The sequence below is a fragment of the Methylobacterium sp. 275MFSha3.1 genome, assembly GCF_900108435.1.
Classification (GTDB): Bacteria; Pseudomonadota; Alphaproteobacteria; order Rhizobiales; family Beijerinckiaceae; genus Methylobacterium.
Genome location: NZ_FNWP01000003.1, coordinates 1 through 111,861, shown reverse-complemented (window position 1 = coordinate 111,861; position 111,861 = coordinate 1). Strand labels below are relative to the sequence as shown.

General features: G+C 71.4%; 98 protein-coding genes, 3 tRNA genes and 6 pseudogenes. 53 read left to right on the top strand and 54 right to left on the bottom strand.

Translation table 11 applies throughout. The annotated features are described in order from the left end of the window. Positions 1–582: 582 nt before the first annotated feature. The 3 genes and pseudogenes from BLW78_RS03445 to BLW78_RS03435 all read left to right on the top strand — a co-directional run. A pseudogene (locus BLW78_RS03445) lies at positions 583–1,043 on the top strand (glycine cleavage T C-terminal barrel domain-containing protein); the annotation flags it as partial. After that, on the top strand, positions 1,036–1,629 hold the full coding sequence (locus BLW78_RS03440) for a sarcosine oxidase subunit gamma (protein WP_091676690.1): 594 nt from the start codon (positions 1,036–1,038) through the stop codon (positions 1,627–1,629). The pseudogene BLW78_RS03445 and the gene BLW78_RS03440, both read left to right, overlap by 8 nt. Further along, complete coding sequence (locus BLW78_RS03435) at positions 1,626–2,978, top strand: L-serine ammonia-lyase (RefSeq protein WP_091676688.1); 1,353 nt, start codon at positions 1,626–1,628, stop codon at positions 2,976–2,978. The genes BLW78_RS03440 and BLW78_RS03435 overlap by 4 nt, the downstream gene beginning before the upstream one ends. A 35-nt stretch (positions 2,979–3,013) precedes the next feature. On the opposite strand, the gene BLW78_RS03430 is transcribed toward BLW78_RS03435, so the two are convergent. The 6 genes and pseudogenes from BLW78_RS03430 to BLW78_RS03405 all read right to left on the bottom strand — a co-directional run bounded on the left by BLW78_RS03430 (position 3,014) and on the right by BLW78_RS03405 (position 8,696). Then, complete coding sequence (locus BLW78_RS03430; protein ID WP_091676685.1) at positions 3,014–3,526, bottom strand: prolyl-tRNA synthetase associated domain-containing protein; 513 nt, start codon at positions 3,524–3,526, stop codon at positions 3,014–3,016. A gap of 8 nt (positions 3,527–3,534) precedes the next feature. After that, positions 3,535–4,317 (bottom strand): adenine nucleotide alpha hydrolase family protein, encoded by a 783-nt coding sequence (locus tag BLW78_RS03425; protein WP_091677192.1) that lies wholly within the window; start codon positions 4,315–4,317, stop codon positions 3,535–3,537. Further along, positions 4,314–5,068, bottom strand: a pseudogene (locus BLW78_RS03420) (electron transfer flavoprotein subunit alpha/FixB family protein); the annotation flags it as partial. The gene BLW78_RS03425 and the pseudogene BLW78_RS03420, both read right to left, overlap by 4 nt. Before the next feature lie 6 nt (positions 5,069–5,074). Next, a pseudogene (locus BLW78_RS03415) lies at positions 5,075–5,329 on the bottom strand (aromatic ring-hydroxylating dioxygenase subunit alpha); the annotation flags it as partial. Positions 5,330–5,459: 130 nt separating this feature from the next. Beyond that, positions 5,460–7,325, bottom strand: coding sequence for a glycoside hydrolase family 15 protein (locus BLW78_RS03410; protein WP_091676684.1), 1,866 nt, complete (start codon positions 7,323–7,325; stop codon positions 5,460–5,462). A gap of 126 nt (positions 7,326–7,451) precedes the next feature. Further along, entirely contained in the window at positions 7,452–8,696 is a 1,245-nt protein-coding gene (locus BLW78_RS03405; protein ID WP_091676681.1) for an acyl-CoA dehydrogenase family protein, read from the bottom strand. 124 nt (positions 8,697–8,820) lie between these two features. Here BLW78_RS03405 and BLW78_RS03400 point away from each other — a divergent pair, with 124 nt between their 5' ends. Both BLW78_RS03400 and BLW78_RS03395 read left to right on the top strand, forming a co-directional pair. Next, positions 8,821–9,576: a response regulator gene (locus BLW78_RS03400; protein WP_020092151.1), complete on the top strand. Its 756-nt coding sequence runs from the start codon at positions 8,821–8,823 to the stop codon at positions 9,574–9,576. Continuing rightward, the gene (locus BLW78_RS03395; protein ID WP_091676679.1) at positions 9,573–10,982 is read left to right on the top strand and encodes an ATP-binding protein; all 1,410 of its coding nucleotides are present in this window, start codon (positions 9,573–9,575) and stop codon (positions 10,980–10,982) included. The genes BLW78_RS03400 and BLW78_RS03395 overlap by 4 nt, the downstream gene beginning before the upstream one ends. Positions 10,983–11,006: 24 nt before the next feature. Here BLW78_RS03395 and BLW78_RS03390 read toward each other — a convergent pair whose 3' ends face one another. Continuing rightward, a complete protein-coding gene (locus tag BLW78_RS03390) occupies positions 11,007–13,163 on the bottom strand; it encodes a methyl-accepting chemotaxis protein (RefSeq protein WP_091676677.1) in 2,157 nt (718 codons plus the stop codon). A 429-nt stretch (positions 13,164–13,592) separates the two neighbouring features. Here BLW78_RS03390 and rocF point away from each other — a divergent pair, with 429 nt between their 5' ends. From rocF to BLW78_RS03375, 3 genes are all read left to right on the top strand, one after another. Further along, the gene (gene rocF / locus BLW78_RS03385; protein WP_091676674.1) at positions 13,593–14,561 is read left to right on the top strand and encodes an arginase; all 969 of its coding nucleotides are present in this window, start codon (positions 13,593–13,595) and stop codon (positions 14,559–14,561) included. Beyond that, a complete protein-coding gene (locus BLW78_RS03380) occupies positions 14,561–15,421 on the top strand; it encodes an urease accessory protein UreD (RefSeq protein ID WP_091676672.1) in 861 nt (286 codons plus the stop codon). The genes rocF and BLW78_RS03380 overlap by 1 nt, the downstream gene beginning before the upstream one ends. A gap of 117 nt (positions 15,422–15,538) precedes the next feature. Further along, positions 15,539–15,612: transfer RNA gene (locus BLW78_RS03375), tRNA-Cys, on the top strand. A gap of 48 nt (positions 15,613–15,660) precedes the next feature. Here BLW78_RS03375 and BLW78_RS03370 read toward each other — a convergent pair. Together BLW78_RS03370 and BLW78_RS03365 are read right to left on the bottom strand one after the other, a co-directional pair. Then, positions 15,661–17,340, bottom strand: a complete 1,680-nt coding sequence (locus tag BLW78_RS03370) for a methyl-accepting chemotaxis protein (protein ID WP_091676669.1) — start codon at positions 17,338–17,340, stop codon at positions 15,661–15,663. 318 nt (positions 17,341–17,658) lie between these two features. After that, positions 17,659–17,895, bottom strand: a complete 237-nt coding sequence (locus BLW78_RS03365) for a hypothetical protein (protein WP_056527886.1) — start codon at positions 17,893–17,895, stop codon at positions 17,659–17,661. 268 nt (positions 17,896–18,163) lie between these two features. On the opposite strand from BLW78_RS03365, the gene BLW78_RS03360 reads away from it, so the two are divergent. The 3 genes from BLW78_RS03360 to BLW78_RS03350 all read left to right on the top strand — a co-directional run bounded on the left by BLW78_RS03360 (position 18,164) and on the right by BLW78_RS03350 (position 19,177). Beyond that, positions 18,164–18,239, top strand: a tRNA-Asn gene (locus BLW78_RS03360). A 344-nt stretch (positions 18,240–18,583) separates the two neighbouring features. Further along, positions 18,584–18,808: a hypothetical protein gene (locus tag BLW78_RS03355; protein WP_244526756.1), complete on the top strand. Its 225-nt coding sequence runs from the start codon at positions 18,584–18,586 to the stop codon at positions 18,806–18,808. Between the two features lie 126 nt (positions 18,809–18,934). Next, positions 18,935–19,177, top strand: coding sequence for a hypothetical protein (locus BLW78_RS03350; protein ID WP_056530108.1), 243 nt, complete (start codon positions 18,935–18,937; stop codon positions 19,175–19,177). Between the two features lie 122 nt (positions 19,178–19,299). On the opposite strand, the gene BLW78_RS03345 is transcribed toward BLW78_RS03350, so the two are convergent. The 3 genes from BLW78_RS03345 to BLW78_RS03335 form a co-directional block, all read right to left on the bottom strand. Next, positions 19,300–19,986, bottom strand: a complete 687-nt coding sequence (locus tag BLW78_RS03345) for a BA14K family protein (RefSeq protein ID WP_091676666.1) — start codon at positions 19,984–19,986, stop codon at positions 19,300–19,302. 125 nt (positions 19,987–20,111) lie between these two features. Further along, on the bottom strand, positions 20,112–20,429 hold the full coding sequence (locus tag BLW78_RS03340; protein WP_026604776.1) for a hypothetical protein: 318 nt from the start codon (positions 20,427–20,429) through the stop codon (positions 20,112–20,114). Positions 20,430–20,498: 69 nt separating this feature from the next. Then, positions 20,499–20,681 (bottom strand): hypothetical protein, encoded by a 183-nt coding sequence (locus BLW78_RS03335; RefSeq protein ID WP_091676663.1) that lies wholly within the window; start codon positions 20,679–20,681, stop codon positions 20,499–20,501. Between the two features lie 475 nt (positions 20,682–21,156). On the opposite strand from BLW78_RS03335, the gene BLW78_RS03330 reads away from it, so the two are divergent. The 3 genes from BLW78_RS03330 (at position 21,157) to BLW78_RS03320 (ending at position 23,138) form a co-directional block, all read left to right on the top strand. Beyond that, positions 21,157–21,810, top strand: coding sequence for a cell wall anchor protein (locus BLW78_RS03330; RefSeq protein ID WP_091676661.1), 654 nt, complete (start codon positions 21,157–21,159; stop codon positions 21,808–21,810). 72 nt (positions 21,811–21,882) lie between these two features. Next, positions 21,883–22,461, top strand: coding sequence for an NADPH-dependent FMN reductase (locus BLW78_RS03325; RefSeq protein ID WP_091676658.1), 579 nt, complete (start codon positions 21,883–21,885; stop codon positions 22,459–22,461). A 344-nt stretch (positions 22,462–22,805) separates the two neighbouring features. Next, positions 22,806–23,138: a hypothetical protein gene (locus BLW78_RS03320; protein ID WP_091676657.1), complete on the top strand. Its 333-nt coding sequence runs from the start codon at positions 22,806–22,808 to the stop codon at positions 23,136–23,138. 322 nt (positions 23,139–23,460) lie between these two features. Here the strand turns inward: BLW78_RS03320 and BLW78_RS03315 are convergent, their stop codons facing one another. Further along, entirely contained in the window at positions 23,461–23,676 is a 216-nt protein-coding gene (locus BLW78_RS03315) for a hypothetical protein (RefSeq protein WP_020092165.1), read from the bottom strand. A 305-nt stretch (positions 23,677–23,981) separates the two neighbouring features. Here BLW78_RS03315 and BLW78_RS31275 point away from each other — a divergent pair, with 305 nt between their 5' ends. Beyond that, positions 23,982–24,134: a hypothetical protein gene (locus tag BLW78_RS31275; protein ID WP_165923077.1), complete on the top strand. Its 153-nt coding sequence runs from the start codon at positions 23,982–23,984 to the stop codon at positions 24,132–24,134. A gap of 3 nt (positions 24,135–24,137) precedes the next feature. On the opposite strand, the gene BLW78_RS03310 is transcribed toward BLW78_RS31275, so the two are convergent. Beyond that, the gene (locus tag BLW78_RS03310; RefSeq protein WP_056530092.1) at positions 24,138–24,617 is read right to left on the bottom strand and encodes a hypothetical protein; all 480 of its coding nucleotides are present in this window, start codon (positions 24,615–24,617) and stop codon (positions 24,138–24,140) included. A gap of 154 nt (positions 24,618–24,771) precedes the next feature. After that, the gene (gene serA, locus BLW78_RS03305; RefSeq protein WP_091676655.1) at positions 24,772–26,022 is read right to left on the bottom strand and encodes a phosphoglycerate dehydrogenase; all 1,251 of its coding nucleotides are present in this window, start codon (positions 26,020–26,022) and stop codon (positions 24,772–24,774) included. Between the two features lie 373 nt (positions 26,023–26,395). On the opposite strand from serA, the gene BLW78_RS03300 reads away from it, so the two are divergent. Continuing rightward, positions 26,396–27,244, top strand: coding sequence for a transglutaminase-like domain-containing protein (locus BLW78_RS03300; RefSeq protein ID WP_091676652.1), 849 nt, complete (start codon positions 26,396–26,398; stop codon positions 27,242–27,244). Between the two features lie 48 nt (positions 27,245–27,292). Here BLW78_RS03300 and BLW78_RS03295 read toward each other — a convergent pair whose 3' ends face one another. After that, entirely contained in the window at positions 27,293–28,060 is a 768-nt protein-coding gene (locus tag BLW78_RS03295) for a Crp/Fnr family transcriptional regulator (protein WP_091676650.1), read from the bottom strand. 541 nt (positions 28,061–28,601) lie between these two features. Between BLW78_RS03295 and rpsA the strand changes: the two genes are divergently transcribed. The 4 genes from rpsA to BLW78_RS03275 all read left to right on the top strand — a co-directional run bounded on the left by rpsA (position 28,602) and on the right by BLW78_RS03275 (position 32,369). Next, the gene (gene rpsA / locus BLW78_RS03290) at positions 28,602–30,314 is read left to right on the top strand and encodes a 30S ribosomal protein S1 (RefSeq protein WP_010683172.1); all 1,713 of its coding nucleotides are present in this window, start codon (positions 28,602–28,604) and stop codon (positions 30,312–30,314) included. 343 nt (positions 30,315–30,657) lie between these two features. Continuing rightward, positions 30,658–31,620: a signal peptide peptidase SppA gene (gene sppA / locus BLW78_RS03285; protein ID WP_020092171.1), complete on the top strand. Its 963-nt coding sequence runs from the start codon at positions 30,658–30,660 to the stop codon at positions 31,618–31,620. A gap of 50 nt (positions 31,621–31,670) precedes the next feature. Continuing rightward, on the top strand, positions 31,671–31,982 hold the full coding sequence (locus BLW78_RS03280; RefSeq protein WP_012319412.1) for an integration host factor subunit beta: 312 nt from the start codon (positions 31,671–31,673) through the stop codon (positions 31,980–31,982). An 18-nt stretch (positions 31,983–32,000) separates the two neighbouring features. Continuing rightward, a complete protein-coding gene (locus BLW78_RS03275; RefSeq protein WP_026604778.1) occupies positions 32,001–32,369 on the top strand; it encodes a LapA family protein in 369 nt (122 codons plus the stop codon). 10 nt (positions 32,370–32,379) lie between these two features. On the opposite strand, the gene BLW78_RS03270 is transcribed toward BLW78_RS03275, so the two are convergent. The 9 genes from BLW78_RS03270 to BLW78_RS03230 all read right to left on the bottom strand — a co-directional run bounded on the left by BLW78_RS03270 (position 32,380) and on the right by BLW78_RS03230 (position 42,835). After that, the gene (locus BLW78_RS03270) at positions 32,380–33,039 is read right to left on the bottom strand and encodes a phosphoribosylanthranilate isomerase (RefSeq protein ID WP_091676647.1); all 660 of its coding nucleotides are present in this window, start codon (positions 33,037–33,039) and stop codon (positions 32,380–32,382) included. Positions 33,040–33,152: 113 nt separating this feature from the next. Beyond that, on the bottom strand, positions 33,153–34,259 hold the full coding sequence (locus tag BLW78_RS03265) for a DUF2125 domain-containing protein (RefSeq protein WP_091676644.1): 1,107 nt from the start codon (positions 34,257–34,259) through the stop codon (positions 33,153–33,155). A 136-nt stretch (positions 34,260–34,395) separates the two neighbouring features. Beyond that, positions 34,396–34,842 (bottom strand): hypothetical protein, encoded by a 447-nt coding sequence (locus tag BLW78_RS03260; RefSeq protein ID WP_012319408.1) that lies wholly within the window; start codon positions 34,840–34,842, stop codon positions 34,396–34,398. A 132-nt stretch (positions 34,843–34,974) separates the two neighbouring features. Continuing rightward, complete coding sequence (locus BLW78_RS03255; protein WP_091676642.1) at positions 34,975–35,754, bottom strand: lysophospholipid acyltransferase family protein; 780 nt, start codon at positions 35,752–35,754, stop codon at positions 34,975–34,977. 74 nt (positions 35,755–35,828) lie between these two features. Then, the gene (locus BLW78_RS03250) at positions 35,829–36,344 is read right to left on the bottom strand and encodes a hypothetical protein (protein WP_091676639.1); all 516 of its coding nucleotides are present in this window, start codon (positions 36,342–36,344) and stop codon (positions 35,829–35,831) included. 109 nt (positions 36,345–36,453) lie between these two features. Then, entirely contained in the window at positions 36,454–39,651 is a 3,198-nt protein-coding gene (locus BLW78_RS03245; RefSeq protein ID WP_056530065.1) for an efflux RND transporter permease subunit, read from the bottom strand. Between the two features lie 107 nt (positions 39,652–39,758). After that, positions 39,759–40,913, bottom strand: coding sequence for an efflux RND transporter periplasmic adaptor subunit (locus tag BLW78_RS03240; protein ID WP_091676637.1), 1,155 nt, complete (start codon positions 40,911–40,913; stop codon positions 39,759–39,761). A 145-nt stretch (positions 40,914–41,058) separates the two neighbouring features. Further along, positions 41,059–41,379 carry a rhodanese-like domain-containing protein gene (locus tag BLW78_RS03235; RefSeq protein WP_091676630.1) on the bottom strand — a complete coding sequence of 107 codons (321 nt, stop codon included), beginning with the start codon at positions 41,377–41,379 and terminating at the stop codon, positions 41,059–41,061. Between the two features lie 175 nt (positions 41,380–41,554). After that, the gene (locus BLW78_RS03230) at positions 41,555–42,835 is read right to left on the bottom strand and encodes a glycosyltransferase family 4 protein (RefSeq protein ID WP_091676627.1); all 1,281 of its coding nucleotides are present in this window, start codon (positions 42,833–42,835) and stop codon (positions 41,555–41,557) included. A gap of 141 nt (positions 42,836–42,976) precedes the next feature. On the opposite strand from BLW78_RS03230, the gene BLW78_RS03225 reads away from it, so the two are divergent. Continuing rightward, positions 42,977–43,054, top strand: a tRNA-Pro gene (locus BLW78_RS03225). 499 nt (positions 43,055–43,553) lie between these two features. Here BLW78_RS03225 and BLW78_RS03220 read toward each other — a convergent pair. The 8 genes and pseudogenes from BLW78_RS03220 to BLW78_RS31675 all read right to left on the bottom strand — a co-directional run. Next, on the bottom strand, positions 43,554–44,375 hold the full coding sequence (locus tag BLW78_RS03220) for an oxidoreductase (protein WP_091676624.1): 822 nt from the start codon (positions 44,373–44,375) through the stop codon (positions 43,554–43,556). Positions 44,376–44,703: 328 nt separating this feature from the next. Beyond that, the gene (locus BLW78_RS03210; RefSeq protein ID WP_091676618.1) at positions 44,704–46,110 is read right to left on the bottom strand and encodes an MATE family efflux transporter; all 1,407 of its coding nucleotides are present in this window, start codon (positions 46,108–46,110) and stop codon (positions 44,704–44,706) included. Between the two features lie 36 nt (positions 46,111–46,146). Further along, positions 46,147–46,380 (bottom strand): hypothetical protein, encoded by a 234-nt coding sequence (locus BLW78_RS03205; RefSeq protein WP_139307669.1) that lies wholly within the window; start codon positions 46,378–46,380, stop codon positions 46,147–46,149. A 309-nt stretch (positions 46,381–46,689) separates the two neighbouring features. Continuing rightward, positions 46,690–47,276: pseudogene (locus BLW78_RS31680) on the bottom strand (transposase); the annotation flags it as partial. Between the two features lie 254 nt (positions 47,277–47,530). Continuing rightward, positions 47,531–47,722: a hypothetical protein gene (locus BLW78_RS03195; RefSeq protein ID WP_020095026.1), complete on the bottom strand. Its 192-nt coding sequence runs from the start codon at positions 47,720–47,722 to the stop codon at positions 47,531–47,533. Between the two features lie 92 nt (positions 47,723–47,814). Then, positions 47,815–47,985, bottom strand: a complete 171-nt coding sequence (locus tag BLW78_RS31270; RefSeq protein ID WP_170855082.1) for a hypothetical protein — start codon at positions 47,983–47,985, stop codon at positions 47,815–47,817. A gap of 572 nt (positions 47,986–48,557) precedes the next feature. Then, complete coding sequence (locus BLW78_RS03180) at positions 48,558–48,758, bottom strand: nuclease (RefSeq protein WP_091676611.1); 201 nt, start codon at positions 48,756–48,758, stop codon at positions 48,558–48,560. 922 nt (positions 48,759–49,680) lie between these two features. Beyond that, positions 49,681–49,884: pseudogene (locus BLW78_RS31675) on the bottom strand (hypothetical protein); the annotation flags it as partial. On the opposite strand from BLW78_RS31675, the pseudogene BLW78_RS32150 reads away from it, so the two are divergent. The 4 genes and pseudogenes from BLW78_RS32150 to BLW78_RS03155 form a co-directional block, all read left to right on the top strand. Next, a pseudogene (locus BLW78_RS32150) lies at positions 49,877–49,977 on the top strand (peptidase S24); the annotation flags it as partial. The pseudogenes BLW78_RS31675 and BLW78_RS32150 overlap by 8 nt on opposite strands. A 296-nt stretch (positions 49,978–50,273) precedes the next feature. Continuing rightward, the gene (locus tag BLW78_RS03165; RefSeq protein ID WP_091676608.1) at positions 50,274–51,260 is read left to right on the top strand and encodes an NAD(P)H-binding protein; all 987 of its coding nucleotides are present in this window, start codon (positions 50,274–50,276) and stop codon (positions 51,258–51,260) included. Between the two features lie 314 nt (positions 51,261–51,574). Then, a complete protein-coding gene (locus tag BLW78_RS03160) occupies positions 51,575–52,198 on the top strand; it encodes a glutathione S-transferase family protein (protein ID WP_091676605.1) in 624 nt (207 codons plus the stop codon). Between the two features lie 588 nt (positions 52,199–52,786). After that, on the top strand, positions 52,787–53,797 hold the full coding sequence (locus BLW78_RS03155; RefSeq protein ID WP_091676604.1) for a glycosyltransferase: 1,011 nt from the start codon (positions 52,787–52,789) through the stop codon (positions 53,795–53,797). Between the two features lie 323 nt (positions 53,798–54,120). On the opposite strand, the gene gcvA is transcribed toward BLW78_RS03155, so the two are convergent. After that, positions 54,121–55,011, bottom strand: coding sequence for a transcriptional regulator GcvA (gene gcvA, locus BLW78_RS03150; protein ID WP_020095032.1), 891 nt, complete (start codon positions 55,009–55,011; stop codon positions 54,121–54,123). 95 nt (positions 55,012–55,106) lie between these two features. Between gcvA and BLW78_RS03145 the strand changes: the two genes are divergently transcribed. Further along, the gene (locus BLW78_RS03145) at positions 55,107–56,063 is read left to right on the top strand and encodes a zinc-dependent alcohol dehydrogenase family protein (RefSeq protein ID WP_091676601.1); all 957 of its coding nucleotides are present in this window, start codon (positions 55,107–55,109) and stop codon (positions 56,061–56,063) included. A 403-nt stretch (positions 56,064–56,466) separates the two neighbouring features. Here BLW78_RS03145 and BLW78_RS31265 read toward each other — a convergent pair whose 3' ends face one another. Continuing rightward, on the bottom strand, positions 56,467–56,631 hold the full coding sequence (locus tag BLW78_RS31265; protein WP_165923078.1) for a hypothetical protein: 165 nt from the start codon (positions 56,629–56,631) through the stop codon (positions 56,467–56,469). Between the two features lie 258 nt (positions 56,632–56,889). On the opposite strand from BLW78_RS31265, the gene BLW78_RS03140 reads away from it, so the two are divergent. Together BLW78_RS03140 and BLW78_RS03135 are read left to right on the top strand one after the other, a co-directional pair. After that, the gene (locus BLW78_RS03140; protein WP_091676599.1) at positions 56,890–58,017 is read left to right on the top strand and encodes a Gfo/Idh/MocA family protein; all 1,128 of its coding nucleotides are present in this window, start codon (positions 56,890–56,892) and stop codon (positions 58,015–58,017) included. Between the two features lie 2 nt (positions 58,018–58,019). Next, positions 58,020–59,102: a Gfo/Idh/MocA family protein gene (locus BLW78_RS03135; RefSeq protein WP_091676596.1), complete on the top strand. Its 1,083-nt coding sequence runs from the start codon at positions 58,020–58,022 to the stop codon at positions 59,100–59,102. 80 nt (positions 59,103–59,182) lie between these two features. On the opposite strand, the gene BLW78_RS31260 is transcribed toward BLW78_RS03135, so the two are convergent. Further along, entirely contained in the window at positions 59,183–59,326 is a 144-nt protein-coding gene (locus BLW78_RS31260) for a hypothetical protein (RefSeq protein WP_020095037.1), read from the bottom strand. Between the two features lie 570 nt (positions 59,327–59,896). On the opposite strand from BLW78_RS31260, the gene BLW78_RS03130 reads away from it, so the two are divergent. After that, on the top strand, positions 59,897–60,328 hold the full coding sequence (locus tag BLW78_RS03130) for a helix-turn-helix domain-containing protein (protein WP_056527784.1): 432 nt from the start codon (positions 59,897–59,899) through the stop codon (positions 60,326–60,328). 166 nt (positions 60,329–60,494) lie between these two features. Further along, a complete protein-coding gene (locus BLW78_RS03125; RefSeq protein ID WP_244526754.1) occupies positions 60,495–62,102 on the top strand; it encodes a putative bifunctional diguanylate cyclase/phosphodiesterase in 1,608 nt (535 codons plus the stop codon). A gap of 37 nt (positions 62,103–62,139) precedes the next feature. Here BLW78_RS03125 and BLW78_RS03120 read toward each other — a convergent pair whose 3' ends face one another. Beyond that, on the bottom strand, positions 62,140–63,042 hold the full coding sequence (locus BLW78_RS03120) for an MBL fold metallo-hydrolase (RefSeq protein ID WP_091676591.1): 903 nt from the start codon (positions 63,040–63,042) through the stop codon (positions 62,140–62,142). 243 nt (positions 63,043–63,285) lie between these two features. Here BLW78_RS03120 and BLW78_RS03115 point away from each other — a divergent pair, with 243 nt between their 5' ends. From BLW78_RS03115 to BLW78_RS03100, 4 genes are all read left to right on the top strand, one after another. After that, positions 63,286–63,951: an SCO family protein gene (locus BLW78_RS03115; RefSeq protein ID WP_020095041.1), complete on the top strand. Its 666-nt coding sequence runs from the start codon at positions 63,286–63,288 to the stop codon at positions 63,949–63,951. 87 nt (positions 63,952–64,038) lie between these two features. Beyond that, positions 64,039–65,628, top strand: coding sequence for an OpgD/OpgG family glucan biosynthesis protein (locus BLW78_RS03110; protein ID WP_091676588.1), 1,590 nt, complete (start codon positions 64,039–64,041; stop codon positions 65,626–65,628). A 92-nt stretch (positions 65,629–65,720) separates the two neighbouring features. Next, positions 65,721–65,951 (top strand): hypothetical protein, encoded by a 231-nt coding sequence (locus BLW78_RS03105; protein ID WP_056527769.1) that lies wholly within the window; start codon positions 65,721–65,723, stop codon positions 65,949–65,951. Between the two features lie 4 nt (positions 65,952–65,955). Then, positions 65,956–66,321 carry a hypothetical protein gene (locus BLW78_RS03100; protein ID WP_056527765.1) on the top strand — a complete coding sequence of 122 codons (366 nt, stop codon included), beginning with the start codon at positions 65,956–65,958 and terminating at the stop codon, positions 66,319–66,321. Positions 66,322–66,330: 9 nt separating this feature from the next. Here BLW78_RS03100 and BLW78_RS03095 read toward each other — a convergent pair whose 3' ends face one another. Beyond that, positions 66,331–66,597 (bottom strand): DUF6894 family protein, encoded by a 267-nt coding sequence (locus tag BLW78_RS03095; protein ID WP_091676586.1) that lies wholly within the window; start codon positions 66,595–66,597, stop codon positions 66,331–66,333. Between the two features lie 246 nt (positions 66,598–66,843). On the opposite strand from BLW78_RS03095, the gene BLW78_RS30885 reads away from it, so the two are divergent. Beyond that, positions 66,844–67,335 (top strand): DUF6894 family protein, encoded by a 492-nt coding sequence (locus tag BLW78_RS30885; protein WP_139307668.1) that lies wholly within the window; start codon positions 66,844–66,846, stop codon positions 67,333–67,335. Here BLW78_RS30885 and BLW78_RS03090 read toward each other — a convergent pair. Next, positions 67,317–68,036, bottom strand: coding sequence for a Crp/Fnr family transcriptional regulator (locus BLW78_RS03090; RefSeq protein ID WP_056527756.1), 720 nt, complete (start codon positions 68,034–68,036; stop codon positions 67,317–67,319). The genes BLW78_RS30885 and BLW78_RS03090 overlap by 19 nt on opposite strands. Positions 68,037–68,461: 425 nt before the next feature. Between BLW78_RS03090 and rpoN the strand changes: the two genes are divergently transcribed. The 4 genes from rpoN (at position 68,462) to BLW78_RS03070 (ending at position 74,781) form a co-directional block, all read left to right on the top strand. After that, positions 68,462–70,036 (top strand): RNA polymerase factor sigma-54, encoded by a 1,575-nt coding sequence (gene rpoN, locus BLW78_RS03085; protein ID WP_091676585.1) that lies wholly within the window; start codon positions 68,462–68,464, stop codon positions 70,034–70,036. A 75-nt stretch (positions 70,037–70,111) separates the two neighbouring features. Further along, complete coding sequence (gene glmU / locus BLW78_RS03080; protein WP_091676582.1) at positions 70,112–71,488, top strand: bifunctional UDP-N-acetylglucosamine diphosphorylase/glucosamine-1-phosphate N-acetyltransferase GlmU; 1,377 nt, start codon at positions 70,112–70,114, stop codon at positions 71,486–71,488. Between the two features lie 146 nt (positions 71,489–71,634). Continuing rightward, complete coding sequence (gene glmS / locus BLW78_RS03075) at positions 71,635–73,461, top strand: glutamine--fructose-6-phosphate transaminase (isomerizing) (RefSeq protein ID WP_020095050.1); 1,827 nt, start codon at positions 71,635–71,637, stop codon at positions 73,459–73,461. A 168-nt stretch (positions 73,462–73,629) separates the two neighbouring features. Further along, complete coding sequence (locus BLW78_RS03070) at positions 73,630–74,781, top strand: M20 family metallopeptidase (protein WP_091676579.1); 1,152 nt, start codon at positions 73,630–73,632, stop codon at positions 74,779–74,781. Positions 74,782–74,785: 4 nt separating this feature from the next. On the opposite strand, the gene BLW78_RS03065 is transcribed toward BLW78_RS03070, so the two are convergent. Next, on the bottom strand, positions 74,786–75,781 hold the full coding sequence (locus BLW78_RS03065) for an aldo/keto reductase (RefSeq protein WP_091676576.1): 996 nt from the start codon (positions 75,779–75,781) through the stop codon (positions 74,786–74,788). Positions 75,782–75,874: 93 nt separating this feature from the next. Between BLW78_RS03065 and BLW78_RS03060 the strand changes: the two genes are divergently transcribed. Further along, positions 75,875–76,762 (top strand): LysR family transcriptional regulator, encoded by an 888-nt coding sequence (locus tag BLW78_RS03060; RefSeq protein WP_091676574.1) that lies wholly within the window; start codon positions 75,875–75,877, stop codon positions 76,760–76,762. A 14-nt stretch (positions 76,763–76,776) separates the two neighbouring features. Here BLW78_RS03060 and BLW78_RS03055 read toward each other — a convergent pair whose 3' ends face one another. The 5 genes from BLW78_RS03055 to BLW78_RS03035 form a co-directional block, all read right to left on the bottom strand. Beyond that, entirely contained in the window at positions 76,777–77,907 is a 1,131-nt protein-coding gene (locus BLW78_RS03055; protein WP_091676572.1) for a serine hydrolase domain-containing protein, read from the bottom strand. A 143-nt stretch (positions 77,908–78,050) separates the two neighbouring features. Then, positions 78,051–79,028: an FAD:protein FMN transferase gene (locus BLW78_RS03050; RefSeq protein ID WP_091676569.1), complete on the bottom strand. Its 978-nt coding sequence runs from the start codon at positions 79,026–79,028 to the stop codon at positions 78,051–78,053. Next, positions 79,025–81,124, bottom strand: a complete 2,100-nt coding sequence (locus BLW78_RS03045) for a 4Fe-4S binding protein (RefSeq protein WP_170855087.1) — start codon at positions 81,122–81,124, stop codon at positions 79,025–79,027. The genes BLW78_RS03050 and BLW78_RS03045 overlap by 4 nt, the downstream gene beginning before the upstream one ends. A gap of 317 nt (positions 81,125–81,441) precedes the next feature. Further along, on the bottom strand, positions 81,442–82,449 hold the full coding sequence (locus BLW78_RS03040; protein ID WP_091676566.1) for a YVTN family beta-propeller repeat protein: 1,008 nt from the start codon (positions 82,447–82,449) through the stop codon (positions 81,442–81,444). After that, a complete protein-coding gene (locus BLW78_RS03035; RefSeq protein ID WP_091676562.1) occupies positions 82,446–83,699 on the bottom strand; it encodes an ABC transporter substrate-binding protein in 1,254 nt (417 codons plus the stop codon). Before BLW78_RS03035 ends, BLW78_RS03040 begins: the two co-directional genes overlap by 4 nt. 217 nt (positions 83,700–83,916) lie before the next feature. Between BLW78_RS03035 and pedF the strand changes: the two genes are divergently transcribed. The 9 genes from pedF (at position 83,917) to BLW78_RS02990 (ending at position 92,069) form a co-directional block, all read left to right on the top strand. Beyond that, positions 83,917–84,345: a cytochrome c-550 PedF gene (gene pedF / locus BLW78_RS03030; RefSeq protein WP_244526752.1), complete on the top strand. Its 429-nt coding sequence runs from the start codon at positions 83,917–83,919 to the stop codon at positions 84,343–84,345. Continuing rightward, positions 84,335–85,195, top strand: coding sequence for a substrate-binding periplasmic protein (locus BLW78_RS03025; protein ID WP_091676556.1), 861 nt, complete (start codon positions 84,335–84,337; stop codon positions 85,193–85,195). Before pedF ends, BLW78_RS03025 begins: the two co-directional genes overlap by 11 nt. A 342-nt stretch (positions 85,196–85,537) precedes the next feature. Next, the gene (locus BLW78_RS03020) at positions 85,538–87,307 is read left to right on the top strand and encodes a PQQ-dependent methanol/ethanol family dehydrogenase (protein WP_056527719.1); all 1,770 of its coding nucleotides are present in this window, start codon (positions 85,538–85,540) and stop codon (positions 87,305–87,307) included. A 174-nt stretch (positions 87,308–87,481) separates the two neighbouring features. After that, positions 87,482–88,141: a response regulator gene (locus tag BLW78_RS03015; RefSeq protein ID WP_091676553.1), complete on the top strand. Its 660-nt coding sequence runs from the start codon at positions 87,482–87,484 to the stop codon at positions 88,139–88,141. A 258-nt stretch (positions 88,142–88,399) separates the two neighbouring features. Continuing rightward, entirely contained in the window at positions 88,400–88,531 is a 132-nt protein-coding gene (locus tag BLW78_RS31970) for a hypothetical protein (RefSeq protein WP_280142447.1), read from the top strand. Then, entirely contained in the window at positions 88,528–90,576 is a 2,049-nt protein-coding gene (locus tag BLW78_RS03005; RefSeq protein ID WP_091676550.1) for an FUSC family protein, read from the top strand. Before BLW78_RS31970 ends, BLW78_RS03005 begins: the two co-directional genes overlap by 4 nt. Then, positions 90,573–90,782 carry a DUF1656 domain-containing protein gene (locus BLW78_RS03000; protein WP_091676547.1) on the top strand — a complete coding sequence of 70 codons (210 nt, stop codon included), beginning with the start codon at positions 90,573–90,575 and terminating at the stop codon, positions 90,780–90,782. The genes BLW78_RS03005 and BLW78_RS03000 overlap by 4 nt, the downstream gene beginning before the upstream one ends. After that, positions 90,779–91,705: an efflux RND transporter periplasmic adaptor subunit gene (locus tag BLW78_RS02995; RefSeq protein ID WP_091676544.1), complete on the top strand. Its 927-nt coding sequence runs from the start codon at positions 90,779–90,781 to the stop codon at positions 91,703–91,705. Before BLW78_RS03000 ends, BLW78_RS02995 begins: the two co-directional genes overlap by 4 nt. A gap of 73 nt (positions 91,706–91,778) precedes the next feature. Next, positions 91,779–92,069, top strand: coding sequence for a hypothetical protein (locus BLW78_RS02990; protein WP_091676543.1), 291 nt, complete (start codon positions 91,779–91,781; stop codon positions 92,067–92,069). Between the two features lie 82 nt (positions 92,070–92,151). Here the strand turns inward: BLW78_RS02990 and BLW78_RS02985 are convergent, their stop codons facing one another. The 6 genes from BLW78_RS02985 to BLW78_RS02960 form a co-directional block, all read right to left on the bottom strand. After that, complete coding sequence (locus BLW78_RS02985; protein WP_020095068.1) at positions 92,152–93,624, bottom strand: NAD-dependent succinate-semialdehyde dehydrogenase; 1,473 nt, start codon at positions 93,622–93,624, stop codon at positions 92,152–92,154. Beyond that, the gene (locus BLW78_RS02980) at positions 93,617–95,629 is read right to left on the bottom strand and encodes an acyl CoA:acetate/3-ketoacid CoA transferase (protein WP_091676540.1); all 2,013 of its coding nucleotides are present in this window, start codon (positions 95,627–95,629) and stop codon (positions 93,617–93,619) included. Before BLW78_RS02980 ends, BLW78_RS02985 begins: the two co-directional genes overlap by 8 nt. Before the next feature lie 24 nt (positions 95,630–95,653). Further along, complete coding sequence (gene phaC, locus BLW78_RS02975) at positions 95,654–96,784, bottom strand: class III poly(R)-hydroxyalkanoic acid synthase subunit PhaC (protein ID WP_091676539.1); 1,131 nt, start codon at positions 96,782–96,784, stop codon at positions 95,654–95,656. After that, positions 96,777–97,607, bottom strand: a complete 831-nt coding sequence (locus BLW78_RS02970; protein ID WP_091676536.1) for a poly(R)-hydroxyalkanoic acid synthase subunit PhaE — start codon at positions 97,605–97,607, stop codon at positions 96,777–96,779. Before BLW78_RS02970 ends, phaC begins: the two co-directional genes overlap by 8 nt. Before the next feature lie 151 nt (positions 97,608–97,758). After that, complete coding sequence (locus tag BLW78_RS02965; protein ID WP_091676533.1) at positions 97,759–98,934, bottom strand: iron-containing alcohol dehydrogenase; 1,176 nt, start codon at positions 98,932–98,934, stop codon at positions 97,759–97,761. Between the two features lie 43 nt (positions 98,935–98,977). Then, entirely contained in the window at positions 98,978–100,630 is a 1,653-nt protein-coding gene (locus BLW78_RS02960; protein ID WP_020095074.1) for an acetolactate synthase large subunit, read from the bottom strand. A gap of 264 nt (positions 100,631–100,894) precedes the next feature. On the opposite strand from BLW78_RS02960, the gene BLW78_RS02955 reads away from it, so the two are divergent. After that, positions 100,895–102,382 (top strand): DUF2252 domain-containing protein, encoded by a 1,488-nt coding sequence (locus tag BLW78_RS02955; RefSeq protein ID WP_091676531.1) that lies wholly within the window; start codon positions 100,895–100,897, stop codon positions 102,380–102,382. A 113-nt stretch (positions 102,383–102,495) separates the two neighbouring features. Here BLW78_RS02955 and BLW78_RS02950 read toward each other — a convergent pair whose 3' ends face one another. Together BLW78_RS02950 and BLW78_RS02945 are read right to left on the bottom strand one after the other, a co-directional pair. Beyond that, complete coding sequence (locus tag BLW78_RS02950; protein WP_091676528.1) at positions 102,496–103,434, bottom strand: LysR family transcriptional regulator; 939 nt, start codon at positions 103,432–103,434, stop codon at positions 102,496–102,498. Between the two features lie 937 nt (positions 103,435–104,371). Then, positions 104,372–106,015: an FAD-dependent oxidoreductase gene (locus BLW78_RS02945; protein ID WP_091676526.1), complete on the bottom strand. Its 1,644-nt coding sequence runs from the start codon at positions 106,013–106,015 to the stop codon at positions 104,372–104,374. A gap of 222 nt (positions 106,016–106,237) precedes the next feature. On the opposite strand from BLW78_RS02945, the gene BLW78_RS02940 reads away from it, so the two are divergent. The 3 genes from BLW78_RS02940 to gluQRS are packed head-to-tail and all read left to right on the top strand — an operon-like array spanning position 106,238 to position 109,474. Continuing rightward, a complete protein-coding gene (locus BLW78_RS02940) occupies positions 106,238–108,268 on the top strand; it encodes an ATP-binding protein (RefSeq protein ID WP_091676523.1) in 2,031 nt (676 codons plus the stop codon). A 44-nt stretch (positions 108,269–108,312) separates the two neighbouring features. Then, positions 108,313–108,594 carry a hypothetical protein gene (locus BLW78_RS02935; RefSeq protein ID WP_091676521.1) on the top strand — a complete coding sequence of 94 codons (282 nt, stop codon included), beginning with the start codon at positions 108,313–108,315 and terminating at the stop codon, positions 108,592–108,594. Between the two features lie 16 nt (positions 108,595–108,610). Beyond that, on the top strand, positions 108,611–109,474 hold the full coding sequence (gluQRS, locus tag BLW78_RS02930) for a tRNA glutamyl-Q(34) synthetase GluQRS (RefSeq protein WP_091676518.1): 864 nt from the start codon (positions 108,611–108,613) through the stop codon (positions 109,472–109,474). 16 nt (positions 109,475–109,490) lie between these two features. Here gluQRS and BLW78_RS02925 read toward each other — a convergent pair whose 3' ends face one another. After that, complete coding sequence (locus BLW78_RS02925; RefSeq protein ID WP_091676515.1) at positions 109,491–111,515, bottom strand: M23 family metallopeptidase; 2,025 nt, start codon at positions 111,513–111,515, stop codon at positions 109,491–109,493. Positions 111,516–111,861 lie beyond the last annotated feature (346 nt).

The window sequence follows — 111,861 nt, the reverse complement described above, 5'->3', positions numbered from 1 at the left end:
CATTGCTTCGGCCGGACGCCTCGTAGCCCATCGGGGCCGCCGAGTCAGGCGGACTGGGTCATCCGGTGCGGACGCACGGGAACGGGACTCGGCCTCGACGCAGATGTGCCGCTCACCGTTGCGGCAGAACGATCGTCAGCCTCTCGGATCGCCGTCGATCTAGCGACGTCGTGCCCGGGCGCGAACCGTGCAGTCCGCGTGACCGAGTCGATGATCGCGGGAGCGTGAAGAACAAGCGGCAGCGCCGCGAACGATGCGCCTGCAAAGGAACGCGGCCGTTCCTGCACAATATTTTCTCATCGCTGTCTAAATCGGTACCAATGCTGCAGTGCATTGTGAGTTCATGACGGTAAAACTCCGGAGGTGTCGTCTTCCCGCCAGAAATCGTCGCAGAAAGGTAAGCCCGTGAGCGGGCCGCCGGTAACTTTTCATTGTCATTGATAAAAAGCTCGCTCAGCTCAGGGTAATAATCGACGACTGTAAAATGCAATAGATCGCAGAGATCGTAACCAAATGGGCCGTATTACCTTAGCGGGCGCGAGCAAGATCTTCGGCTGGAGCTGCGCGAGGGCCTCGCGACCCGGGACCGAGACGATGCACGTGCTCCGGGCCGAGAAGGGCTACATCATCGTCGGTCAGGAGACGGACGGGACCGTCACCCCGGACGATGTCGGGATGGCCGGCATGATCGCCAAGGCGAAGACGGACTTCGTCGGCAAGCGCTCACTCGCCCGGCCCGACGTGGTCGCCTCCGGCCGCAAGCAGCTGATCGGGCTCGTCACCGACGACCCGAGATGCGTCCTCGACGAGGGCGCGCAGGTCGTCGCCGACCCGAACCAACCGATCCCGATGCGGATGCTCGGCCACGTGACGTCGAGCTACTGGAGCGCGAATTGCGAGCGCTCCATCGCGCTGGCCCTCGTGGCGGGCGGGCGCGACCGGCTCGGCCGGACCCTCCACGTCACGACCCCGGACGGCTTCACCACCGCCACCGTGGCCGAGCCGGTGTCCTTCGATCCCAAGGGGAGCGCATCCATGCTTGAGGCCCGCTACCGCACCGCCCGGGCGCTCCCGCTCGGCCGCACCGAAGCGCCCGCGCCGGTCGGCGCCGGCCTCCTGATCCGGCCGGCCGCGGCCGAGGCGCGCTTCTCCCTGCGCCTGCGCGGTCCCCGCACGTCGGCGGCCGGTTTCCCCCTCGACCGCCCGATCAACACCCTGTCGGGCGACGAGACCCGGTGGATCGCCCGCCTCGGCCCCGACGAGTGGCTGATCGGCGCGCCCGAGACCGATGCCGACATCCTTGCCGCCGCCGTGAGCACCGACCTCGCCGGCCGGACGCACGCCCTCGTGGACGTGTCGCACCGCAATGTCGGGATCGACGTCCGCGGGGACGCGGCCGCGATCGCCCTCAACGCCGGCTGCCCCCTCGACCTCGGCGACGCCGCCTTCCCGGCGGGCAGCGCCACCCGCACGCTCCTCGGCAAGGCCGAGATCGTGCTGATCCGTCGCCCCGGCCCGGTCCCGACATACCGGGTTGAGTGCTGGCGGTCCTTCGCGACCTACGTGTATGGCTTGCTGCAGGAAGCCGCCTTCGGGGCCGGCCCGCTGGAGAGAGCCGCCGCGCGATGATCAGCGCCTTCGATCTGTTCAAGATCGGGATCGGCCCGTCGAGTTCCCACACGATCGGGCCCATGGTGGCCGCGCGCCGCTTCCGCGACCGCGTCGCCGGCCGGGCCGGCGTCGCGCGGGTGTCCGCGGAGATCTTCGGCTCCCTCGCCTGGACCGGGCGCGGCCACGGCACCGACGTGGCGATCTTCCTCGGCCTGCTCGGCCACGAGCCCGCGACCGTCGATCCGGACGCCGTGACGGGCTACACGCGAACCCTGGCCGAGACCGGCGCCATCGGCCTGCCGGGCGTCGCCTTCGACACGACGAAGGACCTTGTCTTCAACTTCGCCGAGGTCCTGCCCCGCCACACCAACGGCATGCGCTTCCACGCCCTGGACGCCGACGGCGCCGTGCTGGACGAGGTGGTCTGCTACTCGGTCGGCGGCGGCTTCGTCGAGGAGGAGGGGGCGGGGGAGACCGGCGGCCTCGGCGCCGTCGCGGTGCCCCACCCGTTCGAGAGCGGTGCCGACCTGCTGCGGGTCTGCGCCGAGACCGGCCTCACCATCCCGCAGGTCCAGATGGCCAACGAGCGCGCTCTGCGCACCGAGGCGGAGATCGAGGCCGGGCTCGACGCCGTCCGCGACGCCATGCTGGCCTGCATCAGTCGCGGCCTGCGCATGGACGGCGAGCTGCCCGGCGGCCTCAGGGTCCGGCGGCGCGCGAAGCGCCTGCACGAGACCCTCGAGGCGAACCGCCTCACGAACAGCCGGCCGGCCCACGAGATCATGGACTGGATCAGCCTGTTCGCCCTGGCGGTGAACGAGGAGAACGCGTCCGGCGGCCGGATCGTCACGGCGCCGACCAACGGTGCGGCCGGGATCGTGCCGGCGGTGCTGCGCTACATCGTCGACTTCTATCCCGGCTGGAGCGAGGCGCGCGGCCGCGACTACCTCCTCGCCGCCGCGGCGATCGGCGGTCTGATCAAGCGCCGGGCCTCGATCTCGGGCGCCGAGGTCGGCTGCCAGGGCGAGGTCGGCTCCGCGGCCGCCATGGCGGCGGCCGGGCTCGCGTCCGTCCTCGGGGGCGACGCGCGGCAGGTCGCCAACGCCGCCGAGATCGCCATGGAGCACCATCTGGGCATGACCTGCGACCCGATCGGGGGGCTCGTCCAGATCCCCTGCATCGAGCGCAACGCCTTCGGTGCCAACAAGGCGGTGGCGGCCGCATCCCTCGCCCTCCACGGCGACGGGGTGCATTTCGTCAGCCTCGATCAGGTCATCGAGACGATGCGCCAGACCGGCCACGACATGCAGGCCAAGTACAAGGAAACCTCCCTCGGCGGCCTCGCGGTCAACGTCGCCGCCTGCTGAGCGCGACGTCCCGCGCGGCCTCGCAGGGGACCGTGTCAGGCCGCCTGCGACGCCTCCGGCAGCGCGAACGGCTCCGGCGCGTGACCCTCCGCGCGGAGCGCGGCCAGCAGGTCGTCGGGCGCGAGGTTGAGGGTGCGCGTGCTCACCAGGGGATGGACGTTGATCCGCGCCTCCGCGAGCAGGCTGTCCTGGACGACGATCCGCACGCTGCCCGGCGCGGCGTTGAGGGCGGCGAGCGGCGACACCGCGCCGCTCGCGACGCCGAGCTGCGCGCCGAGCGCCTCGGCACTGGCGAAGGACAGGCCGCCCCGCGCGCCGAGGACGGCCCGGAACGCCTTCAGGTCCACCTGGGCGTCGTGACGGAGGGTGACGAGGAAGTACGTCTTCTTGCCGTCGCGAAGGAACAGGTTCTTGGTGTGCGCGCCGACGATGTCGCCGCAGGCCGCCATCATCGCCTCGACGGTCAGGACCGGCGCGTGCTCGTAGAGCTTGTAGGCGACCCCGAGCGCGCGCAGCCGGGCCAGGAGATCGTCGGAGGTCATAGCCATCGGGTTCCTCATCGAGATTCGCGGGCCGGCGGACCGAGGACGCCGATCCGGCGCAAGTGAGTCAGAATCTCCCGGGCGGCCTCGTCGGGCTCGGGCCGCACGAGCAGGCGCCCGCCGACGGACGCCGCCTCGCCGGTCGCCGCCTTCAGCCGCTCCGCCGCCGAGCCGCCGGACGGCGCACCTTTCACGAGTTTCGGCCGGCGGCGATAGGGGCGTTCCTCGAAGACCGGGACGGGGGCGGCGGCCGCGGCCGGGTCGTCCGCGACGGTCTCGATCACGCCGCGCCGCGCCTGCCCGTAGGCGAAGGGGAGCGGCGCGGGCGCGTCGGCATGGATCGTGGCCAGGACCGGCCCGCGCAGGCTTACGCGGCGGCGGGCACCGCGGCCGAGGGTCTGGTCGAGGGACAGGGCGCCCGCATCGCCGGCCGCGAGGGCGACGATGTCGGGGATCAGGAGGCAGCCGAGGGCCTGCGCGACCGCGTAGGGAACCATCCCGGTCTCGTCGCCCCCCTGGCCGCGCCGGCCCGCGAGGATCAGGCCGGGCGCCATCGTCGCGAGGCGCGCGACGAGAGCCGGCACCGGATCGACGCCCGCCGGCACGGGGACGTGCACGATCCGGGACAGGCCGTGGCCCAGCGCGTCCGCGACGGCGGCGGCGTCCGGCCCGGCGTGGAGGCCCACGGCCTCGCCGAGGCCCGTCGCGAGGCGAATCGCCTGGGCCTCCAGCCGCGGCAGGGCCGTCGCGCCCGAGACCGGATGCCGTCCCGCGGAGAGGAGCACGACGCTGGTCACGCGCTGCCCACCGGGCACGCGGCTTCCTCGGCCAGCAGCTGCAGCAGGGCGGGCATGACCGCCTGCGCGTCCTGCACGATGGCGAGGCCCGCCCGCTCGATCATCGCCGCGTGCAGGTCGGTGTTGACCGCCACGACGTGCTCGCAGCCCGCGATACCCTGCAGGTGCTGCGGCGCCCCCGAGATGCCGAGGGCGAGGTAGCAGGTCGCCGCCAGGACGGTGCCGGAGGCGCCGACCTGGGTCCGACGCGGCATCAGCCCGGAGTCGCACAGGACCCGGCTCGCGCCCGGGGTCGCGCGGAGCGCCGCGACCAGCTGCCGGAACGCGTCGAGGTCGGTGACGCCGTTGCCCGCGGCGGTGACGAACTCGGCGAGCGCGAGCGGCACCGTGGCCGGGTCGGCCGGGACGCGCTGCGCCGAGAGGATCGCCGTCCGGGCGGGCGCGGGCTCCGCCGTCGCGACCGCCAGCGGCCGCGCCTCCCGGGGCGGGCCGGCATACTCGGCCACCGCGTCGGGGGCGACGGTGGCGAGCAGCCCGGGCGCGGCCCGCTGCTCGACGCTGCGGCCGCGCGCCGGGCGGATCAGCCCGGAGGCGGAGACGCCCTCGGCCTGGTGAACAGCGGCGCGCCAAGCCGGACCGCGACCCGGCGGGCGACGTCGCCGCCGTCGAGGGATTCGGGGAACAGGACGTGGCGCGGATCGAGCGCTGTCAGGGCCGCGGCGATCCCGGCGGCGCGGCCGGCGGGATCGTAGGCGCTATCGTGGAAGGCCCGCACGGCGCCGTCGTCGTCCCGGACGATCGCCACCGAGGTCTTGCCGATGTCGACGACCATGACGTCGCCGGCCTCCGGCACGTCGGGCTCGACGCCGACGTAGATCCAGTAGCGGCCGAAGATGACCGCCATGTCGGCCTTGAAGACTTCGGGGCTCAGGTAGAACTTGGCCGGCAGGCTGTAGCCGCGACGGCGCTCGCGCCAGAGACGCTGCAGAGGGGTCGGCGTCACGTCGAGCATGGGACCTCCGGAGCCATTCAGGCCCCGAAACTACCATCGCCGGACCGGCCGCCCGCTGCCACGCCAGCGACACTCGCTTTGTCAACGGCGACGTGGCGTGGACCGGCCCGTGCCGGGGGCCGGGGCGCCGCTACTCGGCGGCCGACCGCGTGACGGTCTCCGCCCCGTCGTCCACGCCGAAGCGCGCGATGCTGTCCTCCAGCCGCAGCGCGGCGTTGATCAGGGCCATGTGGGAGAAGCCCTGCGGCGTGTTCCCGCGCTGCGCCCCGGTGGCCGGGTCGATCTCCTCGGCGAGCAGCCCGACATCGTTGCACCGGGCGATCAGCCGCTCGAAGGCGGCCCTGGCCTCTCCGGTCCGCCCATCGAGGGCGAGGCAGCCGACCCGCCAGAACGCGCAGGCCGTGAACGTGCCCTCGTCGCCCTCCAGCCCGTCCTCCATGCGGTAGCGGTAGATCAGGTCGCCGACGCCCAGTTCGCGCTCGACCGCCGTCAGGGTCTCGCGCATGCGCGGCTCCCGCGGGTCGAGGGCCCCGAACAGGGCGACGCGCAGGACCGCGGCGTCGAGGTGGTGCGAATCGTAGGCGCCGACATAGGCCCGCTTCTCGGCGTTCCAGCCCTTCTCCAGGTATTCCGACCGGATCTCGGCGGCGATCCGCTCCCACTCGGCGATCTTCGCCTCCGGCACGCCCGCGATGTTGCGGGCGATCCGGGCCGCGTCCCGCAGCGCGACCCAGAGCATCGCCTTGGTGTGGACCTGCTGGCGCGGCCCGGTGCGCAGCTCCCAGATGCCGTTATCCGCGTCGTGGCGGTGGCGGATGGCCCGAGCGGTGAGGTTGTCCAGCACCTCCGGCAGCCGGTCGTTGACCTTCTCGGGCGGGTCGTAATCGACCGCCTCGAGGAAGACGCACAGCGCCCGGATCAGCTCGCCGTAGATGTCGTGCTGGTCCTGGCACTCGGCGATGTTGCCGATCACCACCGGCCCCACGCCGTTCCAGCCGGCGAGGTGGCTCAATTCCTCCTCCGGCTGCATGTCGCCGGCGATGCCGTACATGAGCCGCGTCTCCCGCCCGAAGGTGCCGTCGCGCTCGCGCAGGAAGCGCAGGAACTCGGACGCCTCGCGGACGTAGCCCAGCATCACGAAGGCGGTGACCGTGAAGGCGGCGTCCCGCATCCAGGTGAAGCGGTAATCGTAGTTGCGGTTGCCCGGAACCGCCTCGGGCAGGCCGGCCGTGGCCGCCGCGACGATCCCGCCCGAGGGCGAGTAGGTCAGCAGCTTCAGGCACAGGGCGGACCGCATCACCGCGTCCCGGTAGGCGCCGCGATAGGTGCTCCGGGCGCACCAGCGGCGCCAGTAATCGGCGGTCGACTCCAGCCGCCTTTGAGCGCCGGAGAAATCTTCGATGCAGGCCTCGTCCTGATCCTCGCCGTGGGTCAGGACCAGGTAGGCGGTCTCGCCCTCCGCGAGGTCGAAGCGGACCTCGGCCGCGTCGCCCGCGAGGGTCGGGCGCGCGTGCGCGTTGACCCGCACGCGCCAGTCCCCGGCCTCGAACAGGACCGACCCGCCCTCGACCAGCGGGGTGCACGGGCGGCGGGCGTAGTCGAAGGTCGGACGGATCCGGAACACGCCCGAGACCCGGCCCTGCTCGCAGGTCAGCAGCCGGATCAGGCGGCTCTCGCTCTCGCCGTCCGGCCCCTCGTCGGGCTCCGGGCTCGGCGGGTTGACGGGCATCAAGTCGACGAGGCGCGCCCGGCCGGTCTCCGTGGTGAAGGTCGTATCCAGGATGTTGGTGTCCGGCAGGTAGCGGCGCGCGCTCCCGGTCGGGCCGTCGAGGGCGAGGCTGCACGATCCGCCCTGCTCGTCGTCGAGGAGCTTCACGAACAGCGCCGGCGAATCGTGACGCGGCCAGCACAGCCAGTCGATCGAGCCGTCGCGGGCGATCAGCGCGCAGGAATGGGTGTCACCGATGAGGGCGTAATCGCTGATGGGCTTCGACACGGGGCTTCCGGATGGCGGCACCCGGTCCGCCGGGCAGGACAGAGTCCTGAGGTAGCCGGGCGGCGCCGGGCGGGGAGTCCCGATCGACGATTCGCCGCACGGCCGCGCGCGATCGCTCCCGGTCGGTCAGGCCCCGGGCCGCGGCAGCATACGGTCACTGATGATCCGGCGCTGGATCTCGCTCGTGCCCTCGAAGATCGTCGTCAGCCGCGCGTCGCGCCAGTAGCGCTCGACCCGGCGCTCGGTGGTGTAGCCGTTGCCGCCGTGGAGCTGCATCGCTTGGTTGGTGACCCGAACCGCCATCTCGGTGGCCAAGAGCTTCACCATCGCCGACTCGATCTCGGCGGCCTCGCCCTGGTCGAGGAGGTGGGCGGCCTGATGCCAGAAGGCCCGCGCCTGCGCGACCTCGGCGGCCATGTCGGCCAGCGCGAAGCGCAGCGCCTGGAAGTCACCGATCGGGTGTCCGAACTGGACGCGCTCCTGCAGGTAGCTCTGGCAATCCTCGACCGCCGCGCGGGCGACGCCGACGGCCCGGGCCGCCGTGTGCACCCGGGCGATGTTGAGGCCGCGCTGGACGGCGGCGAACCCGCCGGAATCGGCGTCCGCCCCCTGGTCGCCGTAGAGCCCGGTGAGCCGGTCGCTTTCGGGCACGCACACGTCCTCCAGGCTCAGCTCGAAGGTCTGGAAGCCGTGATAGCCGATCTTGTCGATCACCCGGCCGGTCACGCCGGGCGGGAAGCTATCGCGCTCCTTGAGCACGAGGAACGGCTCGAGGCCGGCGGAGCGCGACTCGCCCGGCTCCGGGTCGCGGGTCCGGGCCAGGACCTCGATGAAGTCGGCGCCCTTGGCGAAGCCGGCCCAGCGCTTGGTCCCGGTGAGCCGCCACCGGTCGCCGTCGCGCACCGCGCGGGTCTGCACGCCGGCGAGGTCGGACCCGGCATCGGGCTCCGACAGGGAGATCGAGCCGATCCACTGCCCCCGGGCCGAGCGCCGGAGCAGCTCCGCCCGGCGCTCCGGGTCGAGGGTCTGGGTGCCGAGGCCCTGGCCGCGGGCCAGGATGCTGCCCACGGACAGCCAGGCCCGGGCCAGCTCCTCCGAAACGAGGCAGTACTCGAACACGCCGAGCCCCAGCCCGCCGTGCTCCGCCGGGATCGTGATCCCGAACCAGCCCTTCTCGGCCATGGCGTCGATGAGCGTCCGCGGCATCTCGGCCTTGTGACGGTCGAGTTCGTCGGCCAGCGGCAGGACGGTGTCGCGGGCGAAGGCGCGGGCCTCTTCCTGCAGCGCCGCCCGCGCCTCGGTGTGCCAGGGCGAGGCGAGTTCCGGCGGCCGCGGCGCGATCAGGTCCTTCCGATCCTCGGTTCCGGTCATCGTTCTCCCCTGTGATGTGACGCCGTGCGGCAACTCAGTTCAGGTCCGTGCGGGAAACACGCGCTTACAAAATGGTTCCGTGCCCCATCTTCGAATAATCGGCGGACGGGGTCATAATAGCTTGATGATGCAGGCCGAACCGCAGACCGACTCCTTCGCGATGAGCGCACCCGCAACACCCCACATCCTCGTCGTCGAGGACGATCGGGAGATCTCGGCGCTGATCGCGCGCTACCTGCGCGGCAACGATTGCCGCGTCACGCTGGCCGGCGACGGCGCCGACATGGACCGGGTCCTGGCGGAAGCGCGGATCGACCTCATCGTGCTCGACCTGATGCTTCCCGGCGAGGACGGGTTGAGCCTGTGCAGGCGCCTGCGCGGCACCTCGCAGATCCCGATCCTGATCCTGACCGCGAAATCCGAGGACGTGGACCGGATCCTCGGCCTCGAACTCGGCGCCGACGACTACCTCGCCAAGCCGTTCAACCCGCGGGAGCTGCTCGCCCGCATCCGCGCCATCCTGCGCCGGGTCGCCGCCGAGGCGCCGGACGCCGACGAGCGGCGGCGCCTGCACTTCTCGGGCTGGACGCTGGACGTCTCCCTGCGTCAGGTCCTCTCGCCCGAGGGTGCGCGGATCTCGATCACCGGTGCGGAGTTCGACCTCCTCCACGCCCTGTGCCTCCGGCCGGGGCGGGTGCTGTCCCGGGACCAGCTCCTCGACCTCACCCAGGGCCGCGCCGCGGGCCCGTTCGAGCGGAGCATCGACGTGCTGATCTCCCGGATCCGCCAGAAGATCGAGCGCGACACCCGCAACCCCGAATTCATCCGCACGATCCGCTCCGGAGGCTACCTGTTCACGCCCGAGGTCACGCGGTCATGAGCGGGCTGGAGCGGCTCCGCGCGCGGCTGCGTCCGAAGACCATCGCGGGCCAGATCGCGCTGCTCGTGGTCGCCGGTATCGCGGTGGCGCACGTGGTCGCCACCGCGGCGTTCCTGATGCTGCACGAGTCGCAGAATCCCGACACGCTGCCGGGCGTGGCCGCGAGCCGCCTCGGCGTTCTGGTGAGACTCATGGACGCCGCCGACCCGGCGGCGCGACCGGCGCTGCTGGCGAGCGGCCGCAGCCTGCCGCTGATCCAAGTCGAGCCCTGGGACGGGACGGTGCCGCCGGGTGCGAAGCCGGCCCCCGACCTGCCGGTGATCCGCAAGCTGCGCTACGGCGCCGGCCGGCCGGTCACGATCACCGACCTCGCCGCGGCTGACCCGGCGCGCGACAAGTCGGACGGCCGCCTCCATATCGGCATCGTCACGCCGGCGGGTGTGCGGGTCCAGGCGACGCTGCCGAACGATCCTCTGAGGGGGCCCCGCCAGGGGGCGCTGATCTTCACCGTGGTGTTCCTGGCGCTGACGCTGGCGCTGCTCTGCGTCTGGGCCACGCGCGCCCTCACGGCGCCGCTGAAGCGGCTCGCGGGCGCGGCGGAAGCCTTCGGCGCCCGCGACGACCACGTGGCGCTGCCGGAGGCGGGGCCGCGCGAGGTGCTCGCCGTGTCCCGGGCGCTGGACCGGATGCGGTCGCGCGTCCGCCGCCTGATCGACGACCGGACGCAGATGCTGGCGGCGATCAGCCACGACCTGCGCACGCCGATCACCCGGCTGCGCCTGCGCGCCGAGTTCATCGAGGACGAGAACGCCCGGGCCTCGACCCTGCGCGACCTCGACCAGATGAACGGCCTCGTCGAGGCGGCGCTCTCCTTCGTGCGCGACGGCCAGATCCGCGACGCGAACAGCCACAGCCTCGTGGATCTCGCCTCGGTGGTGCAGACGGTCTGCGACGACTTCTCGGATTTCGGCGCCCCGGTCAGCGTCAGCCGCAGCCGGCACGTCCTGGTCCAGGGGCGGCCCGAGGAACTCCAGCGGGCGGTGACCAACCTCGTGGACAACGCCGTGAAGTACGGCGGCCGAGCCGACGTGCAGATGGAGGCCTCCGAGCGCGGCGTCCGGGTCTGCATCCTGGACAACGGCCCGGGGATCCCAGAGGCGGAGCGTGAGGCGATGCTCCAGCCCTTCGTGCGCGGCGACCGGGCGCGCAATCTCAACGAGGCCAGCGGCTTCGGACTCGGCCTCTCGATCGTGCAGGCCGTCGTCGAGGCCCATAACGGGCGCCTGCGGCTGGAGAACCGCCCCGAGGGCGGGCTCTGCGTGGCGATCGAGCTGCCCCTGGCCGCCCAGGCCTTCGCGGCGCGCGCGGCGCAGAAGCCCGCGCCGCTCCCGGCCGAGGCGGCCTGAGGCCGCCTCGGGTCCCGTCCGCTTCTACGCCGCCCGCACGTTGCGGAGGAACTGCGCCACCTCGGCGCGGAGCTGCTCCGAGCGCGTCGCCAGCGAGTCGGACGCCTGCGCGACCGAGTCCGCGGCCTCGCCGGCATCGCCAGCGACCCGCGCGACCTCGGCGATCTCCAGGGTCATCGTGCCGGTGCCGGCCGACGCCTGCCCCATGCTGCGCACGATGTCCTGCGTGGTGACGCCCTGCTGGTCCACCGCGGCGGCGATGCTGGTCGACACTTGGTTCATCGCCTCGATCTGGGCGGTGATGCCCTGGATCGCCCCGGCCGCGTCGCCCGTGACCGTCTGGATCGAGGCGACCTGACGGCTGATCTCCTCGGTGGCGCGGGTGGTCTGCGCGGCGAGTTCCTTGACCTCGGCGGCGACCACCGCGAAGCCGCGGCCCGCCTCGCCGGCGCGGGCGGCCTCGATCGTGGCGTTGAGCGCCAGCAGGTTCGTCTGCCCGGCGATGGTCGAGACCATGCCGACCACGTCGCCGATGCGCGTCGCGGCGGCGGCGAGGTCGGTCATGGTCTGCTCGGCCCGGCGGGCCTCGCCGACGGCGGTGGCGGACATGCCGGCGGCTTGCTCGACCTGCCGGCCGATCTCCTGGACGGTCGCGCCGAGTTCCTCGGCCGCGGCCGCCACGGTGTTGACGTTGTCGGAGGTCTGCTGCGCGGCCCCGGCGACGCTGGTCGAGCGCTCGGAGGTGCTGGAGACCGCGGCGCGCATCGTGTCCGAGGCGCCCTGAAGCTCCGTGACGGCGCCGGTCAGGCCCTCGACGATGCCGCCGACCGAGTGCTCGAAGCCGTCGGCCAGCTGCTTGAGCATGGCGCGCCGGCTCTGCTCCTCGCGCAGGCGCGCGGCCTCGGTGGTCTGGAGCTGCTGGGCGGCCTCCTCCAGCGACATGTCGCGGATCGTGACCACGGCGCGGGCGATGTCGCCGATCTCGTCCCGCCGCTTGCTGCCCGGCACGTCGGTCAGCGCCTGGCGATCGGCGAGGGCCTTGAGGGCGCGGGTGAGGGCACCGAGCGGCGCCACGATCGAGCGGGCGAGCAGCAGGCCGAGCAGGGCCGTTCCGGCGAGCACGAACAGGCCGGTCAGGATCAGCGTGCGCGACAGGGCCTGGACCGCGTCGATCGCCTCGGCCTGGGTCTGCTCCGCCACCACCGTCCAGGGCGCGCCCAGGACGGTCACCGGCGAGGCGGCCGCCATGTGGGTGCCGTTCTCCGCCGCGAAGTCGACGGGACCGCCGGCCTTGACCCGGTCGGCGGCGAGGCCGATCCCGGCGAGGCCCGCGCCGGCACGCACGCCGGGGTTCAGCGGCGGGTTGCTGCGCAGGAGGCCGTCCGCGCCGACCGCCAGGATCTGGCCCGTGTCGCCGAGACCGGTCCGCTTCGACAGCGTCTGGTCGAACAGGGCGGGCGTGACCCGCATGACGATGAAGCCGATCCGCTCGGCCGCCTGCGCGGTGCCCATGGCGACGTTGGCCCGCTTGGTCATGGCGCGGCCGAGGAAGGCGGCCGGGACCCCGTCCACCGGGTAGGCGGCGAAATCCTCGTACAGGACCGCGCCCGGGTCGGCGGATTTCAGGCGCTCGACGAGGCGTGCGAGCGCCGTCCCCGCCAAGCCGTCCTCCGTGACCGCTTTGCCGAAATCGGCGCCCTTCGTCGTGGTGTAGTCGATCCGGCCGTTGTCATCGATGAACATCAGGTCGGCGTAGCCCGGCTGGGCGACGAGCTTGCGCGCCACCTCCTGAACCTTGACGTGCCGGCGGGCATACATCGACGACATGCCGCTGCCGTCGAGGGCGACCCGCGCCTCGGCGGTCTGCGGCGCGCGGAACGCCGCGATGACGCTCTCGGTGTCGGGCTTCGCCGGGTCGAGGTTCTCGAGCAGGTCGGGGAAGTTCGAGACGATCTGCGGGTGGGCCGCCACCGCCAGGAAGTCGGCCTGCGCCCGATCCGCCACCAGCTCGATCGCGTCCCGGCGCGCCGCCGCGGCGAGTTCGAGGCGCTCGTGGGCCGCGGTCATCAGACCCGCCCGCGCCGAGTACCAGCTGAATCCGCCCATGGCGGTGGCGCTCAGGAGCGCCAGGCCGACGGTCGTCGCGGGAAGGCGCGTGCTCAGCCGCGATAGCGAGATCATGATGCCCCTGTATTCTTTGGAAGATTGGTTTGACGTGAACCAATCGCCCAATCCTTATAAAAATCTCGTAAACACCGATACACCGCTCAAAACTTGATCACACGCGGAACATACAACTTAAAGAACAGTCTGGGCACCATGATTCCAAGTTGTGAATGGTCGAGCGCCCGTTTCGGCAAGATTTCGCCGCGCGGGTCGTCACGGACGCCCGCGCGGCGTTGAGGGATGCGCGGCATCCGGCCAAGTTTCGGCCAGCCCGTTTCGGCCAGCCCGTTTCGGCCAGCCCGTCGTCCCGCGGCCGCCCCGGACACACCGTCACGGATCTTGCTGGCCGATCCCGTCTCGCGGTCGGCATCATCGGCCGGTTATGAGTCCGGGTGGTAGAGCGACCGCGGAGCACGGGCGCTTCGCGACGGCGATGGAGGTGGGATGAGCGGCGAAGACCAGCCGGACCGGGCGCGCAGCATCGCGCTGATCGGGGCCCCGATCGAGGTCGGGACCAGCGAGGCCGGCGCCCTCATGGGCCCGGCGGCCCTGCGCACGGCCGGGCTGGTGCGGGCGCTCGCCGAACTCGGCCACGCGATCACGGATCGCGGCGACGTCGCCCCGGACGGGCCCGCCGGAACGCGCGGGCTGGACGGTGTCGCCGCCTGGACGCGGGCGCTGTCCCGCGCCGTGGAGGACGCCCTCGACGCGGGGGCGCTGCCGCTGACCGCCGGCGGCGACCACAGCCTGTCCCTGGGCTCCGTCGACGGGGTGATGCGGCACTGCGCGCGGCGCGGCCAGCCCGTCTTCGTCCTCTGGCTCGACGCCCACGCCGACTTCAACACGCCGGCGACCTCGCCCTCCGGCAACGTCCACGGCATGCCGCTCGCCGCCCTGTGCGGCGAGCCGGGCTTCCCGCCGCTCTTCGCCGAGCCGGCGCCGGCGCCCCTGCCGCCCGCCGACGTCCACCTGTTCGGCCTCCGGTCGATCGATGCCGGCGAGCGCGCCCTCGTGACGGCGCGCCGGGTCGGCGTCACCGACATGCGCACGATCGACGAGTTCGGCGTCGTGGCGCCCCTGCGGCGGGTGCTCGACCGCGTCGCCGCGCGGGGCGCGCACCTCCATGTCAGCCTCGACATCGACTTCCTCGATCCGTCGATCGCCCCGGCCGTGGGCACCACCGTTCCGGGCGGCGCCACCTTCCGGGAGGCCCATCTGATCATGGAGATGCTCCACGATTCCGGTCTGGTCCGCTCCCTCGACGTGGTGGAGCTCAACCCCTTCCTCGACGAGCGCGGCCGCAGCGCCCGGGTGCTGGTCGAGCTGGTGGCCAGCCTGTTCGGCCGGCGCATCCTCGACCGGCCGACCCTGCCGATCGAGGCCGTGCCGGCAGAGCCGGCCGGGCGCGCCTGATGCACGGCCCTCTCGCGCCCTCATCCGCGCCCGAGATGACCGCGCCCGCGCGCCAGCGCTCGGACGGGCGCGTCCAGCTGCGTGTCGGACTGGCCCGTCCGGGCGGCGCGACGCGCATCCTGGATCTGGCAGAAGCCGGGCCGTCGCGGCTGCGCTTCCCCCGGGGCACCGGCGCGCCGGAGGCGGTTCTCGTCAACACGGCGGGCGGCGTCGCCTGCGGCGACACCTTCGCCATCGACCTCACGCTCGAACCGGGGGCCGAGCTGGTTCTGACCACGACGGCGGCCGAGAAGATCTATCGCTCTGACGGCCCCGTGAGCCGCATCGTCAACACGCTGAATCTGGGGGAGGGGGCCGGCCTCGCCTGGTTGCCGCAGGAGACGATCCTGTTCGATCGGGCCCGGGTGCGGCGGCGCTTCGTGGCCGATCTCGCCGAGGGGGCCGCGCTGCTCGCCGTGGAGGTCGTGGCGTTCGGCCGCGCCGCCCGGGGCGAGCGGATCGGCGACGGGCTGTTCGCGGATTCCTGGCGGATCCGCCGGGGCGGGCGCCTCGCCTACGCCGACGACCTCCTGCTGGAGGGGCCGATCAGCGACCACCTCGCTCGCCCGGCCATCGGCGGCGGCGCCCGCGCCTGCGCGACGATCCTCGACCTCTCCGCCGGGGCGGAGGCGCGCCTCGAGGAGGCGCGGACCCGGCTGGCCGAGGCCGCGTCGCACGGGACGACGGCGGCGGCGAGCGCCTGGAACGGCCATCTGGCGGTCCGCGCGCTGGGCGACGCGGTCGGGCCCCTGCGCGGGCTCGTCGCCCGCTTCCTCGCGGGCTACCGCGGCCTGCCGATGCCGCGGGTCTGGCAGAGCTGACGCGGTCCGCGCGATCCGGGCCTCGGGGCCGTTGCCTGCGACCGCCGACCTCTGCTAGAGACGCGCACCCGGAGCTGTCCGCCAAGCTCCGGACGGGACGGCAGCGCCGTTCGGGAAGGCCTCGTGGCGGAGTGGTTACGCAGAGGACTGCAAATCCTTGCACCCCGGTTCGATTCCGGGCGAGGCCTCCATCCTTCCCAGACAAATTGTGCCGGCCGTGACGGGCCGGTGCGCGCCCGTCAGGCGCCGTGGACCTGCACCATGAAGGTCTCGATCGCCCGCTGCAGGCTGTGGGTCCCGGCATTGACCCGGGCGGCGCTGCCGCGCACCTGCCCGGCCTGCGCCTCGTTGGACGCGGCCGCGGCCTGAACGCCCGCCACGCTCTCGGAGACCTGCCGGGCCTCCGCGGCCGCGCCGAAGATCGCCCGCGCGATCTCCTGGCTGGCCTGCCCCTGCTGGTCGGTGGCGTCCGCGACCTCGGAGGCGATCAGGCTCATCCGGGCGATGGTCTCGCCGATCGTGCCGATGGCGCCGACCGTGCGCCCGGCGGCCCCCTGGATCGCCCCGACCTGCCCGGTGATGCGGTCGGTGGCGAGCGCCGTCTGGCCGGCCAGCGCCTTCACCTCCGCGGCGACCACCGCGAAGCCCCGCCCCGCGGCGCCCGCGCGGGCCGCCTCGATCGTGGCGTTGAGCGCGAGGAGGTTCGTCTGCTCGGCCACCTCGCGGATCAGCGTGACCACGGCGCCGATCTCCTCGGCCGCCTGCGAGAGGCTCATCACCGTCTCCTTGAGCCCTTGCGTGTCGGAGAGGGCCGAGGTGGCGATCGCGCTGGTGTGACGGACCCGCGCCTCGATCTCCCGCGCCGAGGCCGAGAGTTCCTCGGCCGCGCTGGCGATGCTGTCGACGAGGCCCGCGCTCTGCTGCGACGCTCCGGCGACGACGGCCGACTCGGCCGCCATCGCGCCCGCGTTGCCCGAGAGCGTGTCGGCCGCCGCCTGCATCGCCTCGGCCGAGTCGGCGAGATCGGTGACGGCGCGGTGCGTCTCGGCCTCGAAGGTGCGCGTGGCCGCGGCCAGGGCCTCCGCCCGGCTGCGGTCGCGGTCGCGCCGCGCCTGCGCCTCGGCGTCGAGGTCGCGCTTCTCGATCAGCGCCGTCTGGAACGCCGCGATGGCGGCGGCCATCTCGCCGATCTCGTCGCGGCGGTGCGTGAACGGGATCGCGCGGCCGAGATCGTTGGCGGCGAGCGCCGTCATCCCCTCCTTGAGCCGATGCAGCGGCCGCCGCACCTGGCTCACGATGATCCAGATCGCCGCGAGGAGGCCGAACGCCAGCCCCGCGGCCGGCACGGCCACCAGGGTGATCCGCGCCCGACGGCGGTCGGCCGCGTCCGCGGCGCGACGGGCGTTCAGGCGGTTCAGCACCTCCCGTCCGAGAATGCCGATCTCGGCGACCATGCGCTCGCGGTTCTTCACGGTTGCCTCGTCGGTCGCCTGGATCAGCGCGGCCTTGGGCGAGACCGTGAGACCGAGTTCGGCCGTATCGGTCTGGTAGGCGACGAATTCCTTGACGAAGAGGTCGAACCGCCGCCGACGGTCGGCGGGGAGCTGATCCTCCATGGCCTCGAGGAAGGGCACCCGCACCTGCTCCACGGTGGCGAGGGCGTCGTGGAGCGCCGACAACCGTGTGCGCGCCTCGGTCGTGTCTTCCGCGGTGTAGAGGGCCGTAGCCTGCACCACCGCGTGCTCGATCGCCTGCCCCAGGGCGCCCGCCTGAAGGCCGGCGTTCCAGATCCGGTCGGTGGCGGCCGCCCGCTCCTGCTCCCAGTTCGATTGTCGAACCGCGAAGGCAGCGATGCCGATCGCCACCAGGGCCAGCAGCCCGATCACCGCGGAGAGCTTCAGGCCGAGTGAGATGCGCATGGCGACGAGCCGCTTCTGGCCAGAGATTCGTGTGACCGCAGCTATATCGAAGCAAATCTTTTTGAACAGGTAAATATAGCCGGCAAAAACATTTATCTTATACTCCGAAGATCCGAGATCTTTGCCATCGCGCAGCCCGGCTCAACCTCAGCATCCAGAGGCTCATCGGAGGAAGAATTCGCGGATCTCGGCCGGTGCCGGATTGTCAGTTCAGTCTCGCGAGCGCTGTCGGCAGATGCGCCGGCAGGCAGGAGGACTGTTTCGCCCGGACGAAGCTGGATCGCCGCGCGCCCGACCGCGCGGGACACGGGTCGGCGATCACGGCAGGCGGATCTCGGTCCGACCTGGGATGCACGGCTCCGGAAGCGGTAGGGCGGCCACGATCTCGCGACGGAGATCGTCGCGCTGGGCCTCCACGAGGTCGGGGAGGATATCGGCCTCGTGCTCGTCCAGGGCCGCGATCAGGCGGGGATGGTCGGCGCTCCACTCGAAGGCGACGCGCACCTCGCGTTCGGCGTAGGGGTCCTGTGGGTCGAGGCAGCGATGGGTTGGCATAGCAGCAGGGTCGTCACACCGGCGCGCCGGCAGGCGGTCCCCGTAGGAGCGGGAGACGACAGACGGATGACTTCCACCGGCCGCGGACCGGCAGAGCCGGCGACGGGCCTCGGCGACGATGTTGCCGATCAGTCACATTCCGGGCCTCCCGACCTCCGCGGGAGGCGCCACGCGCTGTGTCGGGGGGCGCAGCGCGTCGGTTTGGACGCGGATCGTGCATCGAGGCCCTTGCGTCCCGCCATCCCGGTGTGTAGAGACCCCCTCGTGATCCCCGATAGCTCAGTTGGTAGAGCAGGCGACTGTTAATCGCCTTGTCGCAGGTTCGAGTCCTGCTCGGGGAGCCATTCACTTACCAACATCTTGATCGAACTGAGTTTTCGGCTCTCTCACCCGTCCCGGGTTCTGAGGTTCGGGAACAGCGTTGCCGTTCCGGCATCCGTCAATACGTGCGACGTGCCGTGTTCGACTGGCGCGATGCGGGCGTGCCGGCGCCTCTGCCGACCGGTGCCGTCGCAGATCGATCCTCCACACTCTCCGCGGGATCCGGCGCGCGGTGGCGCCGACGGATGGCGGGATGTTTCGCGCGCCCTCGAACGTCTACGTCGTGCGCCCGTGCCGCCCGCCCCGATGTGGCGCGGCGCGCTGAGCCACGACGACAGGCACGGCGGTGATCCCGATGTCGGGCGGCATGCTCGGTTCCCTGGCCCTGGCGGCCGTCTTCACGCTGGGGTGCTTCGGCATCCACAGCGCGCGCCGGCATCCGGACGCGGTGACCATCGGTCTGTTCCTCCTGCTCGGCCTGCTCGCGTCCCTGTATGTCGGCCGGCACGTCGGACCGGACGCCCACCATCCCACGTGGCAGCACGAGGCCCTGTACCGCGAGAGCGCGCCGACGTCGCATCCGACGATGTGACGGATGCAGCATGGCGCTGTCGGAGCGCGCGGCGACATCGACTGTGGTCGATCGCGACGACCGTCGCGTGTGGCCGATGGCCTCGCGGTGACCTAGTTCCCGGAGCCCTCCTGCGAGAGACCGGCCATGGCTTTCCCCGATGCGAACGAACCCAGCGCCACGTCGATCAGCGCCCTCGAGCTGGTCAATACCCTGATCGAGCGCAAGGAGAGCGGCGAGCCGGTCGACGCCGACATCCTGTCTTTCCTGACCGACATGGAACGGCTCGGGCTCACCGACACCGATGCCTACGCGACGCTCGACGCGTATCGGCCTGGGCCCGCACTGGGTGCGACCGGCGGGGATGACGCGAGCGAGGCGGACGCCTAGCGCCGGCGATCCGCCGCGCCGTCCCGGCCGGTCGTGACGATGGCACCTTCATCCCCGCCGACGCCGCGGCGTCTGCGGGGATGGTCCGAGCCGGATGCGGCCGTCGTCAGGACGGTCGCGGCTCACCGGCAGCGGTGGCGACGTCCATCCCGGCCGAGATAGGTTCCGCTCTGCGGATCGTAGGATCGGAACCGGCGCGCGCAGTAGCGGTCGTCGTCCGCGACACGGTAGGTCTCGGTGTCGGCGTAGCCGTACGTGACGGGCGCATAACCGCCGTAGTACCCGGTGTCGTAGCCGTATCCCGGATAACCGTAGCCGCCGTACAGACCGCCCACGGCGACGCCGAGGCCGAGCCCGCCGAGCCCGTATCCGCCCCGTCCGTAGCCGTAGCCGTAGCCGTAGGGGCGGCCGTAGTAGCCGCGGTTGTAGCCGTAATGGCGATGATGACCGTAGCCCCGGTGGGCGCCGAGCCCGTGCCCAAACCCGGGATTGGCGAATCCGCCGCCGACAGCCGGTCGGCCGAAATTGTGGTTGCCGAAGCCGTTATTGGCGAAGCTACCCCCTCCGGCACCGGCAGCCGGCCCGAAGGCGTGATTGCCGAAGCCCCGGTTGGCGAAGCCGCCGCCCGCGGCGCCGGCCCCGACACCGGGACTGCTGAAGCCGCCGCCGCCGACGGCCGCGGCTCCGAAATTGTGGTTGCCGAAGCCGTGGTTGGCGAAGCTGCCCGCCTGCGCCTGGGCTCCGGTCGGCGCCCCGAGAAGAGCGCCGGCAAGGATTGCCGACGCGATCGCTGTGACTGTCGTGTTCATGGTCGCCACTCAGGCTGTGTTGCGTCTACTGTGATCAACGTCGCGCCCGAGACGGCCAATCCCGCTTCCTTTTGTCCCGCCACAAATCGGAGAGCGGCGCGCCGCGCCGCTCGTGAGCCGGAGACCTACGAGTGCTGCTGGGCCTTGAGGCTGCTCTGCGCCCCGGACTCGTCCGTCTTCGGGTTCGCGAGGCCGCTCGTGTTGCCGTCGGTGTCGGCGTCCGTCTCGGCAACCACCTGCCGGTTGCCGGCGTGGTCCTGGTACTGCTCGGTCTGGACGTTCTTGCTGTCCAGCCCGCGCTCGTCGCTGTGCCGCGACTTGTCGCGATTGCTGAGCACCATGTTCTCCGGCAGCACGCCTTCGGGCAGGTCCGACATGGCCCCGGATCCGGTCCCCTTGCCCTGAGCGCCGGGACCGACTTTGTGCCGACTGGCATTCGCCATGATCATTCTCCGATGCGGATCAACACGTCTCGGGCACGGCGGCTCGCGGTGCCCGCGCGGATCGGGCGGTCAGCGATCCTGCTGGTAGCCCTGGTTGGTGGTGTTCACCTTGGAGTTTCCGGCCTGGCCGACTTTGTCCGGATCCTCGGTCTGGGATCCGGCGCGCCCCTGCGTGAGCGGCGCTTCGGTGGCGCTGCCGGGGCCCTTGTCGGACCGGTTGGCCGGCGGAACGGGCGGTGGCTTGGTCGTCATGTGCACCTCGTGGTGACCAGCAAGGAGCCAACCCGACAGTGTACTCATCGTTCCGGGCGCAGTTGTTCCGGCCACGCTCGAGAGCTGAGCCGTGGCGCGCGAATAGAACGACACACGCACCTCCGCTCATCGCGACTGCGATAGAGCGATCGATCGACTGTTCTACTTCGGACAATCGCGCGACGACGGCGGCACGTCGCGGCTGTTCGGGAACCGCGCGAGACGATGCGGACGGGCTCGGATCTCCGTGGCGGCGACCGCGGCACCGCCCGAGAAGCTGCGCCGTCGCGACGACCGGCGCGCGCGACCCGACCGGATCCGTGCCGATGCGGTATCTGTCGGCGGGCGCGGCCGGCAGATTCTGCCGCTCGGCCGATCCTGCCGGCCGAGAGCCCGGACCCGCCGCTGAAATCATTGGGAAAATTCTGGAACGACCCGTGCCTGACCACCGTGAGGGCGGTCGCGGAGGCGTACCATGTCGGTCAACACGGTTTCGGGCAGTTCACTTCAGCGGGATCTCGTCAGCGCCCTCAGGCAGGCGCGGGCGGCGAACGTTGCCCGCCTCGATGTCGGCACCGCCGCGACGGCGAACCAGGAGACCGGCAAGCAGGCGGCCGCGGACGACACCGCCCCGTCGACCGGGACGGCCTCGACGCCGACCCTGTCGAACGACCTGATGGCGTCGCTCCTCCAGCTGCAGTCGGACTTCAGCCAGATGGGGCTGCAGAACGGCGTCACGGCGCCCGCGGAAGCCGCGGCCAACGCCGACGACACGTCGACGACCGGCACCGCCACCGGTACGGCGCCCGGTCAGGCCGCGGGCGGCGCGTCCGCCGTCCATCACCATCGCGGCCATCACGGCCACCGGCCGGTCTCAGATGCCGAGCAGAGCGAGGGTGCGGCCCAGGCCGGCACCGCGACCGACCCGTCCGCGGCCTCATCCGCGGTCTCGCCCGCGAGCACGTCCACCAGCACGTCCGCCACCGCGACCGCCGATCCCGCGACGGCGACCGGCAGCGGCAGCGACCTGCAATCCTTCCTGCTGCAGGTGACCAAGGCGGTGACCGCCTACGCGGCCGGCGGACCGCTCGGCATCGCGGCCGCGCTGACCAGCACCACCAAGGTCTGACGATCCCGGGCCCGGCCCGCGGCTGGAGCGGCGCGGCCGCCTCTGGCATGATCGGGGCAACCGGAGAGCGCCATGGCCCTGACCGTCCCCGTGATCCTCGGCAGCGTTCGGACCGACCGCATCGGCATCCGCGCCGCGCGCTTCCTGATCGCGCAGCTGGAGTCCCGCGGCCACGCCGCCCCCCTTGTCGATCCGGCCGAGCTGGCGCTCCCGCTCCTCGACCGGATGTACAAGGAATACCCGGCCGGGACGGCGCCGGAGCCCCTGCAGCGCTGCGCCGACCTCTTCCGCCGCGCCGACGCCTTCCTGGTCGTCACGGCCGAGTACAACCACGGTGTGCCGCCGGCACTGTCGAACACCCTCGATCACTTCCTCGAGGAGTATTTCTGGCGGCCCTCGGCCATCTGCTGCTACTCGGCCGGCCAGTTCGGCGGCGTCCGGGCCGCGATGCCGCTGCGGGCCATGCTCGCCGAGATGGGCATGTCCAGCATCCCCTCCCTTCTGCCGATCCCGCGACTCCAGAAGGTCATCGACGCGCAGGGCGTCCCCGCCGAGCCCTGGCTCGCGGCGGCGGCCGGCCGCTTCCTCGATGAGCTGGAATGGCACGCCGAGGCCCTGCGGGAGCGGCGCCGGGGCGGCACGCCGTACTGACCCGCGGAGCGCCCTCCAGACGCCGTGGGCCCGGGTCGGACGGTGGCTCGAGCGATGCGGCCCCAGCATCGCCCCTGCCGGAGCGGAGGTATTCGGACGGCGAACCGGGCCTCCACGCGGGCGTTTCTGTGCGCTGAATCTGTCGAGACGGCGCATTCGATTCTGGAAATGCCCAAATACTCGGCACACGATTGTAGAACAACTGTGCCGGATCGGGCCCGCGAGACGTTGAACCCGCGGAGCGCTCATGTCGCGAGACAGTATTGCGCTGTTGCAAAAAGGTGGCTGCACACGGCCCCGAAGTATGAGAGCTTGGCCGTGTTCCCGAACCCGGACCGATTCCGATGAAGATCGACGAGAGGGCGCTCCTGCAGGAGCGCGTGCGGACGCTTGTCCTGCGCCACGCCCTGGAAGCCGTACTGGACCGCCTCGCGTCGGTGGCGCGCGAGGCCGGGAAAGATGCCGAGACGGAATTCCTGAGCCTGGAGCAGTCGCTCGTCACGGCCGCGCGCGGTCTCGCCGATCGGGCCACCGCCCAGAAGCTGGCGGTGCTGGTCGCCGTCGAGGACGCTGGCACGACGATCCGGGCCGCGTTCGACAACGCCCATGACCGCCTCGAGGCGCTGCGGCCGGCCCATCTCACCCTCGTCGCACCGACGGCGGCCGCCGCCGCCTAGCTGCGCGCGGTCTCGGACTGAGCCCGGAGCGCCCGTCGCGGACGGGATGTCGGTGCGGCCGCGCCTCGGGCTGGGACGCACCGCCGCGGGATCGTGGAGGACAGCGGGGATCTGGGACGCAGGGACCGGGATCCGGGACCGAACGTCCCGCCGCGCAACCGATACAGGCGGCGTCTCCTGCCGCACCGCTCGAAGATCCAGTCCCCGACTCGCCGTGGCTCACCGAACACGTCCGCGAGGCTCCACTCCGGCGCGGCCGGGGCTGGCGGAAGCCCGGATCGGGCGGGCGCGTCCGCGACGCGCCCGCCAGCTCACTGCCAGCTCACTGCTTGGCGCGGTTGATGATCGCCCAGAGCGCGTGGGCGACGGGCTCGGTGACGGTGCGGCGGTACTTGCGGTGAACCAGTTGCCCGTTGTGGTAGACGTCCTGCTCCACGTAGAGCCGCTCGCCGTCCCAGCGGACGATGTTGTCGGACTCGGTGGTCTCCTCGACGCCGAGATCGCCTCGGAGAATCGAGTTGCCTGTCTGGGTCAGCATACGCGCGTCCTCGTTCACGCAGTCGGTTCTACCCGGGAAGCGCCGCCGCGGCCCGTGCAGCGCGATCCCAGGCAGCCCCCGATGTAGGCAGCATAGGAGGGCATCGGCGGACTTGCCAGCGAGGTGATGGACGCAAGCGCCCGACCGTCACGTCGTCCCCGCAGGCACCGCGATCCGGGCACGACCTTAACGTTACCCATGTGCGCTTCGGCACGTCCAGCTCGGCCGTAAGGTGCGATCCTTCACAGGCGCATCCAGTCTGTCCGCACGACGCGGGCGGAATCGGCGGCGCGACGGAGGCGTCCATGCTCGCTCGCCCGTTCCGCCTGCTCGCCCCGGCGCTCGCAGCCCTCGGACTCGTGGCCCTGCGCCTCGCGAGCCCGTTCATCGGGCCGGTGTCGCCCGCGCAACCGGGCGCGACCGACGACGCGGGCGTCGTCTTCCGGCACTATCTCTGATGCTCAACCCCGGCGGCTCAGCACGGGAGCGGCGGCCGGCAGCGGGCAAGACGCGCCGGCCGCGGGCCCGAGGATGATGTCGCCCTGGCGCGGGTTGTTGACGGTGAACGGGGCCGTCTCCTGGAGACCGATGAAGCCGCGCCCGATCTGCGGCACGAACAGGTCGCCCCCGAACCGGACGAAGCAGCGGTCGAGCACCGCCTCGTAATCGAAGGTCCGCTGGGTGACCGGGGTCCCGCCCGCGCCCGGCGCACCGCAATAGGCCGCGATGTCGATCTGGCCCGGCCGCGCCAGCCGCACCGGGAGCGACTGGCCGGGCAGCAGCGTGGCGGGCGGCCCGCCGTCCTGACGGGCGACCAGAACGAGGTTCGACCGGTTGTAGACCCGGCGCAGGCAATCCGCCGACGCGCCGGAGACGACCGAGACCGACCCGACGATGCCGAGCACGAGGCCGGCCCATGCGCACGCTACACGCTTCGTCACCGCAATTCCTCCGCCGGCCGGGCGCTCGACCGGCCGTGGCCGTCGATGGTGCCGTCCCTGACTTGAACAGCGGCCAGCTTGGCCGCGCAAGACGAACGCGGCAAGACCCGCCGCGTTCACGCGCGCATCGTAAATTCCCGCGCGCGGCTCGGGATCAGCGGCGCTCGTAGAGGAGGCGGGCCCGGATCGTCCCCGGGATGGCGCGGATCTCGGTGAGCAGCGCCTCGGCATCCGCGTCGGTGGCGTCGGTCTCCAGCACCACGTAACCGACCTCGCCGTCGGTCTGGTAGAACTGCGCGGCAATGTTGACGTGGCCGCGGGAGAACACGTCGTTGAGCCGCCCGAGCATACCGGGCAGGTTGCGCTGGACGTGGATGAATCGCGTCCCGGTCGGACGGGCCGGGAGCTGCACCTGCGGGAAGTTCACCGCGCCGACCGTCGAGCCGATATCGGAATAGTCCACGAGCTTGCGCGCCACCTCGGAGCCGATCCGCTCCTGCGCCTCCTCGGTGGAGCCGCCGATATGCGGGGTGAGGATCACGTTCTCGAGGCCCTGGAGCGGGCTCACGAACGCTTCGGCGTTCGAACCGGGCTCCACCGGGAAGACGTCGACGGCCGCGCCCTTGAGATGGCCGTCGCGCAGGGCCGCGGCCAGCGCCTCGAGATCGACCACGGTGCCCCGGGCGTTATTGATCAGGAAGGCGCCGGGCTTCATCGCCCGGATCTCGGCGGCGCCGATCATGTTGGCGGTGGCGTCGGTCTCCGGCACGTGCAGCGAGACGACGTCGCTCTGCGCCAGCAGGGCGTGCAGCGTCTCGACCGGCTCGGTGTTGCCGTGGCGCAGCTTGTCGGTGTGGTCGTAGAACAGCACCCGCATGCCCATGGCCTCGGCCAGGGTCGAGAGCTGCGTGCCGATATTGCCGTAGCCGACGATGCCTAGCGTCTTGCCGCGCACCTCCAGCGAGCCCACCGCCGACTTGTCCCAGCGGCCCGCGTGGGCGCCCACCGAGCGCGGAACGATCCGGCGCAGCAGCATCACGATCTCGCCGATCGTCAGCTCCGCCACCGAGCGGGTGTTGGAGAAAGGCGCGTTGAAGACGGGGATGCCGCGGTGGCGCGCCGCGTCCAGGTCGACCTGGTTGGTGCCGACCGAGAAGCAGCCCACGGCCAGGAGCCGGTCCGCCGCCTCGAAGGCGGCCGCGTCGAGCTGCGTGCGCGAGCGGATGCCCACCATGTGCACGCCCTGGAGCGCCTCGTGCAGGGCCTCCCGGTCCAGCGCCTTCGGCAGGCGGGTCAGGTTGGTGTAGCCGGCCGCCCGCATCAGCGCCACGGCGCTGTCGTTGATGCCCTCGAGCAGCAGGACGCGGATCTTGTCCTTCGGCAGGGAAAGCTTGTCGGGCGTCATGGGCGTCGATCGTCTGGCAGCAGGCCGGGCCGGGCGGTGCCGGCAGGCCCTGGAGTCGAGCGGCCTGGGATAAGAGGGCGCCGTGTGCGTTGCAACATGGCGCGGTGACGGACTGCCCCGCTTCACCGCAGCCCCGCCCACTGCCTGCCGCATGGCTCCCGCAAGGCTCTCGCATGGCTCATCGGATGCCGGCCGGTCCGGGCGCGGCACGTCCGGCGCGGGCACCGCTCTGCCAAATATTCGGGCAGTTCAAACCGGCTTGAACTGACCTGATCGACGGAACTCGACCCCGGCTCGCGGCTTATTGGGCCCTGTACTGTAACGACCCGCCTGCCGCTCCATCGGCCGGCGTCCTTCCTCACGGTCCCCGACGATGCATATCCGCACCGGCTTCTCGATCGCCTTCGACACGTTCGGCCCCACGCCGATGAACCTGCTCCTCAACGTGCGCCCGGAGCGGCGGGGCGACCTCCTGACGCCGGAGGTGATCGCCTTCGATCCGCCGGTCGCGGCGTCGCAGCACGTCGACGCCTTCGGCAACGTCTGCACGCGCATCGTCGCGCCGGGCGGCCGGATCACCATGGCGGCCGATTTCACGATCGCCGACAGCGGGCTGCCGGACGATCAGGCCCCCGGCGCCCGGCAGATCGCCGTCCAGGACCTGCCCGACGAGGTCGTGCCGTACCTGCTCGGCTCCCGCTACTGCGACACCGACAAGCTGTCGGGCATCGCGTGGTCCCTGTTCGGCGGCACGCCGGAGGGCTGGGCCCGCGTCCAGGCGATCGTCGACTTCGCCCACACCCGCCTGCGCTTCGACTACCAGCAGGCCGACGCGACCCGCACCGCCTTCGACGGCTACACGCAGGGCGTCGGCGTGTGCCGGGACTTCGCGCATCTGGCGATCACCCTGTGCCGGTGCATGAACATCCCGGCCCGCTACGCCACCGGATACCTCGGCGATATCGGCGTGCCGAAGGACCCGGCGCCGATGGACTTCTCGGCGTGGTTCGAGGTCTTCCTCGAGGGGCCCGAGGGACCGCGCTGGTACACGTTCGACGCCCGCCACAACCGGCCCCGCATCGGCCGCATCGTCATGGCCCGCGGGCGCGACGCCACCGACTGCGCCCTGACGACGAGCTTCGGCGCCGCCCACTTGGTCCGGTTCGACGTCCACACCGACGAGGTGACCGAGGCCCCCGATACGCTGGCCCGGGCCGCCTGAGGCGCGCCCCCACCGGACAGCCCGCCGGACAGTCCGCCGGCCCGCCCCCTAGACCGCCTCGGCGGCCTCGCGGGCCGGGATCGGGTTGTTCGCGAGGTGCAGGAAGGTCTGGTCGAACTCCGCGACCTCCGCCAGCGCGTCCCAGTCCTCGATCGTCAGGAGGCCGCCGCTGAGCGTGACGAGCCCGCGTCCGCGCAGGGTGCGCAGGACCCGGTTCAGGTGCACGCTGGTCAGACCGAGCGCGTCGGCGAGTTCGGACTGCTTAGGCACCAGCGGGCAGCTCAGGCCGCGCGCGAGCCCGACCGCCTTCTGCCGCAGGTACAGTTCGCAGAACAGGTGGGCCACGCGGCCGAGCGCCTGCCGCCGCCCGAGGCTGGTGATGCGCTCCCGGTAATGGGCGGCGTCGATGAGGCTGTCGCGCCAGAGGGTGCCGGCGAGCCCCGGATTGCGCAGGAGGACCGCGCGCAGGTCGTCGTGCGCGATCAGCGCCACGACGCAGGGCGTCAGGGTGGCGAGGTTGTGATCCATCCGGTGCAGGTGGAGGCTCTGCAGGTCCGGCAGGTCGCCAGCGATGTAGAACGACAGGATCTGCCGCCCCCCCTCGGCGAGGGCGGCGTAGCGGTAGACCCAGCCCTGGAGGACGAGGCAGCTGTGGGTCGGCCGGTCGCCGAACCGGACGATGTCGTGGCGGGCCGGCAGGTTCCGGACCGTGTGCGGCAGATCGAGGAGCGCCGCGCGGTCGGACTCGGTGAGGCGCGCGATGCTGTCGAGCTTGCGCGCCAGCATCTCCATCGGGGCGTTGTACCCGTTCGGCATCGGGGGCTCAGGCCCCGGATCGCGCGGAGCGCGTGGTGCCGCCGCGCCGACGGCGGGCAGCCCGAGAGTCGAGATCAGAACAACCCACGCTTCACCCCCTTACGCCCCGGATCGCCGACCGGCGCGGACCTCGGTCGAGCGGGGTTGCCCCCTCGGCCGGCGGAAGCGCGACCGCAAACGTTCGACGGCGGACAAGTTTGCCGGATCTGCGGCCGGCGGCAAGACCACCGATATCGCCCGGAGCCCGCGGACCGTCCTCCGCCCCGCGAGCCTAAAACCCTAATCGGTTGAAGTCGCAAGGCCGATGCTGTAAGGGACGCGCGTCCTCCCGGATCCGCCCTCGCGCGCTCGTCTTCTGGCGCGCCCGCCGGGCCGCCGGACGGACCGCCCTCGTCATCCGTATCGACGCGTCGGCAAACCGGGTCCCGCGGGACCGGTCGCCTCTCCCGAAAGACTCCGGGAAGGCCGCGGCGAACGGGGGCGCCTGCAACGCGAGCCGCCGACGCAACGGGCCTCCGCCGGGGGCCGTTCAGGAGACAGAATGACCGCAGGTACCGCTCTGGGGCGTGGCCCGAGCCGCGAGGATTTCGCAGCCCTCCTCGAGGAGAGCTTCCTCGAACACGAGATCACCGAAGGCTCCGTCGTCAAGGGTCGCGTCGTCGCGATCGAGAAGGACGTGGCCGTCATCGACATCGGCGCCAAGACGGAAGGCCGTGTCGCGCTCAAGGAATTCACCGGTCCCGGCCGCGAGGGCGAGCTGAAGGTCGGCGACGAGGTCGAGGTCTACGTCGACCGGATCGAGAACGCGCTCGGCGAGGCCGTCATCTCGCGCGACAAGGCGCGCCGCGAGGAGAGCTGGGTCAAGCTCGAGAAGTCGTTCGAGAACAACGACCGCGTCACCGGCACGATCTTCAACCAGGTCAAGGGCGGCTACACGGTCGACCTCGACGGCGCCGTGGCGTTCCTGCCGCGCTCGCAGGTCGACATCCGCCCGGTCCGCGACGTCACCCCGCTGCTGGGCACCCCGCAGCCGTTCCAAATCCTCAAGATGGATCGCCGCCGCGGCAACATCGTCGTGTCGCGCCGCACCGTCCTCGAGGAGAGCCGCGCCGAGCAGCGCTCCGAGCTGGTGGCCAACCTTGAGGAAGGTCAGGTCATCGACGGCGTCGTCAAGAACATCACCGAGTACGGCGCGTTCGTCGACCTCGGCGGGATCGACGGCCTGCTGCACGTCACCGACATGGCGTGGCGCCGCGTGAACCACCCGTCCGAGGTGGTCACGATCGGCCAGACCGTGAAGGTCAAGATCATCAAGATCAACCACGAGACGCACCGCATCTCGCTCGGCATCAAGCAGCTGCTCGCCGATCCGTGGGAGGGCATCGCCGCCCGCTACCCGGAGGGCGCCAAGCTCAAGGGCCGCGTGACCAACATCACCGATTACGGCGCCTTCGTGGAGCTGGAGCCGGGGATCGAGGGCCTGATCCACGTCTCCGAGATGAGCTGGACCAAGAAGAACGTCCATCCGGGCAAGATCGTCTCCACCTCCCAGGAGGTCGAGGTTCAGATCCTGGAGGTCGATCCGGTCAAGCGCCGCATCTCGCTGGGCCTCAAGCAGACCCTGCAGAACCCCTGGGAGGCCTTCGCCGAGAAGCACCCGGTCGGTTCCGAGGTCGAGGGCGAGGTCAAGAACAAGACCGAGTTCGGCCTGTTCATCGGCCTCGAGGGCGACGTCGACGGCATGGTCCACCTGTCGGATCTCGACTGGAACCGTCCCGGCGAGCAGGTCATCGAGGAGTTCAAGAAGGGCGACATGGTCCGCGCCCAGGTTCTCGACGTCGACGTCGAGAAGGAGCGGATCTCGCTGGGCGTGAAGCAGCTCGGCGGTGACCCCTTCGCCGAGGCCGGCGAGATCAAGAAGGGTCAGATCGTCACCTGTGAGGTGGTCGAGGTCAAGGATGCCGGCGTCGAGGTGAAGATCGTCGACACCGACATGCAGACCTTCATCCGCCGGGCCGAACTCGCCCGCGACCGCGGCGACCAGCGCCCCGAGCGCTTCGCCACCGGCGAGAAGTTCGACGCCCGCGTCGTCCAGTTCGACCGGAAGGCCCGCCGCGTGCAGGTCTCGATCAAGGCCCTCGAGGTCGCCGAGGAGAAGGAGGCCATGGCCCAGTTCGGCTCTGCCGATTCGGGTGCCTCCCTCGGCGACATCCTCGGTGCCGCCTTCAACAAGAAGCGCTCCGACGACGAGTGAGAGACGGCCCCTGCCGCCCGGCCTGTCCGGGCGGCGGATCCGCCGCGTTGAGACCCGCGCGGGACCCCGGTCCCGCGCGGGTTTTTCTTTGCGCGCCGGCAATCCAAGGTTGCCGGGGCCGCGCGGCCGGTCCGGTCGTGCCGCCCGACGCGACAGCGACGGGCCGCCCCGTCATTTTCTTCGCGCGCCCCGTATCCACGCCCGCGGAAAATGCTCTAGAACACCGGCCTCGCACGGCTCGGACGGAGCGAGCCGAAGGAAACCAAGGACTTGCCCGGCGCGGGGGGACGGCTCCCGCACCCCGTCGAGGGGCCGGTCGGGGTGCTTTAGGGGAAGCGACAGCATGGCAGCCGATGCCGAACTGCTGATTGACCGGCGGCGCCTGCGCCGCAGGTTGTCCCTCTGGCGCGTGCTCGGCGTCGGCGGCCTCATCGTGGCGGTCGGGGCCCTCGGGTACCGGGTGCGGACGGGCGCGGACGGCGCCTTCGCGGTGCAGCCCCAGATCGCCCGCATCTCCGTCTCGGGCTTCATCGCCGGGAGCGAGGCCACCGCCAAGCTGATGAAGCGGGTCGGCGATTCGGACGCCGTGAAGGGCGTGATCGTCTCGATCAACTCGCCCGGCGGCACGACCACGGGCTCGGAGGAGATCTTCCGCAACCTCCGAGCGCTCGCCGCCAAGAAGCCGATCGTGGCCTTCGTGGACGGCACCGCCGCGTCCGGCGCCTACATCACCGCGATCGCGGCCGATCACATCGTCGCGCGCGAGACCAGCCTGGTCGGCTCGATCGGCGTGCTGTTCCAGTACCCCGACTTCTCGGGCCTGCTGGACAAGGTCGGCGTCAAGGTCGAGTCGGTGAAGTCGTCGCCGCTCAAGGCCGAGCCCTCGGGCTTCACCCCGACCTCGCCGGAGGCGCGCGCCGCGCTGGCCTCCGTGGTGGGCGACACCTACGCGTGGTTCAAGGGCCTCGTCGCGGAGCGCCGCGGCATGGATCCGGCCCAGCTCAGCACCGTCTCGGACGGACGGGTGTTCAGCGGGCGCCAGAGCGTGCCGCTGAAGCTCGTCGACGAGCTCGGCGGCGAGCGGCAGGCGGTGGCGTGGCTGGAGAGCGCCCGCGGCGTCCAGACGAACCTGCCGATCAAGGACTGGAAGCCTGCCTCGGAGAGCCGGTTCTCCCTGTGGTCGGCCGCCGGGATCGGCGCCGACCTCCTCGGCCTGGAAGGCCTCGCGGCGCGGCTGCGGTCCGTCGGCGCCGAGGCCGAGGCCGCCCGGGGCGGGATGCTCGCCCTCTGGCGCCCGGAACCCTGAACGACCGCCGCCGCGCAGCCCGCCCCGATCCCGCGAGAAGATCCCACGCCATGATCAAGTCGGAGCTCGTCCTCAAGATCGCCGAGCAGAACCCGCATCTCTACCAGCGCGACGTGGAGATCCTGGTCAACGCGATCCTCGACACCATTTCCGACGCGCTGGCCCGCGGCGACCGGGTCGAGCTGCGCGGCTTCGGCGCCTTCTCGGTCAAGCGCCGGGAGGCGCGCCGGGGACGCAACCCGCGCACGGGTGCCGCCGTTGCCGTGTCCGAGAAGGCGATCCCCGTGTTCAAGACCGGCAAGGAGATGCGCCAGCGCCTGAACGCAGCCGGGATCGGCGAGAATGCCTCGGCCGCCGAGTAGGAAGGACCTGTGAGCGCGATGATCCGTTTCCTGAAGAGCCTCGTGCTGCTGCCGATCGCCGCCCTGGTGATCCTCCTGGCGGTGGCCAATCGCGCGCCGGTGCGGCTCTCCTTCGATCCGTTCAACGTAGACGCGCCAGTCTTCAGCGTCGATCTCCCGCTCTACGCGATCCTGTTCGGCGCGGTGGCCCTGGGGATCGTGGTGGGCGGCATCTTCACGTGGCTCGGCCAGGGCAAGACCCGCGCGCGGGCGCGCTATCACCGCCGCGAGGCCGTCCGGCACGAGCGCGAGGCGACCCGCCTGCGGGCCTACGCGCCGGAGACCGAGACCTCGGGCGTCTACACGGTCCCGAATACCGGCCGGACGGCCCTGCCGGCCCCGCGCTGAGGCGGTCCCCTCAGCGCAGGCCGCGCGCCGCCGCCACGAAGGCCGCGATCTTCGCCGGATCCTTCACCCCGGGCGCCGTCTCGACCCCAGACGAGACGTCGACGGCGCCGATCCCCGTGCGGGCGAGGGCGTCGGCCACGTTTCCGGCATCCAGTCCGCCCGACAGCATGGTCCCGGGCGGGAGCGCGGCGCCGCGCAGGATCTCCCAATCGAAGCGCCGGCCGTTGCCACCCGGCAGGGCGGCGTCCGGCGGCGCCTTGGCGTCCAGCAGGATCCGGTCGGCGACCGCCGCGTAGGCCGGCAGGGCCGCGAGATCCGCCGACGTCGCGATGCCGAGCGCCTTCATCACCGGCCGTCCTGTCCGGGCACGGATCGCCGCGACGCGCTCCGGGCTCTCCCGGCCGTGGAGCTGGACCAGATCCGGATCCACCGCCTCGACGGACGCGGCGAGAAGCGCGTCGTCCGGATCGACGAGCAGGATGACCCGCTCGGCCCGGCCGCGGGCCAGAGCGGACAGCGCGGCGGCCCCCGCCAGCGCCACGTGCCGGGGACTGCGGGGGAAGTGCACGAGGCCGATCCAGTCCGCCCCGGCCTCCAGAGCGGCGGTCAGGGTCGCTTCGGTGCTGAGCCCGCAGATCTTCACGCGGGTCGGGGGCGGGGAGGAGGCCATCGGCCTCCTATAGCCGATCCCGCACCGACGAGCAGGCCCGCGGCGCGCCGAGCGGTCATACCGGTCGCGCCCGCACCGCCCACCCGGCAGTGCCGGCCGGCAGGGCCGCTCGCCTAGTACAGGGCCGGCACGTAGACGTTCGGGATCGGGAAGCCGCTGAAGACGAGCTTGCCGTCGACGAGCCGCAGGGGCGGGAGCGCCTTCAGCGGCGTCCCGTCGGCCGGCGCGTCGGGGCCGGGGCGCTGGGCCAGCCCCAGGAGCCCGCCGACCAGCTGGCCTACCAGGGCGCCCCGGTCCGAGCCGAAGCGCTGGCCGACGATGCTGCCGACCAGCGCGTCGACGCCGGCCGCCCGCAGGTCGATCTGTCCGGCGGGCCGGTGGGCGGCGTCGAGGGCGAGCGTGCCCTTCGCCTGGACGCGCTGCGGGCCCTTGGCGAGCGACAGGGCCGACAGGTCCAGGGCACCGCCGGCCTGACGCCAGCGCTCCAGCTCGCGCGCCACCGTCCCGGTGCGCAGCACGGTCGCCTGCGTCAGGGTCGCGTCCAGGGCGAGGTCGGCCGGATCCTGCGTTCCGGTGACCGCGTCGAGCTGCGGAACCGTCGCCTGATTCAGGCGCAGGCTGACATCCACGGCGCCGTCGGAGTCGAAGCGGCCCGGGCTCGGCCGGGCATGCAGCTCGAGGTGCCGCCCCGAGACCGCGATCGGGCCGGGCTCGGCGCCCTTCACGGTGATGTCGGGCTTGTCGACGACCAGGGACGCGCGGCTGAAGCCCCCCGCGGCGCCGTGGAAGCTGCCCTGGAGCGCGGTCCAGGACGCGTCGCCGGTCAGCGGGCCCTGCTCGACGTGGAACGGGCCCGCGCTCTCGAAGACGACCAGGCGGGGCTGGTAGATCTGCGCCACCGCCGTGCTCGGCCCGAGCCGGAAGCGCCCGTCGGCGCGCTCGAGGGTCACGGCGCTGCAGCGCAGCTCCAGGCGGAACGGGTAGCCGCCGAGGGATCGGTCCGCGCAGGTCCAGGTGCGTCCGGCGGTCGCCTCGCGGGCGATCCAGCCATCGATCTCGCTGGCCGCGCGCTCCCGCATCCATAGCCAGCCGGCCGACCAGCCCACGACCACGAGGGCGAGCAGGATGTAGGGCAGGAACAGCCCCCGCCGGGATCGCCGCGCGCCCCGTACCGGAGCTGTCTCAGCGGCACCCTCCGGCCGCGTCCGATCCTGCACCATGCGTTCCGCTCCCCGACCCGTCCCCACGGGGACATCGTGACCCCGGCTTGTGGCCACGCAAGGGGCGAAACTGGGGCAGCACCGCCACGGGTCGACCGCCGCGGACGCGATCCGTCCGCGCGCGGCGCGTTCCCGGTCAGACCTGCGCCGGCTCGACGGTGTCGACCTGCAGATCCTCGACGATCGCCGTCCGCTCGGCCTCGTTCTCAGCGAGGCGGTGGACGTGCATCTCGGTGGCACCCCGGCGGCGGACACGGTCGAGCCAGGTCCGGCGCAGATGGTCGCGCGGGCTCTCGCTGGAACTCGCCACCGAGACCATCTCGGCGATGCCGGCGTTGTCCCGGCGGACGGCGATCACCACGGCCTGCGCCATCTCGTCGAGGTCGAAGCCGCCGGCCGGGTGGACACCGACCACGTAGCGCCGGCCGGAGCGGCCGCGCCAGGCCGAGAGCGGGAGCGCGGGGGAGCCGCGCAGACCCGCGGTCGTCTTGAGGCGTTCTTCACGCACATCCTGCCTCCGGGTGCGATCGTCCTTCAGGTCGCGGAGCGCGGCCGACCAGGACAGGGCTCTTCTGTTCGCCATTTGTTCTAACCTAACGCGCGATATCCACAGGCGTCAAGGGCGACGTTCCTAGAGCGAGATGTGGCGACGATGCCCGTTATCCACAAGCCGCCGGGCGCCGGTCCGACGCGGAAAACCGCGCTCGCGAACGGCTCAGCGTCGGGCGTCTGCGGCGGCCGGCGCCTCGTCGGCCGGCACGGCGTGCCCCTCGGCCGCGAGGCCCTGGAGGCCGCCCGCGACGAGGGCGTTCGAGGCCGTCTCGAGTCGCTCCTGGGCCAAAGCCTGGAACTCCTGGCGGGGCAGGCCCGGCGGGATGGGCTGCAGGAACTCGATCACCGCCCGGCCCGGCCGGCGCACGAGGCTGTTGCGCGACCAGAACAGGCCGGTGTTCAGCGCCACGGGCAGGCAGGGCACGTTCAGGGCGGTGTAGAGGTGCGAGAGCCCCTGCTTGTAGGCGGGCGGCGCCCCGACCGGACGCCGGGTGCCCTCGGGGAAGATGATGAGCTGGCGGCCGTCCCGGATCGCCGCGCCGGCGGCGGCGTTCATCAGGCTCATGGCCCGGCTGCCCTTCGACCGGTCGATCGCCACCATGCCGCTGCGCGACAGGTACCAGCCGATCAGCGGGATGAGCAGCAGCTCCTTCTTCAGGATGTAGGCGAAGTTCGGCAGCACCGTGCAGAGGGCCAGCGTCTCCAGGGCCGACTGGTGCTTGGCCGCCACCAGCAGGGGGCCGGCCGGGATGTTCTCCAGCCCGCGGAACTCGACCCGCGTTCCCGCGACGACCCGCAGGAGCCACAGGGTGATCCGCCCCCAGGCGCGGGCGAGCCGCAGCACCGACCGGCCGGAGACCAGCATGGGCAGGCCGGCGAAGGCCAGGACCGTCGTGACGACGTAGAAGCAGACGTTGAAGGCGAGAGAGCGGAGGGCGAGCATCGGGAACCGTGTCGTGGCGGCTCCCCTGTAGCGCGCCCGCGTGTCCGCGGCCAAGGGCGACGTGCCGGGCGGCGTCAGGCCCCCTCGGGGCGATGCCCGTCTCGGAGGAGCCCCGCGCCGCGCCCGGCGACCAGCCAGTAGACCAGGCCGGCGCTGGCACCGACCGCGAACAGGATCAGCGTCAGGCGCGCCTCGCCCGCGAGGAGGGCGGCGTCGCGGGCGCCGCCGGACCGGAGCGCGCCGCGCGTCAGCCAGGGGAGGGCGGCGGTGAGCAGTCCGCAGCCGGCGCCGTACCACAGCAGGCCGCGGCGCCCGAGGATCTCACCACCGAGGCCGATCACGGCCGGGGGCACGAACAGCAGCGCGAACAGCGCCTTGGCGAGGCCGGCGAGGAGCAGGGCGAGCCCCTCCGGCGGCAGCCCGGCCGAGAGGTCCGACAGGGCCATGTCGAGTCCGGCGAGCGCCCCGCCGGACAGCCAGGCCTGCGCGGCCGGGTCGACGAGCAGCGCCAGCACCAGGACCGCGAGGCCCGCGGGGACCGCGAGCAGGAGGGCGAAGGCCCCGAGAATCAGGCGACCGAGGACGTGCATGCCGCGAGCCTCTACACCGGGCGTCCCCGCCCGTCGCGCGGAAGCCGCGCCCGATCCTCGCGGATCCGGCGCGGCTTCCATCGTTCCGCGGCCCGGGGGGCGTATGCCGTCAGCCGTGGGCCGGGGCGGCGCCGCCGGGATCGCCGTGCGTGTGCTTCTTCCGGAACCGGCCCAGCCAGATCGAGAAGTGGCGGATCACCACGTAGAAGACCGGGGTCAGGAACAGGCCGAAGAAGGTCGCGCCGATCATCCCGAAGAACACCGCGGTGCCGAGCGCCTGGCGCATCTCGGCGCCGGGGCCGGTCGCCACGACCAGCGGCAGCGTGCCGAGGATGAACGCGAAGGCGGTCATCAGGATCGGGCGCAGGCGGAGACGGCAGGCCTCGACCGCCGCCTCGACCGGGCCGCGATGCTCCCGCTGCTCGATGTCGTGTGCGAACTCGACGATCAGGATCGCGTTCTTCGCCGCGAGGCCGATGAGCACGATCAGGCCGATCTGGGTCAGGATGTTGTTGTCCTGCCCCCGGAACTGCACGCCCGCGAGCGCGGCGAGCACGCCGGTCGGCACCACCAGCAGGATCGCGAGCGGCAGCGCCCAGGATTCGTACTGCGCGGCGAGCACGAGGAAGACCAGAAGCACGCCGAGGGCGAAGACCGCGCCGGCCGTGCCGCTCGCCGCCTTCTGCTGGTAGGCGATCTCGGTCCAGTCGTACGAGTAGCCGTCGGGCAGCGCCTTCTTGGCGATCTCCTCCATGGCGGTGAGCGCCTGTCCGGTGGAGACGCCGGGCTTGGCCACGCCCTGCACCGGGACCGAATAGTACAGGTTGAACCGCTGCACGATCTGCGGACCGGTCACGTCCCGCACCGAGGCGAGGGTGCCCATCGGCACCAGGGCGCCGGTGGAGGAGCGCACCTTGATCTGCGAGATGTCCTGCACCGACGTGCGGAACGCCGCGTCGCCCTGCAGGCGCACCTGGTAGATGCGGCCCAGGGTGTTGAAATCGTTGACGTAGGTGCCGCCGAGATCCGCCTGGACCGACGAGAACACGTTGGCCAGCGGCACGTTCAGCATCCGCGCGATGGTGCGGTCGATGTCGAGGAAGAGCTGCGGCGTCGAGTTGTCGAAGGTCGTGAACACGCGCTGCACGTCCGCGCTCTGGTTCGCCTGGGCGATCACCTCGCCGGCGGCGGCCATGAGCGGGCCGATATCCGAGGACTGGCGGCTCTCGATCTGCATCTTGAAGCCGCCGCCGTTGCCGAGACCGCGCACGGGCGGGGGCGGGATGACGATGACCCGCGCCTCCTGGATGTCCGAGGTGGCCTTCAGCACGTCGCCGGTGATGACGGCCGCGCTCCGACCCACTTCCGCGCGCTCCTTCGCCCCCTTGAGGGTCAGGAACATCACGCCGGCATTGGTCGTGTTGGTGAAGGTCGCGCCGTCGAAGCCCGCGATGATCACCGCGTTGGCCACGCCGTCGACCGTCCGGGCCTGCTTGGCGGCACGCAGGCACACCTCCGTGGTGCGGTCGAGGGAGGAGCCGGACGGGAGCTGGACGACGCCGATCAGGTAGCCCTGATCCTGGTCCGGGATGAAGCCCGTGGGGGTCGTCTGCGCGAGGTGGAGCGTCCCGGCGATCACCGCGGCGTAGACCAGCAGCATCACGCCCAAGCCCACGATCCCGCCGGTGAGCACCCGGATCGTCCGGCCGTAGGCGTTCGACGTGGCGTCGAAGGCGCGGTTGAAGCCGTTCGCCAGCCAGTTCACGAACCGGGTCAGGAAGAACTTCGGCTCCTTGCGGGCGTGGTGGGGCACCAGCAGCAGCTTGCAGAGCGCCGGCGACAGGGTCAGCGAGTTGAAGGCCGAGATCAGGGTCGAGGCCGCGATGGTGAGCGCGAACTGCTTGTAGAACTGGCCCGAGATGCCCGGGATGAACGCTGTCGGCACGAACACCGCAGCGAGCACCAGCGCGATGGCGATGACCGCGCCGCCGACCTCGTCCATGGTCTTGTGGGCGGCGTCGCCCGGCGACAGGCCCTCGGCCATGTTGCGCTCGACGTTCTCCACCACCACGATGGCGTCGTCGACCACGATGCCGATGGCGAGAACGAGCCCGAACAGGGTCAGGTTGTTCAGCGAGAAGCCGAAGGCCGCCATCGCCGCGAAGGTGCCGATCAGCGAGACCGGGATCGCGATGACCGGGATCAGGGCGGTCCGCCAGCTCTGGAGGAACACCAGCACCACGATGACCACGAGGCCGACCGCCTCGAACAGGGTCTTGTAGACCTCGTGGATCGATTCCTCGATGAACTCCGTCGGGTTGTAGGCGATGCGGTACTCGACGTCCGGCGGGAAGTTCTTCTTGACCTCCTCCATCACCTTCTTGACCGACGCCGCCGCGTCGAGCGCGTTGGTGCCCGGCCGCTGGAAGGCGCCGATGCCGACCGCGGGCGTGTCGTTGAGGAACGAGTTGGTCGTGTAGTCCTTCTGGCCCATCTCGACGCGGGCGATGTCCTTGACCCGGACGAGGCGCCCGTCCTGCGCCTTGATGATCACCTCGGCGAACTGCTCGGGCGTCTTGAACCGGGCCTGCGACTGCACAACGAGCTGGAACGCCTCGCCCTTGGCGGCCGGCGGACCGTTCAGCTGGCCGGCGGCCACCTGCACGTTCTGCTCCTGCAGGGCCGTCGTGACGTCGGTGACCGAGAGGCCGTAGGCGGCCAGCTTGTTCGGGTCGACCCAGACGCGCTCGGCGTACTCGTTACCGCCGAAGATCGTGATGTCGCCGACGCCGTCGAGGCGCAGCAGCTCGTCGCGGATGTTCAGGTAGATGTAGTTGGCGAGGTAGTTCTGGTCGTAGGTCTTGTTCGGGGAGAGGAGGTGCACGACCAGCATCAGGTCGGGCGACGCCTTGCGGACCGTGACGCCGAGGTTGCGGACGTCCGGCGGCAGGCGCGGTTGCGCCACAGAAAGCCGGTTCTGCACCAGCACGTTCGCGATATCGAGGTTGGTGCCGACCTTGAAGGTAACGGTCAGCAGCATGTTGCCGTCGTTGGTCGACAACGACGTCATGTAGAGCATGTTGTCGACGCCGTTGACCTCCTGCTCGATCGGCGTCGCGATCGTGGCGGCCACCGTCTCGGCGTTGGCACCCGGATAGGAGGCGCGCACCGTCACGGTCGGCGGCACGATCTCAGGGTACTGCGAGACCGGCAGGCTCTCGTAGGCCACGAAGCCGAGGATCAGGAAGACGATCGACGTGACGGACGCGAAGATCGGTCTGTCGACGAAGAAATGGGCGAAACGCATCGGTCAAACCTCTGAGGCCCGCCGGTCTCCCGGACGGGGCCCTGCGTCGTCGGTGCGGGGCGCGCCGCGCGGCGCGCACGAAGGCGTTCGTGTCGAGCCCCGGGGGCTCAGGTCTTGCTTGGGGGCAATTCGATCGTCTCGGGGGTGACCTTCGCGCCCGGACGGACACGAGACAGGCCGTTGACCACCACGGTCTCGTCGCCCTTCAGCCCTGACTGGATCACCCGGTAGCCGTCGACCTTCGGTCCCAGCACGACGTCCTTCTGCTGGATCACGTTCTCGGGCCCGACGATGTAGACGATCCGCTTGTCCTGGTTGGCCGCCACGGCGTCGTCGGGCAGCAGGATGCCTTGGAACGGCTTGGTCGCCGGCATCGAGACGATGCCGAACAGGCCGGGCTTGATGAACAGGTCGGGGTTCGGGACGGTCGCGCGCAGCAGGATCGTGCCGGTGGCGTTGTCGACGCGGTTGTCGACGAAGTCGAGCGTGCCCTTGCGAGTGGGCTTCGCCTCGCCGGACAGGGCGATCAGGATCGGCACGCCCTTACCCTGCTGGGTCTGGCCCATGCCGATGCCGAGGCTGTTCTGGTACTTGAGGAACGACTTCTCATCGACGGTGTAGCTGAAATAGATCGGGTCGAGAGACACGATCGTCGTCAGCATGGTCTGGTCGGCGCTGACGATGTTGCCCTCGGTCACCAGGCGGCGGCTGATGCGGCCGTTGATCGGCGCCTTCACCTCGCTGAAGTCGTAGTTCAGCTGGGCGTTGTTGAGGGCGGCCTGGGCGCTGTCGACGTCGGCCTGGGCGGTCTGCGAGGCCTGCCGGCGCTGGTCGGTGACCTGCTCGGAGATGTTGCCGCTGCGGGACAGGGTCTGCGCGCGCTCCAGGTCCGTCTGCGAGAAGGACTGGCGCGCCTTGGCGGAGGCCAGGGCCGCCTGGGCCTGCTCCAGCGCCGCCTTGTAGGGGCGCCGGTCGATCACGAACAGGACGTCGCCCTTCTTCACCGTCTGGCCGTCGACGAAGTTGATCTTCTCGAGGTAGCCGGTGACGCGGGCGCGAACCTCGACGTAATCGATCGCGTCGAAGCGGCCGGTATACTGATCCTGCTCGACGATCTGGCGCACCACGGGCTTGGCCACGGTGACCTTGGGCGGCGGGCCGCCCGGCGCCTGCGCGCGGGCCGGAGTCGCGAGGGGGCCTGCCGCGAGAGCCGCGATCAGGCCTGACAAGACGGTGAGTAGGCTGGGAAGCCGGCTGCGCATCGGGTCCTGCTGTCCGTTGGCCGACCGTCCGGTCGCGCCGAGCTTGACGATTGTTCCGCCGCGGGTGCGCCGTAACCCGCGGTCGACGGTGTTGCTTGTGCGCGAACGCACATCACGGTCCCGCGAGCCGGATTGAAACGGCAGATCAGGCGATCGTTTCGCCCGCGCTGTACCAGTCCTTGAAACCGCCCTTGTAGTGTTCGGCGAGGTCGAGCCCGGCATTCTGCGCCGCCATGAGCGCGTGAACCGAGCGGACGCCCGAGGCGCACGAGAACACCGCCCGCCGGCCATCCTCGGCTACGAGGGCCGCGACCGCCTGCGGGTCGAAGCCGGAGAGCGGGTGCGAAACGGCGCCGGGGATGTGCCCGGCCTCGTACTCGTGCGGCTCACGGACGTCGATGATCAGCATCGAGCCGTCATCGAGCCCCTGCTTGACCGTCTCGCGATCGAGGTCGACCACCCGCATCGGCAGGATCTCCGTTCCGCCCGCTCTCGGCCAGGCTGGCTGACTGACGCTTTTCCTTATTCGTCAGACCCCGGCGGCGCAACGTGCGTCGTCGTCCCGCGGTCTCGGCCCGCGGCCTTCGGCCGGCGGGCAGGCAGCCGAGGAGGCCTGGCCCGGCGCGGATCGGCGGTCTCCGTCAGAGCGCCGCGAGGGTCGGCGCCACGGCCGCGAAATGCGCGGGCCAGTCCGGCGGCCGGTACCCGGCCAGACGGCCGGCCAGTTCGGCGCGGAGCGATCCGTCGGGCCGCGCGAGCGCCTCGATCGCCTCGATCCAGCCCGGACCGTCCAGGGGATCGCGGAACAGCGCGAAGCCGTCGGCGATCTCGCGGTGGACGGCGATGTCGGAGGCGATCACCGGAAGCCCCGAGGCCGCGGCCTCGACGACGGGGATGCCGTAGCCCTCGGTGAAGGACGGCATCAGTAGGGCGGTGCAGCTGCGCATCAGCGCCGCCAGACCGTGGGTCGACAATCCCGAGGCCTCGATGACGTGGGCGCGCACGCCGGGGCAGCGCTCCAGCATGTCGATGGCGCTCTCCGCCTCCCAGCCCCGGCGCCCGACCACGACGAGCCGGGGTGCCGCCGCCCCGTGGCGCTCGGCCAGGAGCCGCCAGATCTGGAACAGCAGCAGGTGGTTCTTGCGCGACTCGATGGTGCCGCAGACCAGGAAGGTCGGCCGGTCGGGGATGAATCGGGGCCCGGCGTGGCCGAAGGCGGCCTCGACCCCGAGATGGCCCACGGCCACCGGCGGCCGCCCGAACCCCTCGGCGGCGAGATGCGCCAGGGTGCGCCGGCCGGTATCCTCCGAGTTCACCAGGATGGCGGAGGCGTGCCGCCCGATCGTGCGCAGGCGCGCCCGGTGCCGGTCGGCCTCACCGGACCGGCCGTATTCCGGGTGGGTGATCGGGATGAGGTCGTGGACGAAGAACGCCGCCCGGACGTCCCGCCGGGTATAGAGCCAGTCGAACCGCCGCGGGTCGTCGAGGCGCAGGTGCGAGGTGTGCAGGTAGAGCGCGTCCCGGGGCAGGATCGCGACCGACCGGCCGCGCAGCGCGATGTCGACGGTCTTGCGCGCCTGGATCCGCCGCCGGTCGGCGGACCCGGCCTGCGGTGCGGTGCCGGGCGCCGGCGCGGCGGCGGGATCGCCGCAGCGGGACGCGAGCCGCCGGTAGACCGGGTCCGACGCGGCGTCCCGGTCCTCGACCCAGCCGGCCGCCACGGCCTCGACGATCTCCAGCGCCTGCGCGCGGTCGAGGATGCGCGGTCCGAACGCCGTGGAGACGACGCCGACGCCCGTCTCCGCCCGGCCGAGATAGGCGCGCGCGTAGGCGAGGTCGACGCGGTCGATGCCCGACGGGCTCGCGTGGCGCAGCCGCGTGACGAGGCGCGTGAGATCGAAGGCGATCGGTCGGTCCGTCATGATCCTCTGGCAATCGCGGGGGCGAGGCCTCCCCGTAGCGGGCCTGACCCGCGAGAGCCAGCACATCCGCGCGGCCCGCGCGCGCCGAAGGGCTTGCGCGGGCGCGGCGCGGAGGCTAAGAGCCGCGAGCCCTAGCGGCGTCGGAGTGTAGCGCAGCCCGGTTAGCGCACTAGTCTGGGGGACTAGGGGTCGTGGGTTCGAATCCCGCCACTCCGACCATTTCAAGCCTTTGGGCAACAAGGCTCTGTCCTGGAACGATCGCTGGTCAGTCCGCGAGCAAAGGCGGAACGCGCGGTGCACGTGGGCACTATGGGCCACCAGAGCCACCCAGGGTCTGTTCTCGGTCGGTGCATTCCTGGCGGCGAAGGGTCGCCGAAGCCCATGGCCTCGAACCCGACCGTCTCCGCGCTTCGCGAGGCCGCCGAGCTCTCTGACGAGGCGATCGACTTGGATCCTCAGCAGCGCGGCCGGCGGCAGAGGCGCGCCTCCCCGACTTTCATCGCCCGCAGGTAGGCGCGGCCGTCCAGGCTTCGCCCTGCCTGGGCCACCTCGGATCACTCCACCGCACGTCGACGAAGCGGTGCGGAGCTGCGGGTGCTGTCGGTGTGCCTGGTGACGACGCGGCGCGGAGGGTCAGGATCGACGGCGCTGGCGCCCGGCCGATCTCAAACCCTGCACGCCGACACGCGCCGGAACCGCGACCTCTCCGGACTCGTGATCACGGGACCTGCGGGAGGCGCATCTCCTTGCGGAAGCTCCTGTCGAAGGCGGTGGCCGGCACGAAGCGGCGCAGCAGGCTGACCTGCCTCGCCTTGGGGCCCGCCGTGTAACGGCGCTTCGGGCTCGTCGCGGTGGCGGCTTCGACGATGACCTTCGCCACGACCTCGGGCGCATCGGCGGACTTCATGACCTCGCTCAGGAACCGGTCTCGACCGGCGCGCTCCGCCTCGTAGATGCCGAGCGGCGCGTCGGGGCGCACGAGGTTCCGGTCGAAGGCCGTCCGGGTGAAGGCGGGCTCGACGAGCACGATCCGGATCCCTTGCCCACGAACCTCGTGGTCCAGCGACTCGGAGTAGCCTTCGACGGCGTGCTTGCTGGCGCCGTAGAGCGCCATGTAGGGGGCCGGGATCAGGCCCTGGACAGAGCTGACGTTGATGATCCGGCCGCCCTTCTGCGCGCGCATCAGGGGAAGCACGGCGCGGGTCGTCCGGATGACGCCGAACAGGTTCACGTCGAACATGGCCTGAGCCTGTGAGACCGACGATTCCTCGGCCGCGCCGCTGATGCCGAAGCCGGCGTTGTTCACGAGGAGGTCGATCCTCCCCGTCTCGCCGAAGACGGTCTCGACCATCTCAGTGACCGATCTCTCATCGGTGACGTCACAGACGATGGTGGCCATCCCGCCGTTCACGGCCGGAGACGCCCTCCGGCTGGTCCCGAATACGCGGTAGCCCGCAGCCTGAAGGGCCTTCGCCGTCTCCAGACCGATGCCAGACGAGGCGCCTGTGACCACCGCGGTCTTGATGCTGCCCTTGCTCATATCGCCCTCCGATCCACGCGGCACCTTGCCCGCTGCGACCCAATATAAATTATGGTCATCATTTTTGAAAGCAAGCCAGATCCGAGGGCCTCGCCAATCCGGTCCAGGGTCTCGGAGGATTCATCGGCGATCTCCGTCACGGATCGCGAGCGCGGGTCGGTCGGTTCGAGGATCCTGCCGAACTGCTCCTCGGGTGCTCCCAGCACCGTCGCCTTGAGATAGGCGGGCGCCCCGCTCATCCCGAAGGAGACGCGGCCCCGGGACGCGGACGCCGTTCGCCTCGGAGGCGCCGGCACCCATCGGCCTCGTCCGCGTCGCAGGCCTCGTCTCAGCGTCCCGAATTGGCGGCCGCCGTAAGGCTCGGCGGAACAGGGGATGTGCTCGGCGCGGGCTCCGCCGGGAACATCCGGCCGGTCGCGAAGGCGGCCGCGTTGACGAGGCCCATGGCGACGAAGCCGGCCGAGAGGGCGACGAACATCCCGACCAAGCCCAGCCCGAGCCTCGCCGCGATCCAGGCTCCCCCCAGGGCCACGGCCATCCGAAGGACGCTCGCGGCGAGCGGCCAGCCGACACGCCCGGCCCCCTGGGCCGCGAAGTAGAGGGCGAGGCCGGCCCCGAAGAATCCGTAGAACGGTCCGACGACGCGCAGGTAGGTCGAGCCAGTGGCGAGCATCGCCGGATCGTGCCCGAACAGGCCGAGCCACCCGGCAGGATGGAGGGCGGCCGTGAGGCCGATGGCCTCCGTCAGGACACCCGCCACGAGGGCGCCGGTCAGCGCGGCCTGACGGGCGCGTGCGTGCATCCCGGCCCCGAGGGCGGTCCCGACGAGGGCGGCGATCGGCGAGCCGAGCCCGAACACCAGGGGGACCAGCAGGTACTCCAGCCTCGCGCCGGTCCCGTACCCGGCCACCGCTGCCGGTCCCGCCGTCCCGACGAAGCCGGTCGCGGCGATGACGGTGACGTTGGAGGTCATGCTGGCGATGCCGGAGAGCAGGCCGACGCGCAGGATCTCGCGGGACGGCGCCCAGGTCAGCCTCGGCGGGCGAGGGCTCGGGCGCAGGACACCTCGGCCGGACCAGATGTAGGCGGCGAAGAGGGTGGCGCCGACGGCGTAGTAGGCGGCGAAGGCGACACCGCCGCCCACGACCCCGAGGCGGGGGAACGGCCCCCACCCGAAGATCAGCGCGGGCGAGAGCGGGATCAGCAGGACGGCCCCGGCGCAGGTGACGCCGGCCGGGAGCGCCATATTGCCGGTCCCGCGGATCACCGCCGCCAGCGCGTTGAACAGCCAGATCAGGATCGCCGCGCCGAACACGACAGTCGCGTAGGCCGTCGCGGCCCTGAGCGAGGCACCCGTGCCGCCCATCGCCGCGTAGAGGCGCGGTCCCAGGGTCAAGGCGAGCAGGCTGGTCAACACACCGAGGCCGAGGCCGATGGCGGCGGCGTGCCACGCGAGCAGACCCGCCGCGTCCTGCCGACCAGCGCCCAGGGTGCGCGAGACCGCCGACTGGATGCCGCCGCCCATGCCGCCCGCGGACAGCATCTGGACGAGCATGACCACCGGGAAGACGAGCGCCATTCCGGCGAGGGCGTCGGTGCCGAGCTCGGCGACGAAGTAAGTCTCGATCAGGCCGATGGAGGTCTGGACGATCATGACCGCGACATTCGGCACGGCCATCCGGGCCAGCGTCGGCAGGAGAGGGGCCGTCAGCAGTCGGCGCGTCCTGATGTCCATGAAGGCTTCCTCGTCCGTGACAGCTTCGGCGGCCGGCTACGCGATGCCCGAGGAGCGGACTCGGGAGGTCGGGCCCCCTCGTCCGGCTTCGGGGGTATTGAAAAGGAGCCTCGGCCGGCCACCCGAGACCCGGATGTTGGCGTCGACGATCGTCACGCCGGTGGGGCCTCCGAACTGCCCAAGGCCCTCGATCTCGGCGCCACTACCCTCGACCATCCCCGCGGCCGGCGCGACCTCGGTGGCCTGGACCAAGGCTGGCTTCAGGGTCACGGAAATCCGGGCCGGCCAGGCTGGTGCGTACGATGACCAGTCCGCATCCATCGCCGGCTCCCCCGCGGGCCCTCGACGGTTTGATATGACGCTCATAATCTATTATGATCATCATCTATCGTCAACGGCCTTCCCGTCTGCCAAGCGAGGCCTTCTTGGACAATCGGACCGCGCATCCCGAGCCGGCGGTCGGCGAGGCCCGGGGCCCACGCGAGGTCCTCGAAGCCCGGGGCGTTGCCTGTGTCAGCGCCGATCTCCCGGACGTCGCGACGCGCGGTCGTCACGCCCTCCCTGGTCAAAGGGATTCTGCGGAACCTCGAGCCTTTCGCGACGCCCGATGCGCCGAACCCGATCCTGGCCCGCTTGCCTGCAATCCGCTCGCAGCAGTGCGTTGACACGGCAGCAGCCGCAGCGCCCGCACTCGGATGCCAGGGCGATGATGGCAGGGGTCGACACGTCCTCTTCGGCCGACACGGAGGGCAGATCGCGTCGCGTGCCGCGGTGCTGGTCGACGGTCCGGCAGGCGTGGCGTTCCGGAAGACCGTACCTCTCTCGGATGTCTGCAACCGCCTAGCGGCGTCGTTCGAATGCTACGAGGCTCCGGCCGCCACGTCCGCCAACATCTGCTTCTTCAAGGTCATATCGACCACGAGCCGCCGCAGCCGAGCCTTCTCGCGCTCCGGATCCTTCATCTTCCGAGCCTGATCGACTCGGAGACCGGCGTACGCCTTGCGCCAGCGTGAGGCACTCTGCTCAGAGATCTCCGCTTCCGCGCACGCAAGCGCCAAGTTCTTGCCCCGGGCTGTCTGCACCTCGATCTGGTGCAGCTTCGGCGCGCCCTGCTCCGCGCGCGTCGTCCGACCGCGCCGCCTGTCCGGCTCCTCCGGTCCTGGCAGATCCTCTCGATCAGCTCGGTCCGAAGGCGGCCGGTCAGGTCAGCCTGGACGCAGGCCGGGCGCCGTCCTCGTCGGAGGCTTAAACCGTCCCGCCTGCCCACGCGTCGACCGGGCCTCGGCATGCCCTCGAGGCTACCGCCTTCAGCCCCGTCGGCACCGTCGCGCGGGACGTTCTCGCTGCTGCTGCACGCCCGCCGGGGCTCGAATCCGGACGGGCCGTCCGGTTCGCCGGTCGGAGCTTTCCTGTCTCGCCCCTAGGCCTTCATCTCGGCGAGCATCTTCGCGCCCTCGGTCAGAAAGAACGCCTTGATCTTCGGGTTGCGGACCCGCAGGGCGCAGTGCCTCGCGATCTCGCTCATCGACCGGTTCTTCGGATTGTTGAGGAGATCGGTCAGGTACGTCTGAGCCTGGGCCTCGGTGTCGATGGTGAATGGCTGGGGGTCCACGAAGCACCTCTCGCTTTGACCTGCCCGGCGCGCCGTGGCGCGCCTCTCGATGCCCCGCCGACCGATGAATGGCGAGTCCGTGTCGAGCGCCCTTAGCGCGTCGCCTGCAAATCGATGATCGGGCCGCCGATGTCGAAGAATTCGTCGTCGGTGAACTCTGCCAACTCGATCTCCTCGCGCGGACGCTGAAACGGCAGGAACGCGGAGATCATTCCGAGACACAGCGCCCCGGCAATCAGGACGGCCAACAGCGCGAGGGTCATGGTCAACATCGGAATGCAATGCGATGTCAGACATATAGAACGGTAATCTTAAAACTTGCTTTCGGTGCATGGGATACCGCCCGGTAACCGCGGGCCGCGAACCTGCCGCCGGGCCGCGTTGCGTATCGGCTCGGCTCACACGCTGGTGAGATCAGGCGCTCCCCCGCCCCGTGAGCAGATCGGGGCGGGGCCGAGCGGGCTTACCGACCGAGGGACGGGCCGCCCGATGTGCCGCCAGTGCCGGGCGGCCCACTCGTGGGGGTGCCGCCAATGTTGACGCCCGGCGTCGTGCCCGGGATCGACGAGTTGCTCGGGTTGGCCTCATTTCCACGGGTGACCGGGCTCGGTCCGAGATCCCGGGCACCCGGGCCGGCACCTCCGGTTGTCGCCGGCGGGGCGACCCCGGTGTTTCCCGCGCCGCCCGTCACCGTTTGCGCTGAGACCGGCGCGGCCAGGGCGATGGACAAGGCTCCTGCGAGCGCCGCGAGCGTGCGAGTCATGAAGTCGTCCCTGCGATTGCTGTGGCACAGGAACGGTTGATGTCGAGGGAAGTTCAGGGACGGGCGCGTCCATCACCCGCGCGCCATTCGCCAGCCCGCGGCCTCGATCTCGCGGCAGAGTAAGCGCTCGCCGGAGCCCGTGTCGATCACGGTCCGGTCGTAGTCCCTGCTTCCGGGAAGCTGGTCGATCTCGTCGGCCTCGCGCGCGATGTCGCCCTCGATCGCGCAGACAGCCCGCGTGGGCGCTGCCGCGGGCGCCGCGGGCTTCTCCATTTCCGGCCGGTCTCGACGCCACTGGCGCACTCGGCACGCTTCCAGTCCGACGGCGGATGCGGGTCCCGCAGATCACCCCGGTGTCGCCGTCGGTGACCGAAACGCGGCCGATCGGTAAACGCTCGGATCAGCCCGCAGCGATGAAAACCGGTCAGCCTGACCTCACCCGCAGCCTGTTCCCTCTGCGACAGCGCTATCGAGGGGGGCAGCAACGGTGGTGCGCATCCCGGTGCACCCCGAGGGTGACTGATCTGAGCAGGCGTCTCGCTGGTCCAGAAATGGAGAGTTCGTCGCGGGACCGTCGAGCATTTCGCCTGTGCGAGACCACCATTCGCGCTCGAATGTATCACCGCGGGAACGTTATTTAGTTGCATGCCCGCGCATTGGCCGCGATTTCAGCTCAAGCAAACAATGTTATATCATCATCGATGGTAAATTATTACTGAATTATCATCTGGCCGACATCGAGGCTCAGCGTAGGGAAATATAGATCCAGCTCGTCCGGCTGAATTCTGCAGTGGCCCCTCACTGCTGCCGGAGGGAGCCGCATTCCATGTGTATCGTGAGACAAAAGTGCAAGTGCTCGACCCGCGTTCGGTATCAAATCGGGCCATCGCTTGGTTCACGCGACAAGTGCGCGCATCCGGTCGTGCGCTGGATCGGCTTCTCTAAACGTCGACGTATTGAGATAGCTCGGAGACCATCTGTCGGACAAGAAAGAATCTGCGTCATTCAGTTGAGTTGGGCACAAACATTTGGTCGACCGGTTAGTGTAGCGACGACCGGAATCGTTCAGCCTATGGCGACGGTGGTGCCGTTCGAATCGCCCTCGCGTTGACCGGCTCGAAGCCGATCGCGAGACGAAGAGACCGTTCTCGAGACGGCCGGTCTGGGGTTCGCGGCCAAGGGGCGCGGCTGACGATCAGCCCTGCAGGCTGTCGGCGACGTCGTCGGGGATCTGCACCCCACTGTCCGGAAATCGTGACGCTCTCCGCCTCGCCGGTCTCACCGCCGGCCACCACCTTCTGCGCCGCTGCGCCCGGCATCCGGCGTCCGGCATCCGCTTGGCCAGATTCTCGGCCTTCTTCGCCACCCCGCTCCCGGCCTGCGCCGGCGTCCTGTCCGCGGCCGACGGTTCCTCGAAGGCGCGCTGGAACTGCCCCGCTGGCGCGTGCCGAACCCACCCGCCACCTTCCTGCGGCGTAGCGCGGGCTCGTCAGGGAGGGCGCCGGCAAGTTCGCGTTGCGCACCCCGCGTTGCGCGACGCAAGTGAGCGAACTGCCGGTTGCGCACTTACAGGGTGCGCACCGTCCGGCTTCGCGACGGCTTGGGGTGGAGAGTGGAAGCCACCTCAGGCCAAGGGTCGACACTGGACAGGCGGTCTCGCGCAGCTGAACGTCAAGATTGACGCGGATCATTCTGCGGATCCCGTCGTATCTTCGCTTTCGCCGTTCGACGGGGCAGCGCAAGCGTCGCCGTCGCGCTAGGATGGTTGAACGTCTTGATGAAGCGATCATGAAAGCGGATCGACCGGACGGTGTGAGGCCGCGCCGTGTCCTCTTCCTGGGAGCGACCGGCACAATCGGCCGGGCAACGGTTCGGGCACTGGTCTCGCGCGGCCACGAGGTCGTCTGCCTCGTCAGGCGCCCTGCCGAAACCGCAATCCCGTCAGGCGCTACCGCGCGCATCGTGGATCTGACCGACACGGTGTCGCTGGCGCGCGACGGTGTCCGCGGCGAACGCTTCGACGCCCTGGTGTCGTGCCTCGCCTCGCGCACGGGGCTGCCCGACGATGCCTGGGCGATCGATTACGGCGCGCAGGTCGAGGCCTTGCACGCGGGCCGGACGGCCGGCGTCACGCATGTCGTGCTTCTGTCGGCGATCTGCGTCCAGAAGCCGATCCTCGCTTTTCAGCACGCCAAGCGCGCCTTCGAGGCAGAGCTGATCGCATCGGGGCTCGACTACACGATCGTTCGGCCCACCGCCTTCTTCAAATCGCTCTCGGGACAGATCGAACGCGTGAAACGCGGCAAGCCATTTCTGGTGTTCGGGGACGGGACCTTGACGGCCTGCAAGCCGATCAGCGACGACGACCTTGGCCGCTATCTCGCGGACTGCCTCGACGATGGGGACCGCCGCAATCGCGTTCTGCCGATCGGCGGCCCGGGCGAGGCGATCACGCCACGCGCGCAGGGCGAGCGGCTCTTCGCCCTTCTGGGGCGCGAACCGCGCTTCACGCACATTCCGGTCGTGCTGCTGGACGCGATCGTCGCCGTTCTGACGACGATGGGCCGATGGGTGCCGGTCCTGGCCGCCAAGGCCGAACTCGCGCGGATCGGGCGCTACTACGCGACGGAGTCCATGCTCGTCCTGGACCCGGCGACCGGGCGATACGATGCCCAGGCCACTCCGTCGACGGGATCGGAGACGCTCTTCGACTACTATGCGCGCGTGGTCCGTGGCGAGGCGGTCGCCGAGCGCGGCGACCACGCGGTGTTCTGACGACGCGCGACAGGAGGTGTCGGCTTTTCCGGCAGTTTCACTCCGGAGCAGACCGGCATCTTTCGGCCAGCTTCTGCCGCCGCGCATGGCTCTCCCCAACGTCTCAGATGGATGGTTCCCTGCCCGACCGCATCTGGATTGTGGACGCATCGAAGCGGGCGTAGCCGTGGACATCGCTCGAGATCCTCTCGAGGTCGCTCGCTGCATCCGCTTTGCGCACTTGAGACAAGGGCGGTTAACTCCGCGGGTGGAAGATGCAACCACGCCCTCTGTGGTCGTCTCTTCATCATTCCAGCGTTGGCTAACCCGCTCCCATGATCCGCATTCTCGGCAAGGCCAGTTCGATCAATGTTCGCAAGGTGCTTTGGACCTGTGCCGAGATCGGATTGGATTACGATCGCCAGGACTACGGCAGCGGCTTCCAAGCAACGGATACCCCGGAATTTCTGGCTCGCAACCCGAACGGCCTCGTGCCCGTGATTGAAGACGCGGCAGGGGCCTTGTGGGAGTCAAATACGATCTGCCGCTACCTCGCTGCGAGCGCCGCTCGGACGGATCTGCTCCCTGCTGACCCGCGTGGACGCGCTCTGGTTGAACAATGGATGGACTGGCAAGCGACCGAGTTGAACGCGTCTTGGCGGGCGGCTTTCCTCGGCCTCGTTCGTCGTGATCCGGCCTACGCCGATCCAGACCGGATAGTGGCGGGGGTCGAGGCCTGGAACGCGAATATGGGGATCCTTGACCACCATCTTTCCTCAACCGGAGCTTATGTGGCCGGAGGAGCCTTCACGTTGGCGGATGTCGTTCTCGGCTTGTCCGTAAACCGTTGGCGCATGACGCCAATGGAGCGCCCGAGCTATCCCGCCGTCTCGGCCTATCATGATCGCCTTCTCGCTCGATCCGGCTACCGAGACCACGGGGCGAATGGGATTCCTTAGTGGGATGCCAACCGCGCCTTCAATCCGAGGTTGCTGGACGATCGATGAGTGGCGGCTTTCGGCAGGCAACGACCGCTCTCCGAACGCCTGGGTTGGGTAGCTTGCGAGTCGGCAACGTGGCGTGGATTCCCGCCGGTCAGCTTCGGCGTCGCAGATCTGTCGGAGCGCACGCCGTCATCCGGCCGCGTCGATATCCCTTCCGGCCCCCGGCGGGTACAGGTCAATGATCGGAACGGCAGAACAAGAACTTCATTAGCGCTCTTGCTTTTTGTGGCGAAGGCTATAGACAGTACCGACGACTAAGATGATAAATCAACAGCCTCCGCGTCGGCGCAAAACGCCACTCTCGAGTTTAAGAAAGACGTTCTTGGTCGACATCTTACCGGGAGAAGGGAGCAGAATATCTGCTTCGGCCGCCACAGCTCCGTTCATTTATTTGCATCCAAATCCGTTCGATTAAGACTGTGGTCCCAAATGAATACGCGCTCACCCGATAGCAAGAACTCGAGAGGCCACCCGTGACCGAGAGATGGTCTGATTGTTGCTCCGGCCGCAGAAGATAGCAATCCGTTTCGTCAGGACATCATCATGCGATATGAACATGGTGTTTCTGTTGTTCTTGCCACGCATAACGGATCGAGATTTATCCGCGAACAGCTTGAAACCCTCGTCGGGCAAACAGTACATCCTCTTGAGATCATCGTTTCCGACGACGCATCTACGGATGACACGCTAGAAATTGTCCGAAATTTCTCTTGCGGCAGCGCAATCGAGTTCAAAATCCATGAGAACGTGCCCGCGCTCGGCTTTCGAAGCAATTTCTTGAGAGCCGCTCGGTTGGCGCGTGGAAAATTCGTCGCCTTCTGCGATCAGGACGATATCTGGGACACGAAGAAGATCGAGTTTTGCTCGCCCTATCTGGACGATCGCAGCGTCTCGATGATCGCCCATACGGCCATCACTATCGACTCCAGCAATCGCGAGCTTGGCGTCTTTCGGCAAGGCATTCATCGTACCGGACTCAGAAAACCGCTCACCTACGATCCGTGGTTGACGTTCTTCGGATTTTCGATTGTCTTTCGACGGGAACTCTTGGATCTGTGGGATGTCGATGACCGTTTCATCGATTTCATTGTCCCCAGCGAGATGATCGCTCACGACCGTTGGGTAATGTTCCTGGCGCAAGTCGTCGGTCTGACCGTCGAGATCGATGTACCCTTGGTCCGCTATCGGCAGCACGCCCATAATCTGTTCGGACACGGTGAGCGCGAGCGGAGCGCGGGTCGGAGGACGGTAGCTGGGGGCTTGGATCCCTACAGGGAAGCCACGACCGCCATGATCGATATCGTCGAGCGGCTTCCGGAAGCGACGGCTGAGCATTTTCCACTTTTCGATCGGGCAAGGGCGGCCGCTTTCTTTCGCAGCGCGCTTGACCAGCTCGAGAAGCGCGAAGCGATCTATCGAACTGAGACGCGCCTGGAGGCACTCCAGGGCCTGTCGGCACGTGTCGCCGGCGGAACCTATCGGGCGGTTCACAACGGCCGTCCACGATGGCGATCGATCGCGAAAGATCTCAGATTCGCACTCCTTCGTCGTTGACCGCCTTGGCGGGCTTGCAACAGGTTCCGTCGAACGTCTTCATCCACGCCTTTACGACACAGCATCGCCTGCCATTCTGACTTAAGCTTCGGTTTTACCGGACACTGGGTTTAGGCTTGCTATGCCGCCGAGATTTACCGGCGATCGGCAAAAATTACGCTCCACGACGAGCACTGCGATCGAGCAGGGAGTTTGGGCCAACGCTTCGGACGGTCGCCACCTCATGGTCGAGATGCCGGGTCCCGCCCCGAACAAAGATTGCCGAACCGCCGACGGATGGCCGCTCGCGAACCGTCATACAGACCTCGCCACATGGTCCTGCGTCACCGGATGGCTGCGTTGCGCAGCCAGTCGATCAGCACCCCGACGCGTCCCGCCTGGGCCGGATGTCGCGGGTGGACGACCCAGTAGGGGTGCGCGTCGAGGACGGGGCCGAAGGGTTGAGTCAGCGTGCCGCTCGCCAGGTCGTCGGCGGTCAGTACGACCGAGACCAGCGCTATGCCCTGACCGGCGATCGCGGCCTGGATGACGTGACCTTCGTCGCTGAAGCGGATGCCCGCACCGCCATCGATATCGGTGATCCCGGCCTTCCGCAGCCAGGCCGGCCAGGTCGGCGTCTCGTCGGTCAGGTCGGGCCACTCGAAGTGCAGCAGGGGGTGGCGGGCCAGATCGCTCTCGGATCGAATGGCGAGACGCGGACTGCAAGCGGGTGCGACCCGGTCGACCACCAGCCTGTGCGCGTCGAGGCCGGGATAGGGACCGGGCCCGTATCGGACGGCGACGTCCACGCCGTCGCGGGCGAAGTCGACCAAGCTGTCGGACGCGTGCAGTCGCAGATCGCAACCGGGATGCGCGGCCCGGAAGTCGGCGAGCCGGGGCACGAGCCACTTCGCCACGAAGGCGGTCGGGGCCGAGAGCGTGAGAACGCCGGCCGCGTGCCGGCCGCGGATCTCATCGATGGCTCGGGCGAACGCGTCGAAACCGTCGCGCAGCACGGGCAGGAGAACGGTGCCCTCGGCGGTCAGCCGGACCCGGCGCGTCTCGCGGTGGAAGAGACGCAGCCCCAGGGTCTGCTCGAGAAGCCGGATCTGATGACTGATGGCGGTCGCCGTGACACCCAGCTCGTCGGCGGCAGCGCGGAAGCTCAGGCGGCGCCCGGCCGCCTCGAAGGCCCGGAGCGCCGCGAGGGGGGGAAGCGATCTCCGCATCGTCATGGCTGAACGTAGCTCATCGGCCCCGTGAGGAGAACGCGTTCGTCATCCCGCAGCCCGGCTGACACAAGGTTGGCCGGTCAGGACGGGAGGCTCTCTTGAAGGCGATGGTGTTGACGAAGTTCGGGGGGCCGGACAGCTTCGAGGTCCGGGAGCTGCCAGACCCTCGGCCGGGACCCCGGCAGGTCCGCGTGGCCGTGCATGCCACGTCGATCAACCCGCTCGACGGCCAGATCCGCCGCGGCGACTACGCCGCTCAGGTCGCGCTGCCGGCCATCATCGGGCACGACGTGTCCGGCGTCGTCGACCAGGTCGGATCCGACGTGACCGAGTTCCGCGCGGGGGATGAGGTCTATTACACGCCGCGGATCTTCGGCGGTCCGGGATCGTACGCCGAGTACCACGTGGCGGATGCCGGCATCGTCGCGCGCAAGCCGGTCAACCTCACCCATTCCGAGGCCGCGAGCGTCAGCCTCGTCGGCGTGACCGTCTGGGAAGGGCTGGTCGAGCGGGCCCGATTGCAGGTCACAGAGACCGTCCTCGTCCACGGCGGTGCCGGGGGCGTCGGGGCGATCGCCGTCCAGGTCGCGAAGGCCATCGGGGCACGGGTCCTGGCGACGGCGCGCGGCAACGACGTGGCGCGCGTCGAGCGGCTCGGCGCCTCCGCCGTCATCGATTTCGAGCGCGAGGACTATGTGGACGCCGTCGATCGCCTGACCGAGGGCAGGGGCGTCGACGTCGTCTTGGACACGATCGGCCGCGACACGCTCGCGCGCTCCCCGCACATCCTCCGCGAGGACGGGCGCGTCGTCACCCTGGTCGACACCGCGACGCCTCAGAACCTCATCGGCGCCTGGGGCCGGAACGCCACCTATCACTTCGTCTTCTCACGCCAGGACGGCCGCAAGCTCGACGCCGTGACGCGCCTCCTCGAGCGCGGCCTCGTGGTGCCGCGAGTCGGCCTGGAGTTTCCCCTCGACGAGGTCGCAAGCGCCCACGCGCGCTCCGAGGAGGGTCGGCTCGGAGGCAAGATCGTGCTCCGGGTGAGATCGTGAGGCGGCCGGACCTCGATCGCTGTCCCTGACCTGACACCGGCAGCGTCCGGCGCCGCGCAGGGAAGCGGCTCACCGGAGATCGAACCCGCGGAAACGGTGATGTCGCACCGTGGCAAGCCCGACCGGTCGGCGGGTCGAGCGGCACCCGGAGGCACGCGATCCTGCCGTCGACGACCTCGGTTACGTCCGTTCCGGTGACCGCGACCGGCCCGATCCCGACCCGCCTTCCATCGAAGGGATCCCAGGCGGTGGTGCCCGACGGCTACGTCGACCGGGGTGAACCGGTTAAGGGTCAGGGATCCTCGCGCGACCTGGGCACGACGGATCTTCCCGGCGGGAACCCCACCGCGAACTTAAAGATCTGAGACGCCGGATACTCGGCCGGTGCCGGTCGAATGCCGACCTACGCGCGCCCGAAGTGACGGAGCACGAGGGGCTCGGTCCGGGTAAGCTTGAGGCCGCGCGGCTGCGAGCGGCCGCTCCGGCCGGCGACGACGGCCAGGCCGACGAGGCCGACCGATCCGGTCAAAGCCACGGCCACACACCACCAGAAGGCGACATCGAGCATGGCTGTCCACGGGGCTCCGGTTGCACCGGAACTGTCGGACCGTACGGTAAACGGAGCGTTAAACGCGCGTTCGACCGAATAGCGTCAGCGCCTGCGGCCCGAGCGCCGTGTACTGCCGAGACATGGGCGCCGAATTCGGGCGCCGGAGAGCGTCGCTGAGCTCTCGGCGCGTCGATCCTACGCCCAATTGATGAAGGCGCGGAACGGAGCGCTGCCGCTACGACCCGAATCCGGTGCGGATGACCTTCAGGGACAGAGATGCAGATCGGGATCGTCGGCTGCGGTTACGTCGCCGACTTCTACATGACGACCCTCGTGAACCACCCCGAACTGCGCCTCGCCGGCGTCTACGACCGGGACCCGGAGCGGCGCGCCGTATTCTGCCGTCACTACAACGCCCGCGCCTTCGACAGCCTCGAGGCCCTGCTCGCCGAGCCGGAGATCGGCCTCATCCTGAATCTGACCAATCCGCACAGTCACTACGTCGTGACCAAGGCCGCCCTGGAGGCCGGCAAGCACGTCTACTCCGAGAAGCCGCTCGCCATGGAGTACGCCCAGGCCGAAACGCTGGTGGAACTCGCCGAGGCGAAGGGCCTCTCGCTGAGCGGCGCGCCCGCGAGCATCCTGGGCGAGGCGGGCGCGACCGTGCGGGAGGCCGTCGCGTCCGGCCAGGTCGGGTCGGTCCGGCTCGTCTACGCCGAGCTGGAGGACGGGCCGGTGTTCCGGGAGCCGGTGCATGAATGGCGGAGCGTGACAGGCGCCCCCTGGCCGGCCGAGGACGAGTACCGGGTCGGCTGCACCCTGGAGCACGCCGGCTACTACCTGACCTGGATGAGCCTGATGTTCGGCCCGGTCGAGCGCATGACTGCCTTCGCGTCGCGCCTGTACCCGGACAAGGGCACCGGCCAGCCCCCGGACTCGGTCGCCAACGACTTCTCGACAGCGTGCCTGGAGTTCCGATCCGGTGTCGTCGCGCGGATCACCTGCGGCCTCGTCGCGCCGCAGGACCGATCCCTGCACATCATCGGCGACCGGGGCGTCCTGACCGTGACCGATTCGTGGGCCAGCCAGGGCCCGGTCTATCTCCGTTCGCCGAGCGGCGAGGCGCCCGGGCGGCTCGGCCGGCTGCTGCACCGGATCCAGCGCTACCTGCCCGGGCGGATCTTCCTCGGTCGGAAGCTGCCGACTCCCCGCTTCGGGGGCAAGCTGCCCAGCTACCCGTCGCAGATGGATTTCGCCCGCGGACCCGCGGCCCAGGCCGCGGCGATCCGGGCGGGCGTTCCGGCGCCGCTCCCGGCGCGGTTCGTGCTGCACATCACCGAGATCGCGCTCGCCATGCAGAATGCCGGCGGCGGCGCCGTGATCCAGCTGAGATCCAGGTTCTAGCCATGGCACAGACCGTCTCGTGGGGCGTCCTCGGCACCGGGATCATCGCCCAGCGCTTCGTCAGCGACCTTCTCGGGCGGCCGGACGCGCGCCTCACCGCCGTCGGGGCGCGGAGCACCGGGAGCGCCCAGGCCTTCGCCGCGGCCTTCCCCCAGGCGTCCGGCGCGCCGGCCGCCGTCGCCGGCGTCGAGGCCCTGGCCGCGCGGCCGGATATCGACGTCGTCTACATCGCCACGCCCAACAGCGACCACATGGACAGCGCGCTGGCCTGCATCGAGGCCGGCAAGTCGGTCCTGATCGAGAAGCCGATCGCGCTCTCGGGCGGGCAGGCGCGGCGCATCGCGGAGGCGGCGCGGCGGAAGGGCGTCTTCTGCATGGAGGCGATGTGGATGCGCTTCACGCCCGGCGTCGTGCGGGCCAAGGCGATGCTGGAAGCGGGCGAGATCGGCGATCCCCTGCATCTCGACGCCCGCCTGTTCTTCCCCCGCGCGCCGGACCCGCCCGGACGGACGGACGATCCGGCCGAAGGCGGGGTGATCCTCGATCTCGGGGTCTACCCCGTGTCGCTGGCGCTCCACCTGTTCGGCGCACCCACCGAGGTCTCGGGCGTCGGCCTCGATCGGGGCGGTGCGGCGGCGCAGCAGGCCGCGCTCGCGCTCGGCTGGAACGCCAGGACCGCGACCCTGAGCTGCGGCTCGACCGGAGAGGCCGACAACGCCGCCGTGATCGTCGGCACGCACGGCCGCATCCACCTGCACCGGCAGTTCCTGTGCCCGCCCTTCCTCACGCGCGTGCGCACCGCGGCCGCGCCGGCGCCCGCCGACCGTGCCCCGCCGCGCCGCCAGGCCGTCGGCCGACTGGCCTTCGCGAAACGCCTCCTGCAGCCGCTGGACTTCCGCCGCGTCGCGCTGATCCCGACGCCGTACCTCGGGTTCGGGCTGCGGCATCAGATCGACGAGGTGCATCGCTGCCTGCTCGCCGGCGCCCGCGAGAGCCCGATCATGCCGCTCGCGGACAGCATCCGCACCCTCGACATCCTCGATCGCGTCCGCGCCCGGCCGCAGCCGCTGGAGGCCGTCGCCTAGGAGGGGCGTCCGGACCGGGCGCCCGTCCCGAGCGGATGATCCGTCCGGGCAGGTCGCTGCGCCGTTCCCGGCGGTCGAGGTCAGGTCGTCTTCGTCGCCTTGGCGGGAGGCAGCCTGCGCAGAATCCGCGCGATATGCGCGCGCAGGGCCGACGTCTCGGATCCCGGCCCGGCCTGCCCGGCGGGTTCGGCTGGCTCCTGGAGGGTGACGAGAAGGTCGGTCATCGACGAGGGCGCTGTGATGGGAGACCGACTCTACCGTCGAGCCTGGCCGGTGAATACATCATTTCATAGATTTTCTCGACCGGGACTTAAAGTGTTTAGGCCGGCGATAGACGCGGCCCGATGTCGGAAACAGGGGTGTGTGTCCCGCCGGCCGCGACATTCGCGCCGGTGAATTGCATCGCCGATGTCTTGATGGAGACCCGCGGCCGCAGTCCCACCACAATGCCGGCCGCATCACATATCCGTCACCGTCCACCACGACGATCGGAGGCCTCGGTACTTTACCACCCCTTCGACCGATCTCCGATGTATCGTCGCGCACGGCGACTGAGAGGCTGCCGTAGCCGGCGAAGACAGGCGCAGGAGGGAAACCGTCTGTGCGCTGCGTGACGGATACAGTTGACCATTGCGGTTTCACCGTCCCTGGGCGTACAACCAACAGCCAAGCCATGCGTCCAGTGCAACTAGGAATTGCGCAACTTATTGGTGCGCTAAGCAGTTTTCGGTTGTGTTTTTTTCCGCGACTCTGGGTAAGTGCCACTCATCCAGCATGCTGAAGGTTTCCGTTCGATGTCGTCCTCCCCGAAGCCCAAGTCCGCCACCGAGACTGATCGCTCGATCGGCGGCCGCATCGCGGCGCTCCGCGTGGCACAGGGCCTGAGCCAGACTGATCTCGGTCAGGCCATCGGCGTCAGCTTCCAGCAGGTTCAGAAGTACGAGAAGGGGCGCAACCGCATCGGCGCAGGGCGTCTTCAGGCCATCGCCGACCTGCTGAGGGTGCCGGTGGACACGTTCTTCGCGGATCCGCGGGACAACGGCGGCGGACGCGTCGGACCCGCGGCCCTGTTCGAGGATCCGAAGGTCATGGAACTCGTCCTGGCCTTCACCAGCATCACCGACGAGACGACCCGCGGCGGGATCCTGTCGATCGTCAAGGCCGCCGCCACCCTCCAAGAGAGCCGCGCGGCCGCGCAGCGTCCGGACGCCGTCGACGAGGCGTGACGGCGCGGCCCTGTCCATCTCTTCCCGCGATGGGACATACCGGCGCCCCCGAGCCGCGCGCAGCGTGGCGGCGCGATTTAATCCAAATTAAACCAAGACAAAGACCCGTAAAGATGTAGAGAAGCTGCCGCGTCCGGAGCTGATCTATAGCGCGTGAGCGGACGGCATGCTTCGCTCTGACGTTGGAAACCGGGTCCTGACCATGCCGATCGAGACGTCGAGAGCCTGGGGCCGCGGCGAGCTGTACGAGACCCTGTGCCTCCTCGTGATCGGCGTCGGGATCTGGTTCGTCGGCGTCACGCTCGGGACCTTCGCGTATCTGAACAGCGTCGTCGCCACCTACAACCTCACGGACCTGCTGCTGCTCGCCGCCTGCATGGGCGTGGCGCAGTGGGGCGCCAGCATCCGCAAATCGATCATCCTCCGGCGGCTCATGCTCGAGCGCGCCGCCGCCGCCGCGCAGGCCGAGGCGATCGCCCGGCACGACGGGTTGACCGGCCTGGCGAACCGTCGCCGCTTCATCGACGCCGTGGAGCGGGCGCACGCGCCGGGCGCCGCGGACGCGGCGGTGCTCCTCATCGATCTCGACCGGTTCAAGCCGGTCAACGACCTCTACGGCCATGCGGCCGGGAACGCGGTCCTGTGCGCCGTGGCCGAGCGTCTCCAGCAGCTCGTGCCGTCGGGCGGCCTGGCGGCCCGTCTGGGCGGCGACGAGTTCGCCATGCTGGTCCCGCTCCGCTACGAGAGCGAGGCGCTGCGGCGCCTCGCCCAGGCGGTCATCGCGCGCATCGCCGAGCCGGTGACGTGGAGCCAGAACGACCTGAAGGTCGGGGCCACGGTCGGCGTCGCCGCGGTGTCGGCCGAGCACGGGGACGCCGACGCGATCCTGCACGCGGCCGATCTCGCCATGTACCAGGGCAAGAAGGACGGGCGCGGCAATGTCCGCTTCTTCCGCAGCGCCATGGACGCGGAGCTGCGGGCCCGCGCCCGCATGGAGACGGAACTTCGCCTCGCCATCGAGACGGGCGCGATCGAGCCCTTCTACCAGCCGGTGGTGTCGCTCCCCGAGAAGGAGATCGTCGGGGTCGAGGTCCTGGCGCGCTGGCGCCACCCGACGCGCGGGGTGGTGGGCCCGAGCGAGTTCATCCCGGTGGCCGAGGAGACCGGGATGATCGCGGATCTCAGCTACAGCCTGATCCGCCGCGCCTGCCTGGATGCCCGGGCCTGGCCGCCGCACCTGGTCCTCGCGGTGAACATCGCCCCGCAGCAGTTCCAGGACGCGTGGCTCGCCCAGCGCATCCTCGGGATCCTGACCGAGACCGGCTTCCCGCCGCAGCGCCTGGAGGTCGAGATCACCGAGAGCGCCCTGATCCAGGACCTGGAGGCGACCCGGACGACCCTGCTGTCGCTGCGCGAACTCGGCGTGCGCATCGCGCTGGACGATTTCGGAACCGGCTATTCCAGCCTGTACCACCTGCGCGAACTGAAGTTCGACAAGCTGAAGATCGACCGCAGCTACGTCGACGCCATCACGATGAGCGACGAGCGGGCGAAGCTCGTCGACGCCATCATCAAGCTCGGGGCGAGCCTCGGCCTCTCCACCACCGCCGAGGGGATCGAGACCGACGCCAGCCTCGACTGGCTCTCCGAACAGGGCTGCCATTTCGGCCAGGGCTACCTGTTCGGCCACGCCATGCCGAAGGCCGAGATGGACGGCGTGCTCGCCGCCGCGCGATCCCCGGCCCCGTTTCAGGATCTCGCGCGGGCCTCGTGAGGCGCGGGACGCCGCCCGCGCGGCCGCATCGCGCCGGTCAGCGCGGCGCTCTGTAGGCGGAGCCGTCGGCGGCTTCGAGCGGGTGCTCCACGAACCGGCCCGTCTCCGGCACCGCGACCCGGTCGAAGTCCGCCGCCAGGGCGTCGAGGGCGCGGCGCATCTCGGGCCCCTGCAGCGGCCGGCCGTGTCCGGTGATGACCCGCTCCGGGGCGAGCGCGGCGAGCGCCCGCACCGACGCGCGCGCCGCCGGCCAGTCGATCGTCAGGTACATCGGCGGCCCGTGCAGCTCCGGCGCCTGCGTCGCGACCGCGTAGGCGGATTCCTGCGCCGTGGTGATGAAGGCGTCGCCCGCGATCAGCGTCCGGTCGGCCTCCCGCCAGAGCGAGACGTGGCCCGGCGCGTGGCCGGGCGTGTGGATCCAGCGCCAGCCGGGCAGGGGCGGCACCGAACCGTCCTCCGGAAGGAGGCGGAGCCGCCCGGAGACGTCGACCGGGCTCGTCGGGAACAGCGGCGACAGGCGGCCGAGGAGTCCGCCGCCGACGCTCGGATCCGGCGTCGGGTAGGCGGCGCTGCCGTCGAGATAGGGCCGCTCCAGGGCGTGCGCGTAGACCGGGACGTCCCAGTCCTTCGCGAGGTCCTCCAGGACGCCGACGTGGTCGAAATGGCCGTGGGTCAGGACGATCGCGGCCGGCCGGGCGCCTTCGCCGAAGCGGGCCCGGGCCGCGGCCTCGATCCCGCGCTTCGCGCCCACCACGCCGGCATCGATCAGGACCCAACCCCGGTCGCCCGCGCCGGGGGGCCCCACGAACACGACGTTGACCAGGACGTGGCGCTGATAGGCGACGTCGTCGGCGATGGCGTGGGTGGCGTCGTCCCGCTCGGCGTCGCGGCGGGGATCGTCGGCCCGGGCCTGCGGGTCGACGGGGATCTGCTGGGCCATCTGGGGCGGCTCCCGTGCACGGTCGCGGAGGGGACGGTCGGGCCCGCGGCCCGGGTGTCCCGGCACCGGATGGCGCGAGCGCCCGTACCCTGGCCAACCGGCCTCTCCCGGGCGTGTTCCTGACGTCGTCGCCTCTCCAGGTCCGGTCCCGCACGGGGCGCCGCGGCCTCACGCCTGTCGACACGGACCCCATATTGGCGGCATCGATACCGGCCACCCCGACGCGCCGTCGCAGGTCACAGCATGGCACCGAGCCCTCTCGCCCTCATCGCCTCCGCCGCCCTCGTCGCCGTGATCGCCACCGGCACCGGGGCGATCGTCCTCCAGCAGGGCTCGCGGTTCAGCCATTCCCGGAAGGTCGGCGGCCCGTTCACGATGGCGGATCTCGACGGCCGCCCGGTGACCCAGGCCGATCTCCGCGGCAAGCCGTCCGTCCTGTTCTTCGGCTTCACCCACTGCCCGGACGTCTGCCCGACCACGCTCGCGACCCTGGCGTCGGCCCTCGGCCGGATGGGCCGCGACGCGGATCGCCTCAACGTCGTCTTCGTCACCCTCGACCCGGAGCGGGACACGCCCGACACCCTGCGGGCGTACCTGGCCTCGTTCGATCCGCGGATCCGCGGCTTCGTCGGCACGCCGCAGCAGGTCGCCCGCATGGCCGACGCCTACCACGTCGCCTACAAGCGCGTGCCGACCAAGGACGGCGACTACACGATGGAGCATTCCGCCACCGTGGCGCTGTTCGACAGGACCGGCCGCATGGTCGGCGAGATCGGCTACGGCGAGGACGAGGCCAACACCTTCGCGAAGCTGATCACCCTGGCGCTGCCGGGGCAGTGCCCGCCGGGGGGCGGCGCCAACCTCTGGACGACCGACGGCAGCACCGGCAACTGCGGTCCGCGGAGCTGAGCCGCGGCCGGGAAATTGCGCCGCCGCGCCGGCGTGGCTAGAGGGCGGCGCGGGTCGCGAGGCCCGACCGAATCCGGGGGTTCCAGCTTGATCACGCGCCGCGTCCTGACCGCCATCGGGCTCCTCGCCCTCGCGCCGTATCCCGGCCTCGCCCGGGCCGCCGGCGGCGGGCCACGCCTCGCACCGCCCGAGCCCATGGACCTCGACCGGCTGAAGGATCTCGCCCGGACGCTGCGGGACCGGCCCTACGCGCCGCCACCGGAGGCGCCCGCCTCGGCGGCCCTCGACGCCCTGACCTACGGGCCGCTCCAGGAGATCCGCTCCCCGCCGGGCCACGCCCTGTTCGCCGACAGCCCGTACCCGGTGACCTTCTTCCACCTCGGCAACTTCTTCCGCCATCCCGTGAAGGTCTACGCCCTGGAGGGCGGGCAGGCCCGCGAGGTGCTCTACAGCCACGACCTGTTCACCTACCCGCCGGGCAACCCGGCCAAGGACGTTCCGGACGGGGCGGGCTTCGCGGGGTTCCGGTTCCAGAAGGCGCCCGCCGGGCAGCCGGGCGACGACGGCGACTGGCTGGCCTTCCTGGGCGCTTCGTACTTCCGCGCCGCCGGGGACGGAGCCCAGTACGGGGCCTCGGCCCGGGGCATCGCGATCGACACGGCGCCCGGGCCCGGGAAGACCGAGGAATTCCCGGTCTTCACGCGCTTCTACGTCAGCCCGGCCGCGGACGGCGCCGTGACCGTGCTGGCGCTCCTCGAGGGCCGGAGCCTCACCGGCGCCTACCGGTTCGTCGCCCGGAAGGAGCCGCACGTCGTCATCGACGTCGCCTGCACGGTCTACATGCGCAAGGCGGTCGAGCGGTTCGGCATGGCGCCCCTGACCTCGATGCTGTGGTACTCGGAGGGCATGAGCCGCTTCCTCGCGAGCGACTGGCGGCCCGAGGTGCACGATTCCGACGGGCTGCTGATGCAGACCGGCGCCGACGAGCTGATCTGGCGGCCGCTCAACAACCCACCCCGCCTCAGCGTCAGCGCCTTCGCCGACCGGTCGCCGAAGGGCTTCGGCCTGCTCCAGCGCGACCGCGCCTACGAGAACTACATCGACGACGGCTTCGAGGAGAACCGGCCCGACATCTGGGTCGAGCCGCAGGGCGACTGGGGCCGCGGCAGCGTCCAGCTCGTGGAGATCCCGACCCATCAGGAGACCGACGACAACATCGTCGCTCTCTGGGTGCCGGACGACGCGCCGCAGGCCGGGTCGGACCGCAGCTTCGCCTACCGGCTGCGCTGGACCGTCAAGGAGCCGGTCGCCACCGACCTCGCCCGGTGCGTCGCGACCCGGGCCACCAAGGCCGCGTGGCTCGCGGATGCCGACAGACGCCCGGGCCGGGCCAACCTCGTGCGGCAGTTCGTGCTGGAATTCGAGGGCGCGGCCCTGTCGGGCCTCGATCCCGAGAAGGCCACGGTCGCGCTCACCCTGTCGCGCGGCAGCGTGGAGGAAGTCGGCGCCACCTGGGCGCCCTACGGCAAGCCGAGCCCCTGGCGGGTCTTTCTCAAGGTCTACGCCGAGGGTCCGGATCCGGTGGAGATGCGTCTGCAGCTGAGATCCGGGGATCGGCTGCTGTCCGAGACCTGGGCCTACCAGTACTACCCGCCAGCACCCGGCACGGTGCTGTGAGCGCCGCCGCCGCCGGATCTCGGGTCGCCCGGACAGGTCCGGCGCCGGGCGGGCGCGACCCGGCCCGGCCCATCGTCGCATCGGAGACTGCCATGACCGGCGAGACACCGCACGGCCCGCACCTCCCGGAGGCGCTGACGCGGCTCCTCAAGGCACCCCGGGCGGCGATCTGGCCGACACCGGAGGACCGGAACCGCCTGCGCCCCGGCCGGTCGCGACCACGGCAGCCGAGCCGCGCAGTCCTGGGTGTCTGGATCTGGGCGATCCTCTACAACGTTCTCGGCTTCGCGATCCTCGCGGCCCTGTGGTGGACGATGCGCTGACCCGATGAGCCGACACGCCCTGATCCCCGGCCGAGCGATTCTCGCGGCAATCCTCCTGCTCGGCCTCGCCCCCTCCGCGGCGCAGAGCCAGGGGGACGCGCTCAACGCCGACGACGGCACCGGGGCGGTCAAAGTCTGCTCGCCCGTGGCGATGCCGCGCTGGCGGTCCATGACCCCGGTGCCGAAGACCTGGACCTTCCTGGACTGCATGGGCTTCGCGGGCGAGATGGGCGCGACCCACTTCCAGCTCGGCTGCCTCTTCGCCAACGTCACGCCCCACGCCCAGAAATACGCCTGGGGCGCGATGGTGCCGATCGAGAAGTCGGCCATGGCCAAGGCGCAGCCGCCGATCCCCAATTGCGGCTGGTAGGGCCCGCGCTCAGCCGTCGGAGGGCTGCCAGTCCAGGTCGAGGGTGAGGCGGGCGCGGAAGACCGTGCTGCCGGTCGCGTCGCGGACCCGCGCCTCCAGCACCAGTCCCACATCTCCGGGGGCCGGCCGGTCCGCCCGGACGCGGAGCCGGTCATGCACGGCCTCGATCAGGGCCTCGGTCGCCGACAGGCACGCCTCGTGACGATCGGCGAAGGGCAGCCCCTCCTCGTCGAGGGACAGGCCGCGGTCGTCGGTGAAATCGGTGAAGTAGCGCATGGCGCAGAACCTCACGGCCAGCTGAGGAGCGTGCGCCGCGACCTGAGCGGTGTCGTTAACCTGTGTGTGGGCGCCGCACGGCCTCGCGCGACGGGCCGCCGGATCCTCGCGCCGCGGCGACCGCGCGGAGAACGCAGCCGCGCGGGCCGCGATCCACCCGCCCTCAGAAAAATGTATGAGTGTGGACAGACGCCGCGCGTGCGGCCGGACTGATCCGGCCCCGAACCCTCTGCACGAAAGTACGATATGGCCGGCGCGGTCGGCCCGGTACCCGTCGGTGCGCGAACTGCCGCAGCCGCCCTCGTGCGGGTTGCCCTCGCTCGGGCTGCCCTTGCGCGGGCCGCCCGTCTCGGCGGACACTCGGCGGCCGTTAACCCGCGCGGCGTGGTTCGCGCCGATCCGACACGCCGCTCAGGCCCGCGACGCCGTTCCCGATGGCGCGGCACGCGGTCTTCGACGGGCGCCCCGAAGGCCCCGCTGGCCGACGCTCGAAGGGGATGTGACCTGCCCCGTTTCTTCCTCAACGTCCGACGTCACGGGACGCTGATCGCCGATCGAGAGGGCGACGATCTGCCCGATCGGACGGCGGCCGAGCACCTCGCCCGCGACATCCTGCGCGAGATGCGCCGCCTGCCGCACGTCTACGGCGCGCCGCGCGGCTGGCGCGCCGACACCTTCGTCATCACCGACGAGGCCGGCGCGGTGGTGGCCGAAGTCCCCTACGCCAGCGTGCTCTGAGGCCGCCGCAGCGGGCCGATCAGGCGCTCGTACTCGGCCTCGGCCGGGCCGTAGGTCTGGCCGGCGGCCTCCTCCAGGCGCGTGCGGCTGAGGACCCGGATGCGGCCGCGCCGGGCGCGGATCAGGCCGGCGCCCTCCAGGGTGTGGATCGCGACCGTGACGGTCGGGCGGCGCACGCCGAGCATGATCGACAGGAATTCGTGCGTCACGGACAGGTCGTCGCCGTCCTGACGGTCGTGGTACATGAGGAGCCACCGCGCGAGCCGCTCCTCGGCGGGCGCGCCCGCGTTGGCGATCGCGGTCTGGGCGACCTGGACCAGGAAGGTCTGGACGTAGCGCAGCAGCAGGTTGCGTAGCGACGGGCTGGATTTCAGCGCGTCGCGCAGGGCCGGCACGGAGATCCGGCGCCCCCGACCGGCGACCTGCATGAAGATCTGGTAAGGGATCGTGTCGGTTCCGAGCAGCAGCGCCGGTGCGGCCATGCCGTCGCGTCCGAACAGGCCGACCTCGATCCGGCCGCCCTCGGCGAGGGTCGACACCACCGAGCACAGGCCGGTGTCGATGAAGACCGCGTGCGGGATCGCGGCGGCCGGCTCGACGAGCACTTTGCCGAGGGGCAGGTCGATCGCCTCCAGATGAGGCCCGAGCAGTGCGCCATCCGCCTCGGATAGGGCGGCCAGAAGGCGGTTCTGATGCGGCATCGGCAAACGCGTACGCAGAAATCGACCTCCGCGCAGCGGCTCTCGTGCGGGAACCGCGGCGCACCCCCGAGCCATGCTCGGATCAACACGGAATAGCGAGCGGATATTGCATCTAGCGGGGGAAGCGTCTGCAACCAGACAAAGCTTTGCCGGCGGATTTCGGATGTCCTGGCAAATGCGCGCGGATGATTGCGCAAACCTTCCTTTAAGATCTGCCCTCAGACTGCCGGGCGGCGGATCGGGATGTGACTGGAACGCTGCGCGTCCCGCAGCGCCGTGCACTTGCCAACAGCGGCGTGCACGGTCGCGCTTTGACGCGCGGGTCGGATCGCGTTACAGAAAGTGCGACGGAGCAAGCAAGAACCATGCCGTGAGCAGCGTGGCTCCGGCTGGCGAACCGCGCCGGAAGGGCATCGGGGCCTCGCATGAGTTTGGTGCAACGGCTGGAAGTGCGTCAGGGCCAGGCCCTGGTGATGACGCCGCAGCTCCTGCAGGCGATCAAGCTTCTCCAACTCTCGCACCTCGATCTCTCGGCCTACGTCGAGGCCGAGCTGGAACGCAACCCGCTGCTGGAGCGCGCCGAGCCGGACCTGCCCGCCGCGGGTGACGCCGCCGAATCGGGCAGCCATGCCGAGGAGGCGGGGTCCGACGGCTTCGACGCGCCGGAGCCCGACTCGTGGCTCTCGGCCGACCTCAACCCGAGCCGCGGCGAGATCGAGAGCGACTTCGACACGCGCCTCGACAACGTCTTCCCCGACGAGAGCCCCGTCCAGGCGCGCGAGGCGGGCGGGGGCGACATGCTCTCGCTGACGCCGCCGCCCTACGGCAGCACCGGCGGCAGCTTCGACGCCGAGGCGCCCGATTTCGAGGCGACCCTCACGGCCGAGACCTCGCTGCGCGAGCACCTCGCGGGCCAGCTCGACCTCGCGACCCGGGAGCCGGCCGAGCGGTTGATCGGCGGCTTCCTGATCGACGCCGTCGACGAGGCCGGCTACCTGCGCGAGACGGTGGAGGGCGTGGCCGAGCGGCTCGGCGCCGACCCGGCCCTCGTCGGCCGGATGCTGGCGCTGGTCCAGACCTTCGACCCGCCCGGGATCGCGGCCCGCGACCTCGCCGAGTGCCTCGCGATCCAGTTGCGCGAGCGCGACCGGTTCGACCCGGCGATGCAGGCGCTGGTCTCGCGGCTGGACCTCGTGGCCAAGCGCGATTTCGCGGCCCTGCGCCGGCTCTGCGGCGTCGACGACGAGGACCTCGTCGACATGCTGGGCGAGATCCGCCGCCTGGATCCGAAGCCAGGCCGGGCCTTCGGGTCGAGCGCCGTCGAGGTCCTGGTCCCGGACGTGTTCGTGCGCGCCGCGCCGGACGGCTCCTGGCTGGTCGAGCTGAACAGCGAGGCGCTGCCCCGGGTCCTGGTGAACCAGAGCTACTACGCCCGCGTCTCGCGCAACGCCGCCGCGGAGGGCGACAAGGCCTTCCTGTCGGAGGCCCTCCAGAACGCCAACTGGCTGACCCGCTCGCTGGAGCAGCGCGCCCGCACCATCCTGAAGGTCGCCACCGAGATCGTCCGCCAGCAGGACGGGTTCTTCGTCCACGGCGTCACCCACCTGCGGCCGCTGAACCTCAAGACCGTGGCCGAGGCGATCGGCATGCACGAATCGACCGTCTCGCGGGTCACCTCCAACAAGGCCATCGGCACGAGCCGCGGGACCCTGGAGATGAAGTACTTCTTCACCGCGGCGATCCCCGGGGCGGCCGGCGCGGCCGCCCACTCCTCCGAGGCGGTGCGCCACCGCATCAAGCAGCTCGTCGACGGCGAGACGCCGGACGACGTGCTGTCCGACGACGCCCTGGTGCAGAAGCTGCGCGGGGAGGGCGTCGACATCGCCCGGCGCACGGTGGCGAAGTACCGGGAATCCCTGCGGATCCCGAGCTCGATCGAGCGCCGCAGGGAGCGCTTCGCCCACGGCTCGGGCCAGCACGTCGCCCTGGCGCTGCGCTGATCGGCCCGGACGGGGTTGCGCCGGGCGCCCGTCCGGCCCATCCGTCTTGGCCCTCGATCGATGCCTGGACCCGCGATGACCCCGACCGGAACGCCCTCGCGCAGCCTCACCGCCATCGTGCTCGCGGCCGGGAAGGGCACGCGGATGCGCTCGGACCTGCCGAAGGTGCTGCACCGGATCGCCGGGCGCAGCATGCTCGGCCACGTCCTGGCCGCCGTCCAGGCGGCGGGCGCGGGCCGGATCGCCGTGGTGGCCGAGCCCGGCCGCGACGACGTCGCCGCCGAGATCGCGCGGGCCGCCCCCGGCGCCCGGGTTTTCCCGCAGGCCGAGCGCCTCGGTACCGCCCACGCGGTGCTCGCCGCCCGCGAGATCCTGGCCCACCCCGACGACGACGTGGTGATCGCCTTCGGCGACACGCCGCTCGTCTCGGCCGACACCTTCCTGCGCCTCCGCGCGCCCCTGGCCGACGGCGCCGCGGTGGCCGTGCTGGCCTTCGAGACGGCGACACCCTCCGGCTACGGGCGGGTGCTGACCGAGGGCGACCGCGTGCTCGCCATCCGCGAGGAGAAGGACGCGAGCGCGGCCGAGCGGGCCGTGACCCTGTGCAATGCCGGGCTGATGGCGCTCGCCGGACGGCACGCCCTGGCCCTGCTCACCCGCATCGGCAACGACAACGCCGCCGGCGAGTACTACCTGCCCGACGCGGTGGCGCTCGCGGTCGCCGACGGGCTGCCCGTCACGGTCGTGCCGGTGGACGAGGCCGAGGCGCAGGGCGTGAACGACCGGGTGCAGCTCAGCGTCGCGGAGGCCGCGATCCAGGCGCAGCTGCGCCGCAGCGCGATGCTGGGCGGCGCCACGCTGATCGCCCCCGAGACGGTGTTCCTCAGCCACGACACGGTGCTGGGACGCGACGTGATCGTGGAGCCCAACGTCGTGTTCGGCCCCGGCGTGCGGGTCGCGGAGTGCTGCACCGTGCGGGCCTTCGCGCATCTCACCGAGACCAGCCTGGAGACGGGCGTGAAGATCGGGCCGTTCGTGCGGCTGCGCGGCAACGCCGTGCTGGAGGCCGGCGCGGAGCTCGGCAATTTCGTCGAGCTGAAGAACGCCCGGATGGGTGCCGGCGCCAAGGCCGCGCACCTCACGTATCTCGGCGACGCGGAGGTCGGCGCCAAAGCCAATATCGGCGCCGGCACGATCACCTGCAATTACGACGGCGTGCTCAAGCACCGGACCACGATCGGCGCGGGCGCGTTCATCGGCTCGAACTCGGCGCTGGTCGCCCCCGTCTCGGTGGGGGAGGGGGCCTACGTCGCCTCCGGCTCGGTGATCACCGACGACGTGCCGGCCGACGCCATGGCGGTGGCCCGGGGCCGGCAGGCGGTGAAGCCGGGCTGGGCCGGGGAGAAGCGCGCGGCGCTGCAGGTCGAGAAGGCGCGGCGCGGGAAGGCGTGAGGCCGGACACGCCGCGCGGGCGGGGCTGGCCCTGCGCGGTGCCGATCCGGTAGAAGTCCCGCTCGGCCCCGCACGGCGCGGGGCGGCCCGGACCTTGCGCACGACCTGCGCGCGGCCATCCGGGCGCGACAGCGAGAGACACTCCTATGTGCGGCATCGTCGGCATCGTCGGGCGCGACGCGGTGGCGGGGCAGGTGATCGAGGCCCTGCGGCGGCTCGAGTACCGCGGCTACGATTCCGCCGGCATCGCCACCCTGGAGCACGGCCGGCTGGCGCGGCGCCGGGCCTCGGGCAAGCTGGTCAACCTGGAAGCCAGGCTCGCCCAGGAGCCGCTCACCGGCACGATCGGCATCGGCCACACCCGCTGGGCGACCCACGGCCGGCCCAACGAGACCAACGCCCACCCGCACGCCACCAAGCGCCTGGCCGTCGTGCACAACGGCATCATCGAGAATTTCCGCGAGCTCAAGCAGGAGCTGGAGGCCGACGGCGTCGTCTTCGAGACCGAGACCGACACCGAGGTCGTCGCCCAGCTCGTCAGCCGCAACATGGACCGGCAGATGGGGCCGGTGGAGGCCGTGGCCGCCGCCCTGCCGCGGCTGCGCGGCGCCTTCGCGCTGGGCTTCCTCTTCTCCGGCGAGGAGAACCTGCTGATCGGGGCCCGCCACGGCGCGCCGCTGGCCATCGGCTTCGGCGAGGGCGAGACCTACCTGGGCTCCGACGCCCTGGCGCTCGCCCCGTTCACCGACGCCATCACGTATCTCGACGAGGGCGACTGGGCGATCCTGTCCCGGGGCGGCGCCGAGATCCGCGACGCGTCGGGCGCCACGGTCGAGCGCGCCCGGCAGACGATCGCCACGCAGGCCTACCGGATCGACAAGGGCGAGTACCGCCACTTCATGGCCAAGGAGATCCACGAGCAGCCCGAGGTGGTGGGCCGCACGCTCGCCCACTACGTCGACATGGCGCAGGGGCGGGTCGCGCTGCCCGAGGCGCTGCCCTTCGACTTCGCCAAGCTCAGCCGCGTGTACATCACCGCCTGCGGCACGGCCTACTACGCGGGGCTCGTCGCCCGGTACTGGTTCGAGCAGGTGGCCCGCCTGCCGGTGGAGATCGACGTCGCCTCCGAGGCCCGCTACCGCGAGGCGCCGCTCGAGAAGGACGGGCTGACGCTGGTCATCTCGCAGTCGGGCGAGACCGCCGACACCCTGGCTTCCCTGCGCTACGCGAAGTCGAAGGGCCAGCACACGCTGAGCGTGGTCAACGTGCCGACCTCGACGATCGCGCGGGAATCCTCCGTGGTGATGCCGACGCTGGCCGGGCCGGAGATCGGCGTCGCCTCCACCAAGGCGTTCTCGTGCCAGCTCACCGTGCTGCTCTGCCTCGCCATCGCGGCGGGCCGGGCCCGCGGCACCCTCGACGCGGCGGGCGAGCGGCGGCTGATCGACGGCCTGATCAAGGCGCCGGGCCTGATGGCCGAGGCGCTCACCCACGAGGCGGCGATCGAGGGTCTGGCCCGGGAGGTCGCGAAGGCGCGGGACGTGCTCTATCTCGGCCGCGGCACCAGCTACCCGATGGCGCTGGAAGGCGCGCTGAAGCTCAAAGAGATCAGCTACATCCACGCCGAGGGCTACGCGGCGGGCGAGCTGAAGCACGGGCCGATCGCGCTGATCGACGAGAGCGTGCCGGTGATCGTGATCGCGCCGCACGACGCGGTGTTCGAGAAGACCGTCTCGAACATGCAGGAGGTGGCCGCCCGCGGCGGGCGCATCGTGCTGATCGGCGACGCCAAGGGCGCGGCCGAGCACGGGCTCGACACGCTCGCGACCTTCACCATGCCGGCGCTCGACCCGACGGTGGCGCCGATCGTGTACGCGGTGCCGATCCAGCTGCTCGCCTACCACACGGCGGTGTTCATGGGGAAAGACGTCGACCAGCCCCGCAATCTCGCCAAGTCGGTCACGGTCGAGTAGGCGCGGCCGACCAGATCGGCGGATCGTACGGGCGCGGCGCCGTCCTTGCGAGCGGAGCGAAGCAATCCAGTCTGCGCTATGCTGCCAGAGGTTGCGCGACGCTGGGTTGCTTCGCTGCGCTCGCAAAGACGGTCTGCGCAATCCTGCTGACCCCGGTACGAGGCTCCCATGACCGCCCATGACACCGACGTCCTCCGCTGGCTCGACGGGCAGGAGGGCGCGATGCTGGCGCTCCTCGAGGAATTGGTGAACATCGATTCCGGCTCCTACGACAAGCCGGGCGTCGACGCGGTCGGCATCCGCATCGCGGAGTTCCTCGCCGGCCACGGCATCCCGGTCACCACGATCCCGGTCGACGGCTACGGCGACGCGCTGAAGGCGAGCGTGGCCGGATCGGGTGGCGGCAACCGCCCGGTCGTGCTCATGGGCCACCGCGACACCGTCTTCCCGAAGGGGGAGCCGGCCCGCCGGCCGTTCCGGGTCGCCGACGGGCGCGCCTACGGGCCGGGCGTCGCCGACATGAAGGCGGGCCTCGTGATGAACGCCTTCGTGCTGGCCGCCTACCACCGCGCCGGCGGCGCGCCGGTGCCGCTCGTCGGCCTGTTCACCAGCGACGAGGAGATCGGCTCGCCGGCCTGCCGGCCGATCATCGAGGAGACCGCCCGGGGCGCCCGCGCGGTGCTGAATTCCGAGCCGGGGCGGCCGACCGGCAACGTCGTCACCGGCCGCAAGGGCGGGGTGTTCATGCACCTCGAGGTGCTCGGCAGGGCGGCCCATTCCGGCGGCAACTACGCCGACGGGCGCAGCGCCATCCTAGAGCTCGCCCACAAGACCGTCGCGCTCCACGCGCTCACCGACCTCGACCGCGGCACCACGGTCAATGTCGGCCTGGTCTCCGGCGGCCAGTCGGTGAACACCGTGGCGCCCCGGGTCACCTGCGAGATCGACCTGCGCTACGTGACCCCGCCCGACCGCGAGGCCGCCATGGACCGGATCGCCGCGATCGTGGCCGGATCGACGGTGCCGGACACGACCGCGCATCTCACCATCAAGGGCGAGTTCCTGCCGCTCGTGCAGGACGAGGCCTCGCGGGCGCTGTTCGACACCTACGCAAGGGTGAGCGCGGAGGGCGGCAACCCCGTCACCGGCGAGTTCGCAGGCGGCTGCGCCGATTCGGGCTTCACCGCCAGCGTCGGGTGCCCCACGCTCTGCGCCGTGGGCCCGGTGGGCGGCAAGGCCCACTCGCCCGACGAGTATCTGGAAGTGGGAAGCCTCGTGCCGCGGGCGCGCGCGATGGCCGAGACCATCGCGGCGCTCTGACGGTTCAGAGACCGACCATCGCCAGCCCGGCGGCGCCGTAGCGGTCGCCGGTCACCGCCTCGGCGGGCATCGCGTCCGCGATGGCCCGCAGGTCGGCCTCGGCCAGGACGAGACCGGCCGCCGCCGCGTTCTCCTCGAGGTTCCGGATCTTGCGGGCGCCCGGGATCGGCACGATGAAGTCGCCCTGGTTCAGCACCCAGGCGATGGCGAGCTGGGCCGGCGTGACGCCCTTGTCGCGCGCCAGGGCGGCGAGCGTGTCGAGCAGCCGCTGGTTGGCCGCGAGGTTCTCCGCCGCGAAGCGCGGCATCGTGCGGCGGTAATCGTCGGCGGCGAGGCTGTCGCGGTCGCGGATCGCGCCGGTCAGGAGTCCGCGCCCCAGGGGGCTGTACGGCACGAAGCCGATCCCGAGTTCGCGGCAGGTCGGCAGCACCTCGGCCTCGGGATCGCGGCTCCAGAGGGAGTACTCGCTCTGCACGGCGGCGATGGGGTGGACCGCGTGGGCCCGCCGGATCGTGGCAGCGCCGGCCTCGGACAGGCCGAGCGCCCGGACCTTGCCGGCCCGCACGAGATCGGCCATGGCACCGACCGTGTCCTCGATCGGCACCGCCGGGTCCACCCGGTGCTGGTAGAACAGGTCGATGACGTCGACGCCGAGGCGCCGGAGCGAGGCGTCGCAGACCGCCCGGACGTGCTCGGGCCGGCTGTCGACGCCGATGATCCGGTCGGGACCCTGGCCGGTCTCGGAGATCTTGAAGCCGAACTTGGTGGCGATGATCACCCGGTCGCGGACCGGCGCCAGGGCCTTGCCCACCAGCTTCTCGTTCTCGAAGGGGCCGTACATCTCGGCCGTGTCGAAGAGGGTGATGCCGAGGTCGACGGCGCGGCGCAGCGTGGCGGTGGCCTCGCCCTCGGGCTGGCCGCCATAGGCGTAGCTCATGCCCATGCAGCCGAGGCCGAGGGCGGAGACGGTGAGTTCGGTTACGAGTCGGCGATGATCCATGCGGGCCTCCCGTGATGCGGGCCGGACTTCGCACGGGGCGCCGGCGGCGATAATCCGTGACCTGCGGCGCAGGCTGTTCTATGCGGCTCAACAGTGAGACGCGCCGACCTCCCCGCCCTGTCGCTCTTCGCCGCGGTCGCGGCGCGCCGGAGTTTCCGCGGCGCCGCGCGCGATCTCGGGCTCTCGGTCTCGGCGGTGAGCCACGCGATCAACGGCCTGGAGGCGAGCCTCGGCGTGCGCCTCCTCGCGCGGACGACCCGCAGCGTCGCCCCGACCGAGGCGGGCCAGCGCCTGCTCGACGGTCTCGAGCCCGCCCTCGCGGCGATCGCCGACGCGGTCGAGGTGGCGACCGCCGCGGAGCGGCGGCTCACCGGGACGCTGCGAATCTCGGTGCCGCGGTCGGCCGCCGAGATGCTGCTGGTGCCGCTCGCCGTCGCGTTCACCCGTGCGCATCCGGGCGTCGAGATCGAGATCCGCGCGCAGGACGGCTTCCGCGACATCGTCGCCGAGGGGTTCGATGCCGGCGTCCGCTTCGCCGAGAGCCTGGACCAGGACATGATCGCGGTGCCGCTCGGCCCGCCGCAGCGCGGCGCGATCGTCGCCGCGCCGGACTATCTCGCGCGTCACGGGACGCCCGCGGACCCGCAGGACCTGCACCGGCATGTCTGCGTCCGGCGCCGCTTCCCGAGCGGCGGCCTCTACCTCTGGGAACTCGAGAAGGACGGGATCGCCCAGTCGATCCCGGTCACCGGCACCCTCGTCCTCGACGATGACGGGCTGGTGGCCGAAGCTGCGCGCGGCGGCGCCGGCCTCGCCTACCTCTTCGAGGCGCAGGTGGCGGCCGACATCGCGGCCGGCCGCCTGATCCGGGTCCTCGACGCGTGGTGCCCGCCCTTCCCGGGCTTCTTCCTCTACTACCCGAGCCGCCGCCTGATGCGGCCGGTCCTCCGGAGCTTCGTCGATCACGTCCGGGGCCGCTAGCGCCGCCGGCCCGCCTACGAGCGCTGGGCCGCCACGAGGCGCAGCAGGAAGCCGTCGAGGGCCGCCTTGTCGATCCAGCGCAGGACCGCGACGAGGTCGTGCTCGGGGCCGCACCAGATCACGTTGTTGCCCGCCCCGAGGGCGCTGAAGGCCGAGGCCGGCAGTTCCGGCTTGGCGGCCGCGCCGCGGTTCAGCCACCAGAGGTAGCCGTAGTTGTCGAGGGTCGGAGAGGGCGTCAGCATGGCGCGGATCCAGCGCTCCGAGAGCAGCTGCCGCCCGTTCCAGGTGCCGCCGCGGGCGACGAGGAGGCCGAAGCGGGCGTGGTCGTCGGCCCCGATGAACAGGCCGCCGCCCCAGTGGCCGCCGCCGGGGACCGACTGGACCCGCGCGCCGTCGACCGCGACCCAGGCCGTGTCGTAGCCGTGCCACGCCCAGTCGCGGGAGGCGCCGATCGGATCCATGATCCGCTCGCGGAGCACGTCCGGGAGGGCCCGGCCGAAGCGGCGCATCAGGCAGTACGACAGCAGGTTCACCCGGACGTCGTTGTACTCGTAGTAGGTGCCGGGGCGCCGCAGCGCCCGCGCCTCGCCCTTGCGGCTGTTGTCGGCGCTCGGGCCGATCTGCCGGAAATGATCGACCTGATCGGACTTGCCGAACAGGGTCCCCTGCCACTCGCTCGACTGCTGCAGGAGGTGGCGCCACGTGATCGCGCCGTTGTGCGGGCCGTCGAGGAGCGGGTCGGGTACGCTGTCGCGCACCGGCGCGTCGACGTCGGGGATCAGGCCGTCGTCGTGGGCGAGGCCGGCCAGCACCGCGAGGTAGCTCTTGGCGATCGAGAAGGTCATGTCCGGGCGGGCCGTGTCGCCCCAGGCGGCGACGCGCCGGCCGCCCTTCAGGATCACGCCCGCCGGGCCGCCGCGCGGGCGCACCGGCCCGTCGACGGTGCTCCAGGGCCCCGTCTCGTTCCACTCGACGATCCCGACGTAGCGCCCGTCGGGATAGTACAGGCTGCGCGGCCACGCGCTCTCGTGGGCCTGCGCGAAGGCGACCGCGTCCGCGAGCCGCCCGGCATCGAGCCCCGCCGCACCCGGGTCCTGCTCCGCCCAGTCATCCGTCGGCCAGTACGGCCCGGTCGCTTCGGTCACGCGCGTCTCCTGACGGTCCTCTCCGGTCCGGGCGCATGCAGGGCCTGCGCCGCGGATCGGACCCTCCGTAGAGCCATCGGCCCCGCGAGGGCAGGGCGCGCGCCGCGGTTCGGGCCTCGCCCCGCACGACGGGGCCGGATGTGTCAGCCCTTCCCGGTGAAGCGCACGGCGCAGCCCGGACGGGCCGCGACGAGGTCCGCGCCGCGCGCGCGGCCCAGGACCATGCAGGCGGTCGACAGCCCGTCGGCGACGAGCCCCGTCGGCGCGGTGACCGTCACCGACGACAGGCCGCGCGGCGACCGGCCGGTGGCCGGGTCGAAGATGTGGTGGTCGGTGCGGTCGTCCGAGAAGCTCATGTTGTAGTCGCCCGAGGTCGCGGCGAAGCCGGTGAACGGGGCGATGACGGCGGCGATGTCGCCGGGATGGCGGGGATCGGCCAGCCCGAGGCGCCAGGGCGTGCCGTCCGGATGCGCGCCGGCAGCACCGAACTCGCCGGTATCCACGAAGGCGTCGTCGATGCCGCGCGCCCGGAAAGCCGCCATGACCTGGTCGGCCGCGTAGCCCTGGATCAAGGCGTTCAGCGTCAGGGCCGTCCCGGGCTCCAGGACGATCCGGTCCGTCGCGACCCGCACGCGCCGCCAGCCGACCCGCGACAGGGCCCCCCGCAGGGCCTCCGCCCCGGGGCGCTCGCCGCGGGCGGCCGCGCCGGCCCAGACCGGCCAGAGCGGCTGGACGGTCGGGTCGAAGGCGCCGCCGGTCTCGGCCGCGAGGGCGAGGGCGAAGCGCAGCAGGGCGAGCAGGTGCGGGTCGGGCGCCTCGAGGGACCCGTCCCGGTTGAGGCGGGCCAGGGCGCTGTCGGCCCGGAACAGGCTGGCGGCCGCCTCCACGGCGCGCATCGCCGCGAACCCGTCGTCGAGCGCAGACTCGACCGCGGACGGGTCGGGCCCGGCGGCGGTCAGGGCCACGGTGGTGCCGAAGGCGAGGCCGGCGCGGGTGCGCAGCGCCAGCCCGCGCGACGCCGCGGCGGCGCGGAACGCCGCGACGCCGCCGAGCGCGGCCAGCCCCGCGGCCCCGACGAGGAGCCGGCGCCGGGCCGGCGCGAAGGGCGGCGGCGCGCTCATCCGACGGTCACCGGCCGGGGCGCGGCGCGGCGGCCCCGCTTGCGCGCCACGACCTGCGGCACGCACTGCCCGGGATCGTGGATGATCGTCACGCACTCCATGCACTGGAAGCACTCGGCGTAGTCGACCCGGCCGGAGGGCGCGATGGCGCCGTAGCGGCAGCGAACCTTGCAGAGCTGGCACGGCGAGCCGCACTCCGCCCGGCGCGGGATCCAGTCGAGGACGCGGACCCGCCCGAGGAGGGCGAGGGCGGCGCCGAGCGGGCACAGGTAGCGGCAGAAGCCCTTGTAGACGAGCAGGTTGAGCACCAGCAGCCCGGCCCCGTAGGCGACGAACGGCCACGCCCGGACGAAGTACAGGGTGACGGCGGTCTTGAACGGCTCGATCTCGGACAGGGTGTCGGCGAGGGGCGACCCCGCGGCGGCGGCACCGAGGATGCCGGCGAGCACGACGTATTTCAGCGACCGCAGCGGCCGGTCGAGGCCGGGCGGCACCGCGACCGGGCGGATGCGCAGCGGCCGGGCGAGCAGCGCGACGAGTTCCTGCAGCGCGCCGAAGGGGCAGAGCCAGCCGCAGAACGTGCCGCGCCCCCAGGCGACCAGGGCGGCGAGCGCGAAGGCCCAGAGCACCAGCGAGGGCGGGTCGTAGAGCAGGAAGGCGAGGTCGTGGGTCACGGTGGCGGCCCGCACGAGGCCGACGAGGGTCACGATCGAGAGTTGCGCCTGCGCGTACCAGCCGACGAAGCCAAGCGTCAGCGCCAGGAAGCCGAGGCGGAAGAGGGTGAAGCGGCGCTGGTCCGCCACCAGCCCGCGCTGGCGGCTCAGGACCGGCACCAGCACCGCGAGCATCAGCCCGATCAGCGCGAGTTCGGGCGCCCGGGCCCGCCAGGGGTCGGTCCAGCTCGGCCCGTCATCGGGCCGGACCCGCGTGAACAGGTCGGCGGGCAGGGCGGTCTCGACCGTGAAGGTCCGGGCGATCTTCTCCGACAGGATCTGCCCGCGCTCGCGGACGATCGTCTCGGTCAGCACCCAGGGCGAGGACGGGTCGAAGCCGGCGGCCTGGTCGATCCGCAGGATCGTCCAGGGGCCGGGCGGCAGCCCCTCGGCGAGGCCGGCGTCGCGGCGCTCCACCGCCATGTCGCGGGCGTTCACGATCAGGCCGGCCTGGCCGATCGCCAGCCGGTCGGGGACGGCGCCCAGCACGAACCGGTCGCCGACCGGGTTCTCGGGCGCGTCCTCCGGCCCGGCGCTGACGACCATCACGGCGTGGTTTCCGGGACCGAGCTCGCGCATGAGCGCGTCGTAGCGCGCCGGCCCCAGCAGGTTGCGGCCGATCGAGGGCGGGTCCAGGGCGGCGACGTAGAGGTCGGTCAGCACGGCATCGGCCGGACCCTCGGACGGATCGGCCACGCCGGTGCCCCGGAAGGCCGCGGCGGCGTCCGCGTTCGTGACCGTCAACCGCCGGACCCAGCCCCGGGCAAGAAGCTCGGCCAGGGTCAGGGGCTCGTAGAGGTCGGGCTTCGCCTCGACCTTCAGGCCGACATTGGCCGCCCCGAAGCCGAGCTTCGCGCGGGCGACCGCCAGCGCCGAGGCCAGGATCGACTGGTTGATCACCCGGGTCGAGGCGGTGGCCATGGAGATGCCGTCGACGGTGGTCTGCGGCGCGGCGCCGGCGGCCCGCGCGTTGGGCCGCCCGACCCGGATCGCCTGCCGGGCCGACAGGCCGGCATACTGCTCGACGAAGGCGAGGAGCGGCTCCGGGCCGAGCCCCTCGAGGAAGACCGGCTCGTGGTGCGAGAGCACCGTCACGTCCCGGAAGGTGCCGTCGGGGGCGAGCGCGATCAGCAGGTCGGGGGGCGTGCCCCCGAAGCCCGGGATCGGCGCGAGGTCGACGGATTCGAACGCGTAGGCGAAGACCTCGTAGGACCCGGCCTGCTGCTTCAGGATCGGCCAGACCGGGAGCCTGTCGTCCTTCTCGCCGACCACCAGCGGGGGCGGGAAGTGGCGTTCGACGCCCGCGCGATCGAGCTGGCCGGACCGGGCCGAGAGGGACGGCAGGAGCAGGGCGAGAAGGAGCAGCGCGGCGCGCAGGAGCAGGCCCGCGCCCCGGGCCAGGGCGGTGCGCGGTGCGGGCGGCCTGGGAGACGCTGCGCTCCGCAGCGGCCGCGCCTTATCCCTCCCTCCGCCCCTGGCCGCGTCGGTCACCCATCCGGACCGAGCACGGACGCCGGCGGCAGTGCGCGACCGGGCCCCTGTCCCGTTCGGGAGAGGGACAGGGTGAGGGATCGGGACGTCGAGGATGGAGCACGCTGTCGACGTGCGGGCCGGGAGAGCCTGTCCCGGATGCCGCACGTCCCTCACCCTGTCCCGCTTCCGAACGGGAGAGGGGACCCGCGCTCCGGACTGCGGACGAGTCACGGCACCGCACCGGCGGCGCGCCCGTCCGTCGCCTGCGCCGAAGGCATCGGCCGCGCCGCCGCGCCCCAGGGGAAGCGGCCGACCTTCACGGTCTTGATCGGCCGGAACGTCGCGGCGTCGATCACCGTCACGTCGCCGGAGACGCCGTTGGTGGTGAAGAGCCGCGTGCCCGCCGCGTTGAGCGCGAGCTGCCAGACCCGGCGGCCGACCAGGATGTAGCTCTCCACCCGGTAGGTCGCGGTATCCACCACGGCGACCCGGTCGGACGGCCCCAGCGCCACGAAGGCGTGGCGCCCGTCCTTGGCCATCTGGATGCCCACCGGCTGGATCCGGTCGGCCGCGATCCCCTTCACGGCGAATTCGATCGTCGCGATCACCGCGCGGGTGGCGACGTCGATCACCGACACGGTGCCGCCGATCTCCGAGGACGCCCACAGCCGGGACCCGTCGGCCGTGAAGGCGGCGAAGCGCGGCCGCTGCCCGACCGGCGTCGCGTCCACGGCCGCGAGGGTCTGCGTGTCGATCCAGTGGACCATGTTGGTCGTCTCGGAGGTCGTGACGGCCGTGCGCCCGTCCGGGCTGACCGCGACGCCCTCCGGCTCGATGCCGACGTCGATCTGCGCCAGCACCCGGCGGGTCTGCGCGTCGACCACCGTGGTGGTGGCGTTCTCCTCGTTGGCGATGAACAGGGTGCGCCCGTCGGGCGCCAGGGCGAACTGCTCCGGGTCCTCGCCCGAGGGCAGGTCGTGCCGCACCTGCCCGGTCTCCGGGTCGATCACCTGCACGGCGTCGGAGTCGCTGGCGCAGACGTAGAGCGACCGCCCGTCGCGCGAGAAGGTCAGCCCGCGGGGCCGACGGCCGACCGGGAAGGTGCGCAGCACCTCCAGGCTGTCGCCGTCGATCACCGAGACGGTGTTGTCGCGCTCGTTCGAGACGAAGATCTCCTCGGCCCGCGCGGGGCCCGCGAGGCAGAGCAGCAGCGCGAGGGCGGCGAGCCGGGTCATTCTGACGTCCCCGAGAAGGCGCGGCAGGCACTCTCGGGCGCGTCGAGGCCGAGCGTGTCGAGTTCCGTGCGGTGGTGGAGGAAGCCCTCGATCGGCGCCGTCGCGGTGACGGCCCCGGGCCAGAGCAGGAAGACCGGCTGGCGCAGCTGCCCGTCCCAGGCGCGGAAGCTCAGGGGGCGGCCCTTGAAGCCGCCGATCTCGAAGCCGGGCGCCGTCAGGGCGGCGCGGACCGACGCGGGGTCGGTGCTGCGCGCCTTCACGGCCGCCTCGCCGACGGCGTGCACCGCCATCCAGCCGGCCCAGTCGACGGGCCGCATGGCGCGCCCGGCGAGCTTGCGGAACCGCCCCTGGAGCTGCACGGCGGCCCAGGCCTCCACGGGCCGCCCCCAGGCGGCCGGCGCGAGGCCCTGCGTGCCGACGAGGGGCCGGGGCGAGGCGGTGTTGTAGTTGAGGCTCGCGCCGAACGCGCCGGCCTCGTCGGCCACCGCGACCACGTCGTGCTCGGGCCCGCGGGTCGGCAGGGCGAACTCGCGCAGGGCCGTGTCGCGGACGTCGCCGCCCTGCGGGTCGTAGCGCGACTCGGCGACGATCCGCGCGCCGAACTTCCTCGCGCTGCGCCGCAGCGCCTCGGCGAAGAGCGCGTCGCCCGGCGCCGGCCCGGTCACCAGCAGGATCCGGGTCCAGCGCTTGAACGCCAGGAACTGCACCAGCGCGTCGGACAGCATGGCGCGGGACGGCAGGATGTGGAGCAGGTTCCTTCGGCAATCGGCGTCGCGCAGGCGCGTGTCCGGGGCGCCGATGTTGAGGAGCACGCTGCCCTTCGCCTCCGGCAGGTCGGCGAGCGCGAGAACGTCGGCGGCCGGGGCGTTGAGCACCACGAAGCGCCGGTCGGGGAGGTCCCGGAAGGCCTGGCGGATGTCGGCGCCCGGCTCGACGATCGTGGTGCCGAGGTCGAAGCCGAGGCCGAGGAACCGGCCGGTGGCGTTGGAATCGCGCAGGCCGAGTTCCGCGCCCTTGGCGCCCTCGTCGTCGGGGATCGGGTCCTCGTTGTTCAGCGGCGCCGGCCGCTCGACCCGCCGCTCCAGGTAGCGGATCGTCAGGGGCGGGCCCGCCGGCGCGGGCGCGGCCCGCCCCTGCGCGACCGGCGCCAGGGTCGCCATGGCCGCCACGGCCGCCAGCACGACGGCGCGCCGCAGGCCGGCCCATGGCCCGCCGCGCATCCCGGGCCGCCGCGCACCGGAGGACACCATCCCCGCCCGTCTCCTCCAGCCCCGCGGCGCTCGTCTTTGGCCGGGAGTCTAGGAGCGGAGTAGCGCCCTCCGATATTAGACCAAGGTGCACAAACCGGGTTTGATGCAGTGCAACACAAGTCGTCGATGGCGCTAATCTGGCCGATCCGTACCAAAGCATAATGGGTCCGCCGCCCGGTACTTGCTAACCGTCGTGCAACGACGACGGGAGGGGCGGATGCGCACGATGAAGACGGCGGCGGGCGGCGTGCTCGCGGCGCTGGGACTGGCGCTGGCGGCCGGCGGCGCCCTCGGGCACGGCGACGTCCAGCCCCAGCCGGTCAACACCGACGGCCTCAAGCCGCTGGGCGCCGAGTGGGTCGCCGAGAACCCCTACAAGGGCGACAAGCACGCCATCGCGATCGGCGCCTCGGGCTTCAACCAGAACTGCGCCCGCTGCCACGGCCTGGAGATGATCTCCGGCGGCCTCGCCCCGGACCTGCGCTACCTGCCGCAGGGCAAGGAGGGCGACGAGTACTTCGTCGAGCGCATGAAGCACGGCGCCGTCATCAACGGCGTGACCAAGATGCCGGCCTTCGAGGGTGTGATCTCGCAGGAGGGCCTGTGGGCGATCCGGAGCTACATCGAGTCGAAGCATGAGGAGTAGCGCGCGGCTCCTCCTCGCCTGCGGCCTGCTCGCGGCCCTCCGGTTCCAGCCGGAGGCGGCCGCGCGCCCCCTGGACCAGGTCGTGGCCGACGGCACCCTGCGTGTGGCGGTCTACGGCGACAACGCGCCGTTCTCCGGGGAGGAGACCGGCAAGCCCCGCGGGATCGACGTCGATCTCGCCCGCGCGATCGCCGACAGGCTCAAGGTGAAGCTCGACCTGCGCGTGGTCGACGCCGGCGAGAACGTCGACGGCGACCTGCGCCTGACCCTGTGGCGCGGCGACCTCGCCGGCACGCCGCTCGCCGACCTGATGCTGCACGTGCCCACCGACCGGCAGCTCGCCCTGCGCAACGAGCAGGTGTTCCTCACCGCGCCGTACTTCGAGCAGGAGATCGCCTTCGCGTACCGGAAGGGCGCGCTGGACGGCTTCGACAGCCTCGACGACATCGGCGACCGGAGCGTCGCGCTGGAGGGTACGGGCGCCGCCGACCTGATGCTGCTGACCGCCCAGGGCGGCCGCTTCCGCCCGAACCTGAAGCATTACAGGAGCTTCGAGGAGGCCGCGAAGGCCTACCTCGCCGGCGAGGCGCCGATCCTGGCCGGGAGCCGCGCGGCGATCGAGGCGGCCCTGTCCGCCGCGAACGCCCCGAAGGACGACAACCCGATCGCCACGGTCCCGTCGACGGGGCTGGTGAAGACCCGCTGGGAGATCGGCGGCGCGGTGAGGACCGATTCCCGCGACCTCGCCTACGCAGTCGGGGACGCGATCACGGCACTGAACGCGGAGGGTCGGCTCAGGGCGATCTGCGAGAGCTACGGCGTCACGTACGCGCCGCCGAAAGGGTACTGACCGCCTCCGTCTTCGCGAGCGGAGCGAAGCAATCCAGGCAGCGCGCCATCGTGGGATGCTGCGCCGCCCTGGGTCGCCTCGCTGCGCTCGCGATGACGGACGAACATCAGATTTCCCGCATGGGATGTCCCGCAGATCCGTGCCGATTTGGGCGCCGATCTCGGCGAATACATTTCATTCGCCAGACCGAAGAATGGCCTTATTGGACCAATGGCCAATAAGACTTCTCTGAGAACATCGATAGCCTCGATCTCCAAGGGGGCGCCCCGCGACTCGTGCGGCCCGCGTCGAAACCCGGATGCCCCGGCCACACGGACCGGGGCCGACCACGGAGGACACGTCATGAGAATGCGGACCCGGTTCCTCGCCGCGGTGGGCGTCGCCGCCCTCGTGGCGGGCGGCGCCCTGCCGGCCATGGCCCAGGGGGTCACCGAGCAGGACATCATCAACGACGCCAAGACGCCCGGCGACGTGGTCACCTACGGCCTCGGCCCGCAGGCCCAGCGCTTCAGCCCGCTGAAGACGCTCAACCGCGACAACATCAAGGGCCTCGTCCCGGCGTGGTCGTTCTCGTTCGGCGGCGAGAAGCAGCGCGGCCAGGAGAGCCAGGCGCTGGTCAAGGACGGCATCATCTACGTCACGGGCTCGTACTCGCGCATGTACGCGATCGATTCCCGCAGCGGCGAGAAGAAGTGGGAGTACGACGCCCGCCTGCCGGAGGGCATCCTGCCCTGCTGCGACGTGGTGAACCGCGGCGCCGCGCTCTACAAGGACAACGTCTACTTCGGCACGCTCGACGCCAAGCTCGTCGCGCTCAACACCAAGACCGGCAAGGTCGTCTGGCGGAAGGAGATCGACGACTTCAAGGCCGGCTACAGCTACACGGCCGCCCCGATCATCGTGAAGGGCAAGATCATCACCGGTGTGTCGGGCGGCGAGTTCGGCGTGATCGGGCGCATCGAGGCCCGCGACGCCGAGACCGGCGAGGTCGTGTGGAAGCGCCCCGTGATCGAGGGCCACATGGGCGAGCTCAACGGCAAGCCCTCGACCATGACCGGCAAGGTCAACGAGAGCTGGCCCGGCGACATGTGGAAGTTCGGCGGCGGCGCCACGTGGCTCGGCGGCACCTACGATCCCGAGACCAACCTGATCTACTTCGGCACCGGCAACCCCGGCCCTTGGAACTCCTGGCTCCGGCCGGGCGACAACAAGTGGACCTCCTCGCGACTCGCCCTCAACCCCGACAACGGCGAGATCGTCTGGGGCTTCCAGACGACCCCGCACGACGGCTGGGACTTCGACGGCGTCAACGAGTTCGTGCCGTTCGACCTGAACAAGGGCGGCAAGACCATCAAGGCCGGCGCCACCGCCGACCGCAACGGCTTCTTCTATGTCCTCGACCGGACCAACGGGAAGTTCATCTCGGCGACGCCGTTCGTCGAGAAGATCAACTGGGCCAAGGGCATCGATGAGAACGGCCGCCCGATCTACAACGAGGAGAACCGCCCCGGCGACCCGAGCAAGGCGACCGGCGACGACAAGAAGGGCAAGTCGGTCTTCGCGGTGCCGAGCTTCCTCGGCGGCAAGAACTGGATGCCGATCGGCTACAGCCCCGACACCAAGCTGTTCTACGTGCCCTCCAACGAGTGGGGCATGGATATCTGGAACGAGCCGGTGAACTACAAGAAGGGTGCCGCCTACCTCGGCGCCGGCTTCACCATCAAGCCGGTCTTCGACGACCATATCGGCTCGCTCAAGGCGATCGACCCGGCCTCCGGCAAGGTCGTGTGGGAGTACAAGAACAAGGCCCCGCTCTGGGCCGGCGTGCTCACCACGGCTGGCAACCTCGTCTTCACCGGCACACCGGAGGGCTTCCTGAAGGCCTTCGACGCCAAGACCGGCGAGGAGGTCTGGAAGTTCCAGGTCGGGACCGGCGTGGTCTCCTCGCCGATCACCTGGGAGCAGGACGGCGAGCAGTGGGTCGGCGTCGCGGCCGGCTGGGGCGGCGCGGTTCCGCTCTGGGGCGGCGAGGTCGCCAAGTCCACCGCCGGCATCAACCAGGGCGGCAGCTTCTGGGCGTTCAAGCTGCCGAAGACGGTGGCGTCGCGCTGAGGGCCCGCAACCGAAAGCGTGCCGGTCCCCGCGGGCCGGCACGCCCAGGTCCCGGGGCCGGGCTGTCGTCTCAACACCCGCTTGCGCCCCGGGGCCGCATCGATCACCTTCGGACCTCCCGCCCGCGTATTCGGCGGATCCTGTGAGGATCTCGAGCGAAGGACCGAGGTCTCCGTGCATCTCCTGATCGTCGATGACCACCCGCTGTTCCGCGACGCCCTGGCGGCCACGATCCGCCTCGCAAACCCGGACGCGGTGCTGCACGAGGCCGACGGGATCGAGGCGGCCTGCGCGGTGCTGGCCGCGAACCGCGGCATCGACCTGACGCTCCTCGACCTGTCGATGCGGGGCGTCACCGGCTTCGACGGGCTGATCACGATCCGGGCGAGCTTCCCGCGCATCCCGATCCTGATCGTCTCCGGCCACGAGGATCCGCGCATCGTCCGCGAGGCCCTGCAGCACGGGGCGGCGGGCTTCGTCCCCAAGGCCATGGACAAGGCGACGCTCACCCGGGCGATCACCGAGGTGATGAGCGGGGCGCTGTTCCTGCCGCCCGGGCTCGCCGAGGCCGGCGCGCCCGCGCCCCGGTCCAAGAAGGCGCCGCTGGCCGAGCGCCTCGCCCGGCTGACGCCGCAGCAATTGCGGGTCCTGATGATGATCCGTCAGGGCAAGCTCAACAAGCAGATCGCCCACGAGCTCCAGGTCGGCGACTCGACCGTGAAGGCGCACGTCTCGGAGATCCTGCGCAAGCTCGAGGTCATCAGCCGCACGCAGATCGTGATCGACACAGCGTCCCTCGACTTCGACCAGATCCACAACAGCCACTCGGCCTGACGACGCGATCGCGGGATCCGGCCTGCGGCTCGGGGATTGCCGCGACCGCGGCTGCGCGTCCGGACGCGCCCCGTGCAGCGACCGGATCATATGCGCCTGCCGCAGAACAAACCCAAGTCATGGGTCGACTCATTCATCTGACGCATCCCTGACCCCCTCGCGGCATCCCTCAATGGAGATCGATATGAGGCTATCTATCGGCGTGCGAGCCGATTGATCCGGTGACTTCGCCGGCTCCTCGCGACGGTGGATCAGGTTGTGACCGGCATCGATGGTCCGACGACGCGCGGGCGACTGCAACAGATCGACACCCACGTCCTCCTGACCACCGGCCGCCACCGGCGCCGCTCCGCCGTCGGGGCCGCGCGCGAGCCGGAGCCGGTGTCGTGACCCTCCCCGGATGGCGCGACTGGGCCTTCGCGCTGAAGACCTACGCGGCGGCGATGCTCGCCCTGTACCTCGCGCTCTGGATCGACCTGCCGCGGCCCTACTGGGCCCTCGGCACCGTCTACATCACCAGCCAGGTCCTCTCCGGCGCGACGCGCGCGAAGGCCGCGTACCGGGTCTGCGGCACCGTGCTCGGCGCGGCGGTCAGCGTCGTGCTGGTGCCGAACCTCGTGAACGCGCCGCTCCTGCTGAGCCTCGCGGTGGCGCTCTGGGTCGCGCTCTGCCTCTACGTCTCCCTCCTCGACCGGACCCCCGCGAGCTACCTGCCGATGCTCGCCGGCTACACGGCGGCGCTGATCGGTTTCCCCGCCGTCGACGATCCCGGGGCGATCTTCGACACGGCGGTGGGGCGGGCCGAGGAGATCTCCCTCGGTATCGTCTGCGCCAGCCTCGCCGCCACGCTGATCCTGCCGCAATCGGCGGCCCCGCTCATCGTCGGACGGCTGAACGACTGGTCGGCGGAGGCCCGGGCCTGGATCCGGAGCGCCCTCGCGGCCGCCCGCGCGCCGGAGGCCGCGGGGCCGAGCCAGGGCCGGCGCCTGCGCCTCGCCTCGGACGCGATCGGCCTCGACGCCCTCGGCCTCGCCCTGCGCAACGAGGCGACGGGCGCGGAGCGCGCCGCCGAGGCCTTCGCGCCCCTCCGTCAGCACATGCTGATGGTCCTGCCGATCGTCGCCGCCGTGGCGGACCGCGTCGCCGCCCTCGAGCAGGCCGGGGCGCTGTCGGCGCGGGTCCGGGCCTTCCTGTCTGACCTCGCCGTCTGGCTCGCCGACGAGGTCGACGATCCGGATCGCGCCGCGCGGCTGCGCGACCGGATCGACGGGTTCGAGCCCGCCCTCGGCCGGGCGCCGGACTGGAACACGCTCCTCCTCGCGAGCCTCGCGGCGCGCCTGCGCGACGTCATCGACCTGCGCCAGGATCTACGGGCACTGCGCGGCCACCTCGCGGCCGGCACCGCGCCCCGCGCGCCGCTCGCCTTCGCCTACACGGCCCGCGTCCGGTCGATCCGCCACCGGGACCACGGGCTGGCCGCGTTCTCGGCCTTCGGGGTGTTCGCGGGCCTGCTCGCCTGCTGCACCATCTGGATCGCCACCGGCTGGCCGGACGGCTCCGCGGCGCCGATGATGGGCGCGGTCGCCTGCTGCCTGTTCGCCGCGCAGGACGATCCCGCGCCGCAGATCCTGAGCTTCGCCAACTCGGCGATCGTCGGCGCCCTCGGCGCGGGCCTCTACCTGTTCGCCGTGCTGCCGCTCGCCACCTCCTTCGAGATGCTGGCCCTCGCGCTCGCGCCGGCCCTGATCCTGTGCGGCCTGATGATGACGCAGCCGCGCACCGCCCCGATGGGCATGGGCGCGGCGCTGAACGGCGCGACCCTGCTGGCCCTCCAGAACGGCTACAGCGGGGACTTCGCGCCCTTCGCCAACGGGGTGATCGCCTCGGTGGTGGGCATGTGGATCGCCGCCGCGGTGACCCGGGTGATCCGCTCGGTCGGCGCCGGCTGGAGCGCGCGGCGGCTGATCGGGATCAACCGGCGCAGCCTCGCGGCCGCCGCGGACGGGCGCGGCACCGGCCACGGGCTCGAACTCGCGGCCCTCATGCTCGACCGCGTCGGCCTGATCGCGCCGCGGCTGGCGAGCCTGCCCGCGGACACGTCCGCCTCCGTGGGCGACCTGCTGGCCGATGTCCGGGTGGGCATCAACCTCGTGGAGGTCCGCCGGGTGCGCCGGCGGCTGACGGGCCCGGCCCGCAGCACCGTCGACCGGGTCCTCGCGCTGGCGGCGCGCCAGCTGCGCGGCCGGACCGACCGGCCGGACGCGGCGCTGCTCGCGGCGCTGGACGAGGCGCTCGACGCCGTCGCGGGCGCGGCCCCGTCGCCGGAGCGGCGCGCCGCCCTGATCGGCCTCACCGGCCTGCGCCGCGGGCTCTTCGCCGACGCGCCGGCCTACCGGGCGGCGCCAGCCCTGGACCACCGGGAGATGGCGGCATGATGGGCGAGATCGACCTCTGCGGCGTGTTCGTGCCGGGCCTCGCCCTCTGGATGGCGCTGGCCTTCGCCCTCGGCCTGCCGCTGCGCTGCCTGCTCGCGGCGACCGGCCTCTACCGCCTCGTCTGGCACCGGCCGCTCTTCGACCTCGCCCTCTACGTCGTCCTGCTCGGCGGCGTGGTGACCCTCGCCCACCGGACCCTGCCATGACCGCCCTGTTCTCCGCCCTCGGCCGCCTCCTGGTCACCCTCGGCATGGTCGCCGCGGCGCTGATCGTCGGCCTCGGCCTGTGGGACTATTACATGGACGCCCCCTGGACCCGGGACGGGCGCGTGCGCGCCGACGTGGTGGCGGTGGCCCCCGACGTCTCCGGCCTCGTCACCGAGGTGCTGGTGGAGGACAATCAGGTCGTGCGGAAGGGCGACATCCTGTTCCGGATCGATCCGGACCGGTTCCGCCTGGGGCTGCGGCAGGCGGAGGCGATGGTGGAGGGCCGCAAGGCGACCGCCGAGCAGGAGGCGGCCGACTACGCCCGCTACAGCAGGCTCTCCGACGCGGCGGTGTCGCAGCAGCGGGTCGAGGCCGCCAAGGCGGCCGACCTGTCGGCGCGGGCCGCCTACGAGCAGGGCCTGGCGGATCGCGACCTCGCCAAGCTCAACCTGGAGCGCTCGGCGGTGCGCGCCCCGGTCAACGGCCGGATCACCAACATGGAGCTGCGGCCGGGCGCCTACGTCACCACCGGACGCGGCGTCATGGCGCTGATCGACAGCGACACCGTCCGGATCGAGGGCTACTTCGAGGAGACGAAGCTGCCGCGGATCCGCGTCGGCGCGCCCGTGACCGTCGAGCTCATGGGCGAGGACGGGGCGCTCCGCGGCCACGTCGCCAGCATCGCCGGCGGCATCGGCGAGACCGGCCGCAGCGACGCCTCCAACCTGCTCGCGAACGTGAACCCGACCTTCTCGTGGGTGCGCCTCGCCCAGCGCATCCCGGTGCGGATCAGCCTCGACGGCGGCACGGCGGATCCGCGGCTGGTGAGCGGCCGGACCGCGACGGTCTCGATCGCGCCGGCGGCCGGCGGGGAGGCCCTGCGCTGGCCCTGGACGGGGTGGCGCGAGGCGCGCACCCGCTGAAGGCGCGACCGAACCATCCGGGCGCGCCCGGGTTGGCCTCACACCACAGCCCAACGACCTGTCAGGAGGCCCCATGTCGAAGACGATCCTCGCCCTCGCCACATCATTGGTACTCGCCACGTCCGGGGCGGCGCTGGCCCAGGCGCCGCAGACCGGCGGCGCCAACCAGGGCAACGTCAACAAGTCCGGCGCGGTCGGCGGCACCGGGACGGGGACCGGCTCCATGGAGAGCACCGGGTCCACCGGCGCCGGCATGGCGCCCGGCACCAGCGGCGGCCCGCGGGTCAGCACGCCCGGCGCCCCCGCCGGCAGCAGCTCGGGCAACGGCGCCACGGGCAGCGGCGCTGCGCCGAGCGGAAAGTAGGCCCCGCCGGTTCTCCCTCCCGCCTGCGCGGGGGGAGGGAGAACCCGTCAGGTCCCGATCCGGACCGGCGTGTGCCCCGGCCCTACGCGCCGAGGCCGCCCACGCACAGGTACTTGGTGTTCAGGTAATCCTCGATGCCCTGGTACGAGCCCTCGCGGCCGAGGCCGGATTCCTTCACGCCGCCGAAGGGCGCCACCTCGGTGGTGATGATCCCCTCGTTGATCCCGACCATGCCGTATTCCAGCGCCTCCGCGACCCGGAAGGTGCGGCCGAGGTCGCGGGTGTAGAAGTAGCAGGCGAGCCCGTACTCGGTGTCGTTGGCCATGCGGATCGCCTCCGCCTCGTCGCGGAAGCGGAACAGCGGCGCCAGCGGCCCGAAGGTCTCTTCCCGGGCCACCGCCATGGCGGGGGTGGCGCCGGTGATCACCGTCGGCTCGAAGAACTGGCCGCCCAGCGCGTGGCGATGGCCGCCCGCCACCACCCGACCGCCCTTCTCCACGGCGTCGCGGATATGGGCCTCGGTCTTCTCCACCGCGGCCATGTCGATCAGCGGCCCCTGGGCGACGCCGTCCTCGACGCCGTTGCCGACCTTCAGGCGGTTGGCCGCCTCGGCCATCTTCTCCGCGAAGGCGTCGTAGATCCCGTCCTGCACCAGGAACCGGTTGGTGCAGATGCAGGTCTGGCCGGAATTGCGGTACTTGGCGAGCATCGCGCCCGCCACCGCCTTGTCGAGGTCGGCGTCGTCGAACACGATGAAGGGCGCGTTGCCGCCGAGCTCCATCGAGACCTTCTTCACCGTGTGGGCGGCCTGCTCCAGCAGCACCTTGCCGACCTCGGTGGAGCCGGTGAACGTGATCTTCTTCACGAGCGGGTTGCCGGTCATCTCGGCGCCGATGGCGCGGGCCGAGCCGGTGAGGATCGAGACCGTGCCGGCCGGGAAGCCGGCGCGCTCGCACAGCACGCCCCAGGCGAGGCCCGAGAGCGGGGTCTGCGAGGCGGGCTTGATCACGATCGGGCAGCCGGCGGCCAGAGCCGGGGCGATCTTGCGGGCGATCATCGAGGACGGGAAGTTCCACGGCGTGATCGCCGCCACGACGCCGACCGGCTCCTTGGTGACGAGGATCTTGCGGTCGCCCCAGGGGGAGGGGACCACGTCGCCGTAGACGCGGCGCGCCTCTTCCGCGAACCACAGCACGTAGGCGGCCGACATGGCGACCTCGCCGCGGGACTCGGTCAGCGACTTGCCCTGCTCGGCGGTGAGGATCTGCGCCAGATCCTCCTGATGCTCGGTCACGAGCGCCGCGAGCTTGCGCAGCAGCACGGCGCGCTCGTTGGCGGTCTTGGCGCGCCACGCCGGGTAGGCCTCGTGCGCCGCCTTGATCGCCTGCCGGGTCTCGTCGGCGCCGGCATTCGGCACCTTGGCGATCAGCGCGCCGGTCGCCGGGTTGGTGACGTCGATGCTACCGGAACCGGCCTTCGACCATGCGCCGCCGATCAGGCAGGCATCGACCAGCAGGGCGCGGTCCTTCAGGGAGGGGGTCTCGAACTCAGGCATCCAACGGTTCCTTCGGCGGCCGCGGCATGTCGGGCTGGGACATGCCGGGCCGCGGCTTGAGAGGCACGCTCTGGGCCGTATTCCTCGCCTGCGCCTCGGCTTTTGTCTCGAAGACATGGGGAGCCAGGTCGCGGCTCGCCAACGAGGCGCCGAGTTTCAATCGCAAGAACGCGCTCGTGGTATACCGGGACGCGGTCTCGTAATAGCGGTTTTCGAGATAGGCGATCGCCGAGAAGTAGGCGTCGCTCACCGTCGGGTCGATCTCGAACCCGTCGTAATTGGCGATCAGGTGGACCTTCCTGCCGATCTCCTGGCAGGCGCGCTCGTATTCGCGGCGCACCAGCTCGACGTCGTCGATGGTCCGGACCTGGAAGCCCTCGAGGTTTGAGAACAGGATGTTGCGCTCCGGGTCGTAGCTGATCCGCTCCGACAGCGAGAGGCCCAGCAGCCAGGGTTCCAGCGCCATCACGGACTCGCGGAACAGGCGCGGATCCATCGGCTGCGGATCCTGCACGATCGGGGTGAAGCCCATCTGCCCGAGGATGTCGCGCGCGATGTCGATGCCCGGCGCGACCTCGACCAGCTCCATGCCGGCCCGGGTCCGCCGGAACACGCAGCGCTCGGTCACGTAGAGCACCGGCTGGCCGCGCTCGGCCGCGTAGGCCCCCGAGAACGTCACCTGCTCGACCGCGGCGATGAATTTCCGCGAGCGGCCCTCGCTGAGGATCCGGATGCCGCCGTCCTCCACGGCCACCTTGAGGCCGTCGGCCGTGAAGGTGCCGGCGAAGACGAGGCTCTTGGCGTTCTGCGAGATGTTGATGAACCCGCCCGCGCCCGCGAGCTTCTTGCCGAACCGGCTGACGTTGACGTTGCCCTCGGCGTCGCACTGGGCGAGGCCCAGGCATGCGAGATCGAGGCCGCCGCCGTCGTAGAAATCGAACTGCTGGTTCTGATGCAGCACCGCGGCCGGGTTCAGGGCGGCGCCGAAATCCAGGCCGCCCTGCGGCAGGCCGCCGATCACGCCCGGCTCGGCGGTGAGCGTCAGGTACTTGAGCACCCGCTCCTCGGCGGCGACCGCCGCGACGCCCTCGGGCATGCCGATGCCGAGATTGACCACACCGCCGGGCGGCAGCTCGAAGGCGCAGCGGCGGGCGATGACCTTGCGGGTGTCGAGCGCCATCGGGGCGATCCGGTCGAGCGGCACGCGCTGGCGGCCCGTGAAGGCGTGGTTGTAGGGCGTGCCGTAGGTCTGGCGGTGGTTCTCGGGCGTGCTCAGCACCACGCAATCGACCAGCACGCCGGGCACCTGCACCTCGCGCGGGTTGAGGGAGCCGGCCTCGGCGAGCCGCTCGACCTGGGCGATCACGAAGCCGCCCGAGTTCTTCGCCGCCATGGCGGCGGCGAGGTTGTCGAGGGTGAGCGCCTCGCGCTCCATGGTGATGTTGCCGGCCGGGTCGGCCGTGGTGCCGCGGATCAGCGCGACGTTGACCGGGAAGGCCTTGTAGTGGAGCCAGGATTCGCCGCCGAGCTCGACCACGCTGACGAGGTCCTCCTTCGTGACGGCGTTGAGCTTGCCGCCCTCCAGACGGGGGTCGACGAAGGTGCGCAGGCCCACCTTGGTGATGTGGCCCGGCGTGTGGGCGGCGATCTCGCGGTAGAGGTGCGAGACCACGCCGAGCGGCAGGTTGTAGGCCTCGATCTCGCCCGCCACCGCCATGGCGCCGAGCTTCGGCACGAGCGCCCAGTGGCCGCCGACGACGCGGCGTACGAGGCCCGGGATCGCGAGCTTGTTGAGGCCGCGCTCCTTGCCGTCGCCGGGGGCGGCGGCGAACATCAGGCCGATCCCGTGCGGGCCGTTGCCGGATTCGAAGCGGCGGGCGAGCGCCAGGATCAGCTCGTCGGGCGTGCCGATCCCGACGAAGCCCGAGACCGCGACCATGTCGCCGTCCTGCAGGATGGCGGCGGCCTCGTCGGCGCTGACGATCTTGTTCTTCAGGCTGCCCATGCGGCACTCCCCCGAGCCTGCACGTTATCCCCGCTTGCCGAGCCAGTCGGCGATGCCGGAGCCCAGCAGCTTCTGTGCCTTGCCGCCGACGAAGACGCCGACATGGCCGCCGGGCAGCCCCATCTCGGTGTAGTCGGTGGTGCCGATCCTGTCCTTCAGCGCCTGCGAGGTGGCCGGCGGGATGATGTGGTCGTCCTGAGCGAAGACGTTCAGCACCGGGCAGGTGATGGCCTTCAGGTCCACCCGCCGGCCGCCGAGCTCGAAGGCGCTCTCGACCAGCTTGTTGTCCTGGTAGAGGTCCTTCAGCCACTGCTTGGCGGCCTCGCCGGGATGGTCCGGACGGTCGGCGATCCACTTCTCCATGCGGAGGAAGTTCAGGAACTTCTTCTTGTCGTCGAGGGCGTCAAGCAGGTCGAGGTTGTACTTCGTCATGGTGCGCATCGGCGTCATCATCGAGAACACGGAGCCCATGAAGGCGCCGGGCAGGGAGCCCTGCGCCTCGATCAGCCGGTCCACGTCCTCGGGCGTGAGCGACCGGGTCCAGACGTTGATGAAGCCGTGGCCGGCCCGGTTCTCCCGCGTGTCGGCGTGGAAATCGATCGGCGTGATGGTCAGCACCATCGCGTTGACGGTCTCGGGGTAGAGCGCCGCGTAGCAGGTGGTGAAGACGCCGCCCTCGCAGATGCCGAGCAGGCTGACCTTATCCCGCCCGGCCGCCTCCTGGATGAAGGCGACGCACTCGGCGAGGTAGCCGTCCACGTAGTCGTCGATGGTGACGTAGCGGTCGGCCCGGCCCGGATTGCCCCAGTCGACGACGTAGAGGTCGAGGCCGAGATTCAGGAGATTGCGGACGAGCGAGCGGTCCTCCTGAAGGTCGGCCATCGTGTAGCGGCCGATCAGGCCGTAGACGATCAGCACCGGCGGCAGGCCCTTGCTCTCGGCGAGCGGCCGGTAGCGGTAGAGGCTGACCTTGTCCTGGCTCCAGACCAGGTCCTTCGGCGTGGTGGCGATCTCGACATCGGCGTCGCTGACATCGGCGAACAGCCTGGCGCCCTCGCTGATGCGGCGGCCGAGGGTGCCGACCTCGGCCAACAACGCGGCCGGGGTGAGATTCAGCGGGGCGGCCGGCCCCTTCGGCTTCTCCTGATCAGCCATGGGCGTCCTCCCCGACCCGTGAACCGCCGGCTCTCGCGGTCTTGCCGGCCTGCCGACGCTCGCGGCGGAGCGCCCGGACTTCCCGGCGCAGCTCGGTCAGGCTCTTGTGGACGTCGTCGAGCTCGGCCCGGGTCGGCTGGCCGTAGATCTCGGACAGGAAGGCCGCGACGTCCTGCTGGGCGAGCCGGAGGTCCGTGGAGGCCCGCAGGACCGCCCGCTGCGAGGCCAGGAACGCGTCGGAGCGCTGGACCTCCAGGAGGACCGCGTTGGCGGTCTCGATCCACCGGCTCATCATCTCGCGGGCGGAGGCGAAGCTCTCGCCGTTTTCGGCGCGGGCATTGGCCTCCTTCGCGAAGGTCCCGGCCGCCCTCGTCCAAGCCTGCAGCATCACGGCCTGATGCTCGCTCTGCGCCCGCCGCAGGCTCGCCCAGGCGGTGAACAGCGCCGCGTAGCGCCGCTCGGTCTGCCACAGGTCGGCGAGTTGCGGCCCCTCGGCCATGCGGGTGAGGGCGGCGTCGAACTCGGCCGAGCCGCCGAGCCAGGCCTGCGGATCGAAGATCCGGGCGAGCACCGCTCCGGCCGTCGGGTCCGGTGCGCCGGGGCCGCCCTGGAGCGAGCGCGTCAGCGTCTGCGAGAGGGCGCTGGCGGCGGTCCAGGCCTCGGTCAGCTTGGCCTGCGCCGCGGCGAGATCCGCGAGGTCGCCGCCCGGGAAGGTCGGCCAGCCGAACCCGGGCGCGGACTGCCCGGCGCCCGGGGTGAAGAAGCCCGCGCCGGCCCGCGTCCAGAACTCGCTCATCGCCCGGAACGCGTCGAACTGGTCCATGCTGGCGTCTCTCCTCACAGCCCCGAGGCTGAAACCGTCGCCCCCGCCCTCGCGAGCGGAGCGAAGCGATCCAGCAGCGCCATGCTCAACGACGGCGCGTCTCCCTGGGTCGCTTCGCTGCGCTCGCGATGACGGAGCCGGCGACCCGCGCTCACGCGGCCGGTCGCGCTTCCCCGAGGGCTTCCGCGTAGATCGCGAAGGCGTCGTCGTAGGTGACCTCGCGCGGGTTGTTCACGAGGAGCCGCGTCTGCTTCATCGCGTCGGTGGCCATGCGCTCCAGGTCCTGCCGGGCGACACCGACCTCGGCGAGCGAGGCCGGCACCTTGCAGTCGCAGCAGATCGCGTCGAGGCTCTCCACGAAGCGCTTGGCGGCCTCGGACCGCGGCAGGTCGGCGGCCGCGGGGTCGAGGATCGGCGCGAGCTCCGCGTAGAGTCCTTCAGCATGCGAGAGGTTGAAGCGCATCACCCCCATCAGCACCAGGGCGTTCGAGAGCCCGTGCGGCACGTGGAAGATCGCGCCGACCGGGTAGGCGAGGGCGTGCACCGCCGCCACCGGCGCGTTGGCGAAGGCCATGCCGGCGAGCATCGAGCCGAGCAGCATGCCGGAGCGCGCCTCGAGGTTCTTCCCGTCCGTGCAGGCGGTCCGGATGTTGGCCGAGAGCAGCGCCAGGGCCTGCTTGGCGAGCTGGTCGGAGATCGGGTTCTTCTTGTTCTTGCTGGTGAAGGCCTCGATGGCGTGGACCATGGCGTCGATGCCGGTCGCCGCGGTGACGTGCGACGGCAGGCCGAGCGTCAGCTCCGGGTCGAGCACCGCCCAGTCGGGCAGGAGCTTCGGGGCGACGACGCCCTTCTTCTCGGTGGTCGGCGTCGTGACGATCGAGATCGGCGTCACCTCCGAGCCGGTGCCGGCCGTGGTCGGCACCAGGATCAGCGGCAGGCGGTCGCCCTTGGCGAGGCCGACACCGTAGATCGCGTCGAGCGGCTCGTCGGACTTGGCGAGGTAGGCCACGAGCTTGGCGGTATCGAGCGCCGAGCCGCCGCCGATCGACAGAACGAGGTCGGTCCCGAGCTCGCGGGCGCGCTTGGCCGCCGCCTCGATCACCGTCGAGGGCGGGTCGGCGACCACGTCCTCGTAGACGTCGAGGGTGACGCCGGCTTCCGCCAGCGCCGCCTCGGCGGCCTGGGTGAGGCCGGCGCCGCGCACGCCCTTGTCGGTGACGAGGAGGACGCGCTTGGCCCCGAAGCTGCCGACGATCTCGGGCAGCTTCTTCGCGGCGCCGGCCTCGAACAGCACGTTCGGCGTGGTCTGGAAGGTGAACGGGTTCATCGCGCTGCCCTGTCTTGCGTGCCGACCATCTGCGAAACCGGCCTCACTCGGCCGGCTCGAAATCCTTCACCTTGGCGCGCAGCTCGTCGACCAGCACGCGGGTGTTCTCCGAGTAGTCGATCGGCACCGCCACGAGGTGCACCCCGCCCGCCGCGAAGGCCCGGTCCAGCGTCGGCACGAGGTCGTTGACCGACTCGACCCGGTGGCCGGTCGCCCCGTACGACTTGGCGTAGAGGACGAAGTCCGGGTTGCTGAAGGTCATGCCGTAATCGGCGAACTTGTCGACCGCCTGCTTCCAGCGGATCATCCCGTAGGCCGAGTCGTCGAGCACCAGCACCACGAGGTTGAGCTTCAGCCGGACGGCGGTCTCCATCTCCTGGCTGTTCATCATGAACCCGCCGTCGCCGCAGACGGCCATCACGCGCCGCTTCGGGTAGAGCATCGCCGCCATCATGGCCGAGGGCAGGCCCGCGCCCATCGTGGCCAGCGCGTTGTCGAGGAGCAGCGTGTTGGCGACGTAGGTGCGGTAGTTCCGGGCGAACCAGATCTTGTACATGCCGTTGTCGAGGCACACGATCCCGTCCTCCGGGATCACCCGGCGCACGTCGCGCACGAGGCGCTGCGGCGTCACCGGGAAGCGGTCCTCGCCGGCCCGATCGGCGATGTGGCCGAGGATGTGCTCGCGCAGGTGCAGCAGCGCGCCCGCGTTCGGGAGCTTGCCGTCGAGCTTGTCGGCCAGCAGCTTCAGCGTCGGCCCAAGGTCGCCGACCACCTCGGCATCCGGATAGTACACCTGCTCGACGTTGGCCGGCATGTAGCCGATGTGGACGACCTTCTGGTCGGCTTGGCCCATGAAGAAGGGCGGCTTCTCGATCGTGTCGTGGCCGATGGCGATGATCAGGTCGGCCTTGTCGATCGCCTCGTGGACGTAGTCGCGCTCGGAGAGGGCCGCGGTGCCCATGTAGAGGTCGGTCCCGCCCGCCACCGTGCCCTTGCCCATCTGGGTGGTGAAGAACGGGATGCCGGTGCGCTGCACGAAGCCGCCGAGCTCGCCGGTGGCGCGGGGGCGGCTCGCGGCGGCGCCCAGCATGATCAGCGGGCGCTTGGCCTTCAGGATCATGTCCGCGGCGCGCGCGATCGCGGTCGGATGCGCGACCGGGATGTCGATCGGGTGCGAGGGGACGAGGTCGGCCTCGGCCTCCTCGGAGGCGATGTCCTCGGGCAGCTCCAGCAGCACCGGGCCGGGGCGCTCCTCGGTGGCGACCCGGAAGGCGTCGCGCACGATGGTGGGGATCGAGGAGGCCGAGACGATCTGCCGGGCCATCTTGGTGATCGGCTTCATCGACGAGATCACGTCGACGATCTGGAACTTGGCCTGGCGCGAGGACAGGATGCCCTTCTGGCCGGTGATGATGATCATCGGCATGGCGCCGAGATGGGCGTAGGCCGCGCCGGTGGAGAAGTTCAGGGCGCCCGGGCCGAGCGTCGAGAGGCAGACGCCGGGGCGGCCGGTGAGCCGGCCGTGGGTGGCGGCCATGAAGCTCGCCGCCTGCTCGTGGCGGGTCAGGACCAGCTCGATCTTGGAGTTGCGCAGAGATTCGACGACGTCGAGGTTCTCCTCCCCGGGAATCCCGAAGATGCGGTCGACGCCCTCGTTCTCGAGGGCCGCGACGAGGAGATCTGAACCTTTGGGCATGCGACGTCTCGCTGATGTAACGGTGTTCCCCGGCCGTCCGGGTCGATTCCGGCACTGTGATCGCGAGGCCGTGAACGACACGAGACGGAGGAACACCCCCCGAATACTCGGTTCGTTAGAGGGCCCCCCTGTAGGGTGGTCAAGGGCCGTCCGGGCCCGTGACGTCACAGAGCCGGCCGGATGCTAACGTGCGGTCCGCCGCCCCGGCTTCGGGCCGGTCGAGCGCACCGGCGGGGCCGACCCGGCTGCCGCGATGGGACAGCGATGGATCGCATCGAGAGCGACAAGACCGTGCCGCCGGGGGACCGGGATGCGGATGCCCCGGCCGTGGACTCGGTGCTGGCACCGGTCGCCGATTTCCCGCGGATCGACCTCCGCGCGGGCGTCGAGGCCTGGGACAAGCGGCGCAGGGCCGGCAAGCGGCTGCGCGCCGAGGTGCCCCACGCGGGCCAGGCCGCGCTGGCTTCCGATCCCGACCGGCCCGACCCGGTCGCCCTGATCGAGGCCGCCCACGCGGGCCGCCAGCCGCACCTGATCCCGCTGCGGGTCGCCCGGATGGCGAGCTCGCCCTTCGCGTTCCTGCGCGGGGCCGCGCACGTCATGGCCTGGGACCTGTCGCGCGGGCCGCGCAGCGGCATCGACGTCGTGATGAACGGCGACGCGCACACCGACAATTTCGGCCTGTTCGGCACGCCGCAGCGCGACATCGTCCTCGACCTCAACGATTTCGACGAGGTCACGATCGGCCCGTGGGAGTGGGACCTCAAGCGCCTCGCGGCCGGGCTGGCGGTCGCCACGGACGACGCCGGCGTGCCGGCGGCCGAGCGGCGCGCGGCCGTCATGGAGGCGGTCTCCGGCTACCAGCACACGATGCGGCGCCTCGCGCCGCAGGGCTCCCTCGACGTCTGGTACCAGACGACCCGCGCCGACGGCCCGCACATCGCCGGGCTGCAGATGAACGCGGAGGCCCGGGCCGTGGTCCGCCGGGCGGTTGACAAGGCGCGGCGTCGCAACAACCGCAGCCTGCTCGCCCAGGTGGCCGAGCGGCGCACCGACGGCACCTGGCAATTGCAGACCGACGCGCCGATCCTGACGCCCGTGGACGCGGCGACCCGCGAGGGCGTCGTCACCGGCCTGGAGCGCTACGCCGAGACCCTGCCGCGGGAGCGGCGCTTCATGCTCGATCGCTACCACGTGGTCGACGTCGCCCACCGCGTCGTCGGCGTCGGCAGCGTCGGGACCCGGGCCTACCTCGCCCTGCTGTTCGGCAATTCCGACGCCGACGCGCTCTTCCTGCAGGTCAAGGAGGCGGTCCGACCGGCGCACGCGCCGTACCTGCCGGGCGTGCCGGCGCCGTTCTCCGGGCACGAGGGCGAGCGGGTGATCTACGGCCAGCGCCTGCTCCAGGCGGTGGGCGACCCGCTGCTCGGCTGGACCAGCATCGCGGGCCGCCCGTTCTACGTGCGCCAGATGAAGAACCTGAAGGGCGCGATCCCGCTGGCGCGGATGTCCGGCGCGCCGCTCCTGACCTTCTCGTACGCCTACGGGACGCTGCTGGCGCGCGCCCACGCGCGGACCGGCGACGCGGCGGCGATCGCCGGCTATTGCGGCAGCGGCAAGCACCACGACCTGAGCGGGGCGATCGCCGACTGGGCCGCGGCCTACGCGGAGCGCAATGCGGCCGACTTCGCCCTGTTCCGCGCGGCGATCGCGAGCGGCCGCCTGGAGGCCGCGGACGATCCGTGCCTGTGACGGTGCGGTCTGCTCGCGGCCGGTCGATGCCGTCCGCACGTCCGTCCTCGCGAGCGGAGCGAAGTGAGGACGGCACGGAATGCCTCGACCGTCGCGTTCAAGCGGAAAGCGTATCAGATGATGCCCGGCGCCGGCGGCTCGTGGGCCAGCCGGACCAGGAGGTCCCGCAGCCAGCGGTGGGCCGGGTCGTGGTCGTAGGAGGCGTGCCACAGCATCGACACGGGCACGTCGTCGAGGGGCACCGGCACGGGGCTGACGCTCAGCGCCAGGGCACTGGCGAAGGAGGTGGCGAGCCGGGCGTGCATCGTGGCGATCACCGGCGCCGCGCGGACCATGAACGGGACCACGAGGAAGCGCGGGGTCGTCACCGCCAGGGTGCGCGAGCGCCCGATCAGCGCGAGGGCGTCGTCGACGACCCCGTGGGCGGTCTCGCGCAGGGACGTCAGCACGTGGGGGAAGCGCAGGTAATCGTCGAGCCCGATCGGCGGCTCCAGGCCGATCAGGGCGGCGTTGAACAGCACCACGTAGCTGTCCCGGTAGAGGAGGCGCTGCTTGTGGTGGAGCTGCCCCTCCGAGAACAGGCCGATGGCGAGGTCGACTCGGTCGGCGTCGAGCTCGTCGAGGATCCGGGTCCGGTCGACCGAGCGCAGCAGCAGCCGGATGCCGGGCGCGTCCCGGCGGAGCTGCGCGATCAGCCGCGGCCCGAGCAGCGCCTCGACGCTGTCGGGCAGGCTCACCGTGAAGGTGCGCGCGACGGTGGCCGGATCGAACCGCTCCTCCCGGTGCACCAGCGCCTGCACCTGCCGGAGGGTGGCGCGCAGCGGCTCGGCGATCTTGCGGGCGCGGGGCGTCGGCCGCATCCCGTCCGGCGCCCGGGTCAGGAGCTCGTCGTCGAACAGGCGGCGCAGGCGGGCGAGGCTCGAGCTCATCGCTGACTGGCCGATCCCGACCCGTGCGGCGGCCCGCGTGACGCTGCGCTCGTCGAGCAGCGCGTCGAGGGCGACCAGCAGGTTCAGGTCGATCCGGCTGAGATCGATATGGTCGATGGCCACGGGCGTCGCGTTCGGTGGAGGATCGGAGTGCTGACATAGCAGATGCGACGGCTTGCCCATCATCCCGAAGTCGCGCCGCGGCGTCCCGGAGTGACGGCAGGGCTCGGCCCATGTGACAGTGCCCGCGGCCGATGAGTCTTCGGCACCGACGTCCTTGCGAGCGGAGCGAAGCAATCCAGCAGCGCGACGCCTGCCGATGTTGCGCGACCCTGGGTCGCTTCGCTGCGCTCGCGATGACGGAGAGGCGCGCGTCGACCGCGCTGCGCGGCTCAGTTTGCCTTGACAATGTTCCTATTTTGTGCTTCATGACCGCACCTGTCCGCGGCGGCCCGGGAGCGATCCCGGGCCGTCCTTCGGGGGCCCGCCCGGTGGCTGACCGTGCGGGTCCGGGGACGGGGCGGCGCCCGCGTCGGTGGCTCTCAGCCGCCATCGCCCCGGGCGACGGACCGGTGCGGGGCGTGCCTCGGACGCGGGCGTGAGACCGGGCGGCACTGTGCCCGGCGGGGTGAGGAAATGCCCCCGCGCCGACCCGCCTCTGGGCCGACCCTGAGCGACCTGCGGACCCGCCCACTACGAGGCGGGGAACGGCTGGAAGGCCACGGCGCCGATGCGGGTTCCGGAGGTGCGGGCACGGCGTGCGCGCACCTCGACCGAGACCGCTAACGGGGAGTCGCAGGACCGGGACGTCGGAGACGCCGCGACGAGACAGACGGCACCGGCCGGGGACCATGCCCGGTCGATGCCGCGGGGCGCCGCGGGGATCGGATCCCGCGCGTACTTGGCCGACACCTGGGTTCCCGCGGCGTCCCGCGTCCCTCGTGCTCGCCTCCCGGGCCATGCCCCCGGCGCCAGTCGGCGCGCGGGGACGATCACGCGTGTCCGGTGCCGGCACCTCGGGACGAGCCGGGGAGAGCGATGGTTCGCGCCCCGCCGGTCCTCAGGCCGGCAGCGGCTCGCGCGGCTCGGTGTGGTCGAACAGCCGGGGCGGCGCGATCGCGTCCCGGGCGCCCATCCGGGCGACGAGATGATCGGCGACCCGCAGGGCGTTGGCGATGATGGTCAACGTCGGGTTCACGGCGCCGATCGACGGGAAGAAGCTGGCGTCGGTCACGTAGAGGTTGTCCAGCTCGTGCGCCTTGCAGTTGGTGTCGAGCACCGACGTCCTCGGATCCGCGCCGAACCGCAGGGTCCCCGCCTGGTGGGCCGTCCCGCCGATCGGGACGTTCTTGCCCAGGTAGAGCGAGCGGTCGAACAGGTGCGGGTGGATGTCGGTGAAGCTGCAGATCTCGCGCAGCTTGTGCCGGAGCCGCTTGTGCGCCTCGACGTTCGTCTCGGTGAGGTCGAGATGGACCTTGCCGCCCTTGTAGAAGATCCGGTTCTGCGGCAGCGGCACGTCCTCGGAGGTCAGCCAGAAGTCGACGGAGTGCTTGGCGATCCAATCGAACGGCTTGTCGGGGAACCATTGCAGGAAGCCGGGCAGGCCCTCGCCGTGGATCTGGGCGCCGTCCGACTTGCCGACCATCTGGATGTGGCCGAGCGGGAAGTCCCAGCCATCCTTCGGGTCCGGATCGCCGAAGTAGAAGTCGTTGAGGCCGAGCGTCTTCTGGAACCGGGTCGGGTTCGGGACCTTCGAGATCGCCAGCACCGTCGAGTTGTTGTGGCGCATGTAGTTGCGCCCGACCTGATCCGACCCGTTGGCGAGGCCGTTCGGGTGGCGGTCGCTGGCCGAGCGCAGCAGCAGCAGCGCCGAGGAGAGGGCGCCGCAGGCCACCACCACGATGTCGGCCGAGGCCTCGAACGGCGCGCCGTCGCGGTTCCCGACGACGCCCGTGACGGTGCGGCCGGAGGCGTCGGTGACGAGGCGCTCGACGTAGGTGCGGGTGAGCAGCGTCAGGTTCGGGCAGTCGCGCAGGGCGGGGTCGACCACCATGGTCTGCGCGTCCGACTTGCCGTTGGTGGGGCAGGGGAAGCCGTCGAACGACTCGCACTTGATGCAGGGCGAGGTCGGCACCGCGCGGCCGTCCTTCTCCACCAGCCGCACGCCCACCGGCAGGTGGAACGGGTGGTGGCCGGCCCGCTTCAGGTTGTCGAACAGCTCCTGGATCCGCGGCTCGTGCGCCACCGGCGGATGGGCGTAGGGCTTGGTCGACCAGGGCTCGGTCGGGTCCTCGCCGCGCAGGCCGTGAACGTGGAACAGCTCCTCGGCCGCCTGGTAGTACGGCTCGAAGACGTCGTACCCGACCGGCCAGGCCGGCGCGACGCCGTCCTGGTGGCGGATCTCGGCGAAGTCCTTCTCGCGGAGGCGGAAGAGGATCGAGCCGTAGAACTTCGAGTTCCCGCCGACGTAATAGTGCAGGCCCGGGTGGAAATTCTTGCCGTCGGAGGAGTACCATGTCTCCTTGGCCTGGTAGTAGCCGTCGACGATCACCGCCTGACTGTCCCAGTTCCGCGGCTCGCGCAGCAGGTAGTCGCCGCGCTCGATCAGCAGGATGCGCTTGCCGGTCTGGGCGAGGCGCCACGCCATCGTGCCGCCGCCGGGACCGGACCCGACAATGATGACGTCGTAGTGCTCACCGGGCATGTACCGTCTCCGTCCGGACCTGCGTCCTGGCAGGCAACTCGCGAGCCGCTTCTCGGATCACCGCACGGTACCGTTGATCCCGCGCCGCGTCGCGGACTCCGCCGCGGATTCCGCCGCGGACTCCGCGAAGTCCGCAACCGGCGGTTAAGGGCCTTTCCCAACGCCGCCTTCAGCTTCGGCTGCGATCCTGCAGCGGACCGGCCCGATGCCGGGGAGGCCGGAATGATCGACACGCTGGCGCCTGTCCTGGCGCTCCTGACCGCGGCCGCACTGGCCTTCGGCCTCTGGCGCCGGCTCGGAACGCGCCGCGCCGAGCGCGAGGCCGAGCGGCTGCAGGACCGCCTCTGGCGGATCAGCGAGAGCGAGGACCGCTACCGGGCCCTGGTGGCCGCCACCACCGAGATCATCGTCCAGCGGGATGCCCGCGGGCGCATCACCTACGCCAACGAGGATTTCGCCCGCCTCCTCGGCCGCGAGCCGATCGCGCTGATCGGCTCCCAGGACGATCTCGAGATCCTCGACCGGAACGCCGTGGAGATCGGGCCGGACGGGGTCCGCCGCCTGGAGGCGCAGGTCCGGACGGCGGACGGGCGGGCGCGCTGGTTCGCCTTCGTGGAGATGCCGGTGGCGCACGGCGACGCGACGCACTGGCTGCGCGCGGGCCGGGACGTGACCGCGCGGGTCGAGGCGATCCGCAGCCGCGACGCGGCCCTGGAGCGCGCCGAGGCGGCGAGCGTCGCCAAATCCCGCTTCCTGGCGACCGTGAGCCACGAGATGCGGACGCCGCTCAACGGCATCCTGGGCATGGCCGACCTCGTGCTCGGGACCGCGTTGAACCCCGAGCAGCGCACCTACGTGGAGGCGGTGCGCACCAGCGGCCAGGCGCTGCTCGGCCTGATCGACGGGGTCCTCGACTTCTCGCGGATCGAGGCCGGGCGCCTCGACCTCGCGGCCGAGCCCTTCGACCTGCCGGCCCTCTCCGAGGGGGTCGTCGAGCTGCTGGCGCCCCGCGCCCAGGACAAGGGCATCGAGATCGCCCTCGACGTGGCCGAGGACTTCCCGGCCGCGATCCTGGGCGACGCCGACCGGGTGCGGCAGATCCTGATCAACCTCGCCGGCAACGCCATCAAGTTCACCGAGCGCGGCGGCGTCGGCGTCAGCCTGAGCTTCGCGCGGGCCGGGACCGGCGGCGAGGTCGTGCTCGCCGTGGCGGATACCGGCCCGGGGATCCCGGAGGAGCGGCTGCCGATCCTGTTCGAGGAGTTCGAGCAGGGCGACGGCAGCGCGAGCCGCAGCCACGAGGGCACCGGGCTGGGCCTCGCCATCACGCGGCGGCTCGTGACCCGCATGGGCGGGCGGATCGAGGCGGATTCGCGCCTCGGCCGGGGCTCGACCTTCCGGGTCCTGCTGCCGCTCGCCGAGGTCGCGGCGGCCGAGGATGGCGGGCGCGCGCCGCTGCCGACGCTCGCCCCGCGGCGCTGCCTGATCGTCGCCGACTCGCCGTTCCAGGCCCCGTACCTCGCCCGCAGCCTGTCCCGGGCCGGGGCCGCCACCGTGATCGTCGACAGCCTGGAATCGGGCCTCGACGCCCTGTCGGGCGCGGCCTTCGACGCGGTGCTGGCCGACCGGGCACTGGGCGACGCGGCGGTGCGCCAGATCGCCGACGCGGCCCGCGCCTGCGGGGTCCGCACCAGCCTCGTGCTGCTCTCGCCGTTCGACCGGCGCGGCTTCGGGTCCCCCGGCGCGGCGGGCTTCGACGGCTACCTGATCAAGCCTGTCCGGCCGCGCTCCCTGTTCGAGCGCCTGCTCGCGTCGACGGGCCCGGTCGAGGCCGCGGCCGCGCCGGCGGCGGAGCCGGCGTGCGTCGGCTCCAGCCTGCGGATCCTGCTGGCCGAGGACAACCCGATCAACGCCCTGCTGGCGACCCGGGCCCTGGAGCGCCTCGGCGCCACGGTGGTCCACGCCGTCGACGGCCTCGAGGCCCTCGCGCGGCTGGAGACGGACGGCCCCTTCGACCTCGCGCTGATCGACGTGCGGATGCCCCGCCTCGACGGGCACGAGACCGCCCGGCGGATCCGCGCCGCCGAAGCGGGCGGCGCGGACCGCCTCCACCTCGTCGCGCTGACCGCGAATGCCGGCCGGGAGGACGAGGTCGCCGCCCGGGCGGCCGGCTTCGACGGGTTCCTGGCCAAGCCGCTGAATCTGAAGCTGCTCCCGCCGCTGCTGGAGCGCCGATCCGCGCGGGCCGCCTGAGCGCGCGTTGACAGGCGGGCGGGTCCCGCGCCAACAGGAGGCCCATGTCGACCGTCAGCCCTCCGTCGCCCGCACCGCGCTCGTCGAGCGGCGCGCTTGCCGCCTGGGGCATCGCGATCCTCGTGATCGCCACCGTGCTCATCGGCGCCCTGGCGCCGGCGCGGCACGCGTCGCCGGCGGTGTCGGCGGCCGACGATCCGGCCTGCCTCGAGTGGACCGACGGCTGCAAGGTCTGCCGCCGCCTGGCGGAGGGACCGGCCTGCTCGCTGCCCGGGATCGCCTGCCAGCCCGGCGCGCCGCAGTGCGTGACCCGCCGGGACGGGTGATCTGCCGGACCGGTCCGTGACCGCCGCGGCTCCGGTGCTGCGCTTCGCGCCGAGCCCGAACGGGCGGCTGCACCTCGGCCACGCCTACTCGGCGCTGCTCAACGCGGACCTCGCCGCCCGGATGGGGGGCGTCTGCCGCCTGCGGATCGAGGACATCGATCCCGCGCGCTCGAAGCCGGACTTCGTCGACGGGATCGTCACCGACCTCGCCTGGCTCGGGCTGACCTATCCCGAACCGGTGCGGCGCCAGTCCCGGCACATGGCGGCCTACCGGACCGCCCTCGACGGGCTGATCGCGAGCGGGCTCGCCTATCCGTGCTTCTGTTCACGCGGCCAGATCCGGGCACGCGTCGCCTCCGGCGGCGACGGCCCCCGCGATCCGGACGGCGTGCCGCTCTATCCCGGCACCTGCCGCCACCTGGACCGGGCGGCGGCCGCGGACAGGATCGCCCGCGGCGACCCGCATACCTGGCGGCTCGACATGGCGGCCGCCCTGCGCCGCGCCGGCCCGACCCACGGCTACGTCGCCTTCGACACGGCCGGCGCGCACCGGGTCGCGGCGGATCCGGCACGCTGGGGGGACGCGGTGATCGCCCGGCGCGACGTGCCGACGAGCTACCACCTCGCCGTGGTCCACGACGACGCGGCGGAGGGGATCACCCACGTGGTGCGGGGCCGCGACCTCGAGGCGGCCACCGACCTGCACGTGCTCCTGCAGGCCCTGCTCGGCCTGCCGGTCCCGCGCTACCGCCACCACGCGCTGCTGCTCGATACCGGAGGCGAGAAGCTGGCCAAGTCGCGCGGCTCGCGATCCCTCTCGGATCTCCGGCAGGCCGGCGCGACGCCCGAGGCTGTCCGCGCCCGGCTCGGCTTCGCCTGAACGGCAGCGCGCTCCCTCAGCGGACCGCCGCGTCGCGCTGGGCGAGGGCCGTGGCGCTCTTCGACTTCTGCATGGTGGCGTCGATCTGCTCGCGCTGGCGCTTGAAGTCGGCGAGCAGGCGCCCGTCGAGTTCCCGGCCGCGGGGGACGCGGATCTTCATCGGGTCGACGAAGTGACCGTTGATGATCACCTCGTAGTGGAGGTGCGCGCCGGTCGACAGGCCGGTCGAGCCGACATAGCCGACGATCTGGCCCTGCCGGACCTTGACGCCCTCGCGGATGCCGCGGCCGAACCGCGACATGTGGTTGTAGGTCGTCACGTAGCCGTTGACGTGCTGCAGCTCGACCCGGTTGCCGTAGCCCGAGGTCATCTCCGCGCGGATCACCACGCCGTTGCCGGCCGCCATGATCGGCGTGCCGATCGGGTTCGACCAGTCGACGCCCGTATGCAGCTTGGCGTAGCCCAGCACCGGGTGACGGCGGTAACCGAAGCCGGAGCGCATGATCCCGTCGGCGATGGGCTTGCGCAGCAGGAACTTCTTCAGCGACCGGCCCTGCTCGTCGAGGTAGTCGATCGTGCCGTCGTCCGGCGACTGGAAGCGGTAGACTTTGCGGGTCTCTCCGCCGAGCGTCAGCGCCGCGTAGAGCAGGTCCGGACGATCGGCGCTGGCCTCGTCGTCGGTGCTGTAGAAGACGTCGAGCCCGTCACCGCTGCCGATGCGGCGCTGGAAGTCGAGGTCGTAGCTGAAGACGCGGACGATGTCCTCGACCGTGGCCCGCGGCAGGTCGTGGCGCGCCGCCGTCTCGTAGAGGCTCTGGTACAGGCGCGGCCCGGAGCCGGAATCCTCGTCCTCGTCCTCGCCGGCCTCCGCCTGAGGCTGTCCCTTGGGGGAGGGGGCCTCCTCGGCGGGGGGCGCCACCGACACGAAGGCGCCGCGGTCGTTCAGGGCCGCGATGCCCTCGATGCCGTTCTCGCCGTACAGCACCACGCGCGTCACCTGGCGGGGATCGCCGGGACGGGGCCCGGGGGCGACCTGGACGCGCATCGGTTGCCCCTCGTTGAGGGCAGCGGTGCGGGTCTTGCCCCCGAGCGCGGCGACGATGCCGCGGACGGCATCGTCGCTCGCGAGGCCGGTGGCCTTGAGCGTGGTCTCCAGTGTCTCGCCGCGCTTCAGCGCGAGATCGCGCTCCTCCACGAGCGGCGCCTCGTTGGCCTTCAGCTCGACCTTGGCGACCTTCGTGACGTTCTCCGGGACGACCAGCACCTCGATGGACTTGAACGGGTTCGCGTCCTTCGGCGCCGCGCCGTCGCCGTCGCCGGCCGCGCCCTGCTGGATCGTCCGCGACAGCATGATCTGCGGGGCGATCGGGATGGCGGCGCGGCGCCCTGCCTCGGCGGCGATGCGGCGCTCCTCCTCGACCTGCGCGGTGACGTCGTCGTCGGTGAGCGCGGGCGCGTTGGCGTCGACGGCAGCGTCGGCGAGTTCGCGCTTGACCACGGTGACCTCGGCGCTGGGGGCGTCGGCGGACGCGTCGGGCGCGCGCTCCAGCGGCTCGTCGGAGACGAATTTCATGGGGTCGAAGCGGGGCGGCTCGGCGGCGTAGACGCCCGTCGTCATCGACAGGGGCGTCGTCAGCCGCACGAAGGCCTTGGCTTTGATGATCTCGCGGTCGCCGAGGCGGACCGTGACCGGCGCCTTGAAGCTCTGCTTGGCCGAGGCGATCATGAGGTTGCGCACCAGCCGGTCGCCCTTGCGGGCGATGTTGGCGCCGCTCTCGCTCGGCTGGGGGCGGGGCATGATCGCAGCCTTCTCGGGAATGGCCGCGAAGGAGACGTCGCCCTGGAGGGACACGTGGAGCGCCGCAGCGATCAGACCGGCGCCGGTCAGGCCAGTGAGGCTGCTGGCGCAGAGCCAGCGGAGGTTGACGGCGCGTCGGTCGATCTGCGTCGCGGTCGCGCCGAGATGGTCGAGAGGCTCGTGCACCCCGCGTGCCGGGGGGAGGGCGGCCACGTCGCCGATCTTGAGTCGCTCGCGCTTCACTCGAAGGCCCTGAGAAGACGATGGCGAACGGGCGTTCCCGCGGGATCCGCGGCGCTGAGGCCGGGCTCGACCATACCGGAGGCGACATCCGCGCCCGGCAATCTCATCTCACGACCCAGCGTGTCGAGATTGAGGCGTGCTGCTCCCGAGCGCCAGCCCCGGCGCGGGAAAGACCGCGATCATCCACCGCCAGGCTTACGGGTGGTTCGCCGCGCCGACCGGCAAAAAGGGTGTTGACGGCCCGGATTGGCGGCTCTATACCCCGGCTCATCGGCGCCGGCCGCGGAAGTGGACCGGGCGCTGAGCCATCTTCTGACAAGCGGCGGGATTGGCCGGCGGGATTGCC

Coding starts and splice junctions, on each gene's coding strand:
- BLW78_RS03350 (WP_056530108.1), top strand. CDS start 18,935: ATGGCTTTCCCCGATGCGAACGAACCCAGCGCCACGTCGATCAGCGCC.
- BLW78_RS03180 (WP_091676611.1), bottom strand. CDS start 48,758: ATGGAGAAGCCCGCGGCGCCCGCGGCAGCGCCCACGCGGGCTGTCTGC.
- BLW78_RS03025 (WP_091676556.1), top strand. CDS start 84,335: ATGAGGAGTAGCGCGCGGCTCCTCCTCGCCTGCGGCCTGCTCGCGGCC.
- BLW78_RS03380 (WP_091676672.1), top strand. CDS start 14,561: ATGCACGGCCCTCTCGCGCCCTCATCCGCGCCCGAGATGACCGCGCCC.
- BLW78_RS03315 (WP_020092165.1), bottom strand. CDS start 23,676: ATGCTGACCCAGACAGGCAACTCGATTCTCCGAGGCGATCTCGGCGTC.
- BLW78_RS03240 (WP_091676637.1), bottom strand. CDS start 40,913: ATGCGCAGCCGGCTTCCCAGCCTACTCACCGTCTTGTCAGGCCTGATC.
- BLW78_RS03135 (WP_091676596.1), top strand. CDS start 58,020: ATGGCACAGACCGTCTCGTGGGGCGTCCTCGGCACCGGGATCATCGCC.
- BLW78_RS03065 (WP_091676576.1), bottom strand. CDS start 75,781: ATGGATCATCGCCGACTCGTAACCGAACTCACCGTCTCCGCCCTCGGC.
- BLW78_RS03300 (WP_091676652.1), top strand. CDS start 26,396: ATGCATATCCGCACCGGCTTCTCGATCGCCTTCGACACGTTCGGCCCC.
- BLW78_RS03160 (WP_091676605.1), top strand. CDS start 51,575: ATGATCCGCATTCTCGGCAAGGCCAGTTCGATCAATGTTCGCAAGGTG.
- BLW78_RS03125 (WP_244526754.1), top strand. CDS start 60,495: ATGCTTCGCTCTGACGTTGGAAACCGGGTCCTGACCATGCCGATCGAG.
- BLW78_RS03390 (WP_091676677.1), bottom strand. CDS start 13,163: ATGATCTCGCTATCGCGGCTGAGCACGCGCCTTCCCGCGACGACCGTC.
- gcvA (WP_020095032.1), bottom strand. CDS start 55,011: ATGACGATGCGGAGATCGCTTCCCCCCCTCGCGGCGCTCCGGGCCTTC.
- BLW78_RS02945 (WP_091676526.1), bottom strand. CDS start 106,015: ATGCCCGGTGAGCACTACGACGTCATCATTGTCGGGTCCGGTCCCGGC.
- BLW78_RS02955 (WP_091676531.1), top strand. CDS start 100,895: ATGGATCGCATCGAGAGCGACAAGACCGTGCCGCCGGGGGACCGGGAT.
- phaC (WP_091676539.1), bottom strand. CDS start 96,784: ATGGCTGATCAGGAGAAGCCGAAGGGGCCGGCCGCCCCGCTGAATCTC.
- BLW78_RS03405 (WP_091676681.1), bottom strand. CDS start 8,696: ATGACCGGAACCGAGGATCGGAAGGACCTGATCGCGCCGCGGCCGCCG.
- BLW78_RS02970 (WP_091676536.1), bottom strand. CDS start 97,607: ATGGACCAGTTCGACGCGTTCCGGGCGATGAGCGAGTTCTGGACGCGG.
- BLW78_RS03155 (WP_091676604.1), top strand. CDS start 52,787: ATGCGATATGAACATGGTGTTTCTGTTGTTCTTGCCACGCATAACGGA.
- BLW78_RS03210 (WP_091676618.1), bottom strand. CDS start 46,110: ATGGACATCAGGACGCGCCGACTGCTGACGGCCCCTCTCCTGCCGACG.
- rpsA (WP_010683172.1), top strand. CDS start 28,602: ATGACCGCAGGTACCGCTCTGGGGCGTGGCCCGAGCCGCGAGGATTTC.
- BLW78_RS03130 (WP_056527784.1), top strand. CDS start 59,897: ATGTCGTCCTCCCCGAAGCCCAAGTCCGCCACCGAGACTGATCGCTCG.
- rocF (WP_091676674.1), top strand. CDS start 13,593: ATGAGCGGCGAAGACCAGCCGGACCGGGCGCGCAGCATCGCGCTGATC.
- BLW78_RS03035 (WP_091676562.1), bottom strand. CDS start 83,699: ATGGTGTCCTCCGGTGCGCGGCGGCCCGGGATGCGCGGCGGGCCATGG.
- BLW78_RS03000 (WP_091676547.1), top strand. CDS start 90,573: ATGATGGGCGAGATCGACCTCTGCGGCGTGTTCGTGCCGGGCCTCGCC.
- BLW78_RS03400 (WP_020092151.1), top strand. CDS start 8,821: ATGATGCAGGCCGAACCGCAGACCGACTCCTTCGCGATGAGCGCACCC.
- BLW78_RS03250 (WP_091676639.1), bottom strand. CDS start 36,344: ATGCACGTCCTCGGTCGCCTGATTCTCGGGGCCTTCGCCCTCCTGCTC.
- BLW78_RS03040 (WP_091676566.1), bottom strand. CDS start 82,449: ATGACCCGGCTCGCCGCCCTCGCGCTGCTGCTCTGCCTCGCGGGCCCC.
- BLW78_RS02990 (WP_091676543.1), top strand. CDS start 91,779: ATGTCGAAGACGATCCTCGCCCTCGCCACATCATTGGTACTCGCCACG.
- BLW78_RS03345 (WP_091676666.1), bottom strand. CDS start 19,986: ATGAACACGACAGTCACAGCGATCGCGTCGGCAATCCTTGCCGGCGCT.
- BLW78_RS31275 (WP_165923077.1), top strand. CDS start 23,982: ATGCTCGCTCGCCCGTTCCGCCTGCTCGCCCCGGCGCTCGCAGCCCTC.
- BLW78_RS03280 (WP_012319412.1), top strand. CDS start 31,671: ATGATCAAGTCGGAGCTCGTCCTCAAGATCGCCGAGCAGAACCCGCAT.
- glmS (WP_020095050.1), top strand. CDS start 71,635: ATGTGCGGCATCGTCGGCATCGTCGGGCGCGACGCGGTGGCGGGGCAG.
- BLW78_RS03165 (WP_091676608.1), top strand. CDS start 50,274: ATGAAAGCGGATCGACCGGACGGTGTGAGGCCGCGCCGTGTCCTCTTC.
- serA (WP_091676655.1), bottom strand. CDS start 26,022: ATGACGCCCGACAAGCTTTCCCTGCCGAAGGACAAGATCCGCGTCCTG.
- sppA (WP_020092171.1), top strand. CDS start 30,658: ATGGCAGCCGATGCCGAACTGCTGATTGACCGGCGGCGCCTGCGCCGC.
- BLW78_RS03260 (WP_012319408.1), bottom strand. CDS start 34,842: ATGGCGAACAGAAGAGCCCTGTCCTGGTCGGCCGCGCTCCGCGACCTG.
- BLW78_RS31270 (WP_170855082.1), bottom strand. CDS start 47,985: ATGACCCTCGCGCTGTTGGCCGTCCTGATTGCCGGGGCGCTGTGTCTC.
- BLW78_RS03270 (WP_091676647.1), bottom strand. CDS start 33,039: ATGGCCTCCTCCCCGCCCCCGACCCGCGTGAAGATCTGCGGGCTCAGC.
- BLW78_RS03340 (WP_026604776.1), bottom strand. CDS start 20,429: ATGGCGAATGCCAGTCGGCACAAAGTCGGTCCCGGCGCTCAGGGCAAG.
- BLW78_RS03100 (WP_056527765.1), top strand. CDS start 65,956: ATGAGCCGACACGCCCTGATCCCCGGCCGAGCGATTCTCGCGGCAATC.
- rpoN (WP_091676585.1), top strand. CDS start 68,462: ATGAGTTTGGTGCAACGGCTGGAAGTGCGTCAGGGCCAGGCCCTGGTG.
- BLW78_RS02965 (WP_091676533.1), bottom strand. CDS start 98,934: ATGAACCCGTTCACCTTCCAGACCACGCCGAACGTGCTGTTCGAGGCC.
- BLW78_RS03140 (WP_091676599.1), top strand. CDS start 56,890: ATGCAGATCGGGATCGTCGGCTGCGGTTACGTCGCCGACTTCTACATG.
- BLW78_RS03265 (WP_091676644.1), bottom strand. CDS start 34,259: ATGGTGCAGGATCGGACGCGGCCGGAGGGTGCCGCTGAGACAGCTCCG.
- BLW78_RS03090 (WP_056527756.1), bottom strand. CDS start 68,036: ATGCCGCATCAGAACCGCCTTCTGGCCGCCCTATCCGAGGCGGATGGC.
- BLW78_RS03330 (WP_091676661.1), top strand. CDS start 21,157: ATGTCGGTCAACACGGTTTCGGGCAGTTCACTTCAGCGGGATCTCGTC.
- BLW78_RS03020 (WP_056527719.1), top strand. CDS start 85,538: ATGAGAATGCGGACCCGGTTCCTCGCCGCGGTGGGCGTCGCCGCCCTC.
- BLW78_RS03255 (WP_091676642.1), bottom strand. CDS start 35,754: ATGCTCGCCCTCCGCTCTCTCGCCTTCAACGTCTGCTTCTACGTCGTC.
- BLW78_RS02985 (WP_020095068.1), bottom strand. CDS start 93,624: ATGCCTGAGTTCGAGACCCCCTCCCTGAAGGACCGCGCCCTGCTGGTC.
- BLW78_RS02980 (WP_091676540.1), bottom strand. CDS start 95,629: ATGGGCAGCCTGAAGAACAAGATCGTCAGCGCCGACGAGGCCGCCGCC.
- BLW78_RS02960 (WP_020095074.1), bottom strand. CDS start 100,630: ATGCCCAAAGGTTCAGATCTCCTCGTCGCGGCCCTCGAGAACGAGGGC.
- BLW78_RS03355 (WP_244526756.1), top strand. CDS start 18,584: ATGCTCGGTTCCCTGGCCCTGGCGGCCGTCTTCACGCTGGGGTGCTTC.
- BLW78_RS03230 (WP_091676627.1), bottom strand. CDS start 42,835: ATGACGGACCGACCGATCGCCTTCGATCTCACGCGCCTCGTCACGCGG.
- BLW78_RS03320 (WP_091676657.1), top strand. CDS start 22,806: ATGAAGATCGACGAGAGGGCGCTCCTGCAGGAGCGCGTGCGGACGCTT.
- BLW78_RS03325 (WP_091676658.1), top strand. CDS start 21,883: ATGGCCCTGACCGTCCCCGTGATCCTCGGCAGCGTTCGGACCGACCGC.
- BLW78_RS03430 (WP_091676685.1), bottom strand. CDS start 3,526: ATGGCTATGACCTCCGACGATCTCCTGGCCCGGCTGCGCGCGCTCGGG.
- pedF (WP_244526752.1), top strand. CDS start 83,917: ATGCGCACGATGAAGACGGCGGCGGGCGGCGTGCTCGCGGCGCTGGGA.
- BLW78_RS03115 (WP_020095041.1), top strand. CDS start 63,286: ATGGCACCGAGCCCTCTCGCCCTCATCGCCTCCGCCGCCCTCGTCGCC.
- BLW78_RS31265 (WP_165923078.1), bottom strand. CDS start 56,631: ATGCTCGATGTCGCCTTCTGGTGGTGTGTGGCCGTGGCTTTGACCGGA.
- BLW78_RS03435 (WP_091676688.1), top strand. CDS start 1,626: ATGATCAGCGCCTTCGATCTGTTCAAGATCGGGATCGGCCCGTCGAGT.
- BLW78_RS03365 (WP_056527886.1), bottom strand. CDS start 17,895: ATGCCAACCCATCGCTGCCTCGACCCACAGGACCCCTACGCCGAACGC.
- BLW78_RS03440 (WP_091676690.1), top strand. CDS start 1,036: ATGCTTGAGGCCCGCTACCGCACCGCCCGGGCGCTCCCGCTCGGCCGC.
- BLW78_RS03245 (WP_056530065.1), bottom strand. CDS start 39,651: ATGCGTTTCGCCCATTTCTTCGTCGACAGACCGATCTTCGCGTCCGTC.
- BLW78_RS03395 (WP_091676679.1), top strand. CDS start 9,573: ATGAGCGGGCTGGAGCGGCTCCGCGCGCGGCTGCGTCCGAAGACCATC.
- BLW78_RS02940 (WP_091676523.1), top strand. CDS start 106,238: ATGATCGACACGCTGGCGCCTGTCCTGGCGCTCCTGACCGCGGCCGCA.
- BLW78_RS03050 (WP_091676569.1), bottom strand. CDS start 79,028: ATGAGCGCGCCGCCGCCCTTCGCGCCGGCCCGGCGCCGGCTCCTCGTC.
- BLW78_RS31260 (WP_020095037.1), bottom strand. CDS start 59,326: ATGACCGACCTTCTCGTCACCCTCCAGGAGCCAGCCGAACCCGCCGGG.
- BLW78_RS03235 (WP_091676630.1), bottom strand. CDS start 41,379: ATGCGGGTGGTCGACCTCGATCGCGAGACGGTCAAGCAGGGGCTCGAT.
- BLW78_RS03105 (WP_056527769.1), top strand. CDS start 65,721: ATGACCGGCGAGACACCGCACGGCCCGCACCTCCCGGAGGCGCTGACG.
- BLW78_RS03370 (WP_091676669.1), bottom strand. CDS start 17,340: ATGCGCATCTCACTCGGCCTGAAGCTCTCCGCGGTGATCGGGCTGCTG.
- BLW78_RS03295 (WP_091676650.1), bottom strand. CDS start 28,060: ATGCCGAACGGGTACAACGCCCCGATGGAGATGCTGGCGCGCAAGCTC.
- BLW78_RS30885 (WP_139307668.1), top strand. CDS start 66,844: ATGGCCGGCGCGGTCGGCCCGGTACCCGTCGGTGCGCGAACTGCCGCA.
- BLW78_RS03120 (WP_091676591.1), bottom strand. CDS start 63,042: ATGGCCCAGCAGATCCCCGTCGACCCGCAGGCCCGGGCCGACGATCCC.
- BLW78_RS02935 (WP_091676521.1), top strand. CDS start 108,313: ATGTCGACCGTCAGCCCTCCGTCGCCCGCACCGCGCTCGTCGAGCGGC.
- BLW78_RS03275 (WP_026604778.1), top strand. CDS start 32,001: ATGATCCGTTTCCTGAAGAGCCTCGTGCTGCTGCCGATCGCCGCCCTG.
- BLW78_RS03095 (WP_091676586.1), bottom strand. CDS start 66,597: ATGCGCTACTTCACCGATTTCACCGACGACCGCGGCCTGTCCCTCGAC.
- BLW78_RS03070 (WP_091676579.1), top strand. CDS start 73,630: ATGACCGCCCATGACACCGACGTCCTCCGCTGGCTCGACGGGCAGGAG.
- BLW78_RS03220 (WP_091676624.1), bottom strand. CDS start 44,375: ATGAGCAAGGGCAGCATCAAGACCGCGGTGGTCACAGGCGCCTCGTCT.
- BLW78_RS02995 (WP_091676544.1), top strand. CDS start 90,779: ATGACCGCCCTGTTCTCCGCCCTCGGCCGCCTCCTGGTCACCCTCGGC.
- glmU (WP_091676582.1), top strand. CDS start 70,112: ATGACCCCGACCGGAACGCCCTCGCGCAGCCTCACCGCCATCGTGCTC.
- BLW78_RS03335 (WP_091676663.1), bottom strand. CDS start 20,681: ATGACGACCAAGCCACCGCCCGTTCCGCCGGCCAACCGGTCCGACAAG.